Source organism: Bradyrhizobium sp. SZCCHNR1002, assembly GCF_032381435.1.
Lineage (GTDB): Bacteria > Pseudomonadota > Alphaproteobacteria > Rhizobiales > Xanthobacteraceae > Bradyrhizobium > Bradyrhizobium aeschynomenes.
The window spans coordinates 171507-286849 of sequence record NZ_JAUHIS010000008.1; the positions used below are offsets into that span (position 1 = coordinate 171507).

A 115343-nucleotide genomic window follows, 5' to 3' on the forward strand; every position below is an offset into this window, starting at 1 on the left:
GCAAAGCCGAAGGCGCGGCCTGCGGCGCCCCGGGCATAGCCGAGCCAGAACAACAGCCGTCCGAGGCCGAACAGGATCACGAGCGTCACCAGCAGGAGGTCCGGATACGGCAGCGCCGCCGCCAGCCCGAGATGCACCGCGACCGCGAGCACGGCCTGCTCCAGGGTATTCTGCAGGATCGCATTGCCACGCCGCACGGCCTCGCTGGCGACGGTCGTGGCGCTGCCGGCGATGTCCTGGACCGAGAAGAAGCGCAGGCGCGCGACGTTGCCGATCGCGGCGAGCAGCCAGACGATCACGAACAGATCGAGCCGCAGCGCCGTGGCCAGCCGCGCGGCCAGGGGCTGCGCCGGGCCGCTACCCTGCCACAGCGCGATGCCGATGGCGGCGACGGCGATCAGCGCGGCCGCGGCCATGCCGGTCGCCACCTGGCGCTGCTCGCGATGGAATGCTGCGTCCTCTGCCATGACGATCGGATCCTCCTGCCTGCCCCGGACTACATCGATCCGTGCGATCCCGCCATGGTGCCTACACCGGAAGGCCGGCCACGAAGGCGGCGATGCGGGTCAGCACCGGCTGCTGATCTCCCGCGAACATCCAGTGATCGGCGCCGTCGAGGTCGACGAATTGCGCCTGCGGAATGTGGCTGGCGAGGTGCCGGCCGGCCCCGACCAGCACCGCGCGGTCACCGCGACGGTGCAGCACCAGGGTCGGCGCGGACACCCGTCCGAGCAGATGCCGGACATCCGTGTCCCTGAGGGCGTGGAGCAGCCCCTTGATCGCGCCGGGGCTCGATGCGGCCCGCAGCAGCCCTGCCCACCAGGCGCGGGCCTGGGGATCGCCGGCCAGGCTCGGCGCGAACGTCTCGATCCCGGCCGGGCCGCCCCATTCGGCGATCAGCTGCTGCAGCCATAGGCCGTATTGGCTCGCCTGCAGCGCATATGGATAGTCGGACGCGGCGCTGCCCTTGGCCAGCGAGGCGAACAGGATCAACCCGGCGACGCGCTCGGGATGATCGGCCGCGAACGAGATGCAGGCCGGTCCGCCTTCGGAGGCGCCGAGCAGCACCGCGCGCCGGCTGCCGGCGGCGTCGAGCACGGTCGCGATGTCCCGCGCGGTGGCCTCCACGCTCGGACTGAAGCCGACCCTGTCCGAGAGTCCGACGCCGCGGCGATCGAACAGGATCAGGCGTCCCATCGCCGCGAGCGCCGACAGCAGCGCCCGGCAGCGCGGCTCCTCCCAGATCCGTTCGACATGGGAGACGAAGCCGGGCAGCAGCAGAATGTCGGGTCGGCCGGTGCCGTAGGTCTGATACGCCAGATGAATGCCGCCGCCGCCGGCATAGCGGGTCGGCGGCGGGCGCTCGCCCTGCGCCGTCGTGCCCTGCCGCAGCAGCGCCAGCGTCTCCGCTTCGGGCGCCACGCCGAGCTCCTCGCGCAGACGCTGCGTCAACGCCTCGAGCTGGCGCTCGGCTGAGGCGCGGTCGCCCGAAAGCATCAGGCTGCGGATCAGGGCGCGGCCATAGACCTCGCTGAGCGGATCGAGCGCGACGAGGCGGTGGGCATGGGCCGCGGCCGTGGCGTGGTCGCCGGCCGCGCTCGCGTCCTGCACCACGCGCTCCAGCGCTTGCACCGCACGGCCGCGCAGGGCCTCGCGCCGGAAGAATGCCCATTCGTCGAATGGCGGGCAGTCTCCCGGCGAGAAGCCGTCGAGGAAATCACCTGGATAGAGCCGGCACGCCAGCGCAAATTCGCCGCGATCGCAGGCCGCTTCGAACAGCTTCGAATCCACCTCCAGCCCGACCGCTCCGGACCAGCGGATCGTGGTGCGGTCGACCGTGAGACAGCCATCGCCGAGCGTGAGCTGAATCCGGTGCAGCAGGCGGCGCAGCCGCGCCCGCGCGACTTCGTCGGGGCTGTCGCGCCAGAGCATCGTCGCGACGAATTCGCGCGCGACCGCGCCCTTGGCTTCGGCCAGATAGACCAGCAGCGCGACGCCCTTGCGCAGCGGCAGCGGGCACGCCTCACCGTCCCGGCGGATCTCGGGGAAGCCGAAGGTGCGGACGCTGAACTGAACCATCGTGGATGCGACCTGCAATGACCGCGTCCCAGGGGACGCTCGGGGGACGGTCCGCTGCTAGCGGTCAGGCTGATCGCGGCACAACCGGGAAACAGTCATGTTCGCACGCCTCCTCATCATGCTCTACGCCATTACGAGCTACGCCGTCTTTCTTGGGTCGTTCGTCTGGGCGGTCGGTTTCGTCGGCAATATCAACTCTCTCACCTCCAAGTCGATCGACGTGGGCGGATCCGGTTCCGTGACGGAGGCCGCCCTCGTCGATGTGCTGCTGCTCGCGCTGTTTGCGCTCCAGCACAGCGTCATGGCGCGCCCGGCGTTCAAGCGATGGTTGACGCGCTTCATCCCGAAGGCGGCCGAGCGCAGCACCTATGTGCTGTTGTCGAGCCTGATCCTGCTGCTGCTGTTCTGGCAGTGGCGGCCGATTCCGATGCCGATCTGGCGGATCGAAGGACTCGGCGCGAGCGTGCTGACCTCGATCCACTGGCTGGGCTGGCTGATCGTGCTCACCTCGACCTATCTGATCGACCATTTCGATCTGTTCGGGCTGAAGCAGGCCGCCTTTGCGCTGCGCGCGACGGAGGCGCCGGCGCAGCCGTTCAAGACGCCGCTGCTCTACCGTCTCGTCCGCCATCCGCTGATGCTCGGTTTCCTGCTCGCCTTCTGGGCCACGCCCGAGATGAGCGTCGGACATCTCATGTTCGCGGCGCTCAACACGGCCTATATTCTGGTCGGGCTGCAGCTCGAGGAGCGCGATCTGGTCGCGGCATTCGGCGACACCTATCAACGCTACCGCCAGCGGGTTCCGATGCTGCTGCCCCGCCTGATCGGCGGTCGCGACATCCCGGAGCAGGAGACGGAAGCCCGGCCGTGATCGCTATCGCGCCGGTCTGCCCGACGCGGCGCCCACGCAGACGTGAATTGGCGGGACGGACGCGATACCTATGTCAGGCTTGAATGCTGCGATGCAAAATCATCGATCGACAGCATCGACGCGTTGCCTCACTGACTTGGTATTCTCGCCCGGAGACGTTTCCGTTGACCACCATCACGTCCGATTCCGGCGACACGCTGTCGGCCTGGATCACGCTGCTGCTCGCCTTCTCCTGCGGGTTGATCGTCGCCAACATCTATTATGCGCAGCCGCTGATCGGGCCGATCAGCGCCGATCTCGGCCTGCGTCCGCAGCTCGCCGGGCTGCTGGTGACCATGAGCCAGATCGGCTACGGCGCCGGCCTGCTCCTGGTCGTCCCGCTCGGCGATCTCATCGAGAACCGCAAGCTCGTCATTGCTACCATCATCGTCGCCGCCGCCGCGCTGGCCTGCGCGTCGCTGGCGACGAGCCCGCCGACATTTCTGCTCTCGGCGCTGCTGATCGGCTTCGGCTCGGTCGCGGTGCAGATCCTGATCCCCTATGCCGGGCACATGGCGCCGGAGGCGATCCGCGGCCGCACCGTCGGCAACGTCACCACCGGCCTGATGCTCGGCATCATGCTGGCGCGGCCGGTCGCGAGCTTCGTCGCCGCGCATGCTTCCTGGCACGTGATCTATGCCGCATCGGCCGCGGCCATGGTGACCCTCGCCATCGTGCTCCGCGTCGCGCTGCCGCCGCGCGAGCCGGAGGCGCGGCTGAGCTATGGGCAGCTGCTCGGCTCCATGGTGCAGCTCTATCGCGAGACGCCGGCCCTGCGCCGTCGCGCGTTGTACCAGGCCGCGCTGTTCGGCTGCTTCAGCGTGTTCTGGACCACCGTGCCGCTGCTGCTGGCAGGCCCTGATTTCCGAATGTCGCAGACCGGAATCGCCCTGTTCGCGCTGGCGGGCGTCGCCGGCGCGATCATGGCGCCGGTGGCCGGCCGCATCGCCGACCGCGGCTGGACCAAGCCCGCCACGGTCGCGGCGATGCTGCTATGTGCGATCGGCTTTGCGGTGACGCTGCTGGCGCCGCTCGGGACCAGCTGGTCGTTGGCGATGCTGGTCGTGGCCGCCATCGCGATCGATTGCGGCGCGCAGCTCAGCCTCATCCTCGGCTATCGCGTGCTGTTCGTGCTCGGCGCCGGCCAGCGCAGCCGGCTCAACGGGCTCTACATGACGACGTTCTTCGTGGCCGGCGCCGCCGGCTCGGGCATCGGCGCCTTCGCCTATGCGCATGGCGGCTGGACGCTCGCGGCCGCGCTCGGCACGGCGCTGCCGCTGGCGGCGCTCGCTTATCTGTTCACCGAACAGGACTGATCAGAACGGGCTGCGCTTCAGCCCGGGTACCAGCGCGGCGAGCCGGTCCTTGATCCACGGCACCGGCGGCAGCCTGCCGGTGGGCATCTCGACCGGCGTGGCCGGCTTGCGGCTCGCCGCCAGGGTCAAGGTCGCGAGATAGTGGTCGCGCTCTTCCTTCACCGCGCAATGCGCGCGGTGATCGGGATCGGCCTCGGTGGCGACGCGGTCATTGGCGTTGATGACGAGCCGCTGCTTCGGCCGTCCCGTGTAGTCGGGCACGTTGGTGTAGATGAACTCGTTCAAGGCCTCCGGGAAGAAGGTCTGCCCGGTCAGCACCGTTGCGTCGTCGACGAACACCCTGAAATGAACATGGGTGGCGCGTCCGGCATACCAGCCGGGATAGATCGTCCTGAAGCCGGCCCAGCCTGAGGTGTCGGCCATTTGCGTGCCGCGCAGGAACGTCTTGCCGGTCTGGTCGACCTTGTGCGTGTCGCTCTGACCGGAAAACCCCGAATAGACGCCGCGCGCGTCGCAGTGCCAAATGTCGACCCGTGCGCCAGCGATCGGCGTGCAGGCGCCGGCCTCGATCACGCGCAGTCGCAGCGCCAGCGGAACGCCGGGTCGGCCCTCGGCGATGTCGGCGCGCACCAGTCCGGGGTCGAGATAGTAAGGACCGGATTCGGATTGCGGCGTCAGGATGCAGGCGTCGTCTGCGCCCGCCGAAGGCGGGACGGACTCCGATGCCGCACGTGCGGACGGAGCGAGCAGCGCGGCACCCGTGGAGACGAGGCCGAGGAAGCCGCGGCGGGTTGGGTTCGCCAAGAGCGCCTCCGATTGATGTCGATGCGGCCATCGAACCATCGGTGCATGGCAACAATCGGACCGCTCCGACGCGCAGCGCCTCTGCCGGAACCCGCGCTGAGCGGCTGGCCGTTGCGGCGCTCCGGCGGCTGTGCAATCGTCAGTTGTTTTCAGCACGCGCTCATTCAGGGGAGGCAGCAGATGCGATTGGCATGTTTGACCCTCGTTGCGACCCTCGTCGCATTGATGGCCGTTAACGGCGGCCCGGCCTTGCTCGCCGCGCAGCCCGGCACCATTCCACTCACCAAGCTCGAGGTGTCCGGCACCTTCAAGAAGGGATCCGACAAGACGGCCGAGGATCTCAGCGGCATCGCCTGCCTGGCGCCGCAGCAGGGCAAGCGCAGCTGCCTCGTGATCAACGACGAGAACCGGACGGCGCAGCGCGCCGCCCTCGACAACGATGGGATCACGGCCGGCGCCCTCGTCGGGCTGATAGGCAAGGAGCCGAACCCGAAGACACTCGGGGCTGCGCCGGAGGCGACCTGCAAGGAAAAGGATGATTTCGATGATCTCGACGGTGAGGGCGTGGCCTATGCGGAGCCTTATTTCTACGTGATCGGCTCGCACGGCTGCTCGCGCAAGAAGGACAAGTTCCGGCTGTCATCCTTCATCCTCGCGCGCGTGAATTCCGATCCGGCGGCATCGGGCGAAGCGGAGACGACCTACCGGGTGTCCGATCTGCTGCGGCGCGCGGCGCCGGTCAGTGAGTACTTTGGCAAGGATCTCGAATCCGAGAAGGGACTGAACATCGAGGGCATCGCCGCACAAGGCGACCGGCTGTGGTTCGGCCTGCGCGCGCCGGTCATCGGCGATAGCGCCTATCTCGTGCCGGCGACGGTCTCCGACCTGTTCGCAGCGGGGCATGAGCGGAGTGCCGCGAAGCCTGAGGCGCTGCCGGTCAAGCTCGACGGACGTGGCGTGCGCGATCTGGCGGCACTGCCCGACGGCCGGCTGCTGGTGCTCGCCGGCGCGCCGCACGGACCGGAGGTCCCGTTCAAGCTGTTCGTCGTCCAGCCTGCGAGCGGCGCGTCGGAGGAATTGGGCACGCTCGCGGCCGTCGAGCAAACGGTCGACGGGAAGCGGGTCGTCGGCAAGGCCGAGGCGCTTGGCGTGCTCGAGGCCAGCGCTGACCGCATCACCTTCGTCGTTCTGTTTGATTCGCTGCCCAACGGTGCTCCGCATCGCGGCGCCGTCGATCTGCCGAAGGCCAAGCGCAACTGAGATGCGCAACGGTCAAGATCAAGATGCGTTTCGGCGGAAACGCATCATGATCTCATCTCTTGGTTTGAACATGGTCCTTTCGGAAAACCGGTTTCCACTTTTCCGGATCATGCTCCAGGATCGAAGTGACGCGCCGACCTCGGCGCGGTCACGCGTCCCTGCGAACTCACACCTGCGTCAGCGGCTTCTCGCCATGGCGCTCCGACAGCGTGAAGATCTCGACGCCGTCATTGGTGACGCCGACCGAATGCTCGAACTGCGCCGACAGCGAGCGGTCCCGCGTCACGGCGGTCCAGCCGTCGGACAGGATCTTCACATGCGGCTTGCCGAGATTGATCATCGGCTCGATGGTGAAGAACATGCCGGGCTTGAGCAGCACGCCCTCGCCGGGGCGGCCGACATGGATGATGTTCGGCTCGTCGTGGAACAGCCGTCCAAGCCCATGGCCGCAGAAATCGCGCACCACGCTCATGCCCTGCGGCTCGACGAAGCTCTGGATGGCGTGGCCGATGTCACCGGTGGTGGCGCCGGGCTTCACCGCGGCGATGCCGCGCATCATCGATTCGTAGGTGACCTCGATCAGCCGCTCGGCCTTCCGCGAGATCGGGCCGATCGCATACATGCGGCTCGAATCGCCGTACCAGCCGTCGACGATGAAGGTCACGTCGACATTGATGATGTCGCCTTCCTTCAGCGGCCGGTCGTTCGGCATGCCGTGGCAGACGACATGGTTGATCGACGTGCAGGTCGAGTAGCGATAGCCGCGATACATCAGCGTCGCCGGATAGGCGCCGTGGCTGAAGGCGAAGTCGCGCACGACATCGTCGATTCGCGAGGTCGGCACGCCCGGCTTGACGATGTCGGTCAGTGCATCGAGGCACTTCGACACCAGCGCGCCGGCCTTGCGCATGCCGGCAAAGCCGCTCGCGCCGTGCAGCTTGATCTGGCCGTTCTTGCGCGCAGCAGTGTCGGTCGCTTCGATATAGCTCATGGGCCTGTTTCGTTCTCGAACATGTCGTGGGGTGATCGCCTAATTTAATGATCGCGACGGCCGGTGCAAGCCGGCTCTGAATGTGCGGTCGATCATGGTCTCGGCACGTCAGTTCCGCCAGGAATCTGCGAACGTTTCGAGGTTGTGTTGCGACACACCCTGTAGGTGCATTTGCAAGTCCATGGTTGGTTGGTGAGGAGACCGCGCAGATGTACAGGCATGGCAGCATCATACCGGTTTTTGCGGGAGATCTGCGACGAAGCGCCCAGCAGTCCCGACCACGTTCTCGTCATGATTGTGGGGCAGATTTCGCCCAAAGGTTGTTCAATTCCCAGCATCATTTCATCTGCAATCCACCCAGTCTCTGCGAGGGCGCGTTTTGAACGCCTGCAGGACCGCTGCAGCCATTTTGCAATTGGGAGTTTCCAATGTCGCGACGTGCCGTCGAGCTCGACATTCTGCCGGTTCCCTCCCTTGCGGCCGACATGGCCGAAGTGGTCGCGGGCAAGACCCGCATTCTCATCGTCAGTGAAACACGCTTCTTTCGCGAGGCGCTCGGCGCAAGGCTGGGACAGAACGACCGTCTCGACGTGATCGACACGGTCGATCACCGCGGCGCCCTCAGCCTGGTCGGGTCCAGTCGCCCGGATCTGGTGCTGCTCGACATCGGCGAATGGCACAGTCTCGACCGCGCCACCACGCTGCTGCGTCAGCAGCCCGATCTGGAGATCCTCGCCATCGGCGTTCCGGAGATCGCAGCGCCCGCGCTGTCTGCGATCGGCCGCGGCATCGCCGGCTGCGTGCCGCGCGACGGCTCGATCGACGATGTCATCGCGCAAGTTGACCGGCTGACCTCGGGCGGCCGCACCGAGCAGGTTGCGAGCGAGCAGATCTCGATCGTGGCCGAGCCCCAGGAGCAACCCAACCGCATTGAGCCACCGCCTGCGGTGAGGTCGCGGCTCGGCGAGCTGACACCGCGCGAATGCGAGATCCTGCAGATGATCGAGGTCGGCTTGTCCAACAAGGAGATCGCGCGCAATCTCAGGATCGAGGTTGGCACGGTCAAGAACCACGTGCACAACATCCTCGAGAAGCTCAACGTGCGCCGGCGCAACCAGGCCGCTCACCGTCTGCGGGCGCATCACCAGCGCTGAAGCCGGAGCGTCGTTCCCGGTCTCCGCCGGGCCGACGGCCTGCTGCGTTTTGCCTGGTCCGAACAAGCATCGAAACGACATCCGCCGGCGTTGCCGCCGGCGGAGTCCTGCTTGCGGTGGCCGCGCTCGTCAGACCAGTCCTGCGTTGCGCATTTGCAGGAAGCTCTGCAGCAGCGCCGGATGGATCATCTGGGCCGGCTGCAGATAGGCGTTGGCGAACGGCGATCCCTGGTACGGCACGCCGAAGCTCACGGTGCCGCCGAGCGGAGGTGCCGCCGACGCGGTCGCCATGTTGCCGCTCTGGGCCGCGGTGCCGAGCCCGGCGACGCGCTGCAGATCCGGCACGCCGACGCCCTCGCGCGTCGGGTCGCCGAGATAGCGCACGCCGGCGCTGGCGAGCAGCGAGAACAGCTGCGAGACGCGCTGCTCGTTGCGGGCCTTCGCGGCGTCGCGGAATACCGGGTGATGGGCGAGCAGCAGCGCACCCATGCCGGTGATGTGCGGCGTCGCCATCGAGGTGCCGTCCCAGGCCGCATAGCCGCCGCCGGGCACGGTCGAGACGATGGCAACGCCCGGACCCGCGACGCCGATCTGCGGGCCGAAGCAGGTGAAGCGCGGCGAGAACATCGCGCCGGCGACCATGTTGGGCACGACCGTGCGGGCGTGATAGCTGTCGTCGGGAAACTCGCCGAGCTTGCCGATCGCCGACACCGTGAGAACGGACGGCTGGTTGCCGGGGAACTGCACCGGACCGCTGGCATTGCCGGCCGCGACGATGCAGGCGACGCCGTTCTGCCGCGCTTCGATCAGCTTGTGCGCGACCAGCTCGGACGCCTCGCTGCTGCCGAGGCTCATGTTGACGACGTCGATGCCGCTGGCGATGCACTGGTCGAGCGCATCGATCAGGTCGCTGAAGCGGCCGCCCGGGAACACCTTCAGGGCGTGTACTTCCGCCATCGGCGCAAAGCCGCGCACGGCCTTCAATTGGCCTGAGGTCGCCGCGGTGATGATGCCGGCACAATGCGTGCCGTGCGACATTGTATCCCTGGCCCAGCTCGCGCCGTCCTTGTTGTTGGTGAAGTCCATGCCGCGCGTGACGTGGGTCAGCTGCGGGTGGCCGCTGTCGCAGCCGGAGTCGATGATCGCGACCTTGACGCCCTGTCCAGTCAGCGACGGATCGAGCTGATCGAGCTTCATCAACTGCTGACCCCAGCCGACATAGGGCGATCCGGGGAAGCCCTGGAAGGTCGCGCTGAACGGCTGCAGCTGCAGCGTGTTGATGCCGTCGGACAGCGCCGGGCGCTCGAACATGCGGTCCCAGTAGTTCGCGGAAGGCTTGACGTAGATCGCCTGGATCGTCTCCAACGGCCCGCCGAACACGGTCACCGTGACTTCGCCCTTGTCATCGGTCACGCCCTGGCCTGGGAAGCCGAGCCCATAGACGTAGACCGTCGCCTTCGGCAGCGGCTGTCCGCTGGTGCCGACGACGCGCAGCCGCACGTCGATGCCGATGCCTGGCGACATCGTCATGGCATTGTTGAAGGCCATCGACAGATCATCGGCGTGACGTAGCAGCGCATCGTGCTCGACGATGACGTTGGGCGGCGCGCTGGCCCGCAGCGCCGCGCCGCGCGCCGGATCCATCTCCGCCACGACGATCTCCGGCATGCCGCCACCGCCGCCTCCGGCCGAGAACGCGCCGAAGCCGCTCGGCTTCACCTGCTTGATGATCTGGACATCCGGCATGTTGTTGAGGGTCGTCGCGATCGCGTCGACGGCCATCGGCTGCACGCCGGGCAGCGGGCGCGCTGCGACCAGGAAGCGCGACCGTCTCGCCTTCACCGTGGGCTCCACCGTCGGCGCAGCCGCGTCGGTCTTGTTCGGCGCCGCATTGCCGCGGCCGTTCGAGCCCTTACCCTGGCCCGCGGAATTGTCGCTCGCATTGTTGTCGGCCATAGCGTCTCTCTCCTTGGATATCTGTCGCTTGGTGGATCGGCGCATGGCGTTGACCGGTCAGAACGGACTGAGCTTGGCGTTCCGCTCGATGATCAGCGCCGTGCCGAAGCGGGATTTGAGTTGTTCGGCGTCTTGCAACGGCAGGTTCACGACGAGGTGCGGCTGGTCGGGACGGCCGCCTCTCGAAACGACCGAGGCGCCGCTGATGCCTTTCAGCGCGTCCTCGAACGCGGTCAGCTGGGATGTGTCGGATGCGCTGCGTCCGGCGACGATGAACTCGTCGCTGGATCCGTTCGTGGCAAAATTGTCCGTCATGATGGTCGTCCTCACTATCTTCCGTGTTTCCCCCGGACGACTATCGAGCCGCCCGGGGGACACTTGCAACGGGACACTTGCAACGTCTGAGTGCAGCCTTGCGCCAGTCGATAGGGGCTCAGTGATAGGTCACGCCCTGGTAGGGATAGATCGGGACGTTGGCCCAGCCGTTCTGAACCAGCTGCGGGCTGGCGTCGAACGGCAGGATCGATCCGAGGATGCCGCCCGCGGTGCTGCCGATGGTCCGGCCGAGGTTGCGGTTGCCGAGCGCCTTGCCGACGAAGCCGCCGCCGAGGCCGCCGAGCGTGCTGCCGAGGAAGCCGCCGAGGACTCCCTGCGGGGCGAACTCAGGGGCCGCTTCGAACGGCAGCACGCTCTGGCCGGGCTGGCTCATGACGCCGCCGAGGGTGGGGCCGAAACTCCGATTGCCGAAGCAGTTGGTGATGGCGCCACCGTACGGTGAACCGGTCTGGCCGAGCAGGTTGCCGAGATAGCCCTGCGGGACGAACTGCGGCGCGGCTTCGAACGGCAGGAAGCGCTGGGCAAGCTGTCCGGCGACGCCGCCGATCTGATTGCCGAGGCCCTGATGGCCGAACGCACCGCCGATGGCGCCGCCGAGCGGAGCCCCGACCTGGCCGAGCAGGTTGCCGAAGAAGCCCTGCGGGGCGAATTCCGGTGCGGCTTCGAACGGCAGGAAGCGCTGGGCAAGCTGTCCGGCGACGCCGCCGATCTGATTGCCGAGGCCCTGATGGCCGAACGCACCGCCGATGGCGCCGCCGAGCGGAGCCCCGACCTGGCCGAGCAGGTTGCCGAAGAAGCCCTGCGGGGCGAATTGCGGCGCGGCCTCGAACGGCAGGAAGCGCTGGGCGAGCTGGCCGGCGACGCCGCCGACGGTATTGCCGAGGCCCCGATGACCGAACGCGCCGCCGATGGCGCCACCGAGCGGAGCCCCGACCTGGCCGAGCAGGTTGCCGAAGAAGCCCTGCGGGGCGAACTCCGGCGCAGCCTCGAACGGCAGGAAGCGCTGGGCGAGCTGGCCGGCGACGCCGCCGATGGTGTTGCCGAGGCCCTGGTTGCCGAAGGCCTGACCGATGGCGCCGCCGATCGGCGCGCCGACCTGGCCGAGCAGGTTGCCGAAGAAGCCCTGCGGCGCGAATTGCGGCGCGGCCTCGAACGGCAGGAAGCGCTGGGCGAGCTGGCCGGCGACGCCGCCGATCTGATTGCCGAGGCCCTGATGGCCGAACGCGCCACCGATGGCGCCGCCGATCGGCGCCCCGACCTGGCCGAGCAGGTTGCCGAAGAAGCCCTGCGGCGCGAACTGCGGCGCGGCCTCGAACGGCAGGAAGCGCTGGGCGAGCTGGCCGGCGACGCCGCCGATCTGATTGCCGAGGCCCTGGTGGCCGAAGGCCTGACCGATGGCGCCGCCGATCGGTGCGCCGACCTGGCCGAGCAGGTTGCCGAAGAAGCCCTGCGGCGCGAACTGCGGCGCGGCCTCGAATGGCAGGAAGCGTTGGGCGAGCTGGCCGGCGACGCCGCCGATCTGATTGCCGAGGCCCTGGTTGCCGAAGGCCTGACCGATGGCGCCGCCGATCGGCGCGCCGACCTGGCCGAGCAGGTTGCCGAAGAAGCCCTGCGGCGCGAATTGCGGCGCGGCCTCGAACGGCAGGAAGCGCTGGGCGAGCTGGCCGGCGACACCGCCGATGGTGTTGCCGAGGCCCTGATTGCCGAAGGCTCCGCCGATCATGCCGCCCAGCGGCGCGCCATATTGGCCGAGCAGATTACCGACGAAACCCTGCGGTGCCAGCTGCTGGGCAGCAAGCAGGCCGTAAGGCACCGTCGACTGGAGTGCACCGTTCACTTGTTGTCCGTCCATGGTCTTCCTCCTCGGTCGCAGATCGATTCAAATTGCTTGCGATCGCGATCCGCCGCGCGACAACGACGGGATCGCTGAGCACGCCGACGATAGAAAGGGCAGGACAGGGGGTGAATGGACCATGTGGTACACGCGGAGGCACAGGGCCATCACGTCGATACCGTGCACATGGAGTGAAGGCGCTGTGCACCTTCACTCTCGCGTGAACTATGAACTACTTCATATTTGCCGATGCATGCGTCGATGCGACGCATGGCGTTTGGATCAGGTCGGCACTTCGACCGTCGTCTCTACCGGCAGCGCGCCGCCGCGCACGCGCAGCTCGCGCACCGGATAGGGCACGCGAATGCCTTCGCGCTTGAAGGCGTCCCATAGCGACAGCATCACTTCGCTCTTGACGCTGTCCATGTAGCTGGGATCGGCGATCCAGCATGTCAGCGAGAACTTCATGCCGGCCTCGGTGAATTCGGTGAGCAGGCAGCTCGGCGACTTGGACTTCAGCGTGCGCGGCGTCTCGTTGGCGATCTCGATCGCGAGCTTGCAGACGAGGCGCGGATCGGCGTCGTAATTGGTGCCGAAGTTCACTTTCACCAGCGTGTTCTTGTCGGTGTAGGTCCAGTTCGTCACCTTCTGCGTGACGAGATCCTCGTTCGGGATCAGGAACTCGCGGCCGTCACCGGCAGCAACGGAGATGTAGCGCGTGTTCATCGCGCTGATGCGCCCCGAGCTGTCGCCGATGGTGACGAGGTCGCCCGGCTTCACCGACTTGTCGGCCAGCAGGATGATGCCGGCGACGAAATTGGCGACGATGCGCTGCAAGCCCAAACCGATGCCGACGCCGGCGGCGCCGGAGAAGATCGCGAGCGCCGACAAATTGATGCCGACCGCGCTGATTGCAATGGCGATGCCGAAGATCATCAGGCCCATGCGGACCATCTTGATCAGCAGCACCTGGATCGACGGCGTCAGGTCGGTCGAGCGCGTGATCCGGCTCTCGACGAAATTGCTGGCGATGTTGGTCAGCCACAGCACGCTGAGCAGCAGCACGCCCAGCTTGATCACCAGCAGCGGCGTCAGCCTGAGGCCGCCGAGCACGACCGAGAAGGAATCGAGCGCGTCGACGACGTTGTCGAGCTGGCCGATGATGCTGAGCGCCGCGACCAGCCAGGCGGAGATCGACACGATCTGTACGATGAAGGTGCTGCGGATCACCGAGGTGATCAGGCGGATGACGAGCCAAGCCAGCGCGAGCTTGAGCGCGACGGCGAGCAGGTAGCTTCGGCTCGGCCAGGTCCACAGCACCATGCCGGTGCGCGCGATTCGCATCAGGATGACGAACACCACGGTGGTGACGCTCTCCAGCAGCACCCGCAGCAGCTGTCGCAGCGGACCCGGCCAGCCCATTGCCAGCAACGTCACGTCGATGCGCGCGCGCACCGCGGCGCTCGCCGCAAAGGCGATGCCGGCGCCGCTCAGCACCAGGCCGAGCTGCAGATAGAACCAGGGCGAGGTGACCTCGGCGCCGATCGAGCGGGCAACGGTCTGCAGGAATTCGAGAACGTCTTTGAGATCGAGGTCCATCAGCGGGGTCTCGGCGAGGAACAGCGGCGCGGGTCGGCCAGATCGGCGGGATTTAGTTCGTTTTCGTTACGGGCGATTGCCGCGAAATATACCCCGAACACGGGCAAGGATGGAAAAATGGGCATATCGCCGCGATATGAGCAAATCCGGTTGGCGTGCAAGTGTGGCGACGATAAGGATGTAAAAGTCGGATCCATCAACGTTTTTTCATGACATCCCTCGACGCCGTCAGCATTGCCATCCTCCTTGGCGCGGTCCTGGTCATGGCCGGGATCCTGTCCAGCCTGCTGGCGCTGCGCTTCGGTGCGCCGCTGCTGCTGGTGTTCCTGGTCATCGGCATGCTGGCGGGCGATTCCGGTCCTGGTCATATCGAATTTCAGGACGTCCGTACCACTTATCTGGTGGGATCGGTCGCCTTGGCGCTGATTCTGTTCGACGGCGGCCTGCGCACGCGCTTCCAGAGCATCCGCACCGTGCTGGCGCCCTCGATGGTGCTCGCGACCGTCGGCGTGCTGATGACCGCGTTCATCACCGCGCCGGTGGCGAAATATGCGCTCGACCTCGGCTGGACCGAGGCGATGCTGGTCGGCGCCGTCATCGCCTCGACCGATGCGGCGGCGGTGTTCCTGCTGGTGCATGCGCAGGGACTGCGCCTGCGGCCGCGCGTCGGCGCCACGCTGGAGGCGGAGTCCGGCAGCAACGATCCGTTCGCGGTGTTCCTGACCCTGATGCTGGTCGAGCTGATCTCCGTTGGTCACGGCAGCATCGGGCATTTCGTGTTCGAGCTGATGCGCGAGGCCGTGCTCGGCACGCTGTTCGGCATCGTCGGCGGCCGCTTGGTCGTGATCGGCCTCAACAAGGTCGCGCTGCCCCAGGGCCTGCACGCGCCGTTCGTGACCACGGCGGCGCTGGTCATCTTCGGCATGGCGCAGATTGCCCATGGCTCCGGCTTCCTCGCCGTCTATCTCGCCGGCCTCATCGTCGGGAACCGGCCGACGCGGGCGCACAATTCGGTCGTTACCTTCCTCGATGCCGCCACCTGGCTCGCCCAGATCGTGATGTTCGTGCTGCTCGGATTGCTGGTGTCACCGCAGCGGCTGCTCGACAGCCTGCTGCCTGCGATAGCCGTGGCGCTGGTGCTGATGCTGGTCGCACGCCCCGTGGCGGTGTTCCTCTGCCTCCGCCCGTTTCGCTTCAACTGGCGGGAAAAGGCGTTCATCGCCTGGACCGGCCTGCGCGGCGCGGTCGCGATCTTCCTCGCCTCGATTCCGATGCTGGTCGGCCTGTCCAACGCCTATCTGTATTTCGACGTCGCCTTCGTCGTCGTGATCATCTCGCTGCTGGCGCAGGGCTGGACGCTTGGCGTCGCCGCGCGCAAGCTGCATGTCGCGCTGCCGCGCACCGATCGCGGCCCGCGCCGCATCGAGCTCGATCTTCCCGGTCAGCTCGAACAGCAGCTGGTTGGCTATGCGATCCGCTCCAAGAGCCTGTATTATCGCCGCGGCTTGATCCCGTCCTGGTCCAAGCCGACGCTGGTGATCCGCAACGAGCAGATCCTGTCGCCCGGCGAGGCCGAGCCGATCGCGCCGGGGGACTATCTCTATCTGCTCGCGCCGCCGGAGAAGGCCGAGTCGCTCGACCGCTTCTTCGTCGACATGCCGCCGTCCGCCGCGCCCGACCCGCATCTGCTCGGCGACTTCATGGTCTCGGCCGAGCACACGCTCGACGAGGTCGCCGGCATCTACGGCGTCAAGCTCGGCGAGGGCGAGGACAAGCTGACGCTGGCGGACTATTTCGACATCCACCTCGACAACGCGCCGAAGGAAGGCGCCACCGTCGCGCTCGACACCATCGTGCTGGTGGCCCGCTCGATCTCCGGCGGCCGCGTCAATGTCGTCGGCCTGCGCCTGCCCGAGGATGAGGACGAACAGCCGGTGCTGACGCGCAAGGAGCAGGTGCGGCGCAAGCTCGCCGATGTCTGGTCGTCGGTGGTGGGGGTGTGAGTTTCACTCCGTCGGCAGGATCGCGACCGAGATCGCAGCTTCCGGCGCACCGCTGATCTGCAGCGCGACAGGCTGCGCGCCAAGATCGTATTTGACCGTCTTCCGGATGCCGTCGCAATCCGTGGCACCGCTGAACGCGATCGGCCTGAGGACCTTGCCGTCCTGCACGACATCGATCCAGGCTGCGGCCGACAGGCTCACCGTGTAGATGCCCGCCTTGGGGGCGGTCCTCGTCCGTATAAAGCCGGCGAAGCTGCCTTCCTTCGGCGCGCGTTCCGGCGCGGCCGGCAGCTTGGCATCGGGGAACGGACGCAGGGACAGCGAAATGCCTTGGGCAGGCAATCCGGCAAGGTCTGCGCCCGAGTCGAGCTTCTGGCGGTCAGTCGCGGTGAGCGCGGCGCGCTCGCGGGTGATGTCCCATTTGAACTTGTCGCAGCCGCTCGGTTCGGCGGCGCGGGCAGCGCTGCTGGTGACCAGGCCGAGGAGGAGGGCAGTTGCCATGGGACGACGCGGGATCATGACGGACTCGCAACTGGCCGCGCAGTGCAGGCGGCATCAAATCGTTGTGTGGAAAGGGGGACCGTCATCCCGTTCGATCGCCGCGCTTGCGGCGTCGGCCATGCATCCTAGCGGATGATCGCGCAGCAGCGAACAGCAAAGCCGTCAAACATCGCGTGTCTGGTTCCGGCGCATCAGTGCTTGGCATCCGGCGCGTGCAGCACGGCGCGGCAACTCGGCGGCAGCTGCGCCATGGTGATCGGCTGCGGCGGCTTGGGCGGCTCCTTCGGCGGCGGCGGATGCAGCACCGCGTCCGAGAACCAGTAGTCGAGGTCGCCGCAGCCGTCGCCGCCCTCCTGGTCGGTCTGGCCATGGCAATCGGGATTGCCGGGCGGGCACACCATGCGGATGTGGAAGTGATAGTCGTGGCCCCACCACGGCCTCACCTTCGTGAGCCAGCTGCGGTCGCCTTTGGCGTCACGGCACAACGCCTTCTTGATTGCGGCGTTGACGAAGATGCGTTGCACCGAACGCTCTTGCGCGGCGGCGCGGATCACGGCGACGTGCCCCTTCGTGAACACCCGCGGATCGATGTCGAGCCGGTCCTGGCGCACCATCATCACCGCCGACATTTCCTCGCGCTCGTTGCGCGACAACCGGTGCTCCGGCATCGGCGTCAGCCAGATGTCGGCGTCGAGCCCGATCTGGTGGCTGGCATGACCGCTCAGCGCCGGGCCGCCGCGCGGCTGGCCGATGTCGCCGACCAGAATGCCGGGCCAGCCGGCATCCTTGTGTGCGCGCACGGCCAGGCGCTTGAGCAGTGCGATCATGTTCGGGTGGCCGAAATTGCGGTTGCGCGACAGCCGCATCACCTGCCAGCCCTCGCCATTGATCGGCATCCGCTCGGCACCGGCGATGCAGCCGCGATTATAGGTGCCGAGCACCTTGGTCGGCTGTGCCGAGGGCAGCAGCCTGCGCGCGAACAGCTCCTTGGCCGGCGTCTCCGGATCGTCGGGTCGGACCAGCGGCGGCAGGGCTTTCGGCTCGACGCTGCCCTTGTCCTGGGCATGGACCGGCGCCGTGGCGGCGATCGCGGCCGCACTCATGACGGTCATCAGAATCAGGCGGGCGTGCATGGCGCCAGTCTAGCGGCTGTCGGCGGGCAGGGAAGGGCGCCAACGGCGGGCCTGTTAACGGTTGCGTAACCCTGCCGGCGGATTGGCGGAACCGCCCGAACATGGCTCAATTGCCCGCTTTGGTTCGGTAATTGAACGATGCGCGGATGTCGATTGCACGGAATGCGCGCAGTATCTCGCGGCTGCCAACGAGACGGACTTACCTCCGGTTGTGGTGAAATTTTTGATTGACCATGTTCAGAGCCAGTGGCTCCCGCATTTGGCGAGTGCGTGCTCTTGTTCGCGCAATCGATGATAGTGGTCTCCTGCACCAAGATACCATTTTTTCAGACCCTTGGCCGAAAACTGTCGACAATGAGGAGAGTGAGGCACGCGATGCGGCCTGTTCGGCCAACCAAGCCCAAGAAGCAGAACCGCGTGCGGTCCGCCCGCGGTTCTTTCCGCCCGGTCAAGCCAAGCCCGAAACTGGGGCGGCACAACCTGCGGGAGACTGCCGCCAGCGACGAGATCGCGAGCACCCGCGCCGAGGCGGAAGCCGCCATTGCGGAGGCGAAGAAGGCGCATGACCGCCTGATCGAGGCCATCGACCTTCTCCCCGAAGGAATCGTGTTCCTCGACTCCGCCGGCCGCTACATCCTGTGGAACAAGAAATATGCCGAGATCTATAACCGCAGCTCCGACCTGTTCCAGTCCGGTGCGCGCCTGCAGGACACGATTCGGGTCGGCGTAGCGCGCGGCGACTATCCGGAAGCGGCGGGACGCGAGGAGGAATGGATCGCCGAGCGGCTGGAGAAGCTGTTTCAGCCGAGCGGACGCCACGAGCAGAAGTTGTCGGACGGCCGTACCATCCTGATCGAGGAGCGCCTCACGAGCGACGGCGGCATCGTCGGCCTGCGCGTCGACATCACCGAATTGAAGCAGCGCGAGGAATCGTTCCGCCTGCTGTTCGACGGCAATCCGGTGCCGATGATCGTCTGCGCCCGGGACGACGGGCGCGTGCTCGGCGTCAACGCTGCCGCCATTCAGCACTATGGCTACAGCCGCACCGCTTTCGAGCGGCTCAGCATCCGCAACCTGCAGGCCTATGAGAGCGAGACGCCCTGGAGCGAGGAGCAGTCGATCGAGGAGAAGGCGGCGCGCACCTGGAAGCATGTCCGGGCCGACGGCACGCTGATCGACCTCGCGATCTATCTGCGCCATCTCGTCCACAACGACCAGCCGGCCGTGCTGCTGGCGCTGATGGACATCACCGAGCGCAAGCGCGCCGAAGCGCGGCTCGCCTTCCTCGCGCAGCACGACGCGCTGACCGGTCTGCCGAGCCGCAACCTGCTGCGTCAGCAGATCGACGACAAGCTGATCCAGATGCGGCGCGGCTCGGAGAAGATGGCCGTGCTCGTGCTCGGCCTCGACAACTTCAAATCGATCAACGACACTTTGGGCCATGGCGTCGGCGACCGGCTGCTGCGCGGCGTGGGGAAGCGGCTGCGCTCGATCCTGCGCCAGGAGGACATCGTCGCGCGATTGAACTCGGACGAGTTCGCGATCGTGCAGGGCGGATTGGCGCGCCCCGAGGAGGCTGCGCAGCTGTGCCGGCGCCTGCTGCAGGCGATCGCCGATCCCTATCTGATCGACGGCAGCTCGGTGACGATCGGCGCGACGATCGGCATTGCGATGGCGCCGAACGACGGCGACGACGCCGAGAAGCTGCTCAAGAACGCCGACATGGCGCTGTCTCGCGCCAAGACCGAGACGCGCGGCTCGTTCAGCTATTTCGAGTCGGGGATGGATGCGCGCGCGCAGAGCCGGCGCAAGATCGAGACCGAGTTGCGCGCCGCGATCCAGCGCGACGTGTTGCAGCCGCATTATCAGCCGCTGATCGATCTCGTGACCGGGCGCATCACCGGCTTCGAGGCGCTGGTGCGCTGGCCGCATCCGGAACGCGGCATGATCCCGCCGTCCGAGTTCATTCCGATCGCCGAGGAGACCGGCCTGATCTCGGGGCTCGGCCGCTCGATGCTGCGCCAAGCCTGCAGCGATGCCGCGAAATGGCCGGACGAGGTCTGTGTCGCCGTCAACATGTCGCCGCTGCAATTCCGCGTCGGCAACGTGCTGTCGCTGGTGATGGATGCGCTCAAGCAGTCCGGCCTGCCGGCGAGACGACTCGAGCTCGAGATCACCGAGACGCTGGTGCTGGAGAAGAGCGGACAGGTGCTGGCGACCCTGCATGCGCTGCGCGCGCTCGGCGTGCGGATCTCGATGGACGATTTCGGCACCGGCTATTCCAGCCTGAGCTATCTGCGCAGCTTCCCGTTCGACAAGATCAAGGTCGACCAGTCCTTCATCCGCGATCTCGCCGCCAACCGCGAGGCCCAGGCGATCGTCCGCTCGATCGTCAGTCTCGGCAAGGGCCTCGGCGTCACCATCACCGCGGAGGGCGTGGAGACGGAGGCGGAGCTGCGCTGCCTGCGCGCCGAAGGCTGCCACGAGGCGCAGGGCTATCTGTTCAGCCGTCCCCGGCCCAACGTCGAGATCGTCGGCCTGCTGCAGGCGCAGCGGGATGCCGCGGACGGGACATCGTCGGGCAAGGCGATGGTGGCTTGAGGCGCGGGAGGCTGCGGAGAGCCCCGATGGGGAGAGGTGGAGATCGCGGCTGGCGGCTCACTTCGACCGATGCGCGTCACTCTTGTGCTCTGAACCGCGCGCGATAGGCCGCAGGCGACGTGCCGACGCTGCGCCGGAAGGCGACGCGGAAGGTTTCGAGCGACTGGTAGCCGCATTGCGCCGAGACGTCCGCGAGCGGCAGGGTCGCGCCTTCCAGCAGCTCGCGCGCCCGCGCCATGCGCTCCCGCTGCAGCCACGCTGCCGGGCCTGATCCCGTGCTCTCGTTGAAGCGCCGCAGGAAGGTGCGCTCGCTCATCCGGGCACGCTTGGCCATCGCGCTGATCGCGATCGGCTGCGACAGCCGGGCGCGAGCCCAGTCCATCACCTCTCCGATCGTGCGTCCAGGGCGCGCCTGGATCGGTGCGGCAACATATTGCGCCTGGCCGCCGTCGCGATGCGGCGGCATCACCAGGCGCCGGGCCACGCTGTTGGCGACCTTGCTGCCGAAGTCGCGGCGGACGAGATGCAGGCAGGCGTCGATGCCGGCAGCGCTGCCGGCCGAGGTGATGACATTGCCCTCGTCGACATAGAGCGTGTCCTCCTCGACGGAGATGTCCGGATAGAGCCGCTTCAGGTCGGGGATGTGCCGCCAATGCGTGGTGGCGCGCCTGCCCTCCAGCAGGCCGGCTGCGGCCAGGACGAATACGCCGGAGCAGATCGACAGGCAGCGCGCGCCGCGTGCGGCAGCTTGCGCGATGGCGCGCAGCAACCGCTCCGGCGGACGCTCGTTGCGATCGCGCCAGCCCGGCACGATGATGGTCCTGGCGTCCTTCAGACGCGCGAGCGGCGCGTCGGCCTCCACCACGATGCCCCCGATCGCGCGCGACCGCCGACCCTCGGCCGCGACCACCTTGAACTGATACCAGGAGAAGTCGAACTCCGGCCGCGGCAATCCGAACACCTCGACGGCGATGCCGAACTCGAAGGTGCACAGCCCGTCATAGGCGATGACGGCGACCAGGCCCGGATCAGGGTGATGGCTGTTGGCGGGATGTCGCGGCATTGGCGGAAACTTACCGGACTTTGTCGGATCCGTCACTTGGGTCGCCCGACGTCAAGCGCCAGACTGGACCTGCTCACGCAGTGTCGCAGGAGAGAGACGCAATGACGACCCATGTCACCGAAGTGCCCGCAGCTCCGTCAGCGCAGGCGCTCGCCCATTTCGAGGCGATGCTGAGCTTCGAGACCGATTGCTGGGACGTGCACGAGAGCCTGAGCGCCGACGCGGACTTCATCCTGGTGGACGTCCGCGGCCCGGCGTCCTTCGCCAAGGGGCATATTGCCGGCGCCATCAACATTCCCCACCGGACCATGACCGCCGAGCGGATGGCTGCGTATCCGACGGACACGGTCTTCGTGGTCTACTGCGCCGGTCCGCATTGCAACGGCGCCAACCGCGCAGCCATCCGCCTCGCGCGGCTCGGTCTGCCCGTGAAGATGATGATCGGCGGCATCACCGGCTGGCTCGACGAGGGCTTCGCGCTGACGGGGGGCGATTGAAGCGAAGCTGAAATGAGAGCCCAGCTCTCACGTCATCCATCACCAGCGTCGTCCCGGCGAACGCCGGGATCCATACGCCGTGCCGCCTGTGGTCAAGCAAGCTGCAGCTCCAGCTTGCTCCAACCCCGGCTTCGGTGGCTATGGGTCCCGGCTCAAGGCCGGGACGACACCGAGTTTGGGGCGGGCACTGTTGGCTCTCACTACGCCGCCTGCCGCAGTCCGGCCAGGAACGTATCGACGCTCTTGAACAGCTCGCCCGCGTGCTTGCCGAGGTCGCGGGTCGCGGTCATGACGTGTTCGGCGAGCGCGCGCGACTGCTCGGCGGCGTCGCTGGCGCCGACGACGTTCTGCGACACCTCGGTGGTGCCCGAAGCTGCCTGCTGGACGCTGCGCGCGATCTCGCGCGTCGCCGAGTCCTGCTGCTCGACGGCGGCTGCGATGGTCGCAGCAATGCCGCTGATCTCCTGGATGGTGCCGCTGATGTCGCCGATGGCGGTGACGCAGTCGGACGTCGCCGCCTGGATCGAGCTGACCTGGCCGGCGATCTCTTCCGTCGCCTTGGCGGTCTGCCCGGCCAGCTCCTTGACCTCGGCGGCGACCACGGCGAAGCCGCGGCCGGCCTCGCCGGCGCGTGCCGCCTCGATGGTGGCATTGAGGGCGAGCAGATTGGTCTGGCTGGCGATCGCATCGATCAGGCGCAGCACGTCGCCGATCTTCTCGGCGGCGGCCGCGAGGCTGCCGACCATCTCGGTGGTCTGCCGCGCCTTGATGACGGCGCCGTCGGCGACCTTGCTGGAATGCGCGACCTGGCGGCCGATCTCGGTCACCGAGGAGGCGAGCTCCTCGGAGGCGGCCGCGACCGTCGACACGCCGCTCGAGGCTTCCTCGGAGGCGGCCGCCGCGGCGGCGGTGCGCTGCGAGGTGCCGTTGACGCTGACGGTGATCTCCTGGACCACGCGCTCCATGTCCTGCGTGGCCCTGGCCACGGACGAGACGACGCCCTTGACGTCTGCCTCGAAGCGGTCGGCCATCTGCCGCTGCAGCACCTGCTTGTCGTGCTCGGCCTGAAGCTGCGTCGCCTCCTGCGCCGCGCGCAGGCTGCTCGTCTCGATCATGTTGCGGCGGAAGACGTCGACCGCCTGGGCCATGGTGCCGAGCTCGTCCTTGCGTTGGCCGCCCGGGATCGAAACTTCGGTATCGCCGCTCGACAGGCGGTGCATCACGGCGGTGATCGCGACCAGCGGGCGCGAGATGCCGCGGGCGACCAGCAGCGCGACGATCACCGCGAGCAGCAGGATCACGACCGTGCCGATGATCAGCTGCTGCTGCGCGCTGGCGGCGGCGGCCTGGTAGGCGGTGGTGTCCTCGATCACCTCGAGCACGGCGATCGGGTCGCCAGCGTAGTTCTTGATCTGGCCGGCATAGACGGCGGCGGGCCTGCCGGCCAGCGTGGCATCGCGCAGCAGCGGCGCGCCCTTGAACACCGCGAGCACCTCGTCCGGGGAGGCGACGGTCTCGTCGCCGAACGTCGAGGACAGCCGCTTCGGCTGACCGTCGGCGATCCAGTAGACGGCGAGATCGATGCCGAAGCGCCGCTTGGCGCGCTCGACGAACTCCTTGCCGAAGGCAGCGCCGACATCGACGGTCGCGATCACCTTGCCGTCGCGCACGATCGGCGTCATGCCGAAGATGCCGAGCGACAGCCGGCTCTGCTCGACGCCGGCGATCTGTTTGCCGGTCTGGTTGGCCTGCACCACGGTGATGCGGCGCTTGGAAGTGTCGTCGCCGAACACCTTTGGCTCGTGCACGCGATAGAAATTGGTGGCCGGCGGCGCCCACACGTTCACCAGGGGAATGCCTTGCGCCTTCAGCAGCGGCATCGCGCCGCCGAGCAGGGCGCCGAGCGCGTCGCGGTCGCCCTTGAGATAAGCGTCGGCGATCGGCGGCAGCGCCGCGAGCGTCGAGCTCACCGCCAGCGCCGCGCGGCCCTCGTAATCGATGCCGGCCGACACGCTGTCGAACTGCAGCTTGAGCTGCTGCTCCAGCGCAAGGCGGGTCAGCGCGCGTTGCTGGATGACGGAGAAGGTCCCGAGCACGGCGCAGGCGATGGCGACGGTGAGCGAGAGCGCGATGATGAGGCGGGCGGAGATCGACCGGAGGCGGGACATGGGGGCATTCCTTGCTTTGCAGCAAGGGTCCCAGATTACCATTAAGGAAGAGATACCGTAATTGTACGGGAATGCTGATTCAGCCGAGTGCGCGCGCCGCTCGGTCTCGCGGTCGACCTCAAGCCTATCGCCTTGGACGATCGATGTGTTGCGCTGATCTACTTCCACATCGTCATGGCCGGGCTTGTCCCGGCCATCCACGTCGTTCGGTACGCTGAGCACCGCGTGGATGCCCGGGACAAGCCCGGGCATGACGGAGCACCTAGTTGGCAGGATGGCTCGTCGCGTATTCTGCAGGTCGATCGAGCGGGCCGCGATCCGCCCTCAGCTGTCCACCTTGAGCGCGGCGATGAAGGCTTCCTGCGGGATGTCGACCTTGCCGAACTGCCGCATCTTCTTCTTGCCTTCCTTCTGCTTCTCCAGAAGCTTCCGCTTGCGCGTGATGTCGCCGCCATAGCACTTCGCGGTGACGTCCTTGCGCAGCGCCCGCACGGTCTCGCGCGCGATCACCTTGCCGCCGATCGCCGCCTGGATCGGGATCTGGAACATGTGCGGCGGGATCAGATCCTTCATCTTCTCGACCATGGCGCGTCCGCGGCCCTCGGCGCGGGTCCGGTGCACCAGCATCGACAGCGCATCGACCGGTTCGTTGTTGACCAGGATCTGCATCTTCACCAGGTCGGCCGGCTTGTAGTCGGTCAGGTGATAGTCGAACGAGGCATAGCCCTTGGAGACCGATTTCAGCCGGTCGTAGAAGTCGAACACGACTTCGTTGAGCGGCAGGTCGTATTTGACCATCGCGCGGCTGCCCACATAGGTGAGCTCCTTCTGATTGCCGCGGCGGTCCTGGCAGAGCTTGAGCACGCTGCCGAGATATTCGTCCGGCGTCAGGATGGTGGCCTCGATCCACGGCTCCTGGATCTCGGCGATCTTGACCACGTCGGGCATGTCGACGGGGTTGTGGATCTCGATCTCCTCGCCGTCGGTCAGCTTCATCTTGTAGATGACGGATGGCGCGGTCGCGATCAGGTTGAGATCGAACTCGCGGCTCAGCCGCTCCTGGATGATCTCCAGATGTAGCAGCCCGAGGAAGCCGCAGCGGAAGCCGAAGCCGAGCGCGGCGGAGGTCTCCATCTCGAACGAGAAGCTGGCGTCGTTCAGCCTGAGCTTGCCCATGGCCGAGCGCAAGGTCTCGAAATCGTCGGCGTCGACCGGGAACAGGCCGCAGAACACGACCGGAATCGCCGGCTTGAAGCCCGGCAGCATCTCCGACACAGGCTTGCGATCGTCGGTGATGGTGTCGCCGACGCGGGTGTCCGCGACTTCCTTGATCGCGGCGGTGATGAAGCCGACCTCGCCGGGGCCGAGCTCGTCGACCTGGGTCATCTTCGGCGTGAAGAAGCCGACGCGCTCGACGTCATAGGCCGCGCCGGTGCCCATCATGCGGATGCGCTGGCCCTTCTTCATGACGCCGTCGACGATGCGCACGAGCACGACGACGCCGAGATAGACGTCGTACCAGCTGTCGACCAGCAGCGCCTTGAGGGTCGCCTCGCGGTCGCCCTTCGGCGGCGGCAGCCGGGTGACGATCGCTTCCAGCACGTCGGGAATGCCCAGGCCCGTCTTGGCCGAGATCATCACCGCGTCGGAGGCGTCGATGCCGATGACGTCCTCGATCTGCTGCTTGATCTTGTCCGGCTCCGCCGCCGGCAGGTCGATCTTGTTCAGGACCGGAACGATCTCGTGGTTGTTGTCGAGTGCCTGGTAGACGTTGGCGAGCGTCTGCGCCTCGACACCCTGGCTGGCGTCGACCACCAGCAGGGAGCCCTCGCAGGCCGCCAGCGACCGCGACACCTCGTAGGCGAAGTCGACGTGGCCGGGCGTGTCCATCAGGTTGAAGATGTAATCCTTGCCGTCCTTGGCGCGGTACTGCAGGCGCACGGTCTGCGCCTTGATCGTGATGCCGCGCTCGCGCTCGATGTCCATCGAATCGAGCACCTGCTCCTTGCCCGCCATCTCGCGGTCCGACAAGCCGCCCGTCATCTGGATCAGGCGATCGGCCAAAGTGGACTTTCCATGGTCGATATGGGCGACGATGGAGAAGTTGCGGATATTGGGAATGGGGACGGTCGTCATGGGTCGCGCAGATAGCATCAAGGGCCCCTGACCAGCAACCATATTGCTGAATTTCCAGGGCCTTTCTTCACGCCAAGCTGATTCCCCGCAGGCCGAAAACAGGCTACCGAGGGCGGATGTCGAGTACCTCTCTGCCGCATCAGGCGGCCCGCCCGCGCAACCGCCTCGGACCGCAGCGTCTGGCCGCCTGGCTGGCGGTACGCGCCACCGCGCCGGCGACGTCGGTCTGGGTCGTCCTTGCCTTCGTTCTCGCGCATGTCGTGCTGTGGACGGCGATCCTGACCAATCTGAAGGCCGCGCAGGACGTCCACATGGACGTCGCCGAGGCCTATGCCTGGGGCAGCCGCTTCCTGCTCGGCTACGGCAAGCACCCGCCGCTGTCGGGCTGGATCGCCGGGCTGTGGTTCTCGGTGTTTCCGGTCAAGGACTGGTCGACCTATGCGCTGGCGATGGCCGTGAACGGCAGCGGCCTGATCGGCGTCTGGTTCGCGAGCCTGAAGGTCGTCGACCGCCGCCGGGCGTTCTTCGTCGTGGTGATGGTCGCGCTGTATCCGATCTTCAATTTCAAGGGCTTCAAGTACAACGCCGACCTGGTCCAGCTGCTGACCCTGCCGCTGCTGGTGCTGGCCTATCTGCACGCCTTCGAGAAGCGCAGCGTCGTCGCCGGCATCTGGCTCGGCCTCGCCGGCGCCGCCGCGCTGATGACGAAATATTGGGTGCTGACCATGATCGGCGCGATCGGCCTTGCGGCACTGCTGCATCCCGAGCGGCTGCGCTTCCTGGCCTCGCCGGCGCCCTGGGTCGCGATCGCCACGATGCTGGTCGCGATGATTCCGCATCTGGCCTGGCTGTGGAGCGTCGACTTCGTCGCCATCACCTATGCCGGCGATGTCTATACGCTGTCGGACCGGGGGCGCGCCGCCACGCTCGTGGTCGGCTATGTCGGCCACAATTTGGCGCTGCTCGCTCTGCCGGTGGCGCTTGCGGCCCTGGTCCTGGCCTGGCCGCCGCGCTTCGCGTTCCGCAATTGGCGGCGCGGGCCAAATCCGGGCGTCAATGTGAGCCAGGCGATCAATGTCTGGCTGGTGCAGGCGATCGTTGCCTTCGGTCCGCCGCTCGGCGGCCTCGCTTTCACGATCTACATGAAGACCGACTGGGGCATCTCGCTGTTCTTTCTGGTGCCGCTGGCGCTGGTCGCAATTCCCGCCTTGCGGCTGCGGCTGACGATGCTGCCCCGGCTCACCGCCATCTGGCTGGTGCTGTCGCTGCTCACGCTGGTGGCTTCACCATGGATCGCCCAACGTGAAATGGCCGCCAATCCGAACGGCGCCACCGGCTATGGTGGGCGGTCGGAGCTGGCGCGGGAATTGACCAAGGCCTGGCACGCCCGTTTCGGCTCGCCCTGGCCGCTGGTCGCCGGCTATTCCGAGATGAACACGCCGATGACCTTCTACAGCCCGGATCACCCCCGCCCGTTTACGGTGCCCTATACGGCCGAGGAGACCTGGAGCTCGGGGCTGAGCACGCTGGACGACCTCAAGCGCGAGGGCTTCATCGGCGTCTGCGACACCACCGACAACCGCATCGCCGCCTGCGAGGCCTGGATGGCCAAGGAGGCCCCCAAGGCCGAGCCGCTGGTCATGACGACCCAGCGCTTCTTCCATGGCCAGGCGGGCCCTGCAATCGTTTGGAAGGTGTATATTCAGGGGCCGGGGACGTAGCGGACGTCGTGGTGACGCGCCTGCTGCCCCAATGGAGGCCGTCATTCCGGGGCAGCCCGAAGGGCTGAGCCCGGAATCCATAACCACAGGCCGTGTGTGGGCCGGGTCGTCCGATACCGAGCCCAACATAACCGCCTGTGATTATGGATTCCGGGCCCGCGCCTCTGACGAGGCGCGTCCCGGAATGACGGCGCAGCGAAACCTACACGCCTTCTTCGTGGAACTTGTCGTTCACGAGATCAGTGATCGCCTGCAGAGCGGCCTCGGCCTCGGGGCCCGTCGCGGACACCAGGATTTTGGTCCCCGGAGCCGCGGCCAGCATCATCAGGCCCATGATCGAGCGGCCGCCGACGGTCTCGCCGCCGCGGGTCACCCAGACCTCGGCCTGGAACTTCTCGACCATCTGCACGAACTTGGCCGACGCCCGCGCATGCAGGCCGCGCTTGTTGGTGATCAGCAGCTCTCGCGAGATGGCCCCGGCAGGAACGGCCGGGCCGGCGACGTTGTCCTGCGCGTCGTCCTCGTCGCTCATTTGCCGGCAAGCACTCGGCTGGCGATGGTGACGTATTTGCGTCCCGCCTCCTGCGCCATCGCGATGGCGTCGGGCAGCGAGCGCTCCTCGCGGACCTTGGCGAGCTTCACCAGCATGGGCAGATTGATGCCCGCGAGCACCTCGACCTTGGGCCGGCTCATGCAGGAGATCGCAAGGTTCGACGGCGTGCCGCCGAACATGTCGGTGAGGATGGCGACGCCGTCGCCGGTGTCCACACGGTTCACGGCTTCGATGATGTCGCTGCGACAAAGATCGGAATCATCGTCGGCGCCAATCGTGACCGCTTCGATTTGTTTTTGAGGACCCATGACGTGTTCGAGCGCCGCCCTGAACTCGTCGGCGAGGCGCCCATGGGTCACCAATACCAGGCCAATCATCGGATACTCCTCGCGGGCGCCTTGGGTGCACCGCACGAACGCGCCACTTTGACCATCCGGAGCCCCCGCGCAAGAGGGCATATTCGCGATTCTCCCGGATTCAGAGGTAGGGGCGGGGGAGCTGGCGACGGTCTATCGGGTCGCGATAGTGGGGGTGATATGGTTACCAATTCGCTTCACACAATTGGCCGAAAGATTACCGGGTCATGAACTCTTGGTCGTGGTCAGAGCGGCTACAACCAGCGGCAGGGGCGCGTATCCCTTGCCCACGGGTATTCGCGGCAATTCGATACCGTTTTCGTTCCAGCGCAGCGCATCCGGCGACGGAAGCCGCTCCGCATCCTCCGCCATCAAATCGACAATGAGACCTATGGGCGCCTCGGACACGAAGTCGCAGGCACGGATCCCGAGGCCGCGAATCTCGAGCAGGCCGGCCAGGGCAGGGGCGGGGCTGACCCACATTTCTCCGCCACGTGTGGCGAGATGAACACGGTCGTCCCCGACCAGAACGGCCGGCGGGATCTGCCCGGCGCGGCCGGCCAGAATCAGGTCGAACGCCAGGCGCGACTTGCCGGCGCCCGAGGGACCGCGGATCAGCACCGCGTGATCGCCGACCTTGACGGCAGACGCATGGACGCTTGCCGCTGCGGCGGTCACGACGCCGGCAGCCGGACGATGAAGCGGGCCCCGGCGGAGGTCGGATTGCCCTCGGCATCGACGGGCCCGGGCCGGTTCTCGGCCCAGATCCGCCCGCCATGGGCATCGATGATCTGCTTGGAGATCGATAGGCCGAGGCCCGAGTTCTGACCGAAGCCCTGGTGCGGCCGGTCGGTGTAGAAGCGCTCGAAGATCCGCTGCAGGGCGTCCTCGCGGATGCCCGGGCCGTCGTCGTCGACCGTGATCTCGATTTCGGAGCGCACGCGCCGGCAGGTGATGCGGACCTTGCCGCCGGCCGCCGAGAACGACTGCGCGTTCGACAGCAGGTTCGAGATGACCTGGCCGAGCCGCGAATCATGGCCGGGCACCGAGAAGGTGTCGTTGACCCCGCGGCCTTCGAAGCGGACCTCCACGGCCACGTCGGTGCCGAGCTTGGTCTCGTTGGCGACCGAGGTCAGCGTGTTCAGGAGCCGGCGCAGATCGACCAGCGTCATGTCCTGGCGCTGCAACTCGGCGTCGAGCCGGCTGGCGTCGGAGATGTCGGAGATCAGCCGGTCGAGCCGCTTGACGTCGTGCTCGATGACCGCGAGCAGCCGCGCGCGGCTGTTGTCGTTGCGCGCCAGCGGCAGGGTCTCCACGGCGGAGCGCAGCGAGGTCAGCGGATTCTTCAACTCGTGGGCGACGTCGGCGGCGAACATCTCGATCGCCTCGATGCGGTTGTAGAGCGCATCCGTCATGTCGCGCAGCGCGCCGGAGAGATGGCCGATCTCGTCGCGGCGGCGGGTGAAGTCGGGAATCTCGACGCGGGTCTTGATGCGGCGGCGGACGCGCTCGGCGCTGTCGGCCAGCCGGCGCACGGGGCCGGCGATGGTGCTGGCGAGCAGCAGCGACAGCACGATCATGACCGCGGAGGCGACGCCGCCGACCTTCAGGATGGCGAGGCGCTCGGCGGTCACCATCTGGTCGATGTCGTCGCCCTGCGTCGACAGCATCAAGGCGCCGTGGATCGTGCGCGAGCGCTGCACCGACACCGCAACCGAGACGATCACCTCGCCGCGCGAGTTGACCCGCACCATGCTGCGCTTCTGGCCCTTCAGCGCGTCCGAGACTTCCTCATAGCCGTTGCCGTTCTCCGGGCCGTATTCGCGGTACAGCGGCAGGTCGCCGCGATTGAGCCAGGTGCGCACCGAGATCAGCGCGCGCTCGACGAAGCCCGGCTTCTCGCTCGACGGCGGCGGCAGGTCGAAGCGCAGCACGTTCTCGAGATTGCGGCTGTCGAGCAGCAGGCCGCCATTCGGATCGTAGATTCGGGCGCGCGTCTTGGTCGGCGAGATCAGCGTCCGCAGCACCGGTGCGACGCGTTCCGGATTGATCGGAAAGTCGAGCGGCGAATATTCGTCCGGCGCGCCGTAGCTCTCGCCGGGCTTGAGATCGAGCAGCCGCTCCGGATCGATGGTGATGGTGTTGGTCTGCACCGTCGCCGAGGCCGCGATGGCGCCGGCGATGATTTCAGCCTGGACGAGGAGGCTCTGCGCGCGCGCATCGATCAGGCCGGCGCGGAACTGCGAGAGATAGAGAATGCTTGCAACCAGTGCGAGCAGGCCGGCGATGTTCAGCGAGACGATGCGCCGGGTCAGGCTCGAGAACGACAGCGCGAACAGGAACTGTCCGGCGCGGCGCAGCCAGCTCAGCGGGCGCTGCCAGCCTGACACCCGCGGGCTCTCGTCGGTCACCTCGGAAGCGGCGGACGCTGCGGCGTCCTCGGCGTTCAGTCCGGGGTCAGGATGCGTACGATCGAGCAATGTGAGTGCTCCGATTCCGAATGTCGCAAGGCGTTTGCGGCGGGTTACGTGCGGCGGGCTCGTTCAGAACGTCAAATTCGCCGCACCAATAGTCGCCGCAACACGATCGCTGCAACAAAGGCCCCGTTCCGGCATCTGCGCTTCAAACAATGCGCAGGCGTCGCAGTCTACCCAATCCCCGATGCGACGTCAGCGCGCAATTTCGCATGACGTCGCTCTCGTCGATGCGTCAGGTTTCCTTGAAGCGATAGCCGACGCCGTAGAGGGTCTCGATCATCTCGAACTCCTCGTCGACCATCTTGAACTTCTTGCGCAGCCGCTTGATGTGGCTGTCGATGGTGCGGTCGTCGACATAGACCTGGTCGTCATAGGCCGCGTCCATCAGGGCGTTGCGGCTCTTGACCACGCCCGGACGCTGCGCCAGCGCCTGCAGGATCAGGAACTCGGTCACGGTCAGGGTGACCGGCTCGTTCTTCCAGGTGCAGGTGTGCCGCTCGGGGTCCATGCGCAGCAGGCCGCGGTCAAGCGCCTTGGCGTCGTTCTCCTTCGGCAGCGCCGTCGGATCCTTGGGCTGCGAGCGGCGCAGCACGGCCTTGACGCGCTCGACCAGGAGGCGCTGCGAGAACGGTTTGCGGATGAAGTCGTCCGCACCCATCTTCAGGCCGAACAGCTCGTCGATCTCCTCGTCCTTGGACGTCAGGAAGATCACGGGCAGGTCGGACTTCTGCCGTAGCCGCCGCAACGTCTCCATGCCGTCCATGCGCGGCATCTTGATGTCGAGGATGGCCAGGTCGGGCTGGCTCGTCCGGAAACCGTCCAGCGCCGACGCACCATCGGTGTAGGTCATGATGCGATAGCCTTCGGCCTCGAGCGCGATCGAGACGGATGTCAGAATGTTACGGTCGTCATCGACCAAGGCGATTGTGGGCATGAGCCTGCTTTCAGAGTCTGGTTACGCCGAGACTGCGAGAATCAAGATAAGGGCCGCGTATTTGGGCTTCGAACATGGTCAACGAGCAATGCAAGCTGGGCTGAAGTGTGACCGAGTTCCACAAATACCATGGCAAAGTCTTGTGCCCCGCCCAAGTTTGTGGCCCGTTTAGCCGAAAAACGGCCTTCATTGCAACAGAATGGACGAGGGAAAGACGATGCCTGCGAGCTTTAACCCTAACCGCGTCACGCGTTCCCTGCTGCGAAGAAGCCGCCAGGGTGCACTCGCAACCTTGATGACCGGCTCAGGTGATCCCTATTGCTCGCTGGTGAATGTCGCCACCGCGGCCGATGGTGCTCCGATCATCCTGATCTCGCGCCTCGCCGTGCACACGAAGAACGTACTTGCCGATTCGCGCGTGTCGCTGATGCTCGATGAACGTGCGCCGGGTGATCCGCTCGAAGGTGCGCGGATCATGCTGTCGGGAAAAGCCGAGCAGGCGACTGATGAGGATCGCGAGACGCTGCGTCGTCGGTATCTCAATGCGCATCCGTCGGCGAGCGACTACGCCGATTTCGCCGATTTCTCGTTCTTCGTCATCCGCGCCGCAGGCACGCATCTGGTTGCAGGATTCGGCCGCATCGTCGATCTCAAGCCCGAGCAGTTTCTCACCGACATCTCCGACGCCGCCGAGCTGCTCGCAGCCGAGCAGGGCGCCGTCGAGCACATGAACGAAGATCATCGCGACGCGCTGGGGCTCTATGCAACGAAGCTGCTCGGCGCCGAGCCCGCGGAGTGGCGCTGCAGCGGCTGTGATCCCGACGGGCTCGACCTGATGGCCGGCGGCCGGACGTTGCGGCTGGATTTTCCCGAGCGCGTCACCACGCCAGGCGGTCTGCGCAAGATGCTGGTGCGGCTTGCGGATGAGGCGCGGGCGAAGCACTGATAGTTAGTTCGAAGGAAATGATAGCTAGTTCGAAGGCCGATAATTAGTTCGAGCGTGGATCGGTCGAATCGCATCTGCGCGCCTCGCAAGCGGTGCGCTCCCTCTCCCCGTTCTTCACGGGGAGAGGGTTGGGGTGAGGGGCAGCCACGGGGATTCTAAATGGAGAGCGCGTTCAGACGGTATGTCCCCAATGCCGTCGGCATCTACCGGAGAGCCGCTTTCCATAACCGCTCCAGCTGCGTGACCCCGCCAAACCCTTTCATCGAGACCTCCCGTGCGGTGCCCCTCACCCCAGCCCTCTCCCCGTAAGAACGGGGAGAGGGAGCGCAGCGGCTGCCGCGGCGGCGTCAGTTCGAACAGCTGACACCGATATTGCTGCGATCGTATGCTCCTATTTCCTGGGCGTCTCTCCTTTGCGTCGAACGCGGACCCGTGGCGCCGCGACTAAGTCTCCGTGATGGGCGGAGGTCTGGGATGAGAGGCTGCAAACGCGTGGCGATCGCGGTCGGAGCTGTGCTGCTCGCAAGCGCGTCCAGCCAATCAGCCCTCGCCCAGAAGACTGATCTCGCCGCCGAGAGCGGGCGCATTATCGCGCTCAGCCGCGCCGGGAAATACCGCGAGGCCCTGCCGTTGGCGCAAGCAATGGTGGCGCGGCTCGAGGCGACCTCGAACAAGCGCGATCTCGCCGCGGCCCTCACCAATCTCGGCCAGGCGCTGGCCTCACTCGGGCGCGATGCCGAGTCGGAGCCGGTCTACAAGCGCGCGGTGGCGCTGTACGAGACCGCATTGGGTCTCGACAGCGTCGAGATCGCGCCCGCGCTGAACAATCTCGCGGCGCTGTATCAGCGCCAGCAGCGCTATGCCGAGGCCGAGCCGTTGTTCGTGCGCGCGCTGGCGATCCGCGAGAAGCGGCTTGGTGCATCGCATCCCGACGTCGGCCAGTCACTCAACAATCTCGCCACGCTCTACGAACGCCAGGATCGCCATGCCGACGCCGAGCCGCTGTTCAAACGTGCGTTGGCGATCTACCGCAAGGCTGCCGGCAACGACAGCGCTCCGGTTGCCACCCTGCTCAACAATCTCGGCCAGCTTACCAAGAGCGACGGGCGCTTCGACCAGGCCGAGCCGCTGATCCGGCAGTCCCTCGCCATTCGCGACAAGTTGCTCGGCGCCGATCATCCCGATGTCGCTCGCTCGCTGAACAATCTTGCCGATCTGAAGCAGCGGCAGCAGCGCTATGACGAGGCCGAGCCGCTGTTTGCTCGCGCGCTCGCGATCCGTGAGCGCGCGCTGGGGCCGAATCACCCTGATGCCGTCACGGCGCTGAACAATCTTGCGGGGCTGTACCAGTCCGCGGGGCGGATTCCGGACGCGCTGCCGCTGGTCGCGCGGGCCGTTGACCGCGGACAGGCCCAGCCGAAGGTGGCGCTCCACGTGCTGTTTGCGGCGGGCCGCGCGGGCGCGCTGCCTGCGGAGAAGGCGTTTGACGATGCGATCGATGTGATCCAGCGCGGCGCGCAATCGCAGGCTGCCGCGGCGGTCGACAAGCTCGCCGTCCGTCTCGCCGCCGGCAATGACAAACTCGCCGAGCTGGTGCGCAAGGATCAGGATCTCGCCGCCGAGACCGAGACGCTCGATAGAAACGTGATCGCCGCGGTATCGCGCCCGGCCGGACAGCGCGATCTTGCAGCCGAGAAGCGCGACAAGGCGCGCCTTGCAACGGTTGCGGCGGAGCGCGCCGGTCTGCGCGCCATGCTGGCAAGGGAGTTTCCGGACTTTGCGGCGCTGTCGAATCCGTTGCCGCTCAGGCTCGCCGACATCCGGCCGCTGCTCGCGGAGGATGAGGCGCTGGTCGCGTTCGCAATCATGGAGCAGGGTGCTTTCGTCCTGGCGATCACGCGCGACCGCTTCGACTGGCGGCAGATCCCGCGCGGCGCCGACGCGCTCGCGCGCGATGTCATGCGATTTCGCCGCGGTCTTGCGCCCGGCGCTGCGGCGGAAGGCGCGGCGTTCGACCTTGCCGTGGCTGCCGAGCTCTACACCGTGCTGCTCGCGCCGGTCGAAGCGCTGACGGCGGACAAGCGCAGCCTGCTGATCGTACCGGCGGGTGCGCTGACCGCGCTGCCGTTCCATCTGCTCGTGACTGAGCCGTCGGCCGCGGACAATCCCGCTGCTGTGACCGGTTACCGCGATGCGGCGTGGCTGTTGCGGCGGCACGCGGTGGCGGTGCTGCCGTCACTCGGCAGCCTCAAGGCGCTGCGCGGCACGCCCCGCGGCGACCGCGGCAGCAGGCCGATGATCGGCTTCGGCGACCCCGTCTTCGATCCATCGCTGGCGGGCACCTCTCGCGGCAGCGCCGGCAAGCAGGCCGCGCGCAGCATCGCAACGCTCGCCTACACCGATTTCTGGCGCGGTGCCGGGGTCGACCGTGCCCAGCTCGCGCGCGCTCTCCCGCAACTGCCGGACACGGCCGATGAGCTCAGGGCCGTGGCGGGCGATCTCGGCGTGGCATCCGCCGACGTTCACCTCGGCAGCAACGCCAGCGAGACCACGGTGAAGCGTGCATCGCTTTCGGACTACCGGATCGTCTATTTCGCGACGCATGGTCTCGTGGCCGGGGACGTCAAGGGGATCGCCGAGCCGTCGCTGGCACTGAGCCTGCCTGCCGTGCCGTCGGCGTTGGACGACGGCCTGCTCACGGCCAGCGAGGTTGCGCAGCTGAAGCTCAATGCGGAGTTCGTCGTGCTGTCGGCCTGCAACACGATTGCAGGCGACCGGCCGGGCGCGGAAGCGTTGTCGGGCCTCGCCCGGGCCTTCTTCTACGCAGGTGCGCGCGCCCTGCTGGTGACGCATTGGGCGGTCGATTCGGCCGCGGCGACACGGCTGATGAGCGATACATTCCGCCGGCTCAAGGACCGTCCGGCCATGGGGCGCAGCGAGGCGCTGCGGCAGGCCATGCTGGACTTGCTCGACGATCGGTCTTCGCCGGCCAACGCGAATCCTTCAGTTTGGGCGCCATTCGTGCTTCTCGGCGAAACCGAAGTGCGCTGATATATCTGTTGCGTTGCAGCATGAGTGCGGGATCGGCGGTGTGCCGCTCCGATAAGCAGGTGCGCGCCAGAAATGAGCTACGTGCATCAGCCTTTGGCAATAACCAATTCAGTCGGATCGTCTTGGCAAGACCGGCGTTGATCATTATTAGGTCGGCGACCGCGCTTGGATAAGGCGATGTAAACGGTAACGGTCACCGCGCACTGCGCCGAATTGCGCGCAACTGATGCGGGCTCTCAGGAGGGATCTTCGTGCAAGAGACGGGTATTCGCAACGGTGCCTTCGGTGCCGACAAGTTCGGCTTAAAGAATCTCAAGCAGCTGCATTGGAATCTCGGCGCTCCCCAGCTCTATCAATATTCGCTGGCGGCGGGCGAGGCGGTGCTGTCTGCCGATGGGGCGCTGTGTGCGGATACTGGCGAGTTCACCGGCCGCAGCCCGAAGGACAAGTTCACGGTGCGGGACGCCTCCACCGAAAAGATGTGGTGGGCCGGCAATCAGGCGATCACGCCCGAGCAGTTCGAGGCGCTGTATCAGGACTTCATCAAGCACGCCGAGGGCAAGACCCTGTTCGCGCAGGATCTGTATGGCGGCGCCGATCCGAGCTTCCGGATCAAGACCCGTGTGTTCACCGAGCTCGCCTGGCACTCGCTGTTCATCCGCACGCTTCTGATCCGTCCGCAGACGATCGAGCTCGACACCTTCGTGCCGGAGCTGACGATCATCGACATGCCGAGCTTCCGCGCCGACCCCTCGCGTCACGGCGTGCGCTCGCAGAACGTCGTCGCCATCGATTTCGCCCGCAAGATCGTTCTGATCGGCGGGTCGTATTATGCCGGCGAGATGAAGAAGAGCGTGTTCACGACGCTCAACTACTATCTGCCCGAGCGCGGCGTGATGCCGATGCACTGCTCGGCCAATGTCGGCCCGAACGGTGACACCGCGATCTTCTTCGGTCTGTCCGGCACCGGCAAGACGACGCTGTCGGCCGATCCGAACCGTACGCTGATCGGCGATGACGAGCATGGCTGGGGTCCGTCCGGCGTGTTCAATTTCGAGGGCGGCTGCTACGCCAAATGCATCAAGCTCTCGCAGGACGCCGAGCCGCAGATCTACGCGGCGTCGACCCGATTCGGCGCCGTGCTGGAGAACGTGGTGCTCGACGAGGACAGCCGCGTCCCCGATTTCGACGACGGCTCGAAGACCGAGAACACCCGCTCGGCCTATCCGCTCGACTACATCCCGAACGCCTCGCGCACCGGCCGCGCGCCGCATCCGAAGAACGTGGTGATGCTCGCTGCCGACGCCTTCGGCGTGCTGCCGCCGATCGCAAAGCTGTCGCCGGCGCAGGCGATGTATCACTTCCTGTCCGGCTACACCGCCAAGGTCGCCGGCACCGAGCGCGGCCTCGGCAACGAGCCGCAGCCGGAGTTCTCGACCTGCTTCGGCTCGCCGTTCCTGCCGCTCGACCCTTCCGTCTATGGCAACATGCTGCGGCAGCTGATCGCCGACCACAATGTCGATTGCTGGCTGGTCAACACCGGCTGGACCGGCGGCAAGTACGGCGTGGGCTCGCGCATGCCGATCAAGGTGACGCGCGCGCTGCTGACCGCCGCGCTCGACGGCTCTCTCCGTAATGTCGAATTCCGCACCGACAAATATTTCGGCTTCGCGGTGCCGACCGCTTTGCCGGGCGTGCCCAGCGAGATCCTCGATCCGGTCAACACCTGGAAGGACAAGGCCGAGTTCGACAAGACCGCCCGCGCGCTGGTCGGCATGTTCCAGAAGAACTTCGCCAAGTTCGAAGCCCAGGTCGACGCCGATGTCCGCGCCGCCGCGCCGGACGTGAAGCTGGCGGCGGAGTAGGGGCTGCACATGCGACGGGTCGGCCGCGTTGCGGCCGACCCGTCCGGCCTTCCGCAGGCCTACCGCCAACGCATGGATTTGATCTGCCGGGGTCGCACCTCACCCACCGCCGTCGTCCCGGCGAGCGCCGGGACCCATAACCACAGGGCGATGTGATGAGGCATGCTGGCCGCTCCAGCCTTCGCCAAACGACGGATGGTGGTTATGGGTCCCGGCTCGAGGCCGGGACGACACCTTTTGCTTGGCGGCTCCCTGCAACTCACGCCTTGAAATACGCGATCTGCGTCGTCGTCGCGAGCAATCGTCCCGACGGCGACCACAGCTCGCCATGCTGGTCCTGATAGCTGCGGTTGAACACCTTGGCATCGGCCGTCGCGAGCACATGCGTGATGTCCTCGGCCGCTAATTCCTCCCTGCTGACGTGGAAATAGGTGGTCAGCGACACCGTGCCGAACGGGATCAGCTCGCCACGGACGTGAAACGCGCGGCCGAAGAAGGCATCCGACATCGACAGCAGCGACAGGCAGTCGAGCTTGCGCGGCTTGCGGTCGGAGATCCACAGCCGGGAATAGGCGCTGCGCGGTGCGTCTGACGGACTGCCGAACTCCGGTCGGCCTTCCACGAAGCGAAAGTCGTATTGTCTGGTCCAGGACATCCCGGCGTCGGGATAGCGCTTGACCTGGTCGAATGGCGGCGCGTCCGGCTTGACAGCCGGCTGATGCGACCAGGAGGGCCGGCGCTCGGCAAACACCGCGGTCGCCAATGTCGCCGCATCGGCATCGCCCTGGCTCAACTCGACGCACCAATGCTGCGACGAGCGGTTCGCTTTCACCAGCCGCACGTCGAGATCGAACGGCCCTTCCGCAATCGGCGCGCAGTAGTTCACGGTGACCGCCAGCGGGTCGCCCAAGACTTGCGGATGCTCGATCAGCGCGCGCAGCACGGTCGCCGCGGTGACGCCGCCGAACGGGCCGACGAAGGCCCAGTAGTCCGGGCTGGTCCGGGCCTGCCACCGGCTGTCGCCGGCGGTGACGCGGGTGGCCTCGTCGAACGGGTGAGTTGGCGACGTCTCGGTCATGCAGTCCTCCTGACGATCATCGTATGATGCTCGTCAGGTCAAAGGCAATCGGCGGCGTCGGCAATGACGTCACGGGTCGTTGACGAAGCGCGACGACCCCTCACGCGCGCTGCGCATGCGCCGGTGCCGTCACGACCGGGCCGACCGGCACGTTCCAGATGTCGTCGGCATATTCGCGGATGGTGCGGTCGGAGGAGAACCACGCCATGCGGGCGACGTTGAGGATCGAGGCGCGGGTCCAGGCCGGCGTCGTCTGCCAGCGCGCATCGACGCCGCGCTGGGCGTCGTAATAGGAATCGAAATCGGCCGAGACCATGTAGTGGTCGAGATGGCGCAGCGCGTGCGCGATCGGCTCGAACCGGCCCGGCTCGCCCGGCGAGAACAGCCCGGAGGCGATCGCATCGATCGCGCGGGCCAGCCGCGGCGAGCGGCGGATGATGTCGGTGGCGTCGAGGCCCTGCTGGCGGCGGAGCATGACGTCGCCGGCCTCCATGCCGAAGATCGCGATGTTGTCGACCCCGACATTGTCGCGGATCTCGATGTTGGCGCCGTCCAGCGTGCCGATGGTGATCGCGCCGTTCAGCGCCAGCTTCATGTTGCCGGTGCCGGACGCCTCCATGCCCGCGGTGGAGATCTGCTCGGACAGATCGGCTGCGGGAATGATCGTTTCCGCCAGGCTGACATTGTAGTCGGCAAGGAACACGACCTTGAGCTTGCCGCCGATGGCCTGATCGTTGTTGACTACCTCGGCGACGTCGTTGATCAGCTTGATGATGAGCTTGGCATAGCGGTAGCTCGCCGCCGCCTTGCCAGCGAAGATCTTCACCCGCGGCACCCAGTTTCCTTGCGGGTCATCCTTGATGTCCAGATACAGCGCCACCGCTTCGAGAATGTTGAGCAGCTGGCGCTTGTATTCATGGATGCGCTTGATCTGCACGTCGAACAGCGCGCCCGGGTCGAGCCGCACGTTCATGCGCTCGCCGATCAGGCGTGCCAGCTGCACCTTGTTGTGGTGCTTCACCGCGCGGAACTTCTGGTGGAAGCCGGAGTCCGCGACGTAGCTCTCCAGGCTCGTCAGCAAGGTCGGATCATCGACGATGGCGTCGCCGCAGGCCTCGCACAGCAGGCTCGTCAGCTTCGGGTTGGCGAGGGTCAGCCAGCGCCGGAAGGTGATGCCGTTGGTCTTGTTGGTGATGCGGCCGGGATAGAGATGATTGAGATCGTGGAACACGGTCTCCTTCATCAGGTCGGAATGCATCGCCGAGACGCCGTTGATGCGGTGCGAGCCGACGAAGGCGAGCTGGCCCATGCGCACGCGGCGGCCGCTCTTCTCGTCGATCAGGGACACCGAGGCGCGGTAGTCGATGTCACCCGGCGCGCGCTGCTCGGCGAGCGCGAGATGCTGCGCATTGATGCGGTAGATGATCTCGAGATGCCGCGGCAGCAGCCGCTCGAACAGCTCGACCGGCCAGGTCTCCAGCGCCTCTGGCAGCAGCGTGTGGTTGGTGTAGGACAGGGTGGCGATGGTGATCTTCCAGGCCTCGTCCCAGCGGAAATTGTGCAGGTCGACGAGGATGCGCATCAGCTCGGCGACCGCGAGCGAGGGATGCGTGTCGTTGAGCTGCACCGCGGCCTTCTGCGCCAGGCTGCGCAACTGGCCGTCGGAGCCGAGATGGCGTTTGACGAGATCCTGCAGCGAGGCCGAGACGAAGAAGTATTCCTGGCGCAGCCGCAGCTCGCGTCCCGCCGGGCTCTCGTCGTTCGGATACAGGAACTTGCAGATCGCCTCCGCGCGCGCTTCTTCGGCGGATGCGCCGAGATAGTCGCCGGAGTTGAACACGTCGAGCTTGAGCGGATCGGGCGAGCGCGCCGACCACAGCCGCAGCGCATTCACATGCTGGCCGCGCCACCCGACGATCGGCGTGTCATAGGCGACCGCCTGCACGGTCTCGCCGGGATGCCAGATCGCGCGGTCGCGGCCCTTGTCGTCGACATGCTCGACGCCGCCGCCGAAATGGACGTGATAGACCACCTCCGGGCGCTGGAATTCCCAGGGATTGCCGAACGACAGCCAGACGTCGGGATATTCGTGCTGCCAGCCGTCGACGATGACCTGGCGGAACAGGCCGAAATCGTAGCGAATGCCATAGCCGATCGCCGGGATCTGCAAGGTCGACATGCTCTCCATGAAGCAGGCCGCCAGCCGTCCCAGGCCGCCATTGCCGAGCGCGGCATCCGGCTCGCATTTGCGCAGGTCCATCAGGCCGACGCCGAGATCGCCGAGCGCGGTCTCGAACACCTTCATCAGGCCCATGTTGTTGAGGGCGTCGGTGAACAGCCGGCCGATCAGGAATTCGAGGCTGAGGTAATAGACCCGCTTGCGGCCGGCGTCGTAGCTCTCCTTGTCCGCCGTCAGCCAGCGATGCACGATGCGGTCGCGCAAGGTCAGCGCCGCGGCGTGATACCAGTCCTGCTGCGTCGCCTGGCTCGCTTCCTTGCCGATGGTGAGGCGAAGCTTGGCCAGGATGTCGCTCTTGATCTCGGCGACGGCCAATTCGTCGACGGGCTGGCCGGTGCTTACGAAGCTGCGCTGGGACGGCTGATCTGTCACCTTGAAACCTGTGATGCTACGAGGAACCGGTAAAAGCATACGATGGTTGCGCGCGGTCCGAAACCCGGGGAAAGGCTGGTCCGCACAGCAAGGTGATGGAAAAAGATGCAAAGTTCGGGCCGGGTTCCGGTCGTGGAACGCGCCAGAGCGGCGCAAATCCGTAGTGAGGCTGAAGGACCCTCCACATCGTCATCCCGGCGTAAGCCGGGATCCAGACTCACCGGCCGAAGATAAGGCCCGACAGGTCACTCCAATCGGGGTTTTCCCTTTCAATCAGCTCGACCTTCCAGTCTCGGTGCCAGTTCTTCAGCTGATTTTCGCGAGCGATCGCCTCGAGCGGACTTGCGAGAGCTCTCGACGTAAACTAGGCGAAAAACCTTATACTTGCTGACGAACTTGGAGCCTCGCCCGGCACGGTGATCTTCCAGGCGCTTTCTGACATCATTGGTGATGCCGATGTACAGCGTGCCGTGATGCCCGCTGGCAAGAATGTAGACCGTCCATGCGGCCTGTGCGCTCATCGGTCCGTGCCAACCAAGCGGCTGTGGTGGGTATGGGTCCCGGCTCGGAGGCCGGGACGACGAAAATTGGCTTTATTTTTCGACTAGAACAAATTAAGAACAATTTAGCAAGCGATCGTTTATCCTCATTGCGATTCGATCCGCCCGACACCCAAAGCTCCGGCATCAGTGCATCTCGTGAGGACACCATGTCCAACACCGCCTTCGATCCCCTGGCCCTGACCCGCATCGCCGATTTTGCGCGCAGCCTGACGCGGCTGCACAAGACGGCGCGGCGGCGGGCCGTCGACGACGACCAGATCGACCGCGCGTTCAACGCGGTGTGCATGTCGGTGTGGGGCTACACCACGGACGACATTTCTGACGATTTGTTCTCGGCCACCGACCACACCTTCCTCGATGGGCTCGACGAGGCGCGGGCGCGCATCTTCGCCGCCGAGCAGGGCTACGACCTGGTCGACGACGAGGGCATGCTGAGCGACTGGTGGGGCTTCTGCTGGATGATCCTGGCCGAGAAGCGCGGCCTGCTGACGCCGGACAACCGTGCCGCCACGCGCGCGGCGATCGAGGAGAAATATCTCGAGGCGCCGAACGTGATCGGCGTGATCGTCGGGCGCTAGCCGGAACGACGAGGGCTAAAGCTCAGTCCACATCTGCGCGTTTGGCGCGGCCCGGCTTCGGGGCGATGGTCATCGGCGGCGCGACGCTGACATTGCCGGCATGGGCCTCGGGCGGCGGCATGGCGGCCAACGCATCGGCGGCCAGCATCTCCGCGCGCACCGGCGCCACCTTCATCTCGCTCAGCCGCGCCCGCGTATCGGAGTTCAGTCCCGGATAGGACGCGACCGGCTTGAAATCGGCTGGCTGCCCGCCGCTGCCGCGGCTGCCCGAATAGGCCACCAGTCCGTCGGCCGTGGCGACGATGTCGCCGGGCCGCAGCGAGGTGTCGAGCGAGAGGTCGACCGGTGCCAGCCCGGCCGGGTCGCGGCCGTTGCAGGTGCAGTCGGCGCGCAGCGCCTGGCGATAGGCGAACGCGGTCTCGCTGTCGGCATAGCGCTCGCCATTGGCCGCCGTCGCATAGTCGATGTTGGAGCCGTAATAGATCTTGGTCGGGCTGGCCGGGCAGAACGCCTGGCACATCTGCGCCGGCGTGGCGAGGCCGCGGGTCAGCGGGAAATAGCGCCCGTCGCAGGTGCGCACGCAGAACGCCGCGCCCGATCCGGAGGCGACACGTGGCTGCGGCGGGCCTTGCGGATTGGTGCCGAACGGATCGGCGAAGAAGCCGCCCTGCTGCGCCGGCCGCTGCGAGGCCGGCTTGTTGAAGCCACTGAACAGGAAATCGAACAGGCCCTGGGCCGACGCCATCTGCGGCGCCAGCGCGAACGCGACGGCCACGCCGATGCTGGTCGCGACCGCCACACGGCGGGACGTCAGCCGAAACGACAAAACGCTACGCAACGCCCACTCCCATGCCAAGATAATCGCCGCAAAGCCCGGCCCGGGCGCCGCATGCCCCGAGTCGATTCGATCATGTGCGATCGAATGGGCGATGCCCACGGCATCGCGCCATCAGCTTTGCGGTAACCTTAACGGCCGTTGGTAAATGAGCGGTGTGCGCGAGGCGCGAAAGTCGGCTCGCGAGCAATTGTCAGAGGAACTCGCGTGCCTTGTACAGCGCCTGGAACGGCAGGCCGGCTTCGGCGAACGCCTCGGCGGCACCTTCCTCGCGGTCGACCATCGTGAACACCAGCGAGACTTCGGCGCCGGCCTCGCGCAGGGCCTCCACCGCCTTCATCGCCGAGCCGCCGGTCGTGGTGACGTCCTCGACCACCACGATGCGTTTTCCGGCCAGGGTCTCATCGCGGGCCAGGCCCTCGATGGCGAGCTTGGCGCCATGCTCCTTCGGCTTCTTGCGCACGAAGAAGGCGGCGATCGGATGGCCCTTGATCCAGGAGATCTGCGCAATCGCGCCGGCCAGCGGCACGGCGCCCATCTCCAGCCCGCCGATATAGTCGTAGCCTTCGTCCTTCAGCGCCTCATAGGTCAGCTCGGCGAGCAGGGTGGCGCCCTCCGGGTCCATCATGGTCGGCTTCAGGTTGAAGTAGAAATCGCTCTTGCGGCCGGAGGCCAACGTGACCTCGCCACGGCCGAACGAGCGCCTGCGGATGATCTCGAGGAGGCGGGCGCGGGAGGCGGATTTGGACACGGCGTTTTCCCCTGAGGGTCGATTCTTGGATGGATTCTCGGGTGGCGCAATCTATCGGGCTCGGACGGCCGAGGCCAGCCGCCAGGATGTCCCATCAACAACGGTACGTTTGGAACGCCGCGCAGTTTCGAGCTAATGGGAAGCGACGGACCAAGCAAGGACATTCGGAAGGACGCCCCGCCATGACGATCGAGCTGCACACCTGGAATACCCCCAACGGCCGCAAGATCTCGGTCGCGCTGGAGGAGATGGGGCTGCCCTACCGCGTCATCCCGGTCGACATCACCAAGGGCGCCCAGATGGCGCCGGAGTTTCTCGCGATCAGCCCCAACAACAAGATCCCGGCGATCGTCGATCCCGAGGGGCCCGAGGGCAGGCCGGTCAGCGTGTTCGAATCCGGTGCCATCCTGCTCTATCTGGCGGAGAAGACCGGCCGGTTCCTGCCGAAATCCCTCGCCGAGCGGGTGCCGGTCTATGAATGGCTGATGTGGCAGATGGGCGGCTTCGGCCCGATGCCCGGCCAGGTGCATCATTTCATCGCGCTGGAGAACGAGCAGGACCGCGCCTACGGCCTGAAGCGCTACATGGCCGAGACGGTCAGGCTCTATGGCGTGCTCGACCGCCGCCTCGCCGCCCACGAATTCGTGGCCGGCGCGCTGTCGATCGCCGATTTCGCCATCCTCGGCTGGGCCTGGCGCCATCCGCGCCACAAGGTCGACCTCGCCGACTTTCCGAACGTCAAGCGCTGGTACGACGCGCTGATGGTCCGCCCTGCCGTCAAGCGCGGCATGGAGACGAAGCTGGATTGAGGGCAAAGCCCAGCGCCACCCTCTCTTCCAGACCCTTATCGTATGGAGCGCCGCGGTTGCGGCGCGTCTCGAACCATGAGGCCACACTGGGGCCTCGCCCTTTGAGACGCCTGCCTGCGGCGTGCTCCTCAGGGTGAGGGTTGAGAGGGGGCCGACAAGCCGGCAGGGGGCTAGCTCGCTGGCGAGAACCGCTAACCCCGCCGCGCCTCCAGCGCCATGCGCACCGCGAGGCCGGCGAGCACCGTGCCCATCAGATAGCGCTGCACCAGCGTCCAGGTCGGCCGTGTCGCCAGGAACAGCGCGATCGATCCCGCGGCCATCGCGATGACCGCGTTGATGCTGACGCTGATCACGATCTGGATCGCGCCGAGCACGACCGACTGCGTCAACACGCTGCCGGCGGCCGGATCGATGAACTGCGGCAGCAGCGCCAGATACAGCATCGCGATCTTCGGGTTCAGCAGGTTGGTGACGAGCCCCATCAGGAACAGCCGGCGCGGACTGTCGATGGCGAGCTTCCGCACCTGGAAGGGCGAGCGTCCGCCGGGCTTCACCGCCTGCCACGCCAGATACAGCAGGTAGGCCGCGCCGGCGAGGCGCAGCGCGTCATAGGCGAACGGCACGGCGAACAGCAGCGCGGTGATGCCGAACGCCGCGGCCAGCATGTAGACCAGGAAGCCCACGGCGACGCCGCCGAGCGAGACCAGCCCGGCGGCGTGGCCCTGCGTGATCGAGCGTGAAATCAAGTAGATCATGTTCGGCCCGGGTGTCAGCACCATGCCGAAAGAGACGAGCGCGAAGGCAAGCAGGGATGAGGTGTGCGGCATGACCGGCCCGACGAAGAGGATTGCCGGTCGATGCTTAGCGCAGCCGATCGCTCACCGTCATCCGATCAATTGCACCGAGAGCAATCAGCCGGCTGCGGGCGGCGCGACGTCGAGTTCGGGCACCTTGCGGCCCGCGCGGTCGAACACGCCGGCGATGCTCAGCACCAGCAGCACCAGCAGCAATGCGGCCATGAGCGGCAGGCTGTGTGTGATCATCGCCAGCAGGCAGGCCCCCAATGCGATCACCAGACCGATCTCCAGCGGAGCGATCGGCTCACCCGCATCGACCCGCGCCTTCCAATGGATCGCGATCCCCGCTGCGACCATCGGCATGTCGTAGATCATCGCATAGGGCGTGACGACGATGCTGCCGACCGCGACCAGCGCGATCGCCTGCTCCGTCATGCCGCGCCGGCAGGCCTTCCACACCAGCGCGACGATTGAGCAGGACAGCAACAGCTGGATCATGAGGCCAACGGTCGGCGGCGCGCCGAATGTGTGCAGGCCGGCGATGACCGTCGGCATCATGTGATCGAGGCTGGCCTGGTTGGCCCCGAGCTGCGCCTGATAGTCTGGAAATCTCGCGATCCATTGCGGCCAGATCCAAGGATCGAGCGCAGCGCTGGTGACGATCACGACGATCATCGTCGTGACGATCGCGGAAAGGATCGCGTGCCAATTGCGCGAGGCCAGCAGCACGACCGGCATCAGCAGCACGAATTGCGGCTTGTAGGCGAGCAGGCCGAGCAGGCCGCCTGCGACGACCGGATGGCTCGCGAGCAGCCGCAATCCGCCGATCATCAGCGCCGCGGAGAGAAAGCCGTTCTGGCCGGTGATTGCGTTGATCAGGGTCGTCGGCGCAGCGAGCAGCGCGAGGCCGGCCAGCGAGCGCCAGTCACGACCCAGCGTGGCAAGTCCATAGAGCACGAACGTGACCGAGATCCAGCAGGCATAAGCGACGGGCAGTGCCAGCATGCCCAGCGGGATCATCACCAGCAGGAAGGTCGGCGGATAGGGATAGGGAAAGCCGCCGGCGCCGAGCGTAGGATCGAGCGTCTGCTGGTAGTTGGCGAGCGCGATGGGATCGTAGATCCCGGCGCCTGCGAGTGCCGCGTATTTGCCGAACGACCACAGCCCGAAAAAGTCGCCGAATGCCGGCTGCGGCGACGACAGCACCCAGCTGATGAGATACGCGCCGTTGTAGAGCACGAGCGCGACGAGGCCGATCAGGATCGCGCGCCGGTCACGCGTCGCGGGGTGAGCTGCGGATGCGATCGCGGTCATGGAGCTGTGCGGGGTCGAGGTGTTTGGCGGCATCGGCATGATCGTGGCATGAATGGGTGGCCCACGTGATCGCTCGCGCGCGGTGCCCCTCGAATTTTGGCCGGACACGGCTGCATGCCGCGTTACCACCGGTCCGGATGATCAGGCGACGATGCCATCGTGCCTAACGACAGGTAAAGCCGCTGCGGGCCGCGCGGCCTCGATCGGTGAGCCATACCCGCACGAGACGATGCTATCCGACATCCTTCGAAGATTTCGATTGCTATTTTTCAGAAATCATGCTCTACTCCGCGCATCCCGCCCTCATGCAGAGGGGCGTACGCGTCGTCACGATACGTTGAGGCGGGGAGCGGTGGCCGCGGGTCTGTCGGGTGCTCATGCGCTGGACGATGGACAGCTCGCGGACGGTCAAGCCGTGTGGTCCTGGCGCCCCGATGCTGGCGCTAAGTCCGTTGTGACATGATCAGTGACATGACGTGTCGCGAGGGCGACGGGGGCAAGAAAGCCCGGTCCCCGGGGAGAGCACGGAGCAGCCGTTAAACCCATCGTGCAGGGAGGGCCGGGTCTGTCCGGCTGAACCTGTGGTACCTGCCGCCTGCATTTTTTTGAGCAGGCGGGCCACGGGCCTCAGTCGAGGTCCGGCCTTCCCTGCGCCCTTTGCACTATTTGCAGGGGCGGACTGATCGCAAGCCTCGGGCATGATGTGCCGCGAGACAGCGAAGCCGTGCCCTTCATGTCCTTAGCTGTTTGAACCGTGAATGCGCCCACTCACTCCGCCGTCGTCCCGGACAAGCCGTGACGCGCGACAGCGCGGCACGGCGCCGATCCGGGACCCATACTCCGCGGCGGTCGTTTTGGGCAGAAGGCCAATGACCAGAGTGCCTCGAACCGCTCCCTGGGGGTATGGGTCCCGGCTCGAGGCCGGGACGACGGAAGTGGTTGGCGATGCGATCGGGCCTCGACCAAATGTCAACAACGTCGGAAGGAGTAGCGCAATCAGCTCAATGCGCCTCGTCCCAATTGTCGGCAGCACGCGCGTCGACCTGCAGCGGCACCGACAGCAGCACCGCCGGGAAGGGGGCGTCCTGCATGACGTGCTGCACCACAGGCAAGGTCGCGGCGACCTCGTCCTCCGGAACCTCGAAGATCAGTTCGTCGTGCACCTGCAGCAGCATCTGAGCCGACAACTTCTTCGCAGCCAGCGCGTCCTCGACGCGCGTCATGGCGCGGCGGATGATGTCGGCCGCCGTGCCCTGCAGCCGCGCGTTGATCGCGGCGCGTTCGTTGAAGGCGCGCACCGAGGCGTTGGACGCCTTGATCTCAGGATAGTGGCACTTGCGGCCGAACAGCGTGACGACATAGCCGTTCTTGCGGCAGAACTCGCGCGTCGCGTCCATGTAGTCGCGGATGCCCGGGAAGCGCTCGAAATAGCGCTTGATATAGGCCGAGGCCTCCTCGCGGGCGATGCCGAGCTGGTTGGCGAGGCCGAACGCCGAGATGCCGTAGATGATGCCGAAATTGATCGCCTTGGCGCGGCGGCGCACCTCGCTCGGCATGTCCTTGATCGGCACGCCGAACATCTCGGAGGCCGTCATCGCGTGAATGTCGAGCCCGTCCTTGAACGCCTGCTTCAGCACCGGGATGTCGGCGATCTCCGCGAGCAGCCGCAGCTCGATCTGCGAATAGTCCGCCGAGACCAGCTTGTGCCCGGGCGTGGCGATGAAGGCGCGGCGGATCTTGCGGCCGTCCTCGGTGCGCACCGGAATGTTCTGCAAATTCGGCTCGTTCGACGAAAGCCGGCCGGTGGTGGTCGCGGCCAGCGCGTAGGTGGTGTGCACCCGATGCGTCTGCGGATTGACGTAGGTCGGCAGCGCGTCCGTATAGGTCGATTTCAGCTTCGAGACCTGGCGCCATTCCAGGATCTTGCGCGCGAAATCATTGCCCTGCTCGGCGAGGTCGTCGAGAATGGAGGCGGAGGTCGACCACGCGCCGGTCTTGGTCTTGGTGCCGCCGGACAGACCCATCTTGCCGAACAGAATGTCGCCGATCTGCTTGGGACTGCCGACATTGATCGGCTCGCCGGCCAGCTCCTGCAGCTCGGCCTCGACCCGCGCCGCGGTCTGGGCAAAGTCGCCGGACAGCCGCGAGAGGACCTGGCGGTCGATCGAGATGCCGCGCCGCTCCATCCGCGCGAGCACCGAGACCAGCGGCCGCTCCAGCGTCTCGTAGACTGCGGTCATGCGCTCGGCCACGAGGCGCGGCTTCAGCACCCGCCAGACGCGGTGGATGACGTCGGCAGCCTCCGCCGCATGTGCCGTGGCGCGGTCGATCGCGACCTGCTCGAAGGTCAGCTTGTTCTTGCCGCTGCCGATCAGCTCGCTTTCACTGAGCAAGGCATGGGCGAGCACGTGCTCGGCCAGCGAGTCCAGCTTGTGCGAGCCGCGTCCGGCGTCGAGCGCGTAGCTCATCAGCAGGATGTCGTCGACGTTCGCAAGTGTGATGCCGTGCTGCGCCAGCAGCACGGCGATGAACTTGATGTTGTAGCCGATCTTGAGCAGCCCGGCGGATTCGAGGACCGGCTTCAGCGCCGCGAGCGCCTCGCTCTCCTTGATCTGGTCCGGTGCCAGCCCGGCATCGAACAGGCCGCCGCCATCGCCGGCCTGGCGGTGCGCCAGCGGGATGTAGCAAGCCTCGTTCGGCGCCAGGGCCAGGGCCAAGCCGCACAGGCTCGCCTGCATCGGATCGATCGAGCTGGCCTTCACCTCGATGGTGATCCGGCCGAAATCATGTGCGCGTGCCAGCCAGGCCTTCAGCTCGGGCAGGGACCGCAGCGTCTGATATTTGTCGCGATCGATGCGGGCGCTCTTCGCCGACTCCGCCCGTGTCTCGGCGAGACCGGCGGGCGTGCCCTTGCTCATCGCCGACTTGTCTGTCCGCAAGTCGCCGGTTCTCGGCGCAGCCGCCGGCTTGCTCGGTGCGCTCGCTCCCCCGCTTGTGGAGGAGGGCTGGGCGGGGGCCGCGGCCGCGACTGCCCCGCTCTTCAACTGCGCGTCCGCCGTCACGTCGGCCGGATCGATCTGCGAGTACTCCGCGACGCGCCGCGTCAGCGTGGAGAACTCCATCGCCTTGAGGAAGGCGATCAGCTTGCGCGGATCGGGCTCGTGCACGGCGAGGTCGTCGAGCGGCACCTCGAGGTCAACCTTGTCGTCGAGCAGCACCAGCTGGCGCGAGATCCGCGCCTTCTCGGCGTTTTCGATCAGCGCCTCGCGCCGCTTCGGCTGCTTGATCTCGGATGCGCGCGTCAGCAGGCTTTCGAGATCGCCATAGTCATTGATCAGCTGCGCCGCGGTCTTGATGCCGATGCCCGGCACGCCCGGCACGTTGTCGGTGGAATCGCCGGCCAGCGCCTGGACCTCGACCACCTTCTCCGGCGGCACGCCGAACTTCTCGACCACCTCGGCGGTGCCGATGCGGCGGTCCTTCATGGTGTCGTACATCGTGACGCAGTCGTTGACGAGCTGCATCAGGTCCTTGTCGGACGACACGATGGTGGTGGTGGCGCCGCGTTCGCAGGCCAGCCGCGCGTAGGTCGCGATCAGATCGTCGGCCTCGTAGCCGGCCTGCTCCAGGCACGGCAGGTCGAACGCGTGCACGGCCTCGCGGATCAGCGCGAATTGCGGGATCAGGTCATCGGGCGCCGGTGGCCGGTGCGCCTTGTAGTCGGCATAGATCTTGTTGCGGAAGGTGACCTCGGACTTGTCGAACACGATCGCCAGATGCGTCGGCCGGTCGGTCTCCGGCATGTCGCGCAGCAGCTTCCACAGCATGTTGCAGAAGCCGAGCACGGCATTGACCTGCAGCCCATCGGACTTGCGGTTCAGCGGCGGCAGCGCGTGATAGGCGCGGAAGATGTAGGACGAACCGTCGACCAGGAACACATGGTCCCCTTTGGCCGCGCTCTTGGCGGCAGGCGCAGGGGCGGCGGGCGAGACGGCGGCTTTCTGGGGAGCTTTGGGCATGGCGGCAATGTAGGGAATTTGGCGGGGATTGACACCCTCGGAACGCCAGAATCCCGCGCGTTCCCCACGCAAATCGGTGGTCGCGGAGCGCGCGTCGGCCGCGTCATATTCCGCCGTCGTCCCGGGCAAGCCCTGACGGCGCGAAGCGCCGGCGGGGCGCCGACCCGGGACCCATACTCCCAGGCGGTGATGAGGCGGCAAGCTGGAGCCACAGCATGCCCAACACGGAGGACGGCGGATATGGGTCCCGGGTCTTCGCCCGGGACGACACCGAGTTTGACTCTACTCCGCTGGCTGCAACGCGGCGCGCTGCTTCGGCGGCGCGATCCAGAACGCGATCGGCCGCTCGAACAGGAAGCGGGCGCCGACACGCAGCGCGAGGCGCCAGATGACGAGCGCGCCGAGCACGCCGGCGATGGTGACCAGCAGCGAGATCGTGCCGACGTCCGCGATGATCCCTGTCTTCAGCAGCACGGTCCGGGTCGCCGCCATCGGCAGGAAGAAGGCGAGATAGATCACGATCGAATGCTCGCCGCAGAACCTGAGCGCGGTGAGCAGCTGGGCGCGCGCGAGCAGCGTGCCGGCGACGATGATGGCGACCGCGCCGGCATAGCCGAGCGTCAGGGAGATCACCGGCCACTCGCTGACGCCGAGCGTCACGAGGCCCTGGTTGACCACCGCCCAGGCCAGCAGGCCGATGACCGCGAGCGTGGGCTGTGCCCGCGCACGATCCGACACTGCGAAGATGTAGTTCGCGAACAGATAGCCCGAATAGATGTAGACGAAGCGGGCGCAGAATTCGTCGATCACGGTCCAGCCGGTGACGATGTGCGACATTTCGAGACCGGCCGCGATGCCCCAGATCACCGGTGCCGGAACCTTTCGTGTCAGTTTGATGACGACGAAGAAGATCGGCAGGAGATAGATGAACCAGAGCGTGCCGAACGGCTCGATGAAGGATTCCAGGTACAGATAGCCGGCGTGCTGCCAGCCGGAAGCGGCGGCAAAGCCGGGCGCCTTGAAGCCGAACTGGATCGTCACCCACAGCACGTAGAAATAGGCAAAGTGCACGACCTTGCGATCGACATAGGTCCGCCAGTCGCGGTCGATCACCAGTGGCAGAAACAGGCCGGAAATCAGGAAGAAATCGGGCATCCGGAACGGCTTGGCGAAAGCGACGACGGCATGCATGAAGCCGGTCTCGCCGGCGGCCAGCTCGACGCCCAGCACCGAGTGCATCATCACCACCATGATGATGCAGATGCCCTTGGCGTAGTCCACCCAGTCGATGCGCGTCTCGGTTCCGGCCGATTGCGGCGTACCATTCGCGGTCATGCTGTCCCTCTTTGGCGCGGAGCTGCCGCATTGTCGGGCAGAGCCGTTAATACTCCTCCCTGTCATCCAAACGTCATGCCGTTTTCTAAATTCCCCTTGAACCGCAAATGGTTTAAGACGCCAAAGTATTAACCTTGAAGGATGGGTTTCGATGCGAATTGCGATGATCGGCACGGGCTATGTGGGTCTGGTGTCCGGTGCCTGCTTCGCCGATTTCGGTCACCAGGTGACCTGCGTGGACAAGGACGAGAGCAAGATCGCCGCGCTGCATCGCGGAGAAATTCCGATCTTCGAGCCCGGCCTGGATGCGCTCGTCGCAACCAATGTGAAGGCCAAGCGGCTCGACTTCACGACCGATCTGAAGCAGCCGGTCGCGGATGCCGACGCCGTCTTCATCGCCGTCGGCACGCCGTCGCGGCGCGGCGATGGTCATGCCGACCTCACCTACGTCTATGCGGCGGCGCGCGAGATCGCCGCGTCGCTCACCGGATTCACGGTCGTCGTGACGAAGTCGACGGTGCCGGTCGGGACCGGCGACGAGGTCGAGCGCATCATCCGCGAGACCAATCCGGCGGCCGACGTCGTGGTCGCCTCCAATCCGGAATTTCTCCGCGAGGGTGCTGCAATCCGCGACTTCAAATGGCCTGATCGTATCGTGGTCGGCACCGACGATGAGCGTGGCCGCAAGGCGCTCGGGGACATCTATCGTCCGCTGTCGCTGAACCAGGCGCCGGTCATGTACACCGCGCGGCGCACCGCCGAGCTGATCAAATACGCGGCGAATGCGTTCCTGGCGACCAAGATCACCTTCATCAACGAGGTCGCCGATCTCGCCGAGAAGGTCGGCGCCGACGTGCAGGAGGTCGCGCGCGGCATCGGCCTCGACAACCGCATCGGCTCGAAGTTCCTGCATGCCGGTCCCGGCTTCGGCGGCTCGTGCTTTCCGAAGGATACGCGCGCGCTGATCAAGATCGCGCAGGACTACGACACGCAGCTGCGCATCGTCGAATCCGTGCTCGCGGTCAACGACAACCGCAAGCGCGCGATGGCGCGCAAGGTGGCGCACGCCGTCGGCGGCAATCTGCGCGGCAAGACGGTCGCGGTGCTCGGCCTCACCTTCAAGCCGGAGACCGACGACATGCGCGAGGCGCCGTCGATCCCGCTGGTGACGGGGTTGCTCGACATGGGCGCCAAGGTGCGCGCGCATGATCCGGTCGGCATCGAGCAGGCCAAGAAGGAGCTGCCGGAGATCGCCTATTACGAGGATCCCTATGACTGCGCGACGGGCGCCGATGCGATCGTGCTGGTGACGGAGTGGGTGCAGTACCGCGCCATGGATCTCGACCGCCTCAAGCAGGTGATGGCCAGTCCCGTCGTCGTCGACCTGCGTAACGTCTACCGCCCCGAGGAGATGGCCGCCCACGGCTTCGTCTATGAGAGCGTCGGGCGGCCGTCGCTGACGCGCGCGTGACGCGCCGTTGTCATACGCCGCGCAGGCGGAGTATGCACGACGACCGATCGCCGCGAGGTGATCTGCATGATTGGATCACCCGCCTCGGCGGGTGACGACGGGTTGGTTGATTGCCCCTTCGCTTCGACACACCGCTGCCCATCGATGCCGTGCTGGACGAATTGTCCGGCACGCTCGAACGCCGCAACACCGCCGTGCTGGTGGCACCGCCCGGCGCCGGCAAGACCACGCGGGTGCCGCTGGCGCTGCGCGATGCGCCGTGGGTCGGGGACAACAAGATCATCGTGCTGGAGCCGCGCCGCATCGCGGCCCGCGCCAGCGCCGAGAGGATGGCCAAGTCGCTCGGCGAGCGCGCCGGCGACACCGTCGGCTATCGCGTGCGCTTCGGCTCGAAGGTGTCGCGCGCGACCCGCATCGAGGTCGTCACCGAGGGCATCTTCACCCGCCAGATCCTCGACGATCCCGAGCTGACCGGCGTCGCCGCGGTGCTGTTCGACGAATTCCACGAGCGCTCGCTCGATGCCGATTTGGGCCTCGCTCTGGCGCGTGATGCGCAGCAGGGGCTGCGTGAGGACCTCCGAATTCTCGTGATGTCGGCGACGCTGGACGGCGCCCGGATCGCCAAGCTGCTTGGCGATGCGCCGGTGGTCGAGAGCGAGGGCCGGGCCTATCCGGTCGAGACGCGCTATGTCGGCCGCAAGCCGGACGCCCCGGTCGAGCGGCAGATGGCCGAGACCATCGCGGCCGCGCTGCGCGCCGATGCCGGCTCGGTGCTGGCGTTCCTGCCCGGCGCCGCCGAGATCCGGCGCACCCAGACCATGCTTGCCGAGCGTGTCCATGACGCTGCGATCGAGATCGTGCCGCTGTTCGGCGCGCTCGATGCCGCGGTCCAGGACCGCGCGATCTCGCCGGCGCCGAAGGGCCACCGCAAGGTGGTGCTGGCGACCTCGATCGCCGAGACCTCTCTGACCATCGAGGGCGTCCGCATCGTGGTGGATTCCGGCCTCGCCCGCGTGCCGCGCTACGAGCCGGACATCGGCCTGACCCGGCTGGAGACGGTGCGCGCCTCGCGCGCCGCCGTCGACCAGCGCCGCGGTCGCGCCGGCCGCACCGAGCCCGGGGTCTGCTACCGGCTGTGGGACGAGCCCCAGACCGCCTCGCTCGCAGCCTACACCCAACCGGAAATTCTGAGCGCCGACCTGTCCTCGCTGGTGCTCGACCTTGCGCAATGGGGCGTCAGCGATCCCTCCACGCTCTCCTTCCTCGACCCGCCGCCGCTTCCGGCCTGGAAGGAGGCGCGCGATCTGCTCAGCGAGCTTGGCGCGCTCGATGCCGACGGCCGGCTCACCGACGAGGGCCGGCGCCTGCGTGCGCTGGCGCTGCCACCGCGGCTGGCGCGCATGATCGTCGATGCCGCCGATTGCGGTGCCGCTGCCCAAGCCGCGGACATCGCCGCGATCCTGACCGAGCGTGGGCTCGGCGGCGACAGCGTCGATCTCGAGGTGCGGCTCGACCAGTTCCGCCGGGACCGCTCGCCGCGGGCACAGAGTGCGCGCGATCTGGCGCGGCGCTGGGCGCAGCAGGTCGGCAGCGCCTCCTCCGCGCAATGGGACGGGGAGCTGACGACCGGCCTGATGTTGGCGTTTGCCTTCCCCGATCGGGTCGCGCGCAATCGCGGCAATGGCAGCTTCGTGCTGGCCAACGGCCGCGGCGCTGCGGTCGAGCCAACCTCGTCGCTGGCACGCGTGCCCTACATCGCCGTGGGCGAGCTGACCGGGACGGCGGCAAGCGGCCGCATCCTGCTGGCGGCGCCGCTCGCCATCGAGGACATCGAGCGTCATTTCGCCGCTCACATCGAGGCGAAGGACGAGGTCAGCTTCGACAAGGAGGCGATGGCGCTGCGGGCGCGCCGCAAGCGCAAGCTGCACGCGATCACGATGGCCGATGCGCCGGTCGCACTGACGCCGTCAGAGGAGACCGCGCGGATCTTCGCTGAGGCAGTCTGCACCGCCGGCCTCGACCGGCTGCCCTGGTCGAAGGCCGCCAGGCAGTGGCGCGACCGGGTCACGTTCCTGCGCAAGGCGGAAGGCGACAGCTGGCCGGACCTGTCGGACGCCGGCCTGAGCGAGCGGCGCGACGACTGGCTGGTGCCGCTGCTGGCCGACAAGACCGCGCTCAAGGAGGTCTCGCCCGGGGACGTCTCGGATGCCGTGATGGCGCTGTTGCCCTGGGACCTGCGCGCGCGGCTCGACAAGGAGGCGCCGACGCATTTCGAGGCGCCCACCGGCACCATGCTGGCCATCGACTACGAGGCCGAGCAGGGGCCGACCATCGCGGTCCGGCTGCAGGAGCTGTTCGGGCTCAACGTCCATCCGTCGATCGCCCGCGGCGCGGTGCCGCTCGTTCTGGAGCTGCTGTCGCCGGCACAGCGGCCGGTGCAGGTGACGCGCGATCTGCCCGGCTTCTGGCGCGGTTCCTACGCCGCCGTCCGCACCGACCTGCGCGGCCGCTATCCGCGCCATCCCTGGCCGGAGGATCCCGCCAATGCGCTGCCGACCCGGCGGGCCAAGCCGCGAGGCACGTAGCCGATGCAAATTATACCGTCCGCGTCGTCATCGTTAACGGTTCGCTCATCGTTTTCGCCAAAATGGCACCGGCAGCCGCTCCGCTTCAGTCGCCCGTCAGCGGCTTTCATGGTCAAGTCGGTTGCGGGGTAAAGTCGGGCGTTGCGTGATGCGTAACATAATGTTCTTCGCGGCCGTTCTCGTCGGCCTCGGCACCTTCATGGCGCAACTGGCCGATCGCCTGACGCCGGCGCCGGCGTCTGCGACGACGTCCGTCCGCAGCGCGACGGTGGAGACCCCCGCCGCAGGCCAGCGGAGCCTCAGCATCCCGACCGATCGCCGCGGCCATTTCCGTGCCGATGGCCGCATCGACGGCCAGCGCATCAGTTTCATGATCGACACCGGCGCCTCAATGGTCGCGCTGAACGAAAGCTCGGCCGCCCGCTTCGGCCTGCGCCCGGCGCGCGGCGACTACACTGCGACCGTGACCACGGCGAACGGAACCGTGAAGGCGGCGCGGGCCAAGCTTGCGATGGTCGAAGTCGGTGAGCTCATCGTGCGCGACGTCGACGCCCTGGTGCTGCCCGACGCGGCGTTGTCGGAGAACCTGCTCGGCCTGTCCTTCCTGTCGAAGCTGAAGCGCTTCGCGTACGCCAACGGCCAGATGGTGCTGGAGCAATAGGCCGCGCCAAGTCTGCTTGGCCTACCCATTGGCGGCCCCCATATACCGGCAGGGCCAGTGATCGCGTGGGCAGGGCGATCCTGCCCGATTGTTGCCTGCATTCATCGGCCTTCTGCCATTGTCGTCTGACGTCGTGCGCGGCACGACCGTATTCTTCCATTGATGTGATTTTCCCCGAGGCTCCCTCCCGATGTTTCCCAAGCCGAAGCCGGTCCTGCTCCCCAATACCTACGCGTTCGAATCCGAGCCGATGGTGAAGCCGACGGGCTTCCGCGAATATGACGCGCGCTGGCTGTTCAACAAGGAGATTAACCTGATGGGGGTGCAGGCGCTCGGCATGGGGCTGGGCGCGCTGATCGCCGAGCGCGGCGTCAGCCGGGAGATCGTCACCGGCCACGATTTCCGCGGCTACTCTGCCTCGATCAAATACGCGCTGATCTCGGGCCTGATGGCCGCCGGCTGCAAGGTGCACGACATCGGCCTCGCGGTGACGCCGATGGCCTATTTCGCGCAGTTCGAACTCGACGTGCCCTGCGTCGCGATGGTCACCGCCTCGCACAACGACAATGGCTGGACCGGGGTGAAGATGGGCGCCAACCGGCCGCTCACCTTCGGTCCGGAGGAAATGACCCGGCTCAAGGAGATCGTGCTCAACGCCGAGTTCAAGAACGCCGGTGGCGGCGCCTATCAGTTCCACGAGAATTTCCCGGCGCGCTACATCGCCGATCTCACCAATCGTCCCAAGCTGAAGCGCAAGCTGAAGGTCGTCGCGGCCTGCGGCAATGGCACCGCCGGAGCGTTCGCGCCACAGGTGCTGGAGGCGATCGGCTGCGAGGTGATCCCGCTCGATACCGAGCTCGATCACACCTTCCCGAAATACAATCCCAATCCCGAAGACATGGAGATGCTGCACGCCATCCGCGACGCCGTGCTGGCGCACAAGGCCGATGTCGGCCTCGGCTTCGACGGCGACGGCGATCGCTGCGGCGTCGTCGACAACATCGGCGAGGAGATCTTCGCCGACAAGGTCGGCGTGATGCTGGCGCGCGACATGTCGGCCATCCACAAGGACGCGCAGTTCGTGGTCGACGTGAAGTCGACGGGCCTGTTCATGACCGATCCGGTGCTGCAGGCGCAGGGCGCGCGGACCGAATATTGGAAGACCGGCCATTCCTACATGAAGCGTCGCACCAACGAGCTCAACGCGCTCGCGGGCTTCGAGAAGTCCGGCCACTTCTTCTTCAACCGGCCGTTCGGCCGCGGCTATGACGACGGTCTCGTTTCGGCGATCGCGATCTGCGAGATGCTCGACCGCGCGCCGGGCAAGTCGATGGCCGACCTGAAGGAGGCGTTGCCGAAGACCTGGTCGTCGCCGACGATGTCGCCGCATTGCGGCGACGAGGTCAAATACGGCGTCGTCGACGCCGTGGTGAAGCACTTCCAGGCGCTGCAGCAGCAGGGCGGCAAGGTCGCGGGTCAGTCGATCCGCGATCTCGTCACCGTCAACGGCGTGCGCGTCACGGTCGAGGACGGCAGCTGGGGCTTGGTGCGGGCGTCATCGAACAAGCCGGAGCTTGTCGTCGTGGTGGAAAGCCCGGTGTCGGAGCGGCGCATGCACGACATGTTCGAGGCGGTCAACGTCGTGCTGCGGACCCATCCCGAAGTCGGAGCCTACAATCAGACGATCTGACGAGGGAGTGCGAGCATGTCCACCGAGGAGGCATGCTCGCGCTGGTCCGACAGGCCGGGCGAGCTATGCGGCCCGCAATGAATTGAGGAACTGATCGACCTCCGATTTCAGCCGGGCCGATTGGGACGACAATCCGTTCGCCGATTCCAGGAGCCGGGACGCCGCGCTGCCGGTCTCGTCGGACGCCTGGGTCACGGTGCCCATGCTCTGGCTGACCAACCGCGTTCCTTCGGAGGCCTGCTGCACGTTGCCGGAGATCTCACCTGTCGCGAGGCCCTGCTGTTCCACGGCGGTCGCGATTTCCTTGGAGATGCCATCGATCTCGGCGATCGTGCCGCCGATCATCTGGATGGCGCTGACGGCGTCCCCCGTGGCGGTCTGGATGCTCTGGACCTGGCTCGAGATTTCCTCAGTGGCCTTGGCGGTCTGATTGGCCAGCGCCTTCACCTCGCTCGCGACGACGGCGAAGCCCTTGCCGTGCTCGCCGGCGCGGGCGGCCTCGATGGTGGCGTTCAGCGCCAGCAGGTTGGTCTGGCTGGCGATCGTCTGAATCAGCGTCACCACCTCGCCGATCTTCTGCGTGCCCGCGGCCAGGCTTTCGACCACGCTGTTGGTGCGGCGCGCCTCCTCGGCGGCCTTCGCGGCGATCTCCGCCGAGCGGGTCACCTGCTGGGAAATGCTGCCGATGGAAGCCGTCAGCTCTTCGGTCGCGGCCGCGACCGTCTCGACGTTGGACGATGCCCGCTGCGAGGCGCGGGCCGCGGCCGACGTCTGACGCGAGGCCTCCGCACTGCTCCGGCTCATCGACGACACCAAAGTCTGCACGTCGTTGGCAGCAACCGCCACCGCCTCGACGATGCCGCCGATCTTGCGCTCGAAGCCTTCGGCGAGCGCGCGCCGGGCAACATCGCCCTGATCCTTGGCGCGCTGCTCGGCCTCGAGCCGCTCGGCATTCGCGCGTGCCTCGGCGGCCATCGCCGCGTTGGCTTCTGCGGTCATGCGCATGCTGGTTTCGAACAGCTGTGTCAGTTTGAGCGCGAGCGCGACGAGAACGCCGGCCTCGATCAGGAGGATGACCGCGTGCAGTACGACGCGGCCGAAATCGGCGCCGCCGGGGTAGATGGCGGCAGGAAAGACGAAGTTGAGAACGAGATGGTGAAGCGCGACGGCGACGGTGCCGGCCACGATCGGCCGGTAGTCGCAATAGGCGACGAGACAGGCCAGCGCGGCAAAGAAGTACATGTGCATGTCGATCTGCCATGCATGACCGGACATCTGGTAGACGAGCACAGACACGCCGCCCATGAGGGCCACGGCGACCGTGAGCTGCGTCGACAGACTGTCGCCGGCGCTGCGCCAGGACAGCGTCGCGGCCAGCGCCAAGGCGACCATCATCATGGTCGGCATCATCCAGTCGCCGCGCGACAGGCCGATGATGAGGGCGAGCGGAACGTGGATCCAGAGCACCGCCAGCAGAAGCTTGCTGGTGGTCGCACGGAGAAGCGCCAGGTCGTCAGTCTCGCCGGTCATTCCCATCCCCCAATATCGGTCTCTGTGAAAAGCAGGCCGAGATTGCCCGCGGATCGATGACGAGCCAGGCTCCTGCCTTGCGCAGCCGCGCCAGGCCCTGGTGATCACCGGGCCGGACCACCAGCAGCGACGATAGGCTCGTCGTGCGCACGAGAGCGGCGTCAGCCGATGCTGCAGCCAGCATCGTCTGTTGCGCGCTCCACCAGGGTGGAAAGGCGACGGCCACGATCTCGCGTCCGGGATGCACCTGCAGCGACAGCGCTGCCACCCCGACGAAGCTCGCGATCAAAAGGGCACTTGCATTCAGCCAGGCGCGCGACGACGAAGGTATGGTTGCACCGGACATCATCGCATCTGAAGATAGATGGATGGAGATAACTTCCGGTAAACGATGACGGGAAACGGTCCGGAAAGCCGAGCGAAGGTCGGCCGGAACGTGCGGCTGACCTAGACCGGCGGCACCGGAAGTGCCGTGACCGACTTGATCTTCTCCATCGCGAAGCGCGACGTGACGTTCTTGAGCGGCACCGCGCTGATCAGCTTCTTGTAGAACACGTCATAGCTCTGCATGTCGGCAACGACCACGCGCAGCATGTAGTCGACGTCGCCGGCCATGCGGTAAAACTCCATCACCTCCGGCATCGAGCTGACGGCCTCGGCGAATTTGCGCAGCCAGGCCTCGGAATGGTCGGCGCTCTCCACCGAGACGAACACGGAGATGCCGAGGCCGATCTTGTTCTGATCGACCAGCGCCACCCGGCGCAGGATCACCCCATCGGCCTCCAGCCGCTGGATGCGCTTCCAGCACGGTGTCGAGGACAGTCCGACCCGATCGCCGATCTCGGCGACCGACAGCGATGCGTCCTCCTGCAGGACCATCAGGATCTTGCGGTCGATGGCGTCGAGCCGGCGGTTGGCTTCGGGGCTCTGGGCGGAGACGTCGGACATGGAGAAATTTGTTCCATATGAAGGTCGAGAAGCCCTCATATAGAGAAAATCGTTCCAAGGCAAGGATTGGTCGTTCACGCCCCCTGGTGCGGTCTGCCGAGAGGATGATTCGCGCGGCGATGGTGTCTGGGTGCCTTCAGACGCCGTCCTTGAGCCAGCGGCCGACCAGATGATGGGCAATCGCGAACGGATGCGGGCCTGCCAGCCCGTCCGGATGTTGGCGCTGCAACATCAGCCGGGCCTCGTCGCGGCTGAACCAGCGGACGTCCTCGAGCTCGTTGCGGTCGATGACGATGTCCTCGTTCAGCGCCCGGGCGCTGCAGCCGATCATCAGCGACGACGGGTAGGGCCAGGGCTGGGTCATGTAATAGGCCACATCGGCGCAGCGGATGCCGGATTCCTCGAACACCTCGCGGCGCACCGCATCCTCGATGGTCTCGGCTGCCTCGACGAAGCCGGCGAGGCAGGAATACATGCCGGCCGGAAACTGCTTCTGCCGGCCGAGCAGGCACTTGTCGCCGGAGGCGACCAGCGAGATCACCACCGGATCGGTGCGCGGGAAATGCTCGGTCTTGCAAGCAGGGCATTCGCGCTTCCAGCCGCCCTCGCGCATCGCGGTCTTGGCGCCGCAATTGGCGCAGAAGCCGTGGCGCTGATGCCAGGACACCATGGACTTGGCCATCGCGATGGTCGCGAGCTGGTCGACCGGGATCGCGCCCTGCATCGCCATCCCGCGCAGCTCGGTGACCGACACATCGTCGCGGCCGGCGAGCTTCTCCACCGCGGCCGGCGAGATGCCCATGCCGAACACGGCTGCGCCATCGAGCAGGCCGAGGAAGATCGTCCCCGGATTGGCGCCGAACTTGAGCGCCTCGTCGATCGACAGCAGTGCGCGCAGCTGATCGCCGTCGCGCTTCAAGACCAGCGAATCGCGATGCACGACATAGGCGCGCGTCGACGGCTTGCTCTCGAAGGCGATCAGCTTGTCGTCAGAAAAACGCAGATGCGCGGCGCGCTCGATTGGATGGCCGACGAAGGCCGGCTTGCCCAACGGAAACAAGTCGAATGGCGACATCTCTCACCCTAGCCAGATCTTGCGCCTGATCGCGCTGATGAAACTCTCCACCTCCTGCGGGTCGTGCGGCACGGGCGGGGCGACGCCCCACACCGGGCGCGGCCAGGCGACGTCACTGGTGCGGCGCGCGATGATGTGGACGTGCAGCTGCGGCACCATGTTGCCGAGCGCGGCCACATTGAGCTTGTCGCATTTGGTGATCTCTTTGACGGCCCGCGACACCCGCGTGATCTCGGTCATCAACTGCGCCTGGGCGACCTCGTCGAGATCGATGATCTCGATCGCGCCCTCTCGGCGCGGCACCAGCAAAAGCCAGGGATAATTGGCATCCTTGATCACCAGCACGCGCGACAGCGGAAGGTCGCCGATATTGATCGTGTCCTTCGCAAGTTGCGGATGCAGCGACCAGGCTGATTCGGGCATGCGCTAGTGTTCCTGGCAGGGCGGTCAGGCGGGGGGATCGACGGCACCTAAAGCCTTTCCGAGCTGCGACACAAGCCCGCGCGGTGGCGGGCTGGATCGGCGAAGCTCGCGCTTGCTTTCCGAGCCGTTTGGCCCCAAATAGGCAGCGGGAGATTGGCGGTGGACGAGCCACTCGCCAACCGGGTCAGGTCCGGAAGGAAGCAGCCCTAACGAGGTCCGGATCGGGTCGCTCGTCAGTCTCCTACCTGTTTTCTCGAGCGAATCGCGCAAAGTTGGCGGGGACCCCGCGCAGGGCGGGCGCTCGACCGCACTCCGGTTGATTGCGTCGAGGCCGTTTGCGTCGACGACCGCGATCCAGACCGGCCTGGAATACTCACTTGCGGATCGCTCGATGACTGACGCTGGCGCCCCACCTGTTCCGCCCGACAGCGCCGACGCTCCCGCCAAGCCCTACCGGGTCCTGGCGCGCAAATACCGCCCCTCCAGCTTCGCGGATCTGATCGGCCAGGAGGCCGTCGTTCGCACCGTCTCGAACGCGTTCGAGACCGGCCGCATCCCGCAGGCCTGGATCCTCACCGGCGTCCGCGGCGTGGGCAAGACCACCACCGCCCGCATTCTGGCTCGCGCCCTGAATTATGAATTGCCGGATGGCTCGGTGAAGGGCCCGACCATCCACATGCCGGTGCTCGGCACCCATTGCCAGGCAATCATGGAAAGCCGGCACATGGACATCCTGGAGATGGACGCGGCCTCGCACACTGGTGTCGACGATGTCCGCCAGATCAATGACAGCGTGCGCTATGCGCCGGCCAGCGCGCGCTACAAGGTCTACATCATCGACGAGGTCCACATGCTGTCGACGGCGGCGTTCAACGCCTTCCTGAAGACCCTGGAGGAGCCGCCGGAGCACGCCAAATTCGTGTTCGCGACCACCGAGATCCGGAAGGTGCCGGTCACGGTGCTGTCGCGCTGCCAGCGCTTCGACCTGCGCCGCGTCGAGGCCGACGTGCTGATGAAGCATCTCGCCGGCATCGCGACGAAAGAGGGCGTGACGATCGAGCCCGAGGCGCTCGGCATCATCGCGCGCGCCGCCGAAGGCTCGGTGCGCGATTCGCTGTCGCTGCTCGACCAGGCGATCGCGCACAGCGCTGGCGAAGTGCGCGCCGATGACGTCCGGCAGATGCTGGGTCTCGCCGATCGCACCCGCGTCATCGACCTGTTCCATCATCTCGCGAGCGGCGACATCGCCGCGGCGTTCAAGGAATTCCGCGAGCAGTACGACGTCGGCGCCGATCCGGTGGTCGTGCTGTCGGATCTTGCCGAATTCGTGAACTTCGTGACCCGCGTGAAGGTCGTGCCGGCCACCGCCGACAACGTCGCCTTCAGCGAGACCGAGCGGCTGCGCGCACGCGATTTCGCGACCAAGCTGTCGATGCGGGTGCTGTCGCGGATGTGGCAGATGCTGCTCAAGGGCATCGCCGAGACGCAAGGCGCGACGCGCCCCGCGGCGGCGGCCGAGATGGTGCTGGTGCGTATCGCCTATGCCGCTGACCTGCCGACACCTGACGAAGCGATTCGGATGATCGAGCAGAACGGCGGGGGATCGCCGGTCGTCACCAATGGCGGCGGTTCGCGTCCTGCACCGGCGCCGAGCATGAGCGCGGGAGCTCCGCCGGTGATGGGTTCGGCGCCGATGCAGACACCGCGTGCGCAGGGCCCAACGCTTGCCGCGGTCGGCGGCGGGATGAGGCCGCAGGCCATGGCATCGCAGCCGTCGCCGGCGTCGCAGGACCAGCCGGCACTGCGACTGGGGAGCTTCCAGGAGCTTGTCGCCCTCGCCGGCAAGAACCGCGACTTGATCACCAAGAGCGCGCTCGAGATGGACGTGCGGCTGGTCCGCTTCGAGGAGGGGCGTCTGGAGATCGCGCTGGAACGGACGGCGCAGCGATCGCTTGTCTCGGACCTCGGGCGTAAGCTGGAGGACTGGACCGGCCGGCGTTGGACCGTGATCGTCTCCAATGAGCAGGGCCAGGCGACCTTGCGCGAGCAGAACCTGCGCGCCAAGAGCGAGCGCGAGGCAGCTGCGGAAGCCGATCCACGCGTGCAGGAGGTCCTGGCGCGGTTCCCAGGTACCAAGGTGATCGAAGTGCGCCGGCTTGCCCCCGAGCCGCCCGAATCGGACGCCAGTGCTGTCGAGCCTCCTGACGAGTCCGACAATGATGATGATTTCTAGAGCATGATCCGGACGAGTGAAAACCGGTTTTCCGAAAGATGATGCTCAACATGAACGGCCTGATGATGAGGTGCTCCGATGGCTGACTTTCTCGGCATGATGAAACAGGCGGCGCAACTGCAAACCAAGATGCAGGAGATGCAGGCGGAGCTCGGCAATGTCGAGGTCGAGGGCATTTCGGGCGGCGGCCTCGTCGCGGTCCGAATGACCGCCAAGATGGACGTGAAGTCGGTCAAGATCGATCCGTCGCTGTTGAAGCCGGAGGAGGCCGAGATCCTGGAGGATCTGCTGGTCACCGCCCATGGCGACGCGCGCCGCAAGGCGGAAGCCGCGATGCAGGAGAAGATGCAGGCGATCACCGGCAAGCTCGGCCTGCCGCCGGGCTTCGGCTTCGGTTAGTCCGCTCGATGATCGTCGTGAACTGATGGCCGTCGCCGGTCCCGAGATCGAACGCCTCATCCAGCTGCTTGCGCGCCTGCCCGGCCTTGGGCCGCGCTCGGCGCGACGTGCCGCGCTGCATCTGATCAAGAAGCGCGAGGCGCTGATGGTGCCGCTCGCCTCGGCGCTGCAGGTGGCGATCGACCGCATCCAGGTGTGCAAGACCTGCGGCAACATCGATACGCAGAGCCCCTGCACGGTGTGCACCGATCCGCGGCGCGATCCCGCGATGATCGTGGTCGTCGCCGATGTCGCCGACCTCTGGGCGCTGGAGCGTGCCAAGGCCTCGAACGGCCGCTATCACGTGCTCGGCGGCACGCTCTCGCCGCTCGACGGCGTCGGGCCGCAGGATCTCACCATCGACGCGCTGGTGCAGCGAGCCCATGCACCGGAGGTGCAGGAGATCATCCTGGCTTTGAACGCGACGGTCGATGGCCAGACCACTGCGCACTACATCACCGACCTCCTGCAGGAGGCGAACGTCAAGGTCACGCGGCTGGCGCACGGCGTGCCGGTCGGCGGCGAGCTCGACTATCTCGACGAAGGCACGCTCTCGGCCGCGATGCGCCAGCGGACCTTGTTCTAAGCACAGACGGAAGTGAATGATGACGAACCGCGGATTCGGCAAACGGCTGGCTTTGGGCGCAATTTGCGTGGCACTCTCGGCGCCATCCGTGTTGGCGCAGCAGGGTGAGGCGCCGCAGAAGGCAGGGCGTCCGCTCAATATGGGCGACGTGCTGTCGGGCGAATTGACCGCGCTGAAGCTGAAGGGCGCCAAGCCGGGCCAGCCCTCCGCGGCCTATCAGATCACCAGCGAGCCGCGCCGCCTGCCGCCGCCGAGCGGGCTGTGCAATCTCGAGACCGGCCCGGAGACGTTCCAGCTCGTCACCGCCACCCCGGCGCAGGCCTCGCAGCTCAAGGGCCTGCTCGGCAAGCAGATCGCCGTCAAGGTCGACGAGATCGCCTGCGCGCAGGATGCGGGGCAGCTCAGCGAGGCGGTCGTGACCAAGTGGAGCTTGGTGAAGCGGTGATCCTCGGCTAAATTCCCTTACAATAGCACCGCGTATTTGTCCGGTGTGTATCGCTTGGGGGGTGCCGGTGAAGGTCGGATTTGTGTTCGTTACAGCTACACTCGCGACAATCTCGGCGGCAGTGTCCGAGGAAGTCGCCAAGGTCGATTTCGGCTATCCGGATGTTGCTGCCGCCATGGCCGGCCTGCGGGCCAAGCCGGGGATCAAGAGTTCTACGCGATCCGGCTGGACCATCTTCGAGGACGCCGACGCGCGAGCGGTCTGGTCGTTTCCGCCGCAAGATCACGCGGCCTATCCCACCGCGGTTCGCCGCCGCATGGTGCAGAAGGGTGATGAGGTGGTCATCGATATGGACGTTCGCTGCGAGGCCGCGAAGCCGGCCTGTGACGCCGTCGTTGCGGAGTTCGAGCGCCTCAACGACAAGGTTCGACAAGAACTCAAGCGCTAGCTCAAACGCGGGTCTGCAAACCGTCGAAATGTCCGCGCCGCTGCAGCCAGGCGAGCAGCACGAGACTCGGGATCGCGACCAGCACGCAGATCACGAAGAACAGCGGCCAGCCCGTCGCCTTCGCCACGTAGCCGGCGCCTGACGACAGATAGGTGCGCCCGACCGCGGCCAGCGCGGTGAGCAGCGCATATTGGGTCGCGGTGTGCAGCGGGTTCTGGCACAGCGCCGAGAGATAGGCGACGAAGATCACCGTGCCGATCGCGCTGGTGAAATTCTCTGCCGAGATCGCCAGCGCCAGGGCCCATTGATTGACGCCGACCACCGCGAGCCAGGAGAATGACAAATTGGCGAGCGCCTGCACCACGCCGCCGATCCAGAGACTTGTCGCAAGCGAATAGCGCCGCGCGACGAAGCCGCCGGCAAAGCCGCCGGCGAGCGTGGCGGCGAGGCCGACGCCTTTGACGATCGCGGCGTAGTCGACCTTGGTGAAACCGAGATCGATGACGAACGGCGCGGTCATCGTGCCGGAGAAGGCGTCGGTGAACTTGAACAGCACGACGAAGGCGAGCGCGGCCAGCGCATCGCGGCGGCCGAGGAATTCGAGGAAGGCGCCGGCGGCGGCCTGGGCCACGCGGGTGAGCGCGGTCTCGGCGCCCATGGCGGCCTCGGCCTGCTTCGACTGTGCCGGCTCGGTGGCGGCCAGCGCCGTGATGGTGCCAATCAGCACCAGGGCTGCCATGACGACGTAGCCCCACATCCAGGACGACGGACGCGACAGCCCTGCGTTCTCGAATGCGCTGACCACGACGAGCGCGCCGGCGGTCGAGACCAGCATGCCGATCCGATAGGCGGCGACGTAGGACGCCATGCCGGCGGCCTGCTCGCTCTCCGGCAGGCTCTCCACGCGAAAGGCGTCGACAACGATGTCCTGGGTCGACGACGTCGCCGCGACCAGCAGCGCGGCCAGCGCCACCATGAATGGCGCATGCGCCGGGTCGGTCAGCGCCAGCAGCAGGATGGCGGCGATGAGCAGGAGCTGCGCGAACACCAGCCAGCCGCGGCGTCGCCCGAACGCGCGCGTCAGCAGCGGCACATGCAGCGCGTCGACCAGCGGCGCCCACAGGAACTTCAAGGTGTAGGGCGTGCCGACCAGGGCGAACAAGCCGATGGTGCCGAGATCGACACCGAGCTCGCGCATCCAGATCTGCAGGGTCGAGCCGGACAGCGCCAGCGGCAGGCCCGAGGAGAAGCCGAGGAACAGCACGACGAGCACGCGCGGCTGCAGATAGACGGCCATGCTCTCGCGCCAGGTCGGGGCAGGGTTGGCCGGGCCGGGCGCAGCGCTGGTCGCGATATCGTGGGAAGAAGCCTCGGGTGCTGTCATACGCAGGTGGTAGCAGATTCCGCTGGTGCCACAAGCTCAGCTGTCATCGCCCGGCTTGACCGGGCGATCTAGTATCCCAGAGGCCTATCCATCGCCTCCCGCGATCTGCGGATAGAGATCGTTCCAGTCCGGGTTGTCCTTTTCGATCAAGGAGATCTTCCAGTCCCGCTGCCACTTCTTGAGTCGCTTCTCGCGATGAATGGCTTGCTCGATCTGTTCAAAGACTTCGAAGTAGACGAGTCGGGTCACGCCGTAGCGCTTGGTGAAGCTGTCGGAGACCTTGGATCTGTGCTCGGCGACCCGTCGAACCAGATCATTGGTCATGCCGATGTACAAGGTGCCGCCGATGTGGCTGGCGAGTATGTAGACGTAGTACGAGCGCGTACCCATCGGACGCCTCTGGGATACTGGATCGCCCGGTCAAGCCGGGCGATGACAGTGTTGTTGGATTGCCGCCACTTGCAACAACAGCAGATCGCTCTCACTCCCCCGCCTGCATCCGCCCCGCCAACGGAAACAGGTCCGGCGTCGCACCCGTGCCCGGCGCGATCCGCGGCGACTCCACCGCGGCGTCCGGCTTGCTGAAATCCAGCTCCTCGATGCGTGCCGCACGTTTCTCGATCTTGTCGGCGGAGATCAGGATCTGGCGGATGTCCTCGCCGACGTCGCCAAAATGCTTCTGCAGTTTCAGCACGCGCTCGCGCAGGCGGCCGAGATCGTCGCCGAGATGGATCACCTCGTTGCGGATCTGGTCGGCGGCATCGCGGATGCGGGCGTCCTTCATGATCTGCTGCATGACCTGGATCGCCAGCATCAGCAGCGACGGCGACACCAGCACGACACGGGCGCGATAGGCTTTCTGGATCACGTCGTCGAAACCATCGTGGATCTCGGCATAGACCGATTCCGACGGCACGAACATCAGCGCCGTATCCTGCGTCTCGCCGACGACGAGATACTTCTCGGCGATGTCGTTGACGTGGCGCATCACGTCGGTGCGCAGGCGCTGCGCGGCCGCGCGCTTCTCCTCCTCGGTGTCGGCATCATGCAGCGCGGTCACGGCTTCGAGCGGAAACTTGGCGTCGATGCAGAGCGGCCTGCTGTCGGGTAGGAATACGACGCAGTCCGGCCGCTTGCCGCTGGCGAGCGTGTACTGGAACGCGTAGCTGCCCTTCGGCAATCCGTCCTGGACGATCGCCTCCATCCGCGCCTGGCCGAATGCGCCGCGCGACTGCTTGTTGGCGAGCACGTCGCGCAAGGTGGACACCTGCGTGGTCAACTCGCTCAGATCGCGATGCGCGTTGTCGATGATGCCGAGCCGTTCGTGCAGGACGCGCAAGCTATCCATGGTGTGCCGCGTGGTCTGCTCCATCGACTGGCCGACGCGGTGGGTGACGGCGTCGAGCCGCTCGTTGACGCTGCGGGCGAGATCCACCTGCCGGCCGGCGAGCAGTTGCGCCATGGCGTCGACCCGGCCGGAGGCCTCGCTCTGCACCCGGATCATCTCGCCGAACCGCTGTTCGATCTCCTCGGTGCGCATCGCCTGCTGGGCGGCAAGCTCCGCGCTCCGCCGTCCGGAGCGGGCCACCGCCAGGCCGATCATCATGAGCAGAAGCAGCACCAGCACGCCAAACCCGATCAGCGCGTCGCTGGCGCGGACGGGCAGGTCGCCGATCATGACGACGACAGGATTGAGCGCAGAATTCAGCGCAGGATTCAGCGATTGGCTGGCGGTCATCACCCCCGTCTATCCGATTCGCAAACCGTCGCGAACGAAGAGAGAACATTTATGGTTAAGGCCGGGTTAAGAAGTATGGTTAACGGATCGTTGAAATTCATGGTTAGCGAACTCTTAACCGCGCGTCCTCACATTGACCGCGCCTGTTCCGGGGCTTAAATCGCGCGCCATGTCCTTAAGAGAAATCATCATCCTGCCGGACCGGCAGCTCCGGCTGGTGTCCAAGCCTGTCGAGAAGGTCACGCCGGACATCCGGCAGCTGGTCGACGACATGTTTCAGACCATGTACGACGCGCCCGGCATCGGGCTCGCGGCGATCCAGGTCGCGCAGCCGCTGCGCGTCATCACGATGGATCTGGCCAAACCTGACTCCGGCGGCGAGACCAAGCGCGAGCCGCGGGTGTTCATCAATCCCGAGATCATCGCCAAGTCAGATGAGCTGTCGGTGTATGAGGAAGGGTGCCTGTCGATCCCCGAATATTACGAGGAGGTCGAGCGGCCGGCGCGGGTGCGCGTGCGCTTCACCGATCTCGACGGCGTGGTCCGCGAGGAGGATGCCGAGGGGCTCTACGCCACCTGCATCCAGCACGAGATCGACCATCTCAACGGCGTGCTGTTCATCGACTACCTGTCGAAGCTCAAGCGCGATCGCGTCATGAAGAAGTTCACCAAGGCCGCCAAGCGGGCGGGCGAGTAACGATCAACTCTCTCCTTCGTCATGCCCGGGCCTGACTCGGGCATCCACGTCTTGCCCCTCGCGCTGGCATTGCGACGTGGATGGCCGGGCCTACGCCGCGCCGAAGGGGCTTCGGCCCCGCAGGCGGGACAAGCCCGGCCATGACAGCGGAGTAGAGGCTTTGCAGGGTCTCAGACCACATGCCACTTCGCCTGATCTTCATGGGCACGCCGGATTTCGCCGTGCCCACTCTGCTCGAGCTCGCCGGCCACGGCCACGAGATCGTGGCCGTCTACACCCGTGCGCCGAAGCCCGGCGGCCGCCGTGGCCTCGCGCTGCAGCCGACGCCGATCGAGACCGAGGCGCGCCGGCTCGGCATCCCCGTGCTCACGCCGAAGACGCTGAAGACCGAGGAGGCCTTGGCGGAGTTTCGCGCCCATGAGGCCGATGCCGCGGTCGTTGTCGCCTATGGCATGATCCTGCCGCAGGCGATTCTCGATACGCCCAAGCTCGGCTGCTACAACCTGCATGCCTCGCTGCTGCCGCGCTGGCGCGGCGCCGCGCCAATCAACCGTGCGATCATGGCCGGTGATGCCGAGAGCGGCGTGATGGTGATGAAGATGGATGTCGGCCTCGACACCGGCGACGTCGCGATGGCCGAGCGGTTGCCGATTACGGACGCGATGACGGCCTCCGATCTGCACGATCGGCTCTCGCGCATCGGCGCCGACCTGATGGTGCGCGCGATGGCGGCGCTTGAGCGTGGCGGACTGACATTGACCAAGCAAGCCGAGGACGGCGTGACCTACGCCGCCAAGATCGACAAGGCCGAGGCGCGGATCGACTGGGCGAAGCCGGCGCACGCCGTACTGCGCCACATCCACGGCCTGTCGCCGTTCCCCGGCGCCTGGAGCGAGGTCGTGTTGGACGGCGAGGCGGTGCGCCTGAAGATCCTGCGCTGCGCGCTGGCCGACGGCGCGGGCGAGCCGGGCACCGTGCTGGACGACCAACTCACCATCGCCTGCGCCGATGGCGCCATCCGCATCACCGAGCTGCAGCGCGCCGGCAAGGGCCCGATGAAGGCCGCGGATTTCCTGCGCGGCACGCCCGTTGCGCCGGGCCTGCGCTTCGGCTGATATTTCAGCTCGTCATGCGCAGGCTTGACCCGCGCATCCATCTCGCGAACAAGCTTCGTTCCTGGATGGATTGCCGGGTCAAGCCCGGCAATGACGGCCAAATACGATCGAGGCGATGCCCCGCTACAAGCTCACCATCGAATATGACGGCACTCCCTTCTGCGGCTGGCAATTGCAGGAGACGCTGCCGTCGGTGCAGGGCGCACTGGAGAGGGCGGTGCAAGCGACCTGCGGAGTGCCGACCCGCGTGCACGGCTCCGGCCGCACCGATGCCGGAGTCCACGCCACGGGGCAGGTCGCGCATTGCGACATCGACAAGGAGTTCCGGCCGGACAAGCTGCGAGATGCGCTCAACGCGCATCTGCGGCCCAATCCTGTCGCGGTGCTCGACGCCGAGATCGTGCCCGACACCTTTGAGGCGCGCTTCTCCGCGCGCAAGCGGCACTACCGCTATCGCATCGTCAATCGCCGCTCGAACCTCGCGCTCGAGGTCGGCCGCGTCTGGCGCGTGCCGCAGCGGCTCGATTCCGATGCGATGCACGTCGCGGCGCAGCGCCTGATCGGAAAGCATGATTTCACGACCTTCCGCGACACCGAGTGCCAGGCCAAGTCGCCGGACAAGACGCTCGATCAGCTCGACGTCGTGCGAGAGGGCGACGCGATCACCATCGTCACGTCGGCGCGGTCCTACCTGCACAGCCAAGTGCGCTCGATGGTCGGCTCGCTGGTGTGGGTCGGGCAGGGCCGCTGGACTGCGGACGATCTCGCGGCTGCGCTCGCCGCGCGCAACCGCGCGGCCTGTGGCGTGGTCGCGCCGCCGGAAGGCCTGTATCTCGTGAAGGTCGATTACTAGAGCGGCGCTTGGCTACGCAAAATAGCGATCGAGGATGCCGCGATAGATCTTGGTCAAGGTCGCGATGTCGGCGACGGAGGCGCGCTCGTCGATCTGGTGCATGGTCTGGCCGACCAGGCCGAACTCGATGACCGGACAGTAGGATGAGATGAAGCGGGCATCCGAGGTGCCGCCGGTGGTGGACAGCTCCGGCTTGCGGCCCGTCACCTCTTCGATGGCGGCGACCGCGAGATCGGTGAACGGGCCCGGCTTGGTCAGGAACACGTTGGAGTTCGACGGCAGCCAGTCGATATGGGCGCGGATGCGGTTGCCGCAGGCTTTCGCCAGCCGCTCCTCGACCAGCGCACGCAGCGACTGCTGCGTATGGCAGTCATTGTAGCGGATGTTGAACTTCGCCCGCGCGATCCCCGCGATGACGTTGGTGGCGGTGTTGCCGACGTCGACGGTGGTGAATTCGAGGTTCGACGGCTGGAACTGCGCGCTGCCATGGTCGAGCGGCTCGTCCGACAGCGCCACGATCAGCCGCGAGATGTCCGGCACCGGGTTGGAGGCGCGATGCGGATAGGCGACGTGGCCCTGCTTGCCCTCGACGATGAGCGTGCCGGACTGCGAGCCGCGGCGGCCGATCTTGATGCAGTCGCCCATGACTTCCTGGTTCGACGGCTCGCCGAGTACGCAGTGATCGAAGCGTTCGCCGCGCTCGGCGGCCCATTGCAGCAGCTTGATGGTGCCGTTGATCGAGACGTCCTCTTCGTCGCCGGTGATGAGGAACGAGATCGAGCCCTTCGGCTGTCCGCCGTGGTCACGCAGATAGGCGAGCGCAGCCGCCACGCTGCAGGCGATGCCGCCCTTCATGTCGACCGCGCCGCGGCCGTAGATATAGCCGTCCTTCACCTCGCCGGAAAATGCGCCAAGGCTCCACGCGGCTTCGTCGCCGGGCGGCACCACGTCGGTATGGCCGGCGAAGGTGATGTGCGGCCGTTCGGTTCCGATGCGGGCATAAAGATTGTCGATGTCGGCGGTGCCGGCTTCCGAGAAGGTGACACGATGCGTGGTGAAACCCGCGTCTTTCAGCAGGGCTTCGAGCACGCCGAGCGCGCCGGCATCGGCCGGGGTGACGGAAGGGCAGCGGATCAGGTCGCGGGTGATGGTGAGGGCATCGGTCATGCCCTCCGCTTATCATGCTCGTTCGGCGGCGGGCTAGTGCAGCCGATTGCCGCTTCCGCCAGCGGCGTGCCGGCGACCTGCGGGATGAATTCCAGCTCCTGGTGCTGGTTCCATCCGGGGCGCGGCGATCTGGGGCGCTGGCCGTCAGGGCGGACCTTCGGCAGTGGATTGGGTCCGAAGCGGTTGGTCCAGGGGGCGCCGGCCAGGCAGTACAACTCGATGAAACCCCACAGCGAGAGCAGCGCGGCGATCGCTCCAAGGATGATCGGAAGCACAGTCCCCGGCAGGCGGTCCGCGAATTGGTCGACGAGGCCCGGAACGACGAACATCGGCACCGTCCACCAACCGCTCTTGTCGCGGTCATGCAGGCGCTTGACCGCGCCCGCGGCGAAGACCCAGGCGAATACGGGGGTGAGAACGACATGGACCGCCGACCGCACGACATCGGCGCGCGCCAAGCCGCGATAGGTGTCGGGGTCGAGGACCGCAAAAATGCTCGTCAGATTGAAGCTGGCGGCAGCAGTGCCGCCCAGCAGCTTGCTGACGCCGGCCATCAGCGCGGCGGCGAGCAACATCCAGCCGAAGATCACCAGCAGCGACAGCCAGAGCTTGGCGCGGTTGATCCGGCCGTCGAAGCGGAACAGAAACCAGATCCAATCCATGGGCAATCTCCGGACGGCGCGACCGGTCCGGAGATTCGTCGCTGCGGTTGCAGCCGTGGTTCGATCAGTCGCGCAGCAGCTCGTTGATCGAGGTCTTGGAGCGGGTACGCTCGTCGACGCGCTTGACGATCACGGCGCAGGCCGTGCTCGGGCCGATCTGGCCGTTCTTCATCGGCTTGCCCGGCAGTGCGCCCGGCACCACCACCGCGTATTCCGGCACCTCGCCGACGAAGGTCTCGCCGGTCTCGCGGTCGACGATCTTGGTCGAGGCGCTCAGGAACACGCCCATCGCCAGCACCGCGCCCTTGCGCACGATGACGCCCTCGGCGACCTCCGAGCGCGCGCCGATGAAGCAGTCATCCTCAATGATGACGGGGCCGGCCTGCAGCGGCTCCAGCACGCCGCCGATGCCGACGCCGCCGGAGATGTGCACGCGCTTGCCGATCTGGGCGCAGGAGCCGACTGTCGACCAGGTGTCGACCATGGTCGCCTCATCGACATGGGCGCCGAGATTGACGAAGGACGGCATCAGCACGACGTTCTTGGCGATGAAGGCCGAGCGGCGCACGATCGCGCCGGGCACGGCGCGGAAGCCGGCATCGCGAAAACGGTTCTCGCCCCAGCCCTCGAACTTCGACGGCACCTTGTCCCACCACGACGCCTGGCCGGGGCCGCCGGGGATCACGCTCATGTCGTTGAGACGAAACGACAGCAGCACGGCCTTCTTCAGCCACTGGTTGACGCTCCACTTGCCATCCGCAGCCCGCTCGGCGACACGCGCCTCGCCCTTGTCGAGCAGCTCCAGCGCGCTCTCCACGGCGTCGCGCACCTCGCCCTTGGTCGAGGTCGAGACCCCGTCACGGGCGTCGAAGGCGCTGTTGATGGTGGATTCCAGGGCGGACAGTGACATCGGTCGATCCTCGCTTGGTCCCGGGCGGGTCGCCTGGGTCGGTCATGTACGAGCAGGGTGGGGCAGGCCGGCTTTTTCGGAGTTTGGGGCAGGGGAGTCAAGTTCACTCCGCCGTCGTCCCGGACAAGCGGAGCGCCACGCTGTCTGCTCATGCGAAGGCTCTCGCGCGCGAGCGCCGATCCGGGACCCATAACCACAGGGAGATGTGATGGGCTCATCCTGAGCCATTTGCGTGCCTCACTCATCCGCCTGTGGTTATGGGTCCCGGGTCAAGCCCGGGACGACACCGAGTTTGGCGGACCGCCGTCGCAACTCACGACCAGCGAGCCGGCCGCTTGTCCGGGACGACGCGGCGAGGATCAGGCAGCCACCAGCCGCTGCAGGAACCCGGTCAAATCGTCCGTGACGTGATCGACATGCGGATCGTCGCGCCCCGCCAGCTCCCAATCCTCGCGCACCACCTCCTTGGTGCCGTCGGGCACCACCAGCACCGTGGTCATGCCGAGGTCGTGCGGCACGACGAGGTTGCGCGCGAGGTCCTCGAACATCGCGGCACGCGTCGGATCGACATCGTGCAGCCCCAGGAATTTGTCATAAGTTTCGCGTGCCGGCTTGGGCGTCAACTCGGCAGCCTTGATGTCGAATACGCCGTGGAAATGGTCGGCGATGCCGAGCCGCGCCAGCACGGCGTCGACATGGTCGACCGAGCCGTTGGTCAGGATCAGCTTGCGTCCCGGCAACTGCTCGATCGCAGCCCCCATCGCCGGGTTCGCCTCCAGCGGCGAATGGTCGATCTTGTGCACGTAGGCCAGGAAGTCGTCGGCGTGCACGCCATGTTCGGTCATCATGCCGCGCATCGTTGTGCCGTAACGGCGGTAGTAGTCCTTTTGAATCCGGCGTGCCTCGTCCGCATCGACCTTGAGCCAGTTGGACACGAACTCGCCGATCCGCGCATCCACCTGCTGCCACAGATTGACGTGATGCGGATACAGCGTGTTGTCGAGATCGAACACCCAGGTGTCGACGTGATCGAAGGCGCGGGGGGATTTTGTCATTGTTGCCTCGATCGGTTCTGCCCGGCTGGCGCATCATATTCCGTCGTCGTCCCGGCGAAAGCCGGGACCCATACCGCGGAAGCTATCTTGGGGCACGATGGCTGACGCCGGCGACCCACGCCACGTCCGGTGGTTATGGATCCCGGCGTTCGCCGGGATGACGGCTGAGTTTTTGGCGGCGTTGCACGCAACATCGACACGACCATCACGGCAGCGCAAAGCGCAGCGTCTTGCCGCCGCGGGTGATGTCGACAGCGGTGAAGCCGGTCGCGGTGAAGCCGCGGCTCGGGCAGTCGCCCTGCTCGGTGGTCTCGAACTTGTTCTCGCGCGTGCAGAGCTGCACCAGGCCGCCCCAGTTCAGCGGCTTGTTCTTCAGCTTGATGGTGCGGTTCTCGTCGTCGACCGCCTCCGCAAAGCTGTAGACCTTCTTCGGCTGACCCGTGATGTCCGGATGCAGGCACTTGCCGGCATCGATGCGATACCAGCCGCGGCTGACCACCGTGCGCCCATCATCGGTGCCGACCGCCGCCATCACCTTGTGCGGCGTGTCATTGCACCAGGTCAACCCGGTCGGCGAGGGCGTCTGCACGGCCTCTACCATGGTCGCGAAAAAACTCGGCTGCGATACGACGTCGGACGACAGGCCTCGGCTCTTCAAAAAGGCGGCGAGCGCAGCCTGCGTCTTCGGCCCGTCGACGCCGTCGATCGGCGAGGCGTCGTAGCCGGCAATGCCGAGCAGCCGCTGGATGCCGGCGAGCCGGGCCTGCTCGTCGTCATACTCCGCGCTCTCGGCGAGATAGGCAATCAGCGTGCCGTCGTCGGTCTTGGTCGGCGTCACCTGCGTGAACGCCGCCGGCGTCTGTCCCGTGCGGCACTGCCGGGCGGCAGCGATGACGAAATTGTCGGATGCCACGCACAGCTGGTCATTGCCGTTCGCGGCGAGCGGCGAGGCGCCATACAGGCTGAGCGCGCGGGCATGAAGGAGGATGCGGTCTGCCGTCAGCGTGCCCTGCAACACCACGCGGCAGGTGGCGGGATCGAGCCGGAACCAGCCGCGCGTCGCGGTCGCCGCCTTCTCGTCGATGCCGATCGCGGCCTCGACGACGTAGCTCATGCGGTTGCAGAGCTTGAGGTCGGCGCGGGCGGGCGTCGCCGTGGCGATGAGTGGAAGAAGGATGGTGGCAACAGTTAGCGCCACGCGAGTCCGGACGGAGTAGGCTTGGCGCGCTCTCTCCGCGTCATGCCCGGGCTTGACCCGGGCATCCACGTCTCTCCGTTCGGCACTGCCGCGAGACGTGGATGGCCGGGCCTCCGCCGCGCCGGAGCGGCTTCGGCCGCGCAGGCGGGTCAAGCCCGGCCATGACGTCGAGAGATGGTCGTGGCTGCTCACTTGTGGATCAGCGTGCCCGTGCCCTGGTTGGTGAACAGCTCGAGCAGCACGGCATGCGATACCTTGCCGTCGAGGATCACGACGCCCTGGACGCCCTGCTCGAGCGCGTAGATGCAGGTCTCGACCTTCGGAATCATGCCGCCCGAGATCGTGCCGTCGGCGATCAGCTTGCGCGCATCCTTGACCGACAGTTCCGGGATGAGCTTCTTCGACTTGTCGAGCACGCCGGGCACGTCGGTCAGCAGCAGCAGCCGCTTGGCCTTGAGCGCGCCTGCGACCGCGCCCGCGAAGGTATCGGCGTTGACGTTGAACGTCTGGCCGTCCTTCGAGGTCGCGAGCGGTGCGAGGATCGGGATCAGCTCGTAGCCGATCAGCTGGTTGAGAAGCGTGAGATCGACCTTGTCGGGTTCGCCGACAAAGCCGAGATCGACCACCTTCTCGATATGGCTGTCGGGATCGACCATGGTGCGGGTCGCCTTGACGGCGCGCACCATGTTGCCGTCCTTGCCGCACAGGCCGACGGCCTTGCCGCCGGCTTCATTGATATAGCCGACCAGCTGCTTGTTGATCGAGCCTGCCAGTACCATCTCGACGATCTCGATGGTCGCGGCGTCGGTGATGCGCAGCCCCGCGGCGAATTCGGAGACGATGCCGAGCCGCTTGAGCATGGTCGCGATCTGCGGCCCGCCGCCATGCACCACCACCGGGTTGATCGCGGTCTGCTCGAGCAGCACGATGTCGCGCGCGAACGCCTTGGCGGTGTCCTCGTCGCCCATGGCGTGGCCGCCATATTTGATGACGATGGTTTCGTCGTCATACTCCTGCATGTGCGGGAGCGCTTCGGACAGGATGCGGGCCTGATCGAGCGGGCTGATGGTGGTCGCGTCGGTCATGTCGGGGGGATCTCGGCTATCGGGACGTCGGGCGCGGTTCTATCCGATTGCCGGGCGCGGCGCAAAGCGCCGGATCAGCCGCGCCGCGGCCACAGCGCCGCGAGGGCGAGCACGAGCCAGCTCGCGATCTGCAAGCTGCCGCCGACCGGTGCCGCGAACGGAAACAGCCGGTCGCCGGTGAACTGCCGCATCAGGAGATCGCCGGCGAAGAGCGCGGGACCCAGCACCAGGCCGAACGCGGCGACGAGTCCGATGCGCCGATGAACCACGCCGCGCTCGGCCAGGGCAACCGCGCCGAGCAGGGCGCAGGCGTGGAACAGCAGCATGGTCGAGGCGGTCGCGAGCCGCGATGCATCGGCATCGTGCGCGGCTTTCGCGGCCAGCGCCACGCCGGCGGCCCCCATCAGCCCGGCGAGCGCGATCAGCAGCCGCCACAGCTTCGTCATGCGCCGCGTTCCTCCAGCAGTCGCGCCATCGCCGCGCGCAGCTCCGGCATGCCGGTGCCCGAGCGGGACGACGTGGCCAGAACCTGCGGGAATGCCGCCGGATGCTTGGCGAGCGCAGCCTCGGTCTCGGCGATGCGGGCCGTGAGTTCGGCCGGCTTGATCTGGTCGGCCTTGGTCAGCACCAGCTGATAGCTGACGGCGGACCGGTCGAGCGTCTTGAGGATGTCCTGGTCGACCTCCTTCAGCCCGTGGCGGGCGTCGATCAGCACATAGACGCGGGCGAGGCTGGCGCGGCCGAGCAGGAATTTGTGGATCAGCTCGGTCCAGGACGCGACCTTGGTCTTGGCCGCAGCGGCATAGCCATAGCCGGGCATGTCGACCAGCCGCAGCGGCGCATAGTCGGGCCCCTCGAAGAAGATCAGCTCCTGGGTCCGGCCGGGCGTGTGCGAGGTGCGCGCCAGCGCGTTCTGGCCGGTCAGCGCGTTGATCAGGCTGGACTTGCCGACATTGGAGCGGCCGGCAAAGGCGACCTCGACGGCCCCCATCGGCGGCAGGCTCTCGATCGACGGCGAGGCGTGCGTGAAGCGCCACGCCTGCGCAAACAGCTTGCGGCCCTTTTCGATCAGGCGCTCATCGATGTCGCTGCTGGTGGTCGTCATAGCTTTCGCCTCTCCGTCATGTCCGGGCTTGCCCCGGGCATCCACGTCGTCATTGCCGGCTCTCAAGACGTGGATGGCCGGGACAAGCCCGGCCATGACGCAAACTTTCATCGCTTCAGCGGGTGAACTCTCACGCCGCGGTCCTCGTCACGCCGGCTTCTTCTTGAACGTGCCCTTGATGTTGTCGAACAGCTCCACCTTCACGCCGTTGCGGCGCATGATGAAGCCCTGCTGCAGCACCGACAGCGTGTTGTTCCAGGCCCAGTAGATCACGAGACCGGCCGGGAAGCCCGCGAGCATGAAAGTGAAGATCAGCGGCATCCAGTTGAAGATCATCGCCTGGGTCGGATCCGGCGGCGTCGGGTTCAGCTTCATCTGGAACCACATCGTGATGCCCATGATGATCGGCCAGATGCCGAGCGCGAGGTAATGGCCGAACAACGGCAGCTGCGTCGGATCGAACGGGATCAGGCCGAACAGCGTGAACAGGTTGGTCGGATCCGGCGCCGAGAGGTCCTTGATCCAGCCGTAGAACGGCGCGTGCCGCATCTCGATGGTGACGAACAGCACCTTGTAGAGCGAGAAGAACACCGGGATCTGCAGCACGACCGGAAGACAGCCGGCGACCGGGTTGATCTTTTCCTTCTTGTAGATCTCCATCATCTCCTGCTGCTGCTTCATCCGGTCGTCCGGATAGCGCTCCTTGAGCGCCTGCAGCTGCGGCTGGATCGCCTTCATCTTGGCCATCGAGGCGTAGGACTTGTTGGCGAGCGGGAAGAACAGCAGCTTCACCAGCACCGTCACCAGCAGGATCGAGATGCCGAAATTGCCGAAGAAGCGGAAGAAGAAGTCGAGCGCCAGGAACATCGGCTTGGTCAGGAAGTAGAACCAGCCCCAGTCGATCAAGAGATCGAAATGGTTGAGCCCGAGCTTCTGATTGTAGCCGCCGAGGCCGCCGAGCGGGAAGTTGATGCCGACGACGCCGGCCTCCTTGGCGCCGGCGAACAGCCGGGTCGAGACGGATGCCGAGCCGCCGGCTGGAACCGTCTGCGGGTTCTCGACATAGTCGGTCTGGTAGCGATGCTGGTTGTCGACCAGCTTCGACGAATAGTTCGCCTGCAGCCGCGCATCCGTCATCGGCAGCAGCGCCGTCGCCCAATATTTGTCGGTGATGCCGAGCCAGCCATTGGTGACGTCGAACTTCGCTGCCTTGTCGTCGTCGATCTTCTTGTAGGTGTATTCCTGCAGGCCCTTCTCGCCGAGATAGCCGATCAGGCCTTCATGCAGGATGTAGTAGCCCGAGACGTGCGGCGTGCCGTGGCGCGAGATCAGGCCATACGGGTACAGCGTCACCGGTGCGTTGCCGGCGTTGGTGACGTCGTCCTTGATCGTGAAGAGATAGTGATCGTCGACGGAGATGGTGCGCTGGAAGGTCAGGCCGTCGCCGTTGGTGGTGGTCAGCTTGACCGGTGTCGACGGCGTCAGCGCGTTGGAGCCGTCCTGCTGCCAGACCGTGTTCTGATCGGGCACCTGGACCTTGGCGCCGGCGGCGTTGACCCAGCCGAATTCCGCATAATAGGGCTCGGCGGTGCTGGACGGCGAGAACAGCACGATGGCCGGCGACTTCGGATCGACCGTCTCGCGATACTGTACGAAGGCCAGATCGTCGATGCGCGCGCCCTTGAGCGAGATGCTGCCGGTGAGGCGCGGCGTGTCGATCTTGACGCGGGGGGTGGCGGCGATCGCCGTCTCGCGCGGCATCACGCCGCTGGCGCTGGGCGCTGCGCCGCCCGGTGCGCTCGGGCTGCCCGACGCCGCGGCTCCCGGCTGCGGCGTGGCAGACGGCGCGGTGCTGTCGGACTGCGCGGCCGGTGCCTGCTTCTTGGCAAGCTCGGCCTGCATCTGCGCGCGCTGCCGCTCCTTCTCCATCTGCGGGCCATTGTAGAAGACCTGCCAGAGGATCAGCACGAGGCCGGACAGGATGACGGCGAGGATGGTGTTGCGATTGTCGGTCATCGTTTTCTTATCGTCTCGTCATTCAATCCGGTTTCACGGGAATGCGCGTCCGGTGCGGGAGCATTGCGCCTGTGCGCATCCGATGGCTTGCGCGGCTGCGGCTTGGCCTGCGGCCGGTCGAGGCGGCGAAGCGTCGCCTGGAGATCGTCGAGCATGGTCTGGAAATCGCGCGACAGCGCATCGCGTCGGCCGATCAGCACATAGTCGCTGTGCGGCCGTAGCGACAGGGGATCGAGCCGTTTCACAAGCTCGCGCAACCGCCGACGGATGCGATTACGCTCCGTGGCGGTGCCATTCTTCTTGGTGACGGTAAAGCCGATCCGGATCGCGCCCTGGTCCGCGCGCTCGCGCCGCTGGACCACGAAGGCAGGGCTGTTCGCCCGCACGCCATCGGCAACGGCGAGGAAGTCCGCCCGCTGCCGCAGCCGATCCATGATGGAAATCTCCGGGACGACGCCCTGGCTTCAGGCGCTGAGACGCTTACGGCCCCGGGCGCGACGCGCGGCAAGGACCTTGCGGCCGCCGGTGGTGGCGAGACGGGCGCGGAAGCCGTGACGGCGCTTGCGCACCAGTTTGCTGGGTTGATAAGTCCGCTTCACGGGTCGTTCTCCGCTGACGGGCAATTTGCCAGTTGACAACTTGCCGGCTTGAAATGTCGAGGATGTCCGGTGATGCTTGCTGGCCCAAAGCGGACCGCTGCCGGCCCTGAAATCGAGCCGCCCCCGGACAAGCCGGGTCATCGCGGACAGTTGGCGCGGCTTATAAGGGAGCGTCCTGCCTTCGTCAATCGCGGCAAGGCGTCGCCGAGGAGAGCTCGGCGGGAGCGGCAGCAGCGCTCATCAAGGCCCTGGTAACACGCACCGGGGCAGCGTCGGCCCGGGATGACACAAGCCCAGGATGACACAAGGTGGCACGAGAACAGAACCCGCGATCACGGGCAGGATGGTCGAGAATGACCGCCGCGCTTCGGGGGTCATGGAGCAGGGGGCACGGAAGCAGGGCGGTCGTGAGATTGCGGGTTCCATTATGAACGATTTGGAAACCTCAACATGAGCGATCCGTAATTTGACCGGACTCCGGTGCAGTCCCATCTTGCGGACCCGTAAGGGTGGGGGTGTCTCTTACAAGGGCGATACGTGACAGAGAGCGACAACCAGCCGATCCTGGAGCGTCTGCGACCCAAGCGGTCGCGTCGCCTCGGCTTGTCCGGAAAGCTGCTGCTGCTGACGATTCCACTGGTGATGATCGCGGCCGTTCTGGTTTACGTGCCTGCGATCGCCAACTTCTGGACCAACCGCCTCAACGATCGCCTCGCTGCGGCCAATACCGCCGCGCTGGTGCTCGACGCCGCCCCCTCCGGCATGGTGCCGGATTCGCTGGCGCGCCAGATCCTGACCTCGATCAACGCGCGCGGCGTCGCGATCAAGATGGGCCAGCAGCGCCGTCTGCTCGCCAGCGCCGACCTGCCGGCGTCGATCGATCATGACTTCGACATGCGCGACATGACGGTGTGGTCGTCGATCGTCAACTCGCTGAAGATGATGACCGAGACTGGCGATCACACCATGCGCGTGATCGGGCCGGCGCCGGGCCGCGCCCAGTTCATCGAGGTCGTCACCGACGAGAAGCCGCTGCGCAAGGCGATGTACCGCTTCTCGCGCAACCTGCTCGGCGTGTCGCTGCTGCTCGCTATGCTGACCGCGGCGCTGGTCTATCTGGCCCTGCATTATCTGTTCGTCCGGCCGATGCGGCGGCTGACGGCGAGCCTGGTCGGCTTCCATGAGAATCCCGAGAGCGCGGCGCGAATCATCGTGCCCAGCCAGCGCTCCGACGAGATCGGCGTCGCCGAGCGCGAGCTCGCCGACATGCAGCGCGATCTCGTCTCGATGCTGCATCAGAAGAGCCGGCTGGCGGCGCTCGGCCTTGCCGTGTCCAAGATCAATCACGATCTGCGCAACCTGCTGGCGTCGTCGCAGCTGCTGTCCGACCAGCTCGCCAGCGTGCCCGATCCGCGGGTGCAGCGTTTCGCGCCGAAGCTGATGCGCTCGCTGGAGCGGGCCATCGCGTTCTGCCAGTCGACGCTGTCCTACGGCAAGGTCCAGGAGCCGGCTCCGGACCGCCGCATGGTCGTCGTCGAGCAGGTGGTCGCCGAGGTGCGGGAGACCGCCGGCCTCGCACCCGACGCTTCGATCACCTGGATCAGCGCGATCGAGCGCGGACTGAAGATCGACGCCGACCCGGACCAGCTGTTCCGCGTGCTGCTCAACCTCGTGCGCAATGCGGCGCAGGCCCTCGACAGCCTCTCTGCGGATGCCGGCGTTCGCCAGATCCGCATCACCGGCCGCCGCGAGGGGGCGGTGACCATTCTGGAGGTGTCCGATACCGGACCCGGTGTGCCGGCCAAGGTGCGCGAGCACCTGTTCGAGGCGTTTCGCGGCGCCGGCCGGCCCGGCGGTTCCGGCCTCGGCCTCGCCATCGCGGCCGAGCTGGTCCGCGCCCATGACGGTGACATCCAACTGGTCGAGGGGACCCTGGGCGCGACCTTCCGAATCACGGTTCCCGACCGGCCGGTCGAGCTGCAGACGTTCTGGACGGAGCGCGCCAGCGCCTGACCCGGCGTGCAGCGGGGCGCCTGAGGGGCAGCCCTTCAAAAAAGGCGCATAAAATGTCCCGTTCCAGCCTTGCCAAGCGGCCTCCGAGCCGTTAGTCAGAGGCCCTTCGCGAGGCCTGCCGGCGTTTGCCGCTCCGGCCTTCCGGGATCCGGCTCATGCGGCTCGGACCCCGCCAACAGCGAAAAACGCGCCCGTAGCTCAGCTGGATAGAGCATCAGACTACGAATCTGAGGGTCGGACGTTCGAATCGTTCCGGGCGCGCCATTCAAATCAAGCACTTAGCCAAAATCACCGTTTGAGATTTGGAAACTAAAACGGTTTTTCAAACGGTTTTAGTTGATCCTCGACATTCCGACGCTCGTGGCTGCCCCTTTGGTGTCCTTCGGAAGCGCGTCGAACTAGGCTCATAACCTGAAGGTCATGGGTTCAAATCCTATCCCCGCAACCATCTCAACTTGCGAAACCCCGGTCCTCGTGGCCGGGGTTTTCGTTTTGAGGGAAATCGCTAGGATTCCGGCGAGGTCGCCCCGGACATCAATCTTCAGTTCACCTGCGTCCGGCGTCAGGATGATTTCCTTCACCAGGGAGCGCAGGATCTCGCCGGCCTTTAGGCGCGTTGCCTCGCTGTCGTCCCGTAACGCCTCGTGGAGAGCGTTGACCTGTTCGCGGTAGAACGTCGCCATTTCGGGATGGAGCAGGGGCGGCGGGCTTTCGGCATCGGCCAGCTCCCGCTCAAGTTCTGCCTTTCGACTCTCTAGCTGAACCATTTTAGCGTTGATCGTGTCCGCTGCGCCGCCCTTGAGGATCAGATTGAGCAGCGTACCGAGTTCGCGCTCGATTCTCTTCACCTCCGCGCGCGCCGTTGCAAGCAATGCTGAACCTTCCATCCGAAGACGGTTCATTTCGCGGGTGAACTCATCGCAGAATTCCCTGAAGAGCGCCGGGTCCATTAAATGAGGACGCAGAGCGTTCAGCACGCGGCCTTCCACTCGCTCGCGTTGGATACTCGATCGTGTCCCAGGAGGTGGCGTAGCTGGCATGGTGGGTCACCGGGCAATTCCGGTGCGGGCCGAGCTTGTCAACCTGCCACAGCGAGGAGGCCGACGATGGGAAAGGCGCGATGGTTTCCAGCGTCATGTAACGGGCACGCTGGACGGCTCACTCGTCGCTCTGCTCGAGCAGGATCGCGCCGACGAGACGGACGATCGCTTCCTCGTTTGGGAAGATGCCGACAACCTCGGAGCGGCGCTTGACCTCTCCATTGACCCTCTCGATTGGATTGGTCGAGTGCAGCTTGGCGCGATGCTGCGTGGGAAAGCTCATATAGGCGAGCATATCAGGCTCCGCCTCATCCATGAGGGCGGCGAGCTTGGGCGCCTTGGGACGGAGCTGATCGGCGACCTTGCGCAATTGCGTCTTGGCTGTCTCGGCGTCGTCCTGGGCGAAGGCCGTAGCGATGAAGGTGGAGACCACGCGGCGTCCGCTCTGGCCCGCATGGGCGAGAGCGTTGCGCATGAAGTGAACGCGACAACGCTGCCAGGTGGCATTGAGCACCTTGGATATGGTGGCCGTGATGCCCTCGTGAGCATCCGAGATCACAAGCTTGACGCCACGCAAACCTCGGCGGGCGAGCTTGCGCAGGAACGCGGTCCAGAATGTTTCGGCCTCGGACGGCCATGCCCAGCACCTCGCGCCGGCCGTCGCTGTTGACGCCGATCGCGCCGATCACCGCGACCGAGACGATGCGACCATTCTGGCGCACCTTCACGTAAGTGGCGTCGATCCACAGATACGGCCAGTCGCCCTCGATCGGGCAGGCGAGGAAGGCCTTCACCTTGTCGTCGATCTCGGCACACAGGCGCGATACCTGGCTCTTGGAGATGCCACTCATGCCCATCGTCTGCACGAGGTCGTCGACCGAACGGGTCGAGACGCCTAGACGTAGGCCCTCTGGATCACGGCCGTCAGCGCCTTCTCCGCGGCTCGAGGAAGCCAGGAAAATAGCTTCCCTTGCGCAGCTTGGGAATGCGCAACTCGACCGCACCGGCGCGCGTCTCCCAGGTCCGGTCACGGTAGCCGTTGCGCTGCGCCAGGCGCTCGGAGCTCTTCTCGCCATAGGCCGCTGCGGTCAGCCCGGCGACCTCCATCTCCATCAACCGCTGGGCTGCAAAGCCGATCATCTCGCGCAGAAGATCGGCGTCCGGGGCCTTCTCCACGAGCGCGCGAAGGTTCATCATCTCGTCGGTCATCGGTGGTTCCTCGTATCAGCTTGGTGTCAGCAACCCTACCCTACCGGTCAATCGCCGGTGACCACCGCAAAGCCGTCCACCCGCTACGGCGCAATTGCGGAGCGCGCGGGCGGACGGCTTTGCTCTACCGAGTTGCACTACGCCCGAGGACACGACCCCGAGCACTTCATCGAGGCCGAGAATCCGGATTATTCGCGGCACTATTGGGAACTTGATATCGTCGTTGAGATCGAGGCTCCCGGCAGCTTCGACGAGATCCAGCGCCGAATGGCCTTTGGTGGTCTCGTCCTTGCCAATGATGACGAACTACTGCGTCGCTGCTTCGCGCAGAAATGCCTGATAGGCGAGCCCGACTCCCACTTCCAGGGAAGTCGTCGCGCGCCAGCCAAGCTCCGTCAGGCGGGAGACGTCGAGAAGCTTGCGTGGTGTGCCATCCGGCCGTGACCGGTCAAAGCTGATGCTGCCCTTGAAGCCTACTACGGCGGCAACCACGTGGGCGAAGTCGGCAATGGTGATATCCTTGCCAGTGCCGATGTTGACCAGCGCGGTGTCGGAATAGGTCTTCATCAGGTGAACGCAGGCATCCGCCATGTCGTCGACATAGAGGAACTCGCGCCGCGGCGTGCCGGTGCCCCAGACCAGGACCTCCGGCGCATCCGCGAGCTTGGCCTCATGGAAGCGGCGGATCAGCGCCGCGACGACGTGGCTGTATTCGGGATGATAGTTGTCGCCCGGACCATAGAGATTGGTCGGCATGACGTTGATGAAGTCGGCGCCATATTGGCTGCGATAGGCCTCGACCATCTTGATGCCGGCGATCTTGGCGATCGCATAAGGCTCGTTGGTCGGCTCCAGTGGCCCTGTCAGCATCGCGTTCTCGCGAAGCGGCTGAGGAGCAAGCTTCGGATAGATGCAGGATGAACCCAGAAACATCAACTTCTCGGCGCCGTTCTCGTGGGCAGCGTGAATGACATTGGCGGCGATGGCGATGTTGTCGTAGATAAACTCCGCACGCAGCGTGTTATTGGCGACGATGCCGCCGACCTTGGCGGCCGCCAGGACCACGACTTGGGGCTTCGTGCGTGCGAACCATGCGAACACCGCAGCTTGATCGCGCAGATCGAGTTCTCGGTGTGGCATCGTCAGAAGCTCGACGCCCTCTGACGACAAGCGGCGTATCAATGCGCTGCCAGCCATGCCGCGGTGACCTGCGACAAAAACGCGTTTTCCAGAAAGATGAAAGCGGTAGGACACGGTTACCCTCTGATATGCAGCATCAAAATCGTCTTCGTCTGAATTTATGGCATAGCAGCACCGGCGATCCAGGTCGATGACGGTGACCGCCCGCACATTCCCATTGTGCGAAGCCAGCCTTCGCGTTGCCATGTCTCCAGGCTCGGACGGGGCGTTCTGCTGCACGGGTCCAACAGCGTGGCCAAACTCCGGCTGACGATTTCCGGACTCCGGGTTGTGTTCGAATGGTGGTTCGGAGCACATGGCGCAACGATGCTACCCGACGAGCCTCGCCGCTGCCCGGCTAACGGAACCGGAGCCGTCAACTACGGAGTGCTGATCTCCGAGGCGGTAATGCGGCACGAGACTGCGGCACGCATGGCGCACTCTGTGAAGCGTTTTTGCCTGCATGATCGTCGGCAAATAGGCGAAGTCGAGAAGTATGCCGGTAGCAAGCAGCGATCTGCTTCTCCGCTCCTCTGAATTCTCGGCTCCAACGGGTCGCAACGACGGCGCAGTCGTCACGAACCGTCAGACGCCATTGGCGTTTGGGGCACGACGACCCCCGCGCCCCAATCTTCGAGCAGCCGGTGACATTGCGACAATCCGCATGCAACCTTCTTCTCGCGCAAAGATCGCTTGATCGTCAACGGCTGAATCAGCGTCACTAGATGGTCCGGATCAAGATCGTGGTTGCAGATCTATCGCAAGGCTGCCGGCATCGATGTGGGTGAGACACGGTCCAACGCAATCGATATCGGCTCACGGAGCTCTCTAGCACTGTCTGACCGGGCGCCTTGTGCTGACATAGGCAGGGCCGTGTGGACGTCAGCAACGTTGCGGTTGGCCAGTTGGCAGTTTTGCGGGGCAGGGTTCAACGGCTGACGCTGTCCCCGCCTTTGGCCGGCGGGTTTAGAGCGCGACCGTTGCGGGTTGATACTCGTTTGATCGAGACCCTTCAATCCATTCCGCCGATCGAGTTCGTCGAGGCGGCTGCTCGAACAGGCGTTGCCGAGAATCCGCCTTAGCGAGGACGAGAAGGCTAGCGACCATTAGGAAAGTCGGATCCCATCTCAGGCCAAGCTTGTGGAAGCCCAGAACCAGAACAATGTCGATCAGGACTCACCCAAGCTACGGGCCGTAGGGACGATCGGAGCCGCGACTCCAAGCTTGGAGGCTGCATGCACCAAGACTCTGCGGCGCTCCAATCTGCGTGCCAGGTTGGCCTGATACAGGTTAAGTGTCCTGCTGTACCGGATCGGGGGCGCCATTTCCCGGAGGGGATAAATCTGCACCGCTCTCAACGATGCTATAGCCACACTCACTGAGCCAATCGAGTACCCGGTCGGCAGTATTGTAGTCCCAACCAGGGTACGACCTCGCGATGATGTCTCTCGGAGAAAGTCGGCGGAGGGCCAACGACGGTTTCGCAGAGTTTCCGACCATTACAAACACCATACTAAATTTGTCTCATTATTACGCAATTCGGCATTTCTTAACTAGTGAAAAAAATCAACAGTTGAGTTGAAATTGGCATCAGCTCAAGGCTGCTGCCTCGAAATGCGGGAGACGCAAGTCCGAGCGTTGCGCCGCGTTGCGCGCAAAAGTTGTTCGCAGTTTGTGTGCTCCGGTGTTGACCTCACGAGCTTGTTCAAGAGCGTCGACCACGAAGGTGACAAAGTTCGTCCCGCGGGTGCGGAGGCGAGGGGGTGCATGGCCTTGCTGCGCAAGCGGATTGGCCCGATGCGTGCGTTGATCAGGTTGGAGGCCACTCATTGGGGGCATTCTGAGCCCAACTGTTCGCTGAATTGCCGAGGCGGCGCAGGGCCAATATCCGCCATGAGACCCTTCGAGGTCCGGCGGCCGAAGCACGTACCTGTCGACATCGAGGTGGTCGAATGGATGACTTCCAGTTCTGGAATTGCGTCAGATCGGAGAGTTGTGGCCGCGCAGTCACAAGCATCGAAATGCAGCAGGTCTCTGATCGAGCAACGCTGCTGCTTCTAGCGTCAGCGCAAAGGTCAAAGCAATGCGGGCCGTGCCGCCACCAAAGGATCAACGTTCGGGCTCTTCATTTAACCTCTGCACGAGGATCACCGACGATTCCAGCCGTGCCTTATAGTACGAGCCGATATGAGGGCTGAGCCAACGGCAGATCCACACCCTGCCTTTCGGAATTTATAGCCGGCGTCCGGATCGTCAGCGAGAGCGATAGTCAAACGATTGCTCGGGAGCCGGACGCCCCTTGGACATCTGCTGCGAGACGATCACTGCGATCGGCCTTATCGCGCCAGGAGCCGTTAGCTCCTCTGTCTTCGCCAGCTGCAAAGCGCTTTCCGATGCGCTTGGCCGGCGGAGTAATATGCTCTTTCGAGTCGTACCAAGCATCGCTGTCAAGCAGTCGGACAGCGTAAAACAGAACAGAAATCCCCACTATCGCCGCCAAGACAACAAGAAACACCCATACCATTTCGGCCCAACCTTAAACCGATGAAATATGGTGAAACAATACCTGTTCACGAGGGAGAAATCAATCCCAGCGAGAGGATTAACCACGAGGCTACCAGCGCGATTTGGATGCAAGCGGGAGAAATCCTACCCCAAGTAGAATAGGAGCGCACGATCTTGCGCAGCAGCCCGGCGCAAGACGGAGTGCCGATGCCTGGCTAGCCCTCGCATGCGATCCCCGCATCGAACCAGTTCCGCGTCTCATTGAGTGGTTTCGTTGGTGGGGCGCCGGTTCATTCCGGTGCGGGCCAAGCTGATCAGCCTGCCACCGTAGCCCGGACGACGAGGGAATCGTCGCTTGAAGGCGCGATGGATTCATCGTCAATTAACGGACGCGCCGGACGGCCCACGCGTCGTTCTGCGCGAGCAAGATCGCGCCGACGAGACGAACGATAGCGTCCTCGTTTGGGAAGATGCCCACGACCTCGGTATGCGCTTGATCTCGCCGTTGACCCTCTCGATTGGATCGGGCGAGTGCAGCTTGGCGCGGTGCTGCGCCGGGCGGCTCATATAGGCGAGCTCCGCCTCATCCGGACGGTTGCGAGCTTGGGCACCTTGGTTGGGATTGAGCTGATCGGCGACCTTACGCCATTGGCCATCGGGCCACTATCCGGCCCGATATGGTCGACTGTTGAAAGTCCGAAAGAACGTAAATCTCAGATGTGACAGGGCGAGCCACACGTTCCGGGGGCAAGACGCTTTATCCAGAAACTACTTGGTAAGCTCAGCAAAGGTGTTGAGGTCGACTTGGTGTGCTCGGGTATCGAGGCCCTGAAGCTCGGCATGCTCGGAAATGCCGTAAGTGAAAAAGATCACCTTTCTAAATCCGATGTGCTCAGCGATAAGTCGGAGCTCTTCCTTTGCATAGAAGTGAATGTGGTCCCAAAACGCATAGGCTTCGAACTCACCTTCACGAATCCTTGTCTCGGTCGGTGGCGAGTAGTGGCGGTGTAGAACTCCCTCCAGCCCAGGAAAGCTGAAGCGCATCACGCCTCCAGGCTTTAGTGTCCGATAAATCTCAGCTATTACGAAGATCGAGGCGGCTTGGGGGAGGTGCTCAAGCATATCTTCCGAATAGCCGAATCGAACAGTGTTGTCGGCGAACGGGTGTTTGTCCAGCAAGTTCACCTGATAGTAGGCTGGATGGTCGTGCTCAAATAGGTCAATTTTGATCCAGTCGTCGAGGACGTGCTGCCGCAACCGTAGTTCACCTTCAGATCGTTTCCCTCGATTGTCTTCTGGAAGGCAGCACGAAATCCCGCCTTGGTCCAGGCTCCAGAATCCGGCTCATAAGTATACTGTTTGTAGGCCCGGCTCTTGTCTTCCCAATAAGGAATTTGCGACAGCCGGCCCAGAAGTCCCTGTTGCGAAGCAATCGCTGGTTCAGCTGCCGGCTTGCGGGTCCGTTCTGCGTTGACGAGTATCGGCGCGATGAGGCGTTTCAGGTATCGTGTCGCGCGTCTTAGCATTGGTTCCTCCTGAGCCGCACCCAAACGGATGGACGTAGGAATCGTGATAGCCAAGTAACGAGGGAAGGGCGTCTAATCGAATGACATATTTACAACTGCGGCGCAACGATCGGCGTGGCCCGAGCGCCAGGCGATACCCCGGCGCGGCTGGGCACTCTCGCAACCTAGTCTTACGGCGATCCTCGCAAGCGCAAATGTCCCTGGAGGTCAGCCAACAGCAGCGTGCCGAGCGCAATCTGTGCATCGAAAAGCCCGCCCATGATCATGTTTACAAGCTCTGGAGGACTTGCCAGCAGCGTCTCGACGCCTGCCTCGGGCGCGAATCCTGGGATCCGGGCTTCTGTCTCAATGAAGTAGGAGTGTACGCGATTGCTGAGACGACCTGCATCGGTTTTGTTCACTCCGAGCAAATGGACGGCCCTGCTCGGAAATCCAGTTTCCTCAAGCAGTTCTCGAACCGCTGAGCTCGCGGCTTGCTCTCCAGGATCGATCAGGCCCGCTGGAAGCTCCAGCGTGAAGTCCTCAACCGCCGGCCGGTATTGCCGAACCAGCGGCACCAGACCCTCGGGGGATATGGCGAGAACGACAACGTAGTCGAACGTTTCGACTGAATGGTACGTTTCGCTCGCAGTTCCTGAAGAAAACTCGACTTCGCGCGCCGTCAAAGTCACCCACGGCGAGATCCTGCTCTTGGATGTGCGTGTTATTCTGGGCCATGACTCAGGACGGTTCATTGTCGCTCCTTGCAATGCCGAGGCATCAATGAATCTGGGTGCCAAGACGGGTCGGGAAAGTCTGGGAGCCTCGATGGAGGTGTAGCCTATAGCTGTTGAAGTGACACGGCATATCGGTAGCTCGCCTGCAGTATGGGGGTGGCTGCCGGCGCCAGATCACCGAGCCTCGCTCGCCGTGTTGCGCCCCATCACCGTCACCATTCCTACTTCAACATGCCGAGCGACGGTCGAGGCGACAGTCGCGCTCGCCTCCGCGAAAGTCTCGTAACCGTTCAATAATTCAACGATTGCCTGGGCGATCGCATGCGGGGATGGAGTTGCTTCGAGGGCGTTGCATCCCACGTTCCAGTCCGAAAGCGAACTGCCACTCAGGAACACGAAGGGCCTCGAACTCGAAATTGCGTCACAAACGACGCCCGACCCTCTTATCGCATAGACAGCAGGATCATGCAGCAGGAGCGCTGCGTGGGCCTCCTTCCAGCTCCATACGTATTCGTCCGGGTCCAGATGGAGTGGCAATGCTTCTATTCGAACCTTACCCGCGCTGCTGCTTGGATGGCCCTGAACACGCAGGACGACGTCTGGGTCGTGCGCGTTGAGCTTTGCCGCGAGCGCCTGCGCCGTGGCGTCCAACAGTCGAGCTCCCTTGTCCGAACGAGCATGACCCGCCATGTAGAGAATGAACCTGCCATTCACTGTCGGAGGTAGCTGGGCCGGCAGGTCAGTGGGGTGAGGCAGCAACTCGACGGACTTGGGCCAGATTTCGCGTATGGCGCGTGCGAAGGCGGGCGTCTCTGCGAGAAGATCCACGTTCTCAATGGCCCCCGGGGACTCCTGGAGACGCTTTAAGGCTGATCGCCATGTCGGATCGCTTGGATGGCAGCCTACATCATCATACATCAGCCGCACGACAAAACGAGCCTGACCACGATGCGCCTCAAATTGCTCGGCGGTTGCGATGAGAAGCTCAGCGTCGGCAGACGGCAAGAATACGGTGTCTCCGGGCTCGGGCTCAAGGGTTCTGAGAAGTTCGCCTAGTTCAGGGGCAATGATCGAGCGGAGTTTGCTCGCGTCTGCGCCGGCGACCGTTGGAGTAGGTGCGTCAGGAGCATGAAAGCCTCTGCGGCCCCTGATGAAGCGTGCTATAGGCATGATCGCGCCTGCGCCGAGCGAGAACGCGGTCGTGACCGTGGGCCCGTAGCGGCGGGATCGTGATACGCTATCGCGATTATGTCTGAATACTCGCAAGATATCGCCGCCGCCGAGATGCTGCGATCCGTTCCATCCCTTCCCAGCGGCTATCAGCGGGCGTGTGTCGCCCATGAGGGTTGCAAACCTGGACGTGGCAAACGCGTGGTGACCACGTTCGTTGATCAAGTTTGGTTCGATTATGATGGTCCGTCCTCTCACGGTCCCTAATCTCCCGGCAATATCGAGGCCTCATGCTCAAGCGGCGCTACGGCTGTTCTTCCGTTTGCCGGTTCCCTGCGCCCAGGGTGTATTCAACGCATTTTTCCAGAAAGCGGGCCATGGAGCGGTCCGCTCTCGTGGCCTCGATCCTGCGACAGATTGCATCAAAGAGGTTCGGATCGAGCGCGATACGCTTGATAGCATCAGACAGCGCAGCAGCGTCGACGCTCGCCGCGAGGACGCCGTTAACGCCATCCTGTATCTGCTCGATCAGTCCGCCAACCGGAGTAGCTATGACCGGGATCCCGGCCCCCAAGCTGGTGGCGGCGACGCCGGATTGGCTGGCTTCCATATGGGAAAGAACAACGGCATGATAACGAGACAGTATAGCTGCGATTTCCCGCTCTGTAAGCCAGCGATTTATCACTTCAGCGCCAAGCGCAGCGAGGCGCCGTTTGTTTTCACCAAGCGGGCCCTCGCCGAAGACTCCTAGTTCGACCTGAAAGCCTTCTCTGCGTAAGGCCTCGATGGAATCGAGAAGCAGGGTTAGTCCCTTGTAGGGCATGATGCGACCCAGGAAAGCAAGCCTGATCGGCTTGCCTTCGGTGAGGCTGATCGTCCTCTGCTGCGCGCCATAGTCGAGATCTGGATGGAACAGCGTGAACAATTTGTGCTGAGGGACGCGCCGGGCCGTCAGGAGTCTCTTCGTCACTGCGTCGCTCAGAGTGAGGACCGCATCAGCTTGCGCAATCGTCCGATCGAGGAGAGGGTCTATGAGCGCCGACCTGTAATCACCCGGGTGGATTTCCGCATCGTGAATGATTGAAGAATAGAGAATTCCATGCGGTCTCAAAACGGAGAATACGAAGGACGACCAGACGTGCGGCATGAATTCAATCACGGTTTCAATCTTCCGATTGACAATCTCGCGCGTGATGCGGCTCCTCAGCATCGGAATGCGCCAGGCTTGGCCGATAGCGCCAAGATCATTGGAAAAGGTGTCCACGGCGACCAGCCGGTCTTCAAACTCGCAAAAAGCTGCAAAGCTCTCATTTTGGCGAGATACGGATATCGTGGCGTCGATTGAAGGACATGATGTCGCTACGGTCGCCGCTTCCTGCACGAAGCGGGACAGTCCGCGCCGCCCCCAATAGACCAGCATGATGCGAGCTCTATCAGACCTCTCCAACATGGCTAGCTGTCGCCTTGAGAACGTGACCGAGGCCCACGTGATGTGTGTTGAGCGCCGGGCACACCAGAACTCGGAGAGCAGCCTGTGGCTTTGACCGGATCCAGCCACGTCATGCGAGAGCACCGCGTGCCCATAGTTCTGCAAGTGTGAGCTTATATTGAAGGTCGATGGGGAAGCTTCGTTCCTCCCGGCGCAAGCGATCACCATCAATGACGCCGTGCGACACGAGCATGCTTTCGTTTCGCCAAAGCGGTCCGTGTCGTTCGATCAGCTTCATCATCCATTGTTGGACTGGAGGTGTGAAGCCCTGCTTGGGTCGCTGGCTGACTTCATCTGGCAGCAGATGACCAAAGGATGACAGCAAAAGCCATTTATGCGGCTTCTCGAAATCCTCGAGGCCGCCATGACGCATAGCGGATACCGCGTTGATGAGGTCGATGTCCAGGAACGGCACGCGCATTTCGATGGAGTGGGCCATGCTCATACGGTCGAGCAGCGTGAGGCAGTTGCAGAGGAGCCAGGTCCTCGAAAGCGCCTCCGTCACGGCTGGACCGCTGGGATATCCTTCAATCGGCCGAGTGCGCGCGAGCCAATGATTGGGTTCGACCGAAGCAGGATCGGCGAGAAGTGAGCGTGATAGCGCGGCTGACCGGCCGATTTCCTTCAATGGAGCCAGAATGGAGGTTTCCCGGGGGGCGCTATGTCCGAACGTTCGGCGTGCCCATTCTTTGATTCCTCCATTGACGCCCTTCTTACGATGCTCCGCAGCTGCATTGCGGACCCACTCGTACCCCCAAAAAAACTCGTCTCCGCCCATGCCCGAAAGCAGAACCGGCACCTTTGCGGCTCGGGCTGCGCGGCAGACCTCGAAGTACCCATATGCTGCTATGTCGGCGATCGGGGTGTCCATCGCTTGTACCAGCTGCGGGAATTGCTCGACCATTTGGTCGACATCAATTTCCACTTCCGTGAATTCGATGCCGAGAGAGCGCGCGAAGCGCTGAGCGATCAGCCGTTCGTCGGTGGGTGGTCGTCCCTTATAGCCGATCGTGAAAGCATGAATCTGGCCGGGATAGTGTTTCGCCGAAATGGCGGCGACCAGGGACGAGTCGATTCCTCCCGAAAGTGCAACGCCGACCGGAACATCGGCGCTCCCCATCCGCCGGCATGCCGTATCCAGCAGGTCTCTCACCTGCGCAACGGGATCGGGACAGTGAATAGCCTCGACGTCGAGCATACTCCAATAGGGGCGCGGTTCCGCAGAGAGCTGCTTTGGCGAAAGAGTTATCAGATGACCTGCTGGCAACTGATGAATTCCCTCTATCAAGGAGTTCGGCTCCAAGCAGTACTGAAAGGTCAGAAACTCGTGCAGTGCCACTGGGGAGATGCGCCGTTGCGCTGCTGGCACGAGGCGTAGCAGCGGCTTCAGCTCGCTGCACCACCAGACTCGCTCGGCACCGTCGTCTCGCCGGTCTCGCAACATGTAGAGCGGCTTTTCGCCCAGGCGGTCGCGCCCGAGCACGAGCCGCCCCTTGCGATTATCCCAGATGGCAAAAGCAAACATACCCCGCAAATCTGCGATGCAGTCCTCACCTTTGTCCTCGTAGCCGTGAACAATCGTCTCCACGTCTGAGTGGGTTCTCAGATCGTGGCCGCGAGCCTGAAGCGCGCTGCGTAGCTCGTGGTGATTGTAGATTTCGCCGTTGCAAACCATTGCAACCGACCGGTCCTCGTTATAAAGCGGCTGTCCTCCTCCTGCCAGATCGATAATCGACAGGCGTCGCATGGCCATCGCCACATGGGTCGATGCGAACAGTCCATCGGAGTCCGGGCCGCGATGATACAGGGCTCCATTGATCTCGCTTAGTAGAGCGAGCTCGCTTTGCCGAAGTGGAGCACTGCAGATCACGCCGCTGATGCCGCACATGAGTTTAGTCCCCCCGTTTCCGCCGTCCGAAGATCGTTCGCTTCGGACGTGGTTGTCTCGCCAGCGCTCCGCGCGGCTAGCAAAAGGTTCACGCAGTGATCGCGGGCTTGCCGCGTGTCACGCCGGCCTTCCCTTCGATCGCAATAGCTCGTTCGACAAGGTCAACGAAGGATCGCGCAGCAGCGAGCCGCTGCCGGAGATTTCGCTCCTGAGCACGTCGTTCCGAAGCAGGATCGGGACCGTCCGGGAGTTCGCGCCAAGCGCTCGAAAGCGTTTCCGCCAGAATTGCGTCGTCGTCAGGTGGAAAGAACCTGACCTGCAGACCCTGCTCGCCTTCGAGCTGCTCACGGTGCACGGGAATATCAGAAGCGATGATTGGTCGTCCCAGCGTCTTTGCATCTTCAACGACGGTACTCCAGCCCTCGAAGAGGGATGGTTGAAGAACCAGCGTGGCGTGGCGGAAGATCTCGATCTGGTCTGCTCGAGGAACCAGTCCCAATCGCAGTATCCTGTCTTGAATCTCGGATTTGGCGATGAACTCGAGTAATTCAGGCACATATTCCTTGTCGCGATAATCGTCTTCCCGGCCCGTGCAGACGAGTACGAGATCCGGGTGCCTTGCCTTCAAGCGACGCAGCGCCTTGAATGCAACTCGGTGGTTCTTGTGGGCCCAGAATTGATTTGCGATGTAGGCGTAGCGCCGGGGCAGGCCATATTGCGTGTGTGGATTGCGACCGCCCCGCTCATGATCCGTGATGACAGAGCAGAAGCGCCAGACATGTGGCTCGACCTCAGGATTCGGGCAGAGATTGAGGAAGTCCCTCTTGGCCATTTCACTGCTCAGGACCAGGACGCCAGGCTCGGAGGCGATCAAAGCGATGCCACGGTCGCGCGCATCGCGCTCATCCTCAGTAAAGAAATGAGGCAGGTGCACATGTTGAAAATCAGGTATCCATCGGATCGCCGGAACGCCCTGCACCTTGCCGCCAATTGTAGGATAGGTGGCATCCAGCTTCTGCCAAGCCGGATCGGGCGGAATGTAGGTTTGCAGAAACTTCCTATGGACACGGCGCCAGAAGTGGGCGATCGCGCCATGCCTGCGCGGGCGCCGGTCCCGGTCGACGAACGGAAAAGAGCGCAGCTCAACGGCGAGCGGCATTGCGTCGTCCGGTACGCCGAGCAGCCTGACCTCCGGTCTCTCCGCATCTGGCAGGCTTTCGAGACAGTAGACGAGATTGCGAATATAGATAATGCCGCCCATCCACTTGGGATCGGTGATCACGTCGAGCCCGATCACCCGGGTGGAGCGCTTGCCGCTGCTTGGGCCGATCATTCAATTCCTCGGTGCCGTAATGGGCAATTACTTTGATCGCCGGGCAACGCGCCACCGTCGTATCCCGCCGAGCCAGCTCCCGCCGGAGGAAGGCGAGGAAACCACCTGGCTTGGCCCAAGAAATTCCGAGTAGACCTTTTCGCGTGTCGCAATCTGTTCCGGCGTCCCTTCATGCTGTCCCTCCGTGCAAGTCGCACACGGCGAAAGCTTGGGACCATAGCGAAGCAGCTCCTTTCGCCATTCCGCCATCGCCTGGCTGGCATAAGCCGCAAAAATCGTTGGAAAATCTGTCAATTTTCCAATTGCATAGCGTTGGGTATGCTCTGCAAAGTCGACGAACATCTGGCAGCAAGGGAAAAGCGTGCCGTCGTAGGAAACCGTAAAGTCATTGAAGGGACGGGAGCACGGCGCGGACCGGCTGAACGCGCCGGAGCTCAGTCCGACGGATTCCGCCCGGTTCGATCCCAGCGTGTAGTAGTTCGTAGCAAAGACATTGATCGGCAATGTTTCGATAGTGACATGACCCTGCATCGTCTCTCCGGGACGGAGGATGTCGACCTTTATGGCCTTCTGCAAACGTCGGGAAAGGTCGTTGAAGCGCGTCGCTGCATAGGCGTCGTCGTACGGCTTGCCGGCCGGGGCATGGATGGAAATGTACAGTTCGGACAGGCCGGCTGAGATCAGTTCGCGAACATAGTCGCGATCCAGATAGTCTCCGTTGCTACTGAAGTATATCCGGGCCGCCGGCAACAGCTCTCGAGCGCGCCTGATGCGATTGAGCAGCAGCGACTTGTCTGAAGTTGGCTCGTTATACAGATTTAAGCACAAGCCCTCGTCATAGGAGATTTCTGCGAGGTCGCGCAGGATAAGTTCATAGGTATCGTGAGGCAGCAGTTTGTTGGTCGAGGCACGATCGACCTTCGACACGGGGCAGTAGGAGCATGCCCGATTGCAATGTGATGAAATTTCGACAACGACGTTGCGTACTGACCTTCGAAACAGCTCTCGCGCCGTTTCAGCGCTCGTCGGTGCGAAAAAGTGGTCCCGCGCAAAATGGTCCAACGCTTCGTTCATGAGCTGACCTGGTCAAGATGAAAATCTGCATCGAAGTGAACGACGGCATTCGGGTCCGAGTAGAGGAACTTGTCGCTCGGATTGAGGACGACGACGTTTCCACACTTGAGCGCGAGAAAGAGATGAAGTCCTGCATGGCGCGTGATCGCGGCGATGTTCAAATCGTAACTTCCCGGCCGCAGATTTTGCGCTGGAACGGAAATCCTCAGACTATAGCGACCTGGCATCACGCGTCCGACCAGAAGACCCTGCTCGTGACTGTCGATAGTGCAGATATTTCTATAATGTGCTGCATCGAGCACGGCGCGGATGACGAGGTCATCGATAGCTGAATGAACCGTCACATCCATGACGATGTCGAACGGCTCCTTGAAGTGCAGCTCCTTCTTGGCTGTATTGCCGTTCTTTGCGACGATCTTGATATTGTCGCAGACAACGTCGCCGGTACCGGAGATCAGCTCGCTCGCGCCATCCGGACCAGGAAGCGCACTCTCCCGCGTACGGGCGGCGTTGCGAGCGTTCTGATCGTCATAGGCGCGGATCACCTTCTCGATTTCGCCGAGGACCTTCACCTCGCCCTTGTCCATGAACAGTCCGCGATCGCAAACCGCCCAAATCGCTCCAATGGAATGCGAAACCAGGACGATCGACGTGCCCTTGCGCTTCAATCCAAAGAGGTAATCGTAGCACTTCTTCTGGAAGTTCAAGTCACCCACAGCGAGCACTTCATCGACCAGCAGCACCTCCGGCTCGCTCACGGCAGCCACCGCGAAACCGAGGCGCACCTGCATGCCGCTCGAGTAATGCTTGACGGGCATGTCGATGAATTGTTCGAGCTCAGAGAACGCAACGATCTCATCCATGTGGGAGCGGATCTCCCGGGGAGAGAGTCCGAGGAGTGCGGCGTTGATGTAGATGTTTTCGCGGCCGGTGAGCATCGGTGAGAAGCCCGCGCCGGCCGCGATCAATGCGCCAACACGTCCGCGCAACATGACGCGACCGGCATCCGGCTTGTAGATGCCAGTCAGGATGCGCAGAAGGGTCGTCTTTCCACAGCCGTTGACCCCCATGATGCCAAGGCTCTGGCCGCGTTCGAGGGTGAAGCTGATGTCCTTGACGGCCCAGAACTCCCCGTCACGCAACTGGCTCGAATCGCTGCCGGCGCCAACAAGCCGACCGAGGCCGTCACGAAGGCCGTGTGCCATCGATCGGCGCAGCGACAGGCCGAACTTCTTGGAGACGCTCTCTGCGCGAACTGTCCAGTCCTTATCGCTCACAACTGTCTGCTAACCTTTGGTGGTAAGGATGCGGGTGTACACTGCCGGAGGGAGGCATGAAAGCGAAATGCAAAAAGGGCAACCGGCCGACCGGTCTGCGGAGGCGGCCAGCTCGGCAGCCCCTCACTTGATGTTCGCGCCTTTGTTGCCCGTCCGCCACCATGCAACATAGGCGGCAAGCCCATCTCTCAAGCTCCAACGATGCTCGAAGCCCAGGCTTCTTGACCGTGTGGCCGAGGCCTGCAGGTGGTTCGGATCACCAACGCGCGAATTTCCATTGAATCGGATCCGACAATCGACTCCCAATGCGCGGGCAAGCTCACTGGCAATGGACTCAACGCTGGATGCGACGCCAGTTCCGCCATTGACGATGAGGCACTGCGACGTTGCGTGCTGGGCCGCGATGAACCCGAGTTCGGCTGCGTCCTCCACGTACAGCATGTCCCTGGTCTCAGCCCCCGTCCCAAAGAGGGTAATTTCGTCGGACGCCTGCGAGAGTTTTCCTGCGACGTCCCATAGCAGCTGCTTCTGCAAGCCGGGACCGTACAGAGAGAAATAGCGGATCACGGCCGTTTTTAAGCCGAATGAGTGTGACGCCGATCGACATAGCAATTCGGCACAGAGTTTGTGTGCGCCATAGGGCGATACAGGAGCCAGCGAAGCGTCTTCGGCGATCGGTCCCGGCGCGGCGCTGCCATACACTGCCGCGCTGGAGGGAAGCACGAACACCGCTTCCGGCGCTGACCTGCGCAACGTATCGAGCAGCAGCGCGGTGCTGTCTACCGAGAGACGGAAGTCTCGGTAAGGGTCCGCAAGCGATGCGCCGATTGCGCCGCTGCCCGCGGCATGGAATACGACGTCGGGGGGGCCGACAAGCTTCAGGAGCTCCTTGATCGCTTCGTTGTCGATGATCTTCTCGATCCAGGCAGCCTTGCCTGAGACTTTGACGAGAGGGAGTGTGGCGATATCGACATCGGCAGCGCCGCCAAGCCCAATGCCAGCAATATCCCAGCCCCCCGCCGCAAAACGCGCGGCCACATGTCGGCCCAGGAAGCCACGGGCGCCGGTTATCCAAACGAGTGCCATACGTCAGAATTGCTCTTAGAGGTTCCGAAAAGGGATCGTCTCTATCGAGGTGATCGCCACGGTTAAGACGAGAGGGCGCGCGCCCCTGGGCGCAGGGTCAGCTCGGACGCTCGTGCGACGGCGAAACCCATGGACGTGGAGGGCATTTTCTACTTTCACGTGTGGATGCGCCAACTTGCAAACATGCCGGTCGTGGAGGTATACACCGTCTGAGGATTGTTTCCAACGATATCCATGCCTTCAGGCCGATTGCGGAGGGAGGACAGCTGGTGAGTTCCTTCAAGGTGCCTGTAAGCGGGGTAGTGGAGCGCTTGATCGGATCTGAAGATGCGTGCGTAGGCACTGACAATCCGGTTTCGATCGATCGCGCAACCAAAGGGTGCGTTCACGTCGTTGTTCCCGTCTTTAATCGTTGGCAGTTCACCCAGCAGTGCGTCGAAGATCTGCGCCGTCAGACCTATCGACATTTGACGATCAACGTATCGGACGGCGGATCGACCGACGGCACGCGAGACAAGCTCGCTCGACTCTATCCGGATGTGGAGGTGATCCACGATGGGAAGGAGCGTTGGTGGGCCGGCTCTTGTGCGCTGGCCATTGAGCGGATACTGGCCAAAGCTGCGACGGATGACTTCGTTCTTTTGCTGAACAATGACACGAGAGTCCCTGAAAACTACATCGAAACCCTGGTTGCCTGGTCGCGGGCTCATGACGCGGCCGTTGGCGCAAAGGTCGTTGACAGTCGCGATCCGACGAGGGTCCTCGATGCCGGCGAGATGATTGATTGGGAGCGCTACGACTTCCCCATCAAAACAGAGATCGCCTCAGGCGAGCGGCATTGTGAAGACGTCGACACGCTTCCGGGCCGAGGTACCTTGATTCCCATCAAGATGATAAGAGCGGTCGGCAACATCGACGATCGGACCTTTCCACATTATATTTCAGATTACGACTTCTTTTGCCGGATCAAGTCTGCTGGTTTCAAGCTGCTTGTGTGTTACGACACAATGATTCTGGCTCATATCGAGGAGACCGGTATCGTACCGCAAGCCCAGTTGACCTTGCGGCAAGCCTGGCGCGAAATCTTCGACCGTAGGTCGATGACCAATCTCGGCGATCATTGGCGCTTCGTCTCCCGACATGCGCCCGCGCCGCTGCGCCCGCGGTTGCATCGCCTTTTGGTGGCGCAGGCGGCCGCAAAATTGCTGTTGCGCACGGAACTCGGCATTTTTTTTCTACCGCCGTATAAGGGCGCGCGTCTCGTCAGGAGAATCATACGAGCCGTTGTACGCTTGATGAACGAGCCGGATGCTGCGCTCGAGTTCGCGCACTGGCCGCATGCGGTGAAGCTCGTTGCGCTGATGACGTTTGCTCCACGTCCCTTCCAAGGCGACGAGGCCGCCGCCAAAGGGTTGGATGTGTCGCGGCTTGTGCGCGATGGCGTATTGGTCCTGCGGTTGCCGCCTGACTGGTATTGCTTCGGCACGCTGCAATGGGCAGGCCGGTCGGATGCTGCGCAACTGAACGATCTGCTGCGCACGTGCCGAGGGCCGAGCCTGTTGCAATATAGGGCCCTTGTTTCCTACAAGACGGCACGCCAAGCGCATATACGGCTGGGTGATGATAGCGCGGCAGACCCAGGGCAAGCATCATGCAATCATTGAAACAGTACATCAAAGGGCGCCTCAAGGCGCCGCTCGCGGAATCAAATTACAAACGATTTCTTGCGGACGGCAACCCGCCTTGGAAGCCAGGTTACGATACGCATAAGATCAAGTCGGTAACCGCCGCAATCAACGATCCCGCCTACGATCCCTACAAGCTCCCCGACGGGTTTGGTTGGCGCCTCGACGAACGTATCGTCGAGTATCCCTGGTTCATGGCGCGCCTTCCAGCGGGGAAGGGGCGATTACTCGACGCGGGGTCTACCCTCAACCACGCGCATGTGCTCGGTCATCCGAAGCTGCGCGAAAAGACCTGCACCGTCTCGACTTTGGCGCCGGAGCAGTGGTCGGCTTGGCAGTGGGGCGTGTCCTACGTTTACGAAGATCTGCGCGAAAGCTGTTTCCGGGACGCGTATTTCGATTGGATTGCCTGCATCTCGACAATCGAGCACGTTGGCCTGGACAACACGATGCTCTACACGAGCGATGGCACAAAGAACGAGACGGATACCGATGGGTACGTCTCTTGTCTGATGGAATTGCACAGAATGTTGAAGCCAGGTGGAGTGCTCTTTCTGAGCATGCCATTCGGCCGACGAGCCAACCATGGTTGGTTCCAGATTTTTGACGCCGAAATGGTCGACCGGCTCGTCGAGCGATTCGCGCCGCAATCGTGCATCGAGACCATCTATCGTTACAGGGCGGAAGGTTGGACCGTTGGCGACCGGGAGAGCGCAAGGGACGCAACCTATTTCGACATACATAAGCAAAGCACCTATGATGATGATTATGCGGCGGCCTCCCGGGCAGTCGTGTGTCTTGAGCTGACGAAGTAGCACCTTCCGTGACGCGCCGTGTTCGTGCATTTGCCGAAGGACTGCTTGCTCGGCTCGTCCGGCCGCGACATATGCCGTCGACCGACGGAAGGATTGATCGCGCTCTGGCAGATATCGACCAGACTGCCGTTTTCTATCCGACGGCCAGTCTGCATACGCACGGGCATCCGCCAGAGGCGCTGCGGATTGGCGCTCACACGCACGTTCGCGGCGAGTTGCTGTTATTCGGACACGGCGGACGTATTCGCCTCGGCGAGTATTGTTATGTTGGTGAGCAGACCAGAATCTGGTCCGCCAGGGAGATCAGCATCGGCAACCGCGTTCTGATCTCGCATATGTGCACAATCATGGATAATCTGACCCATCCATTGGATGCGAGTGAGCGGCATCAGCAGTTCAGGGATATCATTACCGCTGGTCATCCACGCAAAATTGACCTGGACGAGCAACCTGTCATCATTGAGGACGATGCGTTGATCAGCTGCCATTGCGTGGTGCTGCGAGGCGTGCGAATCGGCCGCGGCGCCGTCATTGGAGCGGGCAGCGTCGTCACCAAGGACGTTCCTCCGATGGTGATTGCGGCGGGCAATCCGGCCAAGGTCATTCGCGAACTCGATATGGAAGCAGTCAAATGAGCGATGGCGCGATGAGCTGGGAGCAGGCGGTCTCCTGGTTGCGCAACCAGCCTGACCAGGCCAGCCTTGTGAAGGCGTGTTTCTTCGATGACCCGCTGTTGGCGGCTGCGCAGCGATTTCACGCCAGCTCCGAGTGGATAGCGACGCGGTCATTGCTGTTGAGCCCGCCCGGGCGCGCCTTGGATGTCGGGGCGGGAAGGGGCATCGCGAGCTACGCGCTCGCGGCTGATGGCTGGCAAGTGACGGCGTTGGAGCCTGACCCGAGCGCGCTGGTGGGGGGCGGGGCGATCCGGGCGCTCGCGGGCGAGAGTGGGTTGCCGATCAACGTTGTGCAGGAGTGGGGTGAGACCCTGCCATTCGATAGCAATAGCTTCGATGTGGTACTCTGCCGTCAGGTGCTGCACCATGCGCGTGACCTGGGGCAGCTCTGTGCCGAGATTGGTCGCGTTCTCAGGCCCGGTGGAATTTTACTTGCAACACGCGAGCATGTCATTTCACGACCCGAAGATTTGCCGGCATTCTTGGCGTCGCATCCGCTTCACAAGCATTATGGTGGCGAGCACGCCTATTTACTTGCGGATTATCACTCCGCCATCGCCAATGCGGGCCTTGCTCTCGATCTTTCGTTGAACCCACTTCAGTCCGATATCAATCTCTTTCCAATGACCATGAGTGATCACCGAAGGCTTCTCGCCAAGCGGCTCAGATTGCCCTTGGCGTTCGTTCGTCCGTGGCTGATGTCGTGGTACGGTAACCACCTCAACGATCCAGGACGTCTTTACACGTTCAGAGCGCGCAAGCCTGCAAGCTGATGCCGGGGCATGAATTGTGAAGAGATCATTGTTGAACATTTGCAGAAGGCTCTCTTCGCAACAGATGCGATCGGGGGAGCCTCGGCGTGGACCATTCAACCAGCCGTTTCCGAGCCTGTCCGTCGCGCAGCGGGTCGTGGTGTCATGATCGCGAGGTGCTCTCGTGACTGACCGCGTGCCGCTCGCGCTTTTCACGTATAACCGCCCGCTGCACACGCGACGAGCGCTTGATGCGCTGCTTCGGAACGCGCGCTTAGAGGATGTCAGAATCATCATCTACTCGGACGCCCCGAAGCGACCCGAGCACGCAGAAGCGGTTGAGGCAACGCGACGATTAGTTGCAGACTGGGCCGTGACGAACGGCGCCGACGTCGTCGTGCGTCCAGAGAACTTTGGTCTTGCTCGCTCGATCGCCGGCTCAGTCGATGAGCTCACGCGCGCTTACGGCCGGGTGATTGTCCTCGAGGACGACCTGGTTGCAGCTCCCGACTTTGTCCGCTTCATGCTCGAAGGGCTGGAGCGTTATGCTGATGCCGCCAGTGTTGCGCAGATCTCCGGTTGCCACCTCAAAGGTGCGGCCCAAGTAGCCGGAGATGCCTTCTTCATGCCGTTGACGACGACTTGGGGGTGGGCGACATGGGCGCGGGCATGGTCGCTATTTGATTGGCAGACGGACGGTATGCTCGATGAGCTGGCCCGCGATGCCGGGTTCCGCAGCCGCTTCAGCCTCAATGGCGCAGCGGATTATGAAGCGATGCTGTCCGATCGCATTGCCGGCAAGAATGACTCTTGGGGCATTCTGTGGTGGTATGCCGTCGCCAGGGCAGGCGCGCAGGTTCTCTACCCGCGTACGAGCCTGATATGGAACGGCGGATTCGATAACTCCGGCGTTCATTGTGCGGGTAACCTCCCCTTCCAGCTCGAGGCTCCAGCTCAATTCAGTCGGACCATCTTGCCGGCGACGCTGCGAATGCCTGATCGGGTTGAGCCGGACATGGCAGCATTCAATGAGGTCTGTCTTTGGCTGCGGGCAGGTGTCTCTCCAGCCGTTGATCGTGGCGGCCTCGCAACGCGACTGCGAGGGGCTTTGAAGCGTTGGGCCGGCCGCCGCTGATCAGGAAAAATCTGCACCTGTGCGAGCCAGGATGACCGAATTGAAGAGCCGGAACCGGACTTCATAATTCCTGGCGAGAAGATATCTGAGAGCGGGATCCTGGTGCATTTCGGCGAACGGTGTCGACAGCGCTTCGATGATAATCACGGCGGGCGCGTAAACGTCCCAATTGCCCGAACGCAAGACAGCCAGTTCTGCGCCTTCCACATCGACGCTGAGGAGATCGACGTTGATTCCGGGAGGCACGAACTCGTCCATGATACTTGCGAGCGTCTTCGGGCGAAGCTCGATTTCACCAGTCTTGTCCCATCCAGCCGCGACGTAGCTGTCGGCGAGCTCTGCGTTGGTCGTGTTGAGGGCGCCCTCGCGAAAGAGGTGCATCTGCAGGGGTTCTGTTTGATCCGACACCGCGAGTTCGAGGTTGACGTCTCGGGGCCGGAGCAGGCCGAACGAGCTCATGCTCCCGGGGGTTGCGTCGACATTGATGCCGCGCCATCCACGGCGGTAGAGCGCAAACGTATTGGAGAACCTGGTGGCGTGATGAGCGCCGATGTCGACATAGAAGCCGGAGCGACGATCACCGAATAGCCGCTTGAGCAGGATATCCTCCCCCTCCTGGCTATAGTGGTGGCTGCCTCCGCCGAGCGCAGAGAAATGCTCGAGCAGAGCGTCAGGAATGTCGGCAGGGTCCAGGCCCGCACAGGCCCGCGTCAATAATTGCTTTCTCAAATCAAGTGGCAAGTGGTCGGCATCAGCAGCAGAAAAAGCCGCCGAAAGCAGCCGCCCGAGCTGGCTCGCATCCAGCTTCTGTTCGCTGAGCGCCTTTTCGAGGATTTGTAAGCAGGAGGCGATATCCACATGAGCGCCGATCCTGGCGAGCTGGACCGCCAATCTGGCGCGGTGCTCGGGAGCTATTCGGCGTCCGACGAACTGGATCAGCGATCGCGCGATGCTCGACAATCGAAAGCTAAGCGTGGTCACCAGTTGCTGCCCCTGCATGCTTCAATGCCTCCGACTGGTCGCGGATGATTGAGCCGGCCGTTGAGAACACTATCCGATCGCACCAGCAGCGATGTTGTCCAGCAATAGATGTTGATTGGGCCAAATCCGCTGAAATCCACCTGAAGGAAACCTTCACCACGAAAGAACTCTGCTACGTCGGTGTACCAGTCTGAATTGTCGAGCACGATGCAGCCGCCCGCACTCAGGTGAGGCAAGGCTGCCCGCGCGCATTGATTGCGCCAGACCCCGTCGATGATGATGACATCAAATTCTCCTCCGATTTCGGATATGGCCCCAGCATATTCCGTGACCTCCTCCCGGAGAATGAGCTTTTCCAGTCGACTTGACCGATGCAGCATCTTCTCGAACCAGGCGGAATCATGCTCGACGGCGGTCACCTTGGCTCCCTTATTCGCCCAAAACAGGGACGAATTGCCGCAACCAAACTCGAAGATTCGTAATCCTCTGGCGTCAAGCTGCTCGAAGTATTCCAGTGCGGGATATGTGTACCAGGGAACAGGTTTCCCATCGACGGCGACCGGCAGTTTCAGCTCGAGCGTACGTCCGTAGCCATACTTGTTCACGAGGATGTCGAGAGCAGGCTCGAATGCCTTCGGCTCGGGTTTGGGCGTGGCATGCGCCAATGCGTTCGCGACCGTCCTCTGGACATAGGTGTTGATCCGATCTTTGAGCCATCTCATCTCGAGCATACTCCTGCGCGCTGGCCGGCGTCCGCCAAGCGAGTTGCTCGATGGATGGGCTCGCACGTGAATTGGGACTCGGGCCGCAACATTGTCTTAACGGGAGGTCTTGTTTCTGTTCAATTTGCTGTCGCTGCCTGTCGTCGGCTCAGCTACAGCCGCTCCGCTACGAGGTCCTCGAGCAGGTAGAAGATCTTCAGCCCAACGGCGACCAGAATCATGGTCGCGACGATCACCAGCAAAAACACCGGAATGTCGTTGGCTTGGTCGAGGCAGATCAGCGCACGAGGAACATCGATGAGGTAGGTCAACGGATTGCACTTGATCAGAAACTGTAAGGTTGGGCTCTCGATGCTCGAGTGCAGGTATACCGCAGGCGTCAAGTACATCAGCAGAGAGAGCCCTTGCGTGGCGAGCGGCGTAAGGTCGCGCGCAATTGTGCCGAGCACTGCGAGCATCAAGCCAATAGCCGTCCCGAGCAGTACCATGGGCAGAACCAGCAATGGATAGGCGAGTATCCAGAGGCTGGGCCAACGACCCATGATCAAGAACACCGCCATCATCGTGATCATGCTGATGGCGATGGAATAGAAAACGCCTGCCAGCGAGCTCATGGCGAGCGCCAGCTTTGGAATCTTGGTTCGCAGAATGAGATCAGCCTGCGACTGCAGCCCACTGCTGACCGCTCCCATTGCGCCCGGTAGACATGCCCAGATGGTGGTGCCGACGAGAACATAAAGAGGGTAGGGAATCTCTCCTTGGCCTGGCTTGAGAACGCCAATGGAATAAAGAAACAGGAAGCTGACGATCCCCAGGATCGGATTGAGAAGAGCCCAGAAATACCCGAGAATTTTCTGTCGGAATTGAGCGATGAAGTCGCGCCAGAAAAGGCGAGTAATCACGTGGCGAGAGTTCGATAGATCGAAGTAGGCTTGGCGCAGGCTCGACGTTAGTCCACCGCTGCGCTGTGTTGCCTCATAAATTGTAATCGTGTCCTGGCGGTCAGACTTGATCATCGCCACCTCGCGGGCTTCTCTCGTGTGGTCAAATTGTGATTCGCTGGCTGCCTCGTCGTCGATTTACGAGAGGCGGAATTCTCTGAGATCCCGCGCTATCGATCGAGACTTCCTGTGCATGCGGGTGTAAAGCCGGACGTGCCTTCTGAAACGGTGTCCTCCACATCAGTGGATCTTTGAAGGTTTTCCCGACATCGCGACGATTGCTCCACCACCGCGATAGCCAGCCGGCGGCGCTGAGCGCCGCACCTTTGGGTCCGTGTCACACACGGGGACGCTTTGAGCAAGTGGAATTCGCAATCTCACTCCGGCACAATCGGGCGATGCACGAGCAGTGCAGCGCGCCGATCTGGTGCCTCTGAGCCAGGCATTCTCCATATGCCGGCCACGATGGCAGGTTGTCGCGCTTGAGGCTGCTGCCAACCGGACAGGAGTGAGCAAATGGTTCAGCCACGCGGTGGGATGCAAGCAGCGATTGGGTGCATCAAGGTTAGCCGTCTGCAGCAACCGTAGAGGCAGTTAGCTGACTGTATGATGATACCGATAAGATTGCAAGCGGTCTCAATGGTGACTGTCAACCGTGGCAACGGGAGCGCCGCGATCTTCCAGTTACTTCGCCGCCTATTGGCGGTGCACGCCGCCGCCGAACCAGGTCGCGCACACGTCGAGCCTCGTGCATAGCCGCAAATGCTGAACGGGCTGCCGTTTGTCGAGGGATGCCTCGCGCGACGGACCGACCGATACGGAGGCTACAACGGATTATCGAAGGCTTTGGTGCGGTGTCCGGTCGTCGTGCGGTCAGAATGAGATCTGACAACGCGCGACCGAGCGCGGCGGCCGTTACAGGTCCTGATAGGGCCGGCGGATAGCCGCTTCAAGTCGTGTAGGCCTGCCTCGCTGGGAGCAAAGCGCGAGTTCTGGCGAATCCGCCTTCGGCTCCTTGCCAGGGGATTCAGCGACCAAGGCCGATACTATGTCACCGGGTTCTCGCAGATCTGCGGAGGACGTTGGCGTTGGCGCCCGTGTGACCTTCAACGGCGGACGGCTGGGGCTTTGAGCTCACCGTCATTCTTTTCGACGCGGCCGCAACGATCGTGCTCCGGTGTTCTTCCGTTCAAGGGCTCAAAAGCCCGCGCCGATGGGCGTAGCCTTTGCGACGGACATCCTTCTACATCTGTTCGTGTAGCTATTCACCTGCTTGCGCACGCATTCGGCCGCGTGCGGCTGCGGCTCCCAACCTGTATTCAATGTCCTCCTGCTCTCAGGCATGCCACCGTTGACTGGGAGCACGAAAGCATCCGCAGTCTGCTTCTCTCCCGATGAGCGAAAACGATGGCTGCCTAAGGTCTTCAGCTATTGACCGGTCTAGCCGCCGCCTCACGGCGAGCTTCAGCCAGGTCGCAAACGACCATCTCTTTCACCAAATCCCGAAAGCTCGTCTGCGCTTTCCAGCCGAGGCTCTTCCAGGCCTTTGTGGCATCTCCGATCAAGAGGTCGACCTCGGTCGGCCGGAAATATGCCGGATCGATGCGTACAACAATCCTGCCTGAAGCGGTATCGCGGCCCACCTCTTCGACCCCCTTTCCTTGCCACTCTATGCGACGACCGATTTCTCCAAAAGCAAGCTCTACGAATTCGCGTACCGAGCGTGTCTCTCCGGTAGCAAGAACAAAGTCATCCGGCTTATCCGCCTGCAGGATTGCGTGCATTCCCTTCACGTAGTCCCTCGCGTGTCCCCAGTCGCGCTTTGCTTCAAGATTTCCAAGGTAGATAGTGTCTTCCAACCCAACTTCTATTCTCGCAACTCCCCGCGTAATCTTGCGGGTAACAAAAGTCTCTCCGCGTATCGGGCTTTCATGGTTGAACAAGATGCCATTAGAAGCAAATATGCCATAGGCCTCACGATAATTTACTGTAATCCAATAGCCGTATAGCTTCGCAACTGCATAGGGAGATCGTGGATAAAACGGCGTGGTTTCCCTTTGAGGGACTTCTTGGACCAAGCCGTATAGCTCGGAGGTTGACGCCTGATAGAATCGCGTGTCTTTCTCCAGGCCGAGAATGCGAATGGCTTCTAACAGCCGGAGAACTCCGACGGCATCCGCATTGGCTGTGTATTCCGGGCTCTCAAAGCTGACGGCGACATGGCTCTGAGCTGCGAGATTGTATATCTCAGTCGGCCTGATCTGTTGCACCAACCGGATAAGATTGGTCGAGTCTGTCATGTCGCCGTAGTGCATCAGGAACGGGACGTCGCCGACGTGGGGGTCTTGGTACAGATGATCCACGCGAGCCGTGTTAAAGGACGACGATCGACGTTTGATTCCGTGTACCGTATAGCCGAGTCCCAGAAGATACTCAGCCAAGTACGCGCCATCTTGGCCCGTCACGCCTGCAATAAGCGCTACACGCCGTTTACGATCTTGTCCCACCACGTTCTCCTCGACCATGCTCGCTCTGCGAATTGTCAACAATGAAGGCGCGTCTAGATATCCGTCCTGGATGACCACGGTCCGCGTGCTCTGTGACGCACGTGGACGGCGATCGAGTCTGCGCTCCGCGATATCATCTGCGATCGCCAAAGTCTAATGGTAGGCCTTCAAGGAAGCTAGGCCGACCGGTCGACGCAAAATTCGCTGTGCTCTTGGCGGCAACCGGTGCACAAGCGAGATCGGAACAACCCTCTTGGGAAAGCTCGCCGACAAAACTGCCGTGAGAGGCAGCCGCTGCAGCTCACTGCTCTATCTCAAGCCCGCCAGCTTGCCCCGGCCCGGTCAGGCCGAGTGATTCTCTGCGTTCGGCGGCCTCAAAGTGCTTCGGACGGGAGCCATGCACTGGCCAGTTGTCGCAACACCGACCCCAGGACATTTAATTCGACAAGATTCTGGGTGGCACCCTCGCGTCGATCGAACAATTCGATCAATACAAGTTCCGATCTCAAGAATCGAAGAAGGTTCGTCAAAGCCGGGGCAAACATTGCGGCAGCAGACGACGTTCAGTCGAATGGACGAGCCGACTGTAGGGCAGCTGGGCAATGCCCCACGATGGAAGCGAACTCAGCTCGCCAACGATCTGTTTCGCGGCAGAAGGCCCATGCCAATCCTCGCCCGCCGCTTTTTCTCGTCTGACCGCTCTCGTTAACCACTGAGCAAGACGATCAGGCGGATAGATATCGTTGGTTCGGTCGTGAATCGCTCATCACTGGATCAAAGGTCGAGCCATACGCCGTTCACGCAAGCAGCTGGGACTTAGGCAATGCCTGGGCTTTCGATCTCACAGTCGGTCACAAATTCGGCCCCTGACGATGCGGGGGTCTTACCGCCGACGAATCCGGTCGAGCTTCCCCAAGAGGCCGTGGAATCGCTGCTCGCCCAGGGCGATTTCGGCGGGATCGGCGCGGTCACCGCGGTGAGTGCCGGCGGTCTGACCATCAATCTGCTGTTCGACACGGCGGCGATGAATGCACCGGCGAGCTTTCGCGCCGGCATCCAGCAGGCCGCAGCGATCCTCACCTCGATGATCTCGGACCGCATCACCGTCAACATCAAGATCGACTATAGCGGCGTCGGCGGCGGCGCGGCAGCCGGTCCTGACGGCGGCCAATGGATGAGCTATTCGAGCGTCAGGTCCAACCTGATCAACTATGCCAGCCCCGGCGATACCACCTTCAATGCCCTGCCGGCGGGATCCAGCATCCAAGGGCAATCCTACGTCGCGGTGTGGAATTCGCAGCTCAAGCTGTGGGGCGGCCTCGGCGCCAACGATGCGACCACCGACGACGGCAGCGCAACGTTTGCGACCGACATCAATTCAAACCTGCTGGTCGGCGTGGCGCTGCACGAGCTGACGCACGCCTTCGGCCGCGTGCCCTACGGACCGCAGCCCGACGTCTTCGATCTGTTCCGCTTCTCCAGCCCCGGCGTGCGGCTGATGACCGGCGGCGCGACGGCGGGGACGGCGTATTTCTCGGTCGATGGCGGGTATACGAAGCTCGCCGATTACGGCCAGTCATCGGACCCCAGCGACTTCCTGAACAGCGGCGTGCAGGGCGGCAACGATCCGTTCAATGAGTTCTACACCTACAGCACGCTGCAGACGCTGACGGCGGTGGACCTCAAGCAGATGGACGCGCTCGGCTTCCATCTCGTTTCCGCAACGCCGGTGACGATCGAGGCGTTGGGGTCGACCAGCCTGGTCCAGCTCGGACTGAGCTACTTCCTCAATCCGGTCGGCGGCGGCACCGGGCCGCAGATCAAGTTCGGCGGCAGCGTCGTTCAGCCAGGACAATTGGGCGGCTGGACCCCGATCGCGGGCGAGGCCAGCGGCGGCGGCTATCAGGTCGCCTGGAAGATGACGGGCGCGGACCTCTACACGGTGTGGAACGTCGACAGCAGCGGCAACTACACCGGCAACGCCATCGGCGGCGTCTCGGGAGGCACGGCCGCATTCGAGGCGTTCGAGACGTCCTTCCACGAGGACTTGAACGGCGACGGCATGATTGGCATTCCGACGACGGTCATCGAGGCTGTGGGATCGACAAGTCTCGTCCAGGCCGGCAACGGCTATTTCCTCAATCCCGTCGGCGGCGGCACCGGCCCGCAGGTCAAGTTCGGCGGCGCCAACCTGGTGGTCGGTCAGCTCGGAGGCTGGGCGCCGATCGCAGCCGACGTCGTCGGCAGCGGCTATCAGATCGCCTGGAAGATGGCGGGTGCGGACCTGTACACGGTCTGGAACACCGACAGCAGCGGCAACTACACGGCCAACGCCATTGGTGGCGTTTCGGGCGGCACAGCCTCGCTCGAAGCGTTCGAGACGTCCTTCCATCAGGACCTCAACGGCGACGGTACGATTGGCATTCCGACGGTTGTTGTCGAGTCGATTGGTTCGACCGGTCTGGTCCAGACCGGCAACGGTTACTTCCTCAATCCTCTGGGCGGTGGCACTGGCCCGCAGGTCAGTCTCGGCGGCGCGTATTTGGTCGCCGGACAGCTCGGTGGGTGGTCGCCG

At 64.6% G+C, this 115343-nt stretch carries 92 protein-coding genes, 1 tRNA gene, 1 other RNA gene and 3 pseudogenes (2 of these 97 cut by a window edge); 34 read left to right on the forward strand and 63 right to left on the reverse strand.

Going from position 1 to position 115343, the window contains the following annotated elements; genetic code table 11:
• Together QX108_RS30045 and QX108_RS30050 are read right to left on the reverse strand one after the other, a co-directional pair.
• Positions 1-467, reverse strand: partial view of an MAPEG family protein gene (locus QX108_RS30045; RefSeq protein ID WP_315786634.1) — the 5' portion only. It extends 73 nt beyond the left edge of the window; 467 of the gene's 540 nt are visible here — the first part of the coding sequence; its start codon is at positions 465-467; the stop codon falls past the left edge of the window.
• A 61-nt stretch (positions 468-528) separates the two neighbouring features.
• Positions 529-2079: an alpha/beta fold hydrolase gene (locus tag QX108_RS30050; RefSeq protein ID WP_315786632.1), complete on the reverse strand. Its 1551-nt coding sequence runs from the start codon at positions 2077-2079 to the stop codon at positions 529-531.
• Positions 2080-2176: 97 nt separating this feature from the next.
• Between QX108_RS30050 and mddA the strand changes: the two genes are divergently transcribed.
• On the forward strand, positions 2177-2950 hold the full coding sequence (gene mddA / locus QX108_RS30055; RefSeq protein WP_315786629.1) for a methanethiol S-methyltransferase: 774 nt from the start codon (positions 2177-2179) through the stop codon (positions 2948-2950).
• 164 nt (positions 2951-3114) lie between these two features.
• On the forward strand, positions 3115-4305 hold the full coding sequence (locus QX108_RS30060; RefSeq protein ID WP_315786626.1) for an MFS transporter: 1191 nt from the start codon (positions 3115-3117) through the stop codon (positions 4303-4305).
• Here the strand turns inward: QX108_RS30060 and QX108_RS30065 are convergent, their stop codons facing one another.
• Entirely contained in the window at positions 4306-5109 is an 804-nt protein-coding gene (locus QX108_RS30065; protein WP_315786624.1) for an intradiol ring-cleavage dioxygenase, read from the reverse strand.
• 180 nt (positions 5110-5289) lie between these two features.
• Between QX108_RS30065 and QX108_RS30070 the strand changes: the two genes are divergently transcribed.
• Complete coding sequence (locus QX108_RS30070; protein ID WP_315786621.1) at positions 5290-6369, forward strand: DUF3616 domain-containing protein; 1080 nt, start codon at positions 5290-5292, stop codon at positions 6367-6369.
• A gap of 166 nt (positions 6370-6535) precedes the next feature.
• Here QX108_RS30070 and map read toward each other — a convergent pair whose 3' ends face one another.
• Positions 6536-7360, reverse strand: coding sequence for a type I methionyl aminopeptidase (gene map, locus QX108_RS30075; RefSeq protein ID WP_172111692.1), 825 nt, complete (start codon positions 7358-7360; stop codon positions 6536-6538).
• Between the two features lie 428 nt (positions 7361-7788).
• On the opposite strand from map, the gene QX108_RS30080 reads away from it, so the two are divergent.
• Positions 7789-8514, forward strand: coding sequence for a response regulator transcription factor (locus QX108_RS30080; RefSeq protein WP_315786618.1), 726 nt, complete (start codon positions 7789-7791; stop codon positions 8512-8514).
• 129 nt (positions 8515-8643) lie between these two features.
• Here QX108_RS30080 and QX108_RS30085 read toward each other — a convergent pair whose 3' ends face one another.
• From QX108_RS30085 to QX108_RS30100, 4 genes are all read right to left on the reverse strand, one after another.
• Entirely contained in the window at positions 8644-10470 is a 1827-nt protein-coding gene (locus QX108_RS30085; protein ID WP_315786615.1) for a S8 family serine peptidase, read from the reverse strand.
• A 57-nt stretch (positions 10471-10527) separates the two neighbouring features.
• The gene (locus QX108_RS30090) at positions 10528-10785 is read right to left on the reverse strand and encodes a hypothetical protein (RefSeq protein ID WP_172111689.1); all 258 of its coding nucleotides are present in this window, start codon (positions 10783-10785) and stop codon (positions 10528-10530) included.
• Between the two features lie 118 nt (positions 10786-10903).
• Positions 10904-12658, reverse strand: a complete 1755-nt coding sequence (locus QX108_RS30095) for a hypothetical protein (protein ID WP_315799627.1) — start codon at positions 12656-12658, stop codon at positions 10904-10906.
• 264 nt (positions 12659-12922) lie between these two features.
• Positions 12923-14239, reverse strand: coding sequence for a mechanosensitive ion channel family protein (locus QX108_RS30100; protein ID WP_315787069.1), 1317 nt, complete (start codon positions 14237-14239; stop codon positions 12923-12925).
• Positions 14240-14448: 209 nt separating this feature from the next.
• Between QX108_RS30100 and QX108_RS30105 the strand changes: the two genes are divergently transcribed.
• A complete protein-coding gene (locus QX108_RS30105) occupies positions 14449-16242 on the forward strand; it encodes a potassium/proton antiporter (RefSeq protein ID WP_315787071.1) in 1794 nt (597 codons plus the stop codon).
• 3 nt (positions 16243-16245) lie between these two features.
• Here the strand turns inward: QX108_RS30105 and QX108_RS30110 are convergent, their stop codons facing one another.
• Both QX108_RS30110 and mepA read right to left on the reverse strand, forming a co-directional pair.
• Positions 16246-16743, reverse strand: a complete 498-nt coding sequence (locus QX108_RS30110) for a hypothetical protein (protein ID WP_409998569.1) — start codon at positions 16741-16743, stop codon at positions 16246-16248.
• A gap of 191 nt (positions 16744-16934) precedes the next feature.
• The gene (gene mepA, locus QX108_RS30115; RefSeq protein ID WP_315787074.1) at positions 16935-17876 is read right to left on the reverse strand and encodes a penicillin-insensitive murein endopeptidase; all 942 of its coding nucleotides are present in this window, start codon (positions 17874-17876) and stop codon (positions 16935-16937) included.
• A 375-nt stretch (positions 17877-18251) separates the two neighbouring features.
• Between mepA and QX108_RS30120 the strand changes: the two genes are divergently transcribed.
• Positions 18252-20477, forward strand: a complete 2226-nt coding sequence (locus QX108_RS30120; RefSeq protein WP_315724160.1) for a putative bifunctional diguanylate cyclase/phosphodiesterase — start codon at positions 18252-18254, stop codon at positions 20475-20477.
• A gap of 76 nt (positions 20478-20553) precedes the next feature.
• Here the strand turns inward: QX108_RS30120 and ftrA are convergent, their stop codons facing one another.
• Positions 20554-21540 carry a transcriptional regulator FtrA gene (gene ftrA, locus QX108_RS30125; protein WP_315787077.1) on the reverse strand — a complete coding sequence of 329 codons (987 nt, stop codon included), beginning with the start codon at positions 21538-21540 and terminating at the stop codon, positions 20554-20556.
• Positions 21541-21641: 101 nt separating this feature from the next.
• Between ftrA and QX108_RS30130 the strand changes: the two genes are divergently transcribed.
• Positions 21642-22037, forward strand: coding sequence for a rhodanese-like domain-containing protein (locus tag QX108_RS30130; protein WP_315787079.1), 396 nt, complete (start codon positions 21642-21644; stop codon positions 22035-22037).
• A 200-nt stretch (positions 22038-22237) separates the two neighbouring features.
• Here QX108_RS30130 and QX108_RS30135 read toward each other — a convergent pair whose 3' ends face one another.
• Positions 22238-24205, reverse strand: coding sequence for a methyl-accepting chemotaxis protein (locus tag QX108_RS30135; RefSeq protein ID WP_315787081.1), 1968 nt, complete (start codon positions 24203-24205; stop codon positions 22238-22240).
• Between the two features lie 324 nt (positions 24206-24529).
• Positions 24530-26341: a translation elongation factor 4 gene (gene lepA / locus QX108_RS30140; protein WP_315787083.1), complete on the reverse strand. Its 1812-nt coding sequence runs from the start codon at positions 26339-26341 to the stop codon at positions 24530-24532.
• Between the two features lie 116 nt (positions 26342-26457).
• Here lepA and QX108_RS30145 point away from each other — a divergent pair, with 116 nt between their 5' ends.
• Positions 26458-28062 carry a glycosyltransferase family 39 protein gene (locus QX108_RS30145; protein WP_315787085.1) on the forward strand — a complete coding sequence of 535 codons (1605 nt, stop codon included), beginning with the start codon at positions 26458-26460 and terminating at the stop codon, positions 28060-28062.
• A gap of 202 nt (positions 28063-28264) precedes the next feature.
• Here the strand turns inward: QX108_RS30145 and QX108_RS30150 are convergent, their stop codons facing one another.
• The 5 genes from QX108_RS30150 to QX108_RS30170 all read right to left on the reverse strand — a co-directional run bounded on the left by QX108_RS30150 (position 28265) and on the right by QX108_RS30170 (position 32382).
• The gene (locus QX108_RS30150) at positions 28265-28594 is read right to left on the reverse strand and encodes an HPr family phosphocarrier protein (protein WP_172111678.1); all 330 of its coding nucleotides are present in this window, start codon (positions 28592-28594) and stop codon (positions 28265-28267) included.
• Complete coding sequence (locus QX108_RS30155) at positions 28591-28992, reverse strand: PTS sugar transporter subunit IIA (RefSeq protein ID WP_006611446.1); 402 nt, start codon at positions 28990-28992, stop codon at positions 28591-28593. Before QX108_RS30155 ends, QX108_RS30150 begins: the two co-directional genes overlap by 4 nt.
• Before the next feature lie 204 nt (positions 28993-29196).
• A complete protein-coding gene (locus QX108_RS30160) occupies positions 29197-29649 on the reverse strand; it encodes an HPr kinase/phosphatase C-terminal domain-containing protein (protein WP_315724173.1) in 453 nt (150 codons plus the stop codon).
• Positions 29646-31451, reverse strand: coding sequence for a sensor histidine kinase (locus QX108_RS30165; RefSeq protein WP_172111676.1), 1806 nt, complete (start codon positions 31449-31451; stop codon positions 29646-29648). The genes QX108_RS30160 and QX108_RS30165 overlap by 4 nt, the downstream gene beginning before the upstream one ends.
• A 229-nt stretch (positions 31452-31680) precedes the next feature.
• Positions 31681-32382 carry a response regulator transcription factor gene (locus tag QX108_RS30170; protein ID WP_006611449.1) on the reverse strand — a complete coding sequence of 234 codons (702 nt, stop codon included), beginning with the start codon at positions 32380-32382 and terminating at the stop codon, positions 31681-31683.
• A 217-nt stretch (positions 32383-32599) separates the two neighbouring features.
• Between QX108_RS30170 and QX108_RS30175 the strand changes: the two genes are divergently transcribed.
• From QX108_RS30175 to QX108_RS30185, 3 genes are all read left to right on the forward strand, one after another.
• The gene (locus QX108_RS30175; protein ID WP_315724175.1) at positions 32600-33328 is read left to right on the forward strand and encodes a HugZ family protein; all 729 of its coding nucleotides are present in this window, start codon (positions 32600-32602) and stop codon (positions 33326-33328) included.
• A gap of 474 nt (positions 33329-33802) precedes the next feature.
• Positions 33803-36379, forward strand: coding sequence for a CHAT domain-containing tetratricopeptide repeat protein (locus QX108_RS30180; protein WP_315787089.1), 2577 nt, complete (start codon positions 33803-33805; stop codon positions 36377-36379).
• Between the two features lie 251 nt (positions 36380-36630).
• The gene (locus QX108_RS30185) at positions 36631-38244 is read left to right on the forward strand and encodes a phosphoenolpyruvate carboxykinase (RefSeq protein ID WP_315787091.1); all 1614 of its coding nucleotides are present in this window, start codon (positions 36631-36633) and stop codon (positions 38242-38244) included.
• Positions 38245-38503: 259 nt separating this feature from the next.
• Here the strand turns inward: QX108_RS30185 and QX108_RS30190 are convergent, their stop codons facing one another.
• The 3 genes and pseudogenes from QX108_RS30190 to QX108_RS30200 all read right to left on the reverse strand — a co-directional run bounded on the left by QX108_RS30190 (position 38504) and on the right by QX108_RS30200 (position 42454).
• On the reverse strand, positions 38504-39322 hold the full coding sequence (locus QX108_RS30190) for a thioesterase family protein (protein WP_315787093.1): 819 nt from the start codon (positions 39320-39322) through the stop codon (positions 38504-38506).
• A gap of 100 nt (positions 39323-39422) precedes the next feature.
• Complete coding sequence (locus QX108_RS30195; RefSeq protein ID WP_315787095.1) at positions 39423-41933, reverse strand: glycogen/starch/alpha-glucan phosphorylase; 2511 nt, start codon at positions 41931-41933, stop codon at positions 39423-39425.
• Positions 41934-42150: 217 nt separating this feature from the next.
• Positions 42151-42454: pseudogene (locus tag QX108_RS30200) on the reverse strand (GIY-YIG nuclease family protein).
• Between the two features lie 188 nt (positions 42455-42642).
• On the opposite strand from QX108_RS30200, the gene QX108_RS30205 reads away from it, so the two are divergent.
• Positions 42643-43074, forward strand: coding sequence for a hypothetical protein (locus QX108_RS30205; RefSeq protein ID WP_315787097.1), 432 nt, complete (start codon positions 42643-42645; stop codon positions 43072-43074).
• A gap of 22 nt (positions 43075-43096) precedes the next feature.
• Here the strand turns inward: QX108_RS30205 and QX108_RS30210 are convergent, their stop codons facing one another.
• Both QX108_RS30210 and pyrE read right to left on the reverse strand, forming a co-directional pair.
• Positions 43097-43912 (reverse strand): DUF2865 domain-containing protein, encoded by an 816-nt coding sequence (locus QX108_RS30210; protein WP_315724188.1) that lies wholly within the window; start codon positions 43910-43912, stop codon positions 43097-43099.
• A 190-nt stretch (positions 43913-44102) separates the two neighbouring features.
• Complete coding sequence (gene pyrE / locus QX108_RS30215) at positions 44103-44660, reverse strand: orotate phosphoribosyltransferase (RefSeq protein WP_315724189.1); 558 nt, start codon at positions 44658-44660, stop codon at positions 44103-44105.
• A 182-nt stretch (positions 44661-44842) separates the two neighbouring features.
• Between pyrE and QX108_RS30220 the strand changes: the two genes are divergently transcribed.
• A complete protein-coding gene (locus QX108_RS30220; RefSeq protein ID WP_315724191.1) occupies positions 44843-45469 on the forward strand; it encodes a glutathione S-transferase family protein in 627 nt (208 codons plus the stop codon).
• A 191-nt stretch (positions 45470-45660) separates the two neighbouring features.
• On the opposite strand, the gene QX108_RS30225 is transcribed toward QX108_RS30220, so the two are convergent.
• The 4 genes from QX108_RS30225 to QX108_RS30240 form a co-directional block, all read right to left on the reverse strand.
• On the reverse strand, positions 45661-46296 hold the full coding sequence (locus QX108_RS30225; RefSeq protein ID WP_315787100.1) for a LysE family translocator: 636 nt from the start codon (positions 46294-46296) through the stop codon (positions 45661-45663).
• A gap of 84 nt (positions 46297-46380) precedes the next feature.
• The gene (locus tag QX108_RS30230; RefSeq protein WP_315787102.1) at positions 46381-47580 is read right to left on the reverse strand and encodes a glycosyltransferase family 87 protein; all 1200 of its coding nucleotides are present in this window, start codon (positions 47578-47580) and stop codon (positions 46381-46383) included.
• A gap of 1001 nt (positions 47581-48581) precedes the next feature.
• Positions 48582-51599, reverse strand: a complete 3018-nt coding sequence (gene polA / locus QX108_RS30235) for a DNA polymerase I (RefSeq protein ID WP_315787104.1) — start codon at positions 51597-51599, stop codon at positions 48582-48584.
• 282 nt (positions 51600-51881) lie between these two features.
• Positions 51882-52934 (reverse strand): acyltransferase family protein, encoded by a 1053-nt coding sequence (locus QX108_RS30240; protein ID WP_315787106.1) that lies wholly within the window; start codon positions 52932-52934, stop codon positions 51882-51884.
• A 151-nt stretch (positions 52935-53085) separates the two neighbouring features.
• Between QX108_RS30240 and QX108_RS30245 the strand changes: the two genes are divergently transcribed.
• From QX108_RS30245 to QX108_RS30260, 4 genes are all read left to right on the forward strand, one after another.
• Entirely contained in the window at positions 53086-54405 is a 1320-nt protein-coding gene (locus QX108_RS30245; protein ID WP_315787108.1) for a UDP-glucose/GDP-mannose dehydrogenase family protein, read from the forward strand.
• A 110-nt stretch (positions 54406-54515) separates the two neighbouring features.
• Positions 54516-56990 (forward strand): ATP-dependent helicase HrpB, encoded by a 2475-nt coding sequence (hrpB, locus tag QX108_RS30250; RefSeq protein WP_315787110.1) that lies wholly within the window; start codon positions 54516-54518, stop codon positions 56988-56990.
• A 160-nt stretch (positions 56991-57150) separates the two neighbouring features.
• Positions 57151-57651 (forward strand): TIGR02281 family clan AA aspartic protease, encoded by a 501-nt coding sequence (locus tag QX108_RS30255; protein WP_315787204.1) that lies wholly within the window; start codon positions 57151-57153, stop codon positions 57649-57651.
• A gap of 190 nt (positions 57652-57841) precedes the next feature.
• On the forward strand, positions 57842-59341 hold the full coding sequence (locus tag QX108_RS30260) for a phosphomannomutase/phosphoglucomutase (RefSeq protein WP_315787112.1): 1500 nt from the start codon (positions 57842-57844) through the stop codon (positions 59339-59341).
• A gap of 63 nt (positions 59342-59404) precedes the next feature.
• Here the strand turns inward: QX108_RS30260 and QX108_RS30265 are convergent, their stop codons facing one another.
• The 5 genes from QX108_RS30265 to QX108_RS30285 form a co-directional block, all read right to left on the reverse strand.
• Positions 59405-60871: a methyl-accepting chemotaxis protein gene (locus tag QX108_RS30265; protein WP_315787114.1), complete on the reverse strand. Its 1467-nt coding sequence runs from the start codon at positions 60869-60871 to the stop codon at positions 59405-59407.
• The gene (locus QX108_RS30270) at positions 60855-61217 is read right to left on the reverse strand and encodes a hypothetical protein (RefSeq protein ID WP_315787116.1); all 363 of its coding nucleotides are present in this window, start codon (positions 61215-61217) and stop codon (positions 60855-60857) included. Before QX108_RS30270 ends, QX108_RS30265 begins: the two co-directional genes overlap by 17 nt.
• Before the next feature lie 101 nt (positions 61218-61318).
• Positions 61319-61819, reverse strand: a complete 501-nt coding sequence (locus tag QX108_RS30275; RefSeq protein WP_172131335.1) for an Lrp/AsnC family transcriptional regulator — start codon at positions 61817-61819, stop codon at positions 61319-61321.
• Positions 61820-61955: 136 nt separating this feature from the next.
• Positions 61956-62894, reverse strand: a complete 939-nt coding sequence (gene nudC, locus QX108_RS30280; protein WP_315724211.1) for an NAD(+) diphosphatase — start codon at positions 62892-62894, stop codon at positions 61956-61958.
• A 3-nt stretch (positions 62895-62897) separates the two neighbouring features.
• Positions 62898-63317, reverse strand: a complete 420-nt coding sequence (locus tag QX108_RS30285) for an HIT family protein (protein ID WP_315787119.1) — start codon at positions 63315-63317, stop codon at positions 62898-62900.
• Between the two features lie 148 nt (positions 63318-63465).
• Between QX108_RS30285 and ffs the strand changes: the two genes are divergently transcribed.
• From ffs to QX108_RS30315, 6 genes are all read left to right on the forward strand, one after another.
• An RNA gene (gene ffs / locus QX108_RS30290) (signal recognition particle sRNA small type) lies at positions 63466-63562 on the forward strand.
• A gap of 146 nt (positions 63563-63708) precedes the next feature.
• Positions 63709-65550 (forward strand): DNA polymerase III subunit gamma/tau, encoded by a 1842-nt coding sequence (locus tag QX108_RS30295; protein ID WP_315724215.1) that lies wholly within the window; start codon positions 63709-63711, stop codon positions 65548-65550.
• A 78-nt stretch (positions 65551-65628) separates the two neighbouring features.
• Positions 65629-65949 carry a YbaB/EbfC family nucleoid-associated protein gene (locus tag QX108_RS30300; RefSeq protein WP_172111653.1) on the forward strand — a complete coding sequence of 107 codons (321 nt, stop codon included), beginning with the start codon at positions 65629-65631 and terminating at the stop codon, positions 65947-65949.
• A gap of 25 nt (positions 65950-65974) precedes the next feature.
• Positions 65975-66574: a recombination mediator RecR gene (recR, locus tag QX108_RS30305; RefSeq protein ID WP_006609565.1), complete on the forward strand. Its 600-nt coding sequence runs from the start codon at positions 65975-65977 to the stop codon at positions 66572-66574.
• 19 nt (positions 66575-66593) lie between these two features.
• The gene (locus tag QX108_RS30310) at positions 66594-67019 is read left to right on the forward strand and encodes a hypothetical protein (RefSeq protein ID WP_315724219.1); all 426 of its coding nucleotides are present in this window, start codon (positions 66594-66596) and stop codon (positions 67017-67019) included.
• A 67-nt stretch (positions 67020-67086) separates the two neighbouring features.
• Positions 67087-67467 (forward strand): hypothetical protein, encoded by a 381-nt coding sequence (locus QX108_RS30315; protein WP_315787123.1) that lies wholly within the window; start codon positions 67087-67089, stop codon positions 67465-67467.
• 1 nt (position 67468) lies between these two features.
• Here the strand turns inward: QX108_RS30315 and QX108_RS30320 are convergent, their stop codons facing one another.
• From QX108_RS30320 to QX108_RS30330, 3 genes are all read right to left on the reverse strand, one after another.
• Complete coding sequence (locus tag QX108_RS30320) at positions 67469-68851, reverse strand: AmpG family muropeptide MFS transporter (RefSeq protein ID WP_315787125.1); 1383 nt, start codon at positions 68849-68851, stop codon at positions 67469-67471.
• Between the two features lie 84 nt (positions 68852-68935).
• On the reverse strand, positions 68936-69241 hold the full coding sequence (locus QX108_RS30325; protein ID WP_315724225.1) for a GIY-YIG nuclease family protein: 306 nt from the start codon (positions 69239-69241) through the stop codon (positions 68936-68938).
• A 91-nt stretch (positions 69242-69332) separates the two neighbouring features.
• Complete coding sequence (locus QX108_RS30330; protein ID WP_315787127.1) at positions 69333-70589, reverse strand: DNA recombination protein RmuC; 1257 nt, start codon at positions 70587-70589, stop codon at positions 69333-69335.
• 169 nt (positions 70590-70758) lie between these two features.
• Here QX108_RS30330 and def point away from each other — a divergent pair, with 169 nt between their 5' ends.
• The 3 genes from def to truA all read left to right on the forward strand — a co-directional run bounded on the left by def (position 70759) and on the right by truA (position 73254).
• Entirely contained in the window at positions 70759-71286 is a 528-nt protein-coding gene (def, locus tag QX108_RS30335) for a peptide deformylase (RefSeq protein WP_315787129.1), read from the forward strand.
• 179 nt (positions 71287-71465) lie between these two features.
• Positions 71466-72401, forward strand: a complete 936-nt coding sequence (fmt, locus tag QX108_RS30340; protein ID WP_315787132.1) for a methionyl-tRNA formyltransferase — start codon at positions 71466-71468, stop codon at positions 72399-72401.
• Positions 72402-72516: 115 nt separating this feature from the next.
• Complete coding sequence (truA, locus tag QX108_RS30345) at positions 72517-73254, forward strand: tRNA pseudouridine(38-40) synthase TruA (protein WP_315787134.1); 738 nt, start codon at positions 72517-72519, stop codon at positions 73252-73254.
• Between the two features lie 12 nt (positions 73255-73266).
• Here the strand turns inward: truA and dapE are convergent, their stop codons facing one another.
• The 11 genes from dapE to rpmH form a co-directional block, all read right to left on the reverse strand.
• A complete protein-coding gene (dapE, locus tag QX108_RS30350; RefSeq protein WP_315787136.1) occupies positions 73267-74421 on the reverse strand; it encodes a succinyl-diaminopimelate desuccinylase in 1155 nt (384 codons plus the stop codon).
• Positions 74418-75083 carry a DUF805 domain-containing protein gene (locus tag QX108_RS30355; RefSeq protein WP_315787138.1) on the reverse strand — a complete coding sequence of 222 codons (666 nt, stop codon included), beginning with the start codon at positions 75081-75083 and terminating at the stop codon, positions 74418-74420. The genes dapE and QX108_RS30355 overlap by 4 nt, the downstream gene beginning before the upstream one ends.
• A 64-nt stretch (positions 75084-75147) precedes the next feature.
• A complete protein-coding gene (gene dapD, locus QX108_RS30360) occupies positions 75148-75993 on the reverse strand; it encodes a 2,3,4,5-tetrahydropyridine-2,6-dicarboxylate N-succinyltransferase (protein ID WP_315787140.1) in 846 nt (281 codons plus the stop codon).
• Positions 75994-76352: 359 nt separating this feature from the next.
• Complete coding sequence (locus QX108_RS30365) at positions 76353-77048, reverse strand: pyrimidine 5'-nucleotidase (RefSeq protein ID WP_315787142.1); 696 nt, start codon at positions 77046-77048, stop codon at positions 76353-76355.
• A 205-nt stretch (positions 77049-77253) separates the two neighbouring features.
• Positions 77254-78315 carry a DUF1036 domain-containing protein gene (locus tag QX108_RS30370; RefSeq protein WP_315787145.1) on the reverse strand — a complete coding sequence of 354 codons (1062 nt, stop codon included), beginning with the start codon at positions 78313-78315 and terminating at the stop codon, positions 77254-77256.
• 119 nt (positions 78316-78434) lie between these two features.
• Complete coding sequence (argB, locus tag QX108_RS30375; RefSeq protein WP_315724243.1) at positions 78435-79331, reverse strand: acetylglutamate kinase; 897 nt, start codon at positions 79329-79331, stop codon at positions 78435-78437.
• 74 nt (positions 79332-79405) lie between these two features.
• Complete coding sequence (locus QX108_RS30380) at positions 79406-79777, reverse strand: DUF423 domain-containing protein (protein WP_315724245.1); 372 nt, start codon at positions 79775-79777, stop codon at positions 79406-79408.
• Positions 79774-80436 carry a ribosome biogenesis GTP-binding protein YihA/YsxC gene (gene yihA, locus QX108_RS30385; RefSeq protein WP_315787147.1) on the reverse strand — a complete coding sequence of 221 codons (663 nt, stop codon included), beginning with the start codon at positions 80434-80436 and terminating at the stop codon, positions 79774-79776. Before yihA ends, QX108_RS30380 begins: the two co-directional genes overlap by 4 nt.
• Before the next feature lie 147 nt (positions 80437-80583).
• Positions 80584-82452, reverse strand: a complete 1869-nt coding sequence (gene yidC, locus QX108_RS30390) for a membrane protein insertase YidC (RefSeq protein ID WP_315787149.1) — start codon at positions 82450-82452, stop codon at positions 80584-80586.
• Positions 82449-82886 (reverse strand): ribonuclease P protein component, encoded by a 438-nt coding sequence (rnpA, locus tag QX108_RS30395; protein WP_315724252.1) that lies wholly within the window; start codon positions 82884-82886, stop codon positions 82449-82451. Before rnpA ends, yidC begins: the two co-directional genes overlap by 4 nt.
• Before the next feature lie 30 nt (positions 82887-82916).
• Positions 82917-83051, reverse strand: a complete 135-nt coding sequence (gene rpmH / locus QX108_RS30400) for a 50S ribosomal protein L34 (protein ID WP_006609582.1) — start codon at positions 83049-83051, stop codon at positions 82917-82919.
• A 537-nt stretch (positions 83052-83588) separates the two neighbouring features.
• Here rpmH and QX108_RS30405 point away from each other — a divergent pair.
• Both QX108_RS30405 and QX108_RS30410 read left to right on the forward strand, forming a co-directional pair.
• Entirely contained in the window at positions 83589-85064 is a 1476-nt protein-coding gene (locus tag QX108_RS30405) for a HAMP domain-containing sensor histidine kinase (RefSeq protein WP_315724254.1), read from the forward strand.
• A gap of 187 nt (positions 85065-85251) precedes the next feature.
• Positions 85252-85328: transfer RNA gene (locus QX108_RS30410), tRNA-Arg, on the forward strand.
• Positions 85329-85468: 140 nt separating this feature from the next.
• Here the strand turns inward: QX108_RS30410 and QX108_RS30415 are convergent.
• The 13 genes and pseudogenes from QX108_RS30415 to QX108_RS30475 all read right to left on the reverse strand — a co-directional run bounded on the left by QX108_RS30415 (position 85469) and on the right by QX108_RS30475 (position 102556).
• A complete protein-coding gene (locus QX108_RS30415) occupies positions 85469-86041 on the reverse strand; it encodes a hypothetical protein (RefSeq protein ID WP_315787153.1) in 573 nt (190 codons plus the stop codon).
• A 184-nt stretch (positions 86042-86225) separates the two neighbouring features.
• Positions 86226-87313, reverse strand: a pseudogene (locus QX108_RS30420) (IS256 family transposase); the annotation flags it as partial.
• Positions 87314-87619: 306 nt separating this feature from the next.
• Positions 87620-88567 (reverse strand): GDP-L-fucose synthase, encoded by a 948-nt coding sequence (locus QX108_RS30425; protein ID WP_315787155.1) that lies wholly within the window; start codon positions 88565-88567, stop codon positions 87620-87622.
• Positions 88568-91311: 2744 nt separating this feature from the next.
• A pseudogene (locus QX108_RS30430) lies at positions 91312-91648 on the reverse strand (transposase); the annotation flags it as partial.
• A 117-nt stretch (positions 91649-91765) separates the two neighbouring features.
• Positions 91766-92254 carry a methyltransferase domain-containing protein gene (locus QX108_RS30435; protein ID WP_315787157.1) on the reverse strand — a complete coding sequence of 163 codons (489 nt, stop codon included), beginning with the start codon at positions 92252-92254 and terminating at the stop codon, positions 91766-91768.
• Positions 92255-92693: 439 nt separating this feature from the next.
• Positions 92694-93194: an NUDIX hydrolase gene (locus tag QX108_RS30440; protein WP_315799628.1), complete on the reverse strand. Its 501-nt coding sequence runs from the start codon at positions 93192-93194 to the stop codon at positions 92694-92696.
• Between the two features lie 219 nt (positions 93195-93413).
• A complete protein-coding gene (locus tag QX108_RS30445) occupies positions 93414-94634 on the reverse strand; it encodes a hypothetical protein (RefSeq protein WP_315787161.1) in 1221 nt (406 codons plus the stop codon).
• Between the two features lie 79 nt (positions 94635-94713).
• Entirely contained in the window at positions 94714-95829 is a 1116-nt protein-coding gene (locus tag QX108_RS30450; protein WP_315787163.1) for a glycosyltransferase family 4 protein, read from the reverse strand.
• Positions 95830-95968: 139 nt separating this feature from the next.
• Positions 95969-97786: an asparagine synthase (glutamine-hydrolyzing) gene (gene asnB, locus QX108_RS30455; protein WP_315787165.1), complete on the reverse strand. Its 1818-nt coding sequence runs from the start codon at positions 97784-97786 to the stop codon at positions 95969-95971.
• A gap of 88 nt (positions 97787-97874) precedes the next feature.
• Positions 97875-99119: a glycosyltransferase family 1 protein gene (locus tag QX108_RS30460; RefSeq protein ID WP_315787166.1), complete on the reverse strand. Its 1245-nt coding sequence runs from the start codon at positions 99117-99119 to the stop codon at positions 97875-97877.
• Positions 99120-99146: 27 nt separating this feature from the next.
• Positions 99147-100193, reverse strand: a complete 1047-nt coding sequence (locus tag QX108_RS30465; RefSeq protein WP_315787168.1) for a radical SAM protein — start codon at positions 100191-100193, stop codon at positions 99147-99149.
• Complete coding sequence (locus QX108_RS30470) at positions 100190-101470, reverse strand: ABC transporter ATP-binding protein (RefSeq protein ID WP_315787170.1); 1281 nt, start codon at positions 101468-101470, stop codon at positions 100190-100192. Before QX108_RS30470 ends, QX108_RS30465 begins: the two co-directional genes overlap by 4 nt.
• A gap of 123 nt (positions 101471-101593) precedes the next feature.
• Complete coding sequence (locus QX108_RS30475) at positions 101594-102556, reverse strand: NAD(P)-dependent oxidoreductase (protein ID WP_315787172.1); 963 nt, start codon at positions 102554-102556, stop codon at positions 101594-101596.
• A gap of 269 nt (positions 102557-102825) precedes the next feature.
• Here QX108_RS30475 and QX108_RS30480 point away from each other — a divergent pair, with 269 nt between their 5' ends.
• The 5 genes from QX108_RS30480 (at position 102826) to QX108_RS30500 (ending at position 107617) form a co-directional block, all read left to right on the forward strand.
• The gene (locus QX108_RS30480) at positions 102826-104220 is read left to right on the forward strand and encodes a glycosyltransferase family 2 protein (RefSeq protein WP_315787174.1); all 1395 of its coding nucleotides are present in this window, start codon (positions 102826-102828) and stop codon (positions 104218-104220) included.
• On the forward strand, positions 104208-105056 hold the full coding sequence (locus QX108_RS30485; RefSeq protein ID WP_315787176.1) for a DUF268 domain-containing protein: 849 nt from the start codon (positions 104208-104210) through the stop codon (positions 105054-105056). The genes QX108_RS30480 and QX108_RS30485 overlap by 13 nt, the downstream gene beginning before the upstream one ends.
• An 8-nt stretch (positions 105057-105064) precedes the next feature.
• Positions 105065-105691: an acyltransferase gene (locus QX108_RS30490; RefSeq protein ID WP_315787178.1), complete on the forward strand. Its 627-nt coding sequence runs from the start codon at positions 105065-105067 to the stop codon at positions 105689-105691.
• Positions 105688-106503: a class I SAM-dependent methyltransferase gene (locus QX108_RS30495; protein WP_315787179.1), complete on the forward strand. Its 816-nt coding sequence runs from the start codon at positions 105688-105690 to the stop codon at positions 106501-106503. Before QX108_RS30490 ends, QX108_RS30495 begins: the two co-directional genes overlap by 4 nt.
• Before the next feature lie 163 nt (positions 106504-106666).
• A complete protein-coding gene (locus tag QX108_RS30500) occupies positions 106667-107617 on the forward strand; it encodes a glycosyltransferase (RefSeq protein WP_315787180.1) in 951 nt (316 codons plus the stop codon).
• On the opposite strand, the gene QX108_RS30505 is transcribed toward QX108_RS30500, so the two are convergent.
• The 4 genes from QX108_RS30505 to gmd form a co-directional block, all read right to left on the reverse strand.
• Entirely contained in the window at positions 107618-108616 is a 999-nt protein-coding gene (locus QX108_RS30505; protein WP_315787182.1) for an FkbM family methyltransferase, read from the reverse strand.
• The gene (locus QX108_RS30510; protein ID WP_315787184.1) at positions 108595-109320 is read right to left on the reverse strand and encodes a hypothetical protein; all 726 of its coding nucleotides are present in this window, start codon (positions 109318-109320) and stop codon (positions 108595-108597) included. Before QX108_RS30510 ends, QX108_RS30505 begins: the two co-directional genes overlap by 22 nt.
• Positions 109321-109472: 152 nt before the next feature.
• Positions 109473-110336 carry an ABC transporter permease gene (locus QX108_RS30515; protein WP_315787206.1) on the reverse strand — a complete coding sequence of 288 codons (864 nt, stop codon included), beginning with the start codon at positions 110334-110336 and terminating at the stop codon, positions 109473-109475.
• A gap of 1349 nt (positions 110337-111685) precedes the next feature.
• Positions 111686-112786 carry a GDP-mannose 4,6-dehydratase gene (gene gmd / locus QX108_RS30520; RefSeq protein WP_315787186.1) on the reverse strand — a complete coding sequence of 367 codons (1101 nt, stop codon included), beginning with the start codon at positions 112784-112786 and terminating at the stop codon, positions 111686-111688.
• 805 nt (positions 112787-113591) lie between these two features.
• Between gmd and QX108_RS30525 the strand changes: the two genes are divergently transcribed.
• Positions 113592-115343, forward strand: the 5' portion of a protein-coding gene (locus tag QX108_RS30525) for an NF038122 family metalloprotease (RefSeq protein ID WP_315787188.1). The gene runs 1140 nt beyond the window's last position; only the first 1752 of its 2892 coding nucleotides appear in the window; it begins with the start codon at positions 113592-113594; its stop codon lies beyond the right edge, outside the window.

Excerpts from the sequence above, each read along its gene's own strand:
- QX108_RS30355 (WP_315787138.1), bottom strand. The coding sequence starts at position 75,083 with ATGGATTGGATCTGGTTTCTGTTCCGCTTCGACGGCCGGATCAACCGC.
- QX108_RS30475 (WP_315787172.1), bottom strand. The coding sequence starts at position 102,556 with ATGGCACTCGTTTGGATAACCGGCGCCCGTGGCTTCCTGGGCCGACAT.
- QX108_RS30285 (WP_315787119.1), bottom strand. The coding sequence starts at position 63,317 with ATGCCCGAATCAGCCTGGTCGCTGCATCCGCAACTTGCGAAGGACACG.
- QX108_RS30220 (WP_315724191.1), top strand. The coding sequence starts at position 44,843 with ATGACGATCGAGCTGCACACCTGGAATACCCCCAACGGCCGCAAGATC.
- QX108_RS30095 (WP_315799627.1), bottom strand. The coding sequence starts at position 12,658 with ATGGACGGACAACAAGTGAACGGTGCACTCCAGTCGACGGTGCCTTAC.
- dapD (WP_315787140.1), bottom strand. The coding sequence starts at position 75,993 with ATGTCACTGTCCGCCCTGGAATCCACCATCAACAGCGCCTTCGACGCC.
- QX108_RS30325 (WP_315724225.1), bottom strand. The coding sequence starts at position 69,241 with ATGGGTACGCGCTCGTACTACGTCTACATACTCGCCAGCCACATCGGC.
- polA (WP_315787104.1), bottom strand. The coding sequence starts at position 51,599 with ATGCCCAAAGCTCCCCAGAAAGCCGCCGTCTCGCCCGCCGCCCCTGCG.
- QX108_RS30135 (WP_315787081.1), bottom strand. The coding sequence starts at position 24,205 with ATGTCCCGCCTCCGGTCGATCTCCGCCCGCCTCATCATCGCGCTCTCG.
- QX108_RS30170 (WP_006611449.1), bottom strand. The coding sequence starts at position 32,382 with ATGCCCACAATCGCCTTGGTCGATGACGACCGTAACATTCTGACATCC.
- QX108_RS30225 (WP_315787100.1), bottom strand. The coding sequence starts at position 46,296 with ATGCCGCACACCTCATCCCTGCTTGCCTTCGCGCTCGTCTCTTTCGGC.
- truA (WP_315787134.1), top strand. The coding sequence starts at position 72,517 with ATGCCCCGCTACAAGCTCACCATCGAATATGACGGCACTCCCTTCTGC.
- QX108_RS30310 (WP_315724219.1), top strand. The coding sequence starts at position 66,594 with ATGACGAACCGCGGATTCGGCAAACGGCTGGCTTTGGGCGCAATTTGC.
- yidC (WP_315787149.1), bottom strand. The coding sequence starts at position 82,452 with ATGACCGACAATCGCAACACCATCCTCGCCGTCATCCTGTCCGGCCTC.
- gmd (WP_315787186.1), bottom strand. The coding sequence starts at position 112,786 with ATGGTCGAGGAGAACGTGGTGGGACAAGATCGTAAACGGCGTGTAGCG.
- QX108_RS30240 (WP_315787106.1), bottom strand. The coding sequence starts at position 52,934 with ATGACCGCGAATGGTACGCCGCAATCGGCCGGAACCGAGACGCGCATC.
- QX108_RS30230 (WP_315787102.1), bottom strand. The coding sequence starts at position 47,580 with ATGACCGCGATCGCATCCGCAGCTCACCCCGCGACGCGTGACCGGCGC.
- dapE (WP_315787136.1), bottom strand. The coding sequence starts at position 74,421 with ATGACCGATGCCCTCACCATCACCCGCGACCTGATCCGCTGCCCTTCC.
- mddA (WP_315786629.1), top strand. The coding sequence starts at position 2,177 with ATGTTCGCACGCCTCCTCATCATGCTCTACGCCATTACGAGCTACGCC.
- QX108_RS30150 (WP_172111678.1), bottom strand. The coding sequence starts at position 28,594 with ATGAGCGACGAGGACGACGCGCAGGACAACGTCGCCGGCCCGGCCGTT.
- QX108_RS30450 (WP_315787163.1), bottom strand. The coding sequence starts at position 95,829 with ATGCTGGTCTATTGGGGGCGGCGCGGACTGTCCCGCTTCGTGCAGGAA.
- QX108_RS30275 (WP_172131335.1), bottom strand. The coding sequence starts at position 61,819 with ATGTCCGACGTCTCCGCCCAGAGCCCCGAAGCCAACCGCCGGCTCGAC.
- QX108_RS30085 (WP_315786615.1), bottom strand. The coding sequence starts at position 10,470 with ATGGCCGACAACAATGCGAGCGACAATTCCGCGGGCCAGGGTAAGGGC.
- QX108_RS30465 (WP_315787168.1), bottom strand. The coding sequence starts at position 100,193 with ATGAACGAAGCGTTGGACCATTTTGCGCGGGACCACTTTTTCGCACCG.
- QX108_RS30080 (WP_315786618.1), top strand. The coding sequence starts at position 7,789 with ATGTCGCGACGTGCCGTCGAGCTCGACATTCTGCCGGTTCCCTCCCTT.
- QX108_RS30145 (WP_315787085.1), top strand. The coding sequence starts at position 26,458 with ATGTCGAGTACCTCTCTGCCGCATCAGGCGGCCCGCCCGCGCAACCGC.
- QX108_RS30120 (WP_315724160.1), top strand. The coding sequence starts at position 18,252 with ATGCGGCCTGTTCGGCCAACCAAGCCCAAGAAGCAGAACCGCGTGCGG.
- lepA (WP_315787083.1), bottom strand. The coding sequence starts at position 26,341 with ATGACGACCGTCCCCATTCCCAATATCCGCAACTTCTCCATCGTCGCC.
- QX108_RS30495 (WP_315787179.1), top strand. The coding sequence starts at position 105,688 with ATGAGCGATGGCGCGATGAGCTGGGAGCAGGCGGTCTCCTGGTTGCGC.
- QX108_RS30190 (WP_315787093.1), bottom strand. The coding sequence starts at position 39,322 with ATGACCGAGACGTCGCCAACTCACCCGTTCGACGAGGCCACCCGCGTC.
- QX108_RS30050 (WP_315786632.1), bottom strand. The coding sequence starts at position 2,079 with ATGGTTCAGTTCAGCGTCCGCACCTTCGGCTTCCCCGAGATCCGCCGG.
- QX108_RS30070 (WP_315786621.1), top strand. The coding sequence starts at position 5,290 with ATGCGATTGGCATGTTTGACCCTCGTTGCGACCCTCGTCGCATTGATG.
- QX108_RS30175 (WP_315724175.1), top strand. The coding sequence starts at position 32,600 with ATGCCTGCGAGCTTTAACCCTAACCGCGTCACGCGTTCCCTGCTGCGA.
- QX108_RS30320 (WP_315787125.1), bottom strand. The coding sequence starts at position 68,851 with ATGACAGCACCCGAGGCTTCTTCCCACGATATCGCGACCAGCGCTGCG.
- map (WP_172111692.1), bottom strand. The coding sequence starts at position 7,360 with ATGAGCTATATCGAAGCGACCGACACTGCTGCGCGCAAGAACGGCCAG.
- QX108_RS30515 (WP_315787206.1), bottom strand. The coding sequence starts at position 110,336 with ATGATCAAGTCTGACCGCCAGGACACGATTACAATTTATGAGGCAACA.
- QX108_RS30155 (WP_006611446.1), bottom strand. The coding sequence starts at position 28,992 with ATGATTGGCCTGGTATTGGTGACCCATGGGCGCCTCGCCGACGAGTTC.
- QX108_RS30460 (WP_315787166.1), bottom strand. The coding sequence starts at position 99,119 with ATGATCGGCCCAAGCAGCGGCAAGCGCTCCACCCGGGTGATCGGGCTC.
- QX108_RS30255 (WP_315787204.1), top strand. The coding sequence starts at position 57,151 with ATGTTCTTCGCGGCCGTTCTCGTCGGCCTCGGCACCTTCATGGCGCAA.
- QX108_RS30205 (WP_315787097.1), top strand. The coding sequence starts at position 42,643 with ATGTCCAACACCGCCTTCGATCCCCTGGCCCTGACCCGCATCGCCGAT.
- ftrA (WP_315787077.1), bottom strand. The coding sequence starts at position 21,540 with ATGCCGCGACATCCCGCCAACAGCCATCACCCTGATCCGGGCCTGGTC.
- QX108_RS30300 (WP_172111653.1), top strand. The coding sequence starts at position 65,629 with ATGGCTGACTTTCTCGGCATGATGAAACAGGCGGCGCAACTGCAAACC.
- QX108_RS30260 (WP_315787112.1), top strand. The coding sequence starts at position 57,842 with ATGTTTCCCAAGCCGAAGCCGGTCCTGCTCCCCAATACCTACGCGTTC.
- QX108_RS30105 (WP_315787071.1), top strand. The coding sequence starts at position 14,449 with ATGACATCCCTCGACGCCGTCAGCATTGCCATCCTCCTTGGCGCGGTC.
- QX108_RS30180 (WP_315787089.1), top strand. The coding sequence starts at position 33,803 with ATGAGAGGCTGCAAACGCGTGGCGATCGCGGTCGGAGCTGTGCTGCTC.
- yihA (WP_315787147.1), bottom strand. The coding sequence starts at position 80,436 with ATGACGACCACCAGCAGCGACATCGATGAGCGCCTGATCGAAAAGGGC.
- QX108_RS30100 (WP_315787069.1), bottom strand. The coding sequence starts at position 14,239 with ATGGACCTCGATCTCAAAGACGTTCTCGAATTCCTGCAGACCGTTGCC.
- QX108_RS30110 (WP_409998569.1), bottom strand. The coding sequence starts at position 16,743 with ATGGCAACTGCCCTCCTCCTCGGCCTGGTCACCAGCAGCGCTGCCCGC.
- QX108_RS30090 (WP_172111689.1), bottom strand. The coding sequence starts at position 10,785 with ATGACGGACAATTTTGCCACGAACGGATCCAGCGACGAGTTCATCGTC.
- QX108_RS30265 (WP_315787114.1), bottom strand. The coding sequence starts at position 60,871 with ATGACCGGCGAGACTGACGACCTGGCGCTTCTCCGTGCGACCACCAGC.
- QX108_RS30485 (WP_315787176.1), top strand. The coding sequence starts at position 104,208 with ATGCAATCATTGAAACAGTACATCAAAGGGCGCCTCAAGGCGCCGCTC.
- mepA (WP_315787074.1), bottom strand. The coding sequence starts at position 17,876 with ATGCACGCCCGCCTGATTCTGATGACCGTCATGAGTGCGGCCGCGATC.
- fmt (WP_315787132.1), top strand. The coding sequence starts at position 71,466 with ATGCCACTTCGCCTGATCTTCATGGGCACGCCGGATTTCGCCGTGCCC.
- asnB (WP_315787165.1), bottom strand. The coding sequence starts at position 97,786 with ATGTGCGGCATCAGCGGCGTGATCTGCAGTGCTCCACTTCGGCAAAGC.
- QX108_RS30380 (WP_315724245.1), bottom strand. The coding sequence starts at position 79,777 with ATGACGAAGCTGTGGCGGCTGCTGATCGCGCTCGCCGGGCTGATGGGG.
- QX108_RS30295 (WP_315724215.1), top strand. The coding sequence starts at position 63,709 with ATGACTGACGCTGGCGCCCCACCTGTTCCGCCCGACAGCGCCGACGCT.
- QX108_RS30365 (WP_315787142.1), bottom strand. The coding sequence starts at position 77,048 with ATGACAAAATCCCCCCGCGCCTTCGATCACGTCGACACCTGGGTGTTC.
- QX108_RS30505 (WP_315787182.1), bottom strand. The coding sequence starts at position 108,616 with ATGCAGGGGCAGCAACTGGTGACCACGCTTAGCTTTCGATTGTCGAGC.
- def (WP_315787129.1), top strand. The coding sequence starts at position 70,759 with ATGTCCTTAAGAGAAATCATCATCCTGCCGGACCGGCAGCTCCGGCTG.
- QX108_RS30270 (WP_315787116.1), bottom strand. The coding sequence starts at position 61,217 with ATGTCCGGTGCAACCATACCTTCGTCGTCGCGCGCCTGGCTGAATGCA.
- QX108_RS30245 (WP_315787108.1), top strand. The coding sequence starts at position 53,086 with ATGCGAATTGCGATGATCGGCACGGGCTATGTGGGTCTGGTGTCCGGT.
- recR (WP_006609565.1), top strand. The coding sequence starts at position 65,975 with ATGGCCGTCGCCGGTCCCGAGATCGAACGCCTCATCCAGCTGCTTGCG.
- rnpA (WP_315724252.1), bottom strand. The coding sequence starts at position 82,886 with ATGGATCGGCTGCGGCAGCGGGCGGACTTCCTCGCCGTTGCCGATGGC.
- QX108_RS30130 (WP_315787079.1), top strand. The coding sequence starts at position 21,642 with ATGACGACCCATGTCACCGAAGTGCCCGCAGCTCCGTCAGCGCAGGCG.
- QX108_RS30330 (WP_315787127.1), bottom strand. The coding sequence starts at position 70,589 with ATGACCGCCAGCCAATCGCTGAATCCTGCGCTGAATTCTGCGCTCAAT.
- nudC (WP_315724211.1), bottom strand. The coding sequence starts at position 62,894 with ATGTCGCCATTCGACTTGTTTCCGTTGGGCAAGCCGGCCTTCGTCGGC.
- QX108_RS30510 (WP_315787184.1), bottom strand. The coding sequence starts at position 109,320 with ATGAGATGGCTCAAAGATCGGATCAACACCTATGTCCAGAGGACGGTC.
- argB (WP_315724243.1), bottom strand. The coding sequence starts at position 79,331 with ATGACCGACGCGACCACCATCAGCCCGCTCGATCAGGCCCGCATCCTG.